Here is a 115,343-nt window from a genome sequence, read left to right on the forward strand (position 1 = left end):
AAAATAGAGGAAAATAATGCCACTACAGGATCAATGATAGACCAGTATAAAACTAGAATATTAGATGCAAAAACAAATGTGGCTAATTTAGAAAAAGATATCAATGCAATAGATTCCTTTATAAACCCAGAGACAGTATTTGAAAAAAATGGCGTAATCGTCAAGAGGGAGAGAGATCAGCTTACTCTTATTATGCCTACAGATGTAGTCTTTGATTTCAACAAGTCCGAGATCAAAGAAGATTTTAAACCTCTTCTTGATTCTCTTTATGAGGCTTTGACTATTTATAAAGGGTTGTCTGTAAAAATCGACGGTCATACTGACAATATAGGTTCATATGACTACAACCTCAAACTTTCACAAAAGAGAGCTGAGAGTGCAAAGGAGTATCTTGTATCTAAAGGCCTTAATGCAGGAAGAATCATAACTGAAGGGCACAGTTTCTCTACACCTGCTGCAAGTAATGCAACACAGGCAGGAAGGGATAAAAACAGAAGAATAGAGGTAGTTATAAAAAAATAATTATTTCATTCAGAGGTTTCTATAGCAAAACTATAGAAACCTTTTTTACTTATATTTTTTCAATACAAAAATACCATTACTAGTATAGATTATAGGGAGGAAAATTGTGCTTTTAGAGTTTGAAGGTATATTACCAAAGTTAAATGAAAAAACATTTGTGGCAGAAGGAGCAAAAGTAATAGGAGATGTAGAAATGGATGAGTTTTCAAGCATCTGGTTCAACTGCGTAGCAAGAGGAGACGTGTCTAATATATATGTGGGAAAATATTCTAATGTACAGGACAACTCAGTCTTACACGTGGCAGACAACAAACCTTGTATTATAGGGGATTATGTAACAGTAGGTCACAATGTCGTTCTTCACGGGTGTGAAATAGAGGATCATTGCCTTATAGGAATGGGATCCACTGTACTCACAGGGGCAAAAATAGGTCGTGGGAGTATAGTCGCAGCTGGGGCACTTGTAAAAGAAAATCAAATTGTTCCACCAAACTCCCTTGTGGCAGGAGTGCCAGGTAAGATAATCAAAACTGTAGAAAACCAGTGGGACAGTATACATTCCCAGGCTGTAAAATATAAAACCCTCTGGACAAAAAGATATGGTATTATGCCCGACGCCGATGGCGAAGTCTACGGCGGTGAAAAAATAGTCTGATCTTTTGATAAGTAATTTTACCGTTTTTCGTAACAAGGGTACTTTTTAACCATATTTAATTTTTTTAATTTTTATCAAACAACACTCCTCCAGCCTTTGTTAAAAGTCTGTAAATAGTACAAGTTGTAAAGAGTGTGTTGTATACTGATCATTTATCGACCTTTTAGAGAATAAAATAAGTTCGTTTTTTACTCATAATAATATAGACGAATTCTCTAAAAACAGTTATAATATATTTTGTAGAGTTAGGTCGATAGATATTTTTATAACTAAATATATTTACAATATAGGAGGTATTGCTTTGAAAAAAATAGCCATATTAACGAGTGGAGGAGACGCTCCTGGAATGAATGCTGCAGTAAGAGCCGCAGGTAAATTCGCCCTTAATACTGACCTGGAAGTATACGGAATAAAAAGAGGATACTTAGGTATGCTAAATGATGAAATATTTAAAATAAGCTCTCAAGACCTTGGAGGAATAATAGACAGAGGTGGTACTTCGCTTCTTACTGCAAGATGTCCAGAGTTTAAGGACCCGAAAATAAGGGCAATTGCTGCTGAGAATCTAAAAAAGAGAGGTATTGACGGACTAATAGTTATAGGAGGAGACGGATCTTTCCACGGTGCTGATCTTCTTTCAAAGGAACACGGTATAAAAGTAATCGGTATTCCTGGAACTATCGATAACGATATCGCTGGTACCGACTATACAATAGGTTTTGACACATGTCTAAATACTATTCTAGATGCTATACAAAAGGTAAGGGACACTGCTACTTCTCATGAGAGAACTATCCTTATAGAGGTAATGGGAAGAAATGCCGGAGACCTTGCTCTTTACGCTTCTATGGCTGGTGGGGGAGATGGAATATTGATCCCTGAGCAGGACAATCCTATCGAAGTGTTGGCTTATCAGATACAACAGAGAAGAAGAAGAGGTAAACTTCATGATATTATCCTAGTTGCTGAAGGAGTAGGATCAGCTCATACTGTTGCAGAAGAATTAAAGAAAAAAGTACATACTGACGTAAGAATCGTAGTGCTTGGTCATGTACAAAGAGGAGGTACTCCATCAGGGTTTGACAGAGTACTTGGTACAAAAATGGGCGCTAAGGCTGTACAACTTCTTTTAGAAGAAAAAGGATGTCTAATGATCGGTATAGAGGGTAACCAGATAGTTACTCACCCTATTGAATATGCTTGGGAAGGTCAGAGAAGAAACCATATGGAAGACTATGAATTAACTCAAGTCTTATCAAAATAAAACTAATATAATTTTTAAACAGAGATTCCAAAGGAGTCTCTGTTTTTTTATTGCGATATTTTTTTTATTTATCGCTTGAATAAAAAACAGCAAGAGAAAAACATATATAAGTGTACACTTTTGAATTGATTGGTTATTCTGACCTAGATGTACATCAGTCTAAAAGTATTAAAAACTGCTTAAAAAGAACTTGAATTTTGCATATCTGCATAGTATACTCTATTCGAAGACAGACGATGAAAACAATGCTGTACACACTGATCTAGTGTACACTTAAAGAGGTGTTGAAATTTGGATTATACAGAAAGACAAAGGAAAATAATAGATATTGTTAAAAAAAGAGGTCCTATTACAGGTGATGAAATCGGAAAAATATTAGAACTCACCAGAGGTGCCCTAAGAACTGACTTTTCTATATTAACTAAAAATAAAATTCTTAATTCCAAGCCTAGAAAAGGATATACATACCTAGGTGAGGGAAATACAAGTGGCAATAAACTAGGAGATAAACAGGTCAAAACTTATATGGGTGTCCCTAGTGTCCTTACTGAAGAATCTACTGTTTATGAGGCTATCGTATCACTTTTTTTAAAGGATACAGGAAGTTTACTCATAGTAAAAGACGGATACCTATCAGGTATAGTATCTAGAAAAGATCTTTTGAAACACGTAATGGGCGGAAAAGAAAATCATAAATCTCCAATTGGTATGATAATGACCAGAATGCCGAATATTATAGTGTGCTTACCCACCGACAGCATACACTCAGCTGCAGAAAAAATGGTCGAACACGAGATAGATTCCATTCCAGTAGTGGAGGAAGACATCCAGGATAAAAAAACAAGATACAAGGTTCTCGGAAAAATTTCCAAAACAACTATAACAAGAATATTTGTAGACGAATTCAAAAAAAAATAGAGGTGGTTAAACTTTGGAGAAATTTACTATACACGTTTTTTCAGACTCTTTCGGAGAATCAGGAGAACAAGTTTCAAAATGTGCTCTCTCTCAATTTGGGTTTGGAGAATATGACATTATAAGGCATTCTCATATAAACAGCCTTGAGAAACTGAACCAAGAATTAAAAATAATAGATGGCGCCGAAAACATCCTGATAGTGCATACTATGATCAATTTAGACCATGTAGAAGTACTCAGCAGCTTTTGCAAAGAGAGAAATTTTAGAAATATAGATCTGCTGAATCCACTGGTAAGTGCAATAGAATCATTCACCAAAAGGTCTCCAAGAAGAGAATCAGGAATATATAAAAAACTTGATGAAAAATACTTCCGTAGAATAGAGGCCATTGAATTTGCGGTAAAATATGATGATGGTAAAGATGCCAGAGGAATATATGAAGCCGACCTCATACTTCTAGGTATATCCAGAACATCTAAGACACCACTTAGCATATACCTTGGAAATAAAAAACATATTAAAGTAATAAACATTCCACTGGTTCCAGAGATGGAAATTCCAAAGGATATATTTAAGGTTCCTAAGAAAAAAATCATAGGTCTTACTAATTCAATCGAAGTTTTAAATAAAATTCGTGAAGAAAGGCTCAAAACTATTGGATTTAAAGAGGGATCAGCTTATTCTTCAATGGGAAGAATCATAGAAGAGATGGATTATGCAGAAAATATAATGAAGAGAATAGGATGTCCTGTTGTGGATGTATCACAAAAAGCAATAGAAGAGACTTCTGAAATCATAATAAATATAATGAAAGAAAACGGATTTAAAATAATTTATTAAAAATATATTAGGAGGGATTATTATGTCACAAAAAAAAATTGTAATCAAATACAAGGAAACTGCTCTTAAAAGAAGAAGAAAAATAATAAAAAACAGTAAGTAATAAATATTTTTACTGAATTTTTTGTTACTATCTTTTATCCAAGGGGGAGTTTGGTATTATGTCAAAATTTGTATACGCATTTGAAGAAGGCAGCAAAGAACTTAAAAACTTACTTGGAGGGAAAGGAGCAAACCTCTCAGAAATGACAAAGATCGGTTTGCCAGTTCCTCCTGGATTTACATTATCTACCGAGGCATGCAACGAATACTATAATAAAGGGAAAATACTCTGGGATGATTTAAAACGTGAAATAGAAGATAATATGAAAAAATTAGAATCAAAAGCAGGTAAAAAATTTGGTTCTGAAAAAAATCCACTTTTAGTTTCAGTAAGGTCTGGTGCAGCAATATCAATGCCTGGAATGATGGATACAGTTCTTAATCTAGGATTAAATGATACAACTGCTGAAGCCATAGCTAAAGAGACTGGGAATGAAAGATTTACGTGGGATTCATACAGAAGATTTATACAGATGTTTTCAGATGTAGTTATGGAAATCCCTAAATACAAATTTGAAATAGCCATCGATGAATTAAAAGAAAGTAAAGGTTATAATCTTGATGTAGATATGACTGCGCAAGACCTAAAAGACCTTGTAAGTCGTTTTAAAAGTATATACATAAAAGAGATAGGAAAAGATTTCCCTGAAGATCCATTTGAGCAGCTTCTTCAGACTATCCTGGCTGTTTTTGATTCTTGGAACAATCCGAGAGCTATAGTATACAGGGAGTTAAATGATATTCCTGGGGATATAGGTACGGGAGTTAATGTGCAGAGTATGGTCTTTGGAAACATGGGTGAAAATTCAGGAACTGGAGTGGCTTTTACAAGAGATCCGGCAACAGGTGAAAACAGTGTCTATGGTGAATATCTTATGAATGCCCAGGGAGAGGATGTAGTCGCTGGTATAAGAACTCCTCACAAAATAGAGAGGCTAAAAGATGACCTACCTGAAGTTTATGAAGAATTTTTAAGGATATGTTCACTTCTAGAAGATCATTATAAAAATATGCAGGATATAGAATTTACAATTGAAAAAGGTAAACTCTATATCCTACAGACTAGAAATGGAAAAAGAACTTCCAGTGCTGCTGTACAGATTGCTGTGGACATGGTGGATGAAGGATTATTAACCAAAGAAGAGGCTGTACTTAGAGTTGATCCTCAGAGTATTAGCCAGATGCTTCACAAGGCTTTTTGTGAAGAAAGTCTCGCTAATGCAAAACCTATCGCAGAGGGACTTCCTGCTTCTCCAGGAGCTGCTAGCGGGAAAGTTTTCTTTAATTCTGAATCAATAAAACTAAACAAAGGCGGTATCCTAGTAAGGCTTGAAACATCTCCTGAGGATATAGAGGGTATGCACGGTTCTGAAGGAATACTAACTGTACGTGGAGGTATGACCTCTCATGCTGCAGTGGTAGCCAGAGGTATGGGTAAATGCTGTGTAAGCGGATGCAGCAATATAAAAATAAATGAAGAGAAAAAAGAGATGATCGTCGGAGACGTAGTCATAAAAGAGGGAGAGTACATCTCCCTAGATGGAACTACCGGAAAAGTTTATCTTGGAAGCATAGAAAAGGAAGAAGCAAGCTTAGGTGGAAGCTTTAAGAAATTTATGGAATGGGCCGATGACATCAGAGTTATGGGAGTCAGAGCAAATGCTGACACTCCTGAAGATTCAGAAGTTGCTGTAAAATTTGGAGCTGAAGGAATAGGTCTTTGCAGAACAGAACACATGTTCTTTGAAGAAAAGAAAATATGGCCTATGAGAGAGATGATTGTGGCAAAAACAACTTATGAAAGAGAGAGAGCCCTTGATAAGCTTTTGCCTCTTCAAAAAGAAGATTTTGTCGGAATCTTTAGAGTCATGGGAAGTAAACCTGTAACTGTAAGACTATTGGACCCACCTCTACATGAATTCCTTCCTAGTAAAGCCGAGGAAATCAAGAGACTTGCCGATGATATGAATTTGGATTTTGATGAATTGAAACAAAGAGTTTCTTCTCTACATGAATTTAACCCTATGCTAGGTCACAGAGGATGCAGACTTGCAGTAACTTATCCTGAAATATATGAGATGCAGGCAAAAGCAATTATCGGAGCAGCTATAAAAGTGAGAGATGAAGGGATAAAAGTAGATCCTGAAATCATGATTCCTCTTGTAGGAGAAGTAAATGAGCTTAAATATGTAAAAAGTAAAGTAGTAGCAGCCATTGAAAAACTTTTTGAAGAGCTCGGTGAAACTATAGAATATAAACTAGGAACAATGATTGAGGTCCCTAGGGCATGTCTGACTTCTGATGAAATCGCAGGAGAAGCTGACTTCTTTAGTTTTGGTACAAATGACCTTACTCAGATAACTTTTGGATTTTCAAGAGATGACTCTCCTAAATTCCTAGGAGAATATAAGTCAAAAGAGATCCTTCCAAGAGATCCATTTGAAAGTGTGGATACAAAGGGAGTAGGGAAACTTATAAAGATGAGTATCGAACTTGGACAAAGTGTCAAAAAAGATATTAAACTCGGAGTTTGCGGTGAACATGGAGGAGACCCTAAGAGTATTGAATTTTTCCACTCTGTGGGTTTAAACTATGTTTCATGCTCTCCTTACAGAGTTCCTGTGGCAAGATTAGCAGCAGCTCAAGCAGAATTAAAAAGCAGAAAAAAATAACTTTTTAAAATAGCCGTTTAACGGCTATTTTTTTATATTAATTTTATATTGTATAAAAGAAGCTTGTAAAAAAAAGAGTATAAATATATTGAGTGTAAAAAAGATATAGAAAAGGAGGAATTATCTTGAAAGAAATAAGGCTAGGAATCCTTGGTTTCGGATCTATAGGTAAATCACTGGTAAATATAATACAGGAAAATCATACACGAATAATGAAAGAATATGGTATCGATCTTATAATAAAGAGAATTTACAGTGAAGAAAAAGAGACGATAAAAGAATATAAATCAAAAGGTTTATTTATAACTGATAATATGGAAGAGGTTATTTTCGGAGAACGAATCGACATTGTCTGTGAGGCTCTAGAAGAAAAAGAAGCTGAATTTGTCAATAAACATATAATAAGAACTTTCAAGGGGAAGAGACCTATGATTATCTCTAGCAGTAAGGCTCTGGCATCAGATATAAAAGAGGTCATAAAGGCCATGTCTGACAACAAGGTGGATATAAGGTACGATGCCTGTGTAGGCGGTGGAATTCCTGTGGCAAAAGTTTTGGAGACTGCTTTTACCGGAGATAAAATAATCGGTATAGGGGGAATTTTCAGTGATGTAAAAACAAGCTATTATTCCATCTCTGAAGATGAAAAAAATACATCTTTTAATTTTATAGATTACGAAACTATGAGCCAGCTTGTAATCCTTGCTCTTTACGGTATGAATACTGTCATAGATTTAAAAAATATGAAAATAGACCCTGTTTCTATTCCTGATGAAGCAGATATTAAAGGGTGCAAACAACTAGGGTATGCTGTAAAAGAAATGGGTATTTTACATAAAATCAATAATGACTTATTTTATTATATCGGAGCTGTGGCAGTTAATACTAAGGATATTTTGGCAAATATATCACAAAAAGATTGTCTGATTTTTTTAGAGGGTGAAAAATACGGAAAACTGGAATTTCTTAGTCAAAATATGGGTGAAATACAGACAGCTTTAGCTATGTTTGACGATCTGATAAATCTTCTAACTCTTAAAAGAAATAAAAACCCTGTAAAAATAGATATTAATGAGATGCCTCCTAAAAAGAAACTGGACGGCAAATATATATTCAGCATTCCATGGTATGACGGAATAAAAGAGTTTATAACAGCAATTTCTTTGGAAGATAATATTCCCATAGAAAATATGTTTAAATTGGAAAAAAGACTGTTTTTAGAAACTAAAAAAGTATCTTGGGATATTAAAGAAGAATTTACAAGACACCTCATGGAAGAAGGTGTCCAAATAAAAATTGCAATTCCTGTATTTTCTTAATGTTGAATTTTAACCTCCACTCCTGTATAATGTAAGAAATTATATTTTAGGAGGATCTTATGATAATAGCATTAGGAGCAGACCACGGAGGATTTGAGCTTAAGGAAAAGATTAAAGAACATCTGATTGAAAAAGGACACGAGATACTAGACCTAGGGGCTCACTCGAAAGAGTCAGTGGACTATCCAGAATTTGGAAGAGCAGTAGGAGAAGCAGTTCTTGATAAAAAAGCAGAGTGCGGAATCATAGTTTGTGGTACTGGTATAGGAATCTCAATAGCAGCCAACAGAATTAAGGGTGTTAGAGCGGCTCTATGTACAGATACCACAATGGCAAAACTTACAAGGCAACACAATGATGCCAATGTCCTAGCGCTAGGAGCGAGAATAATTGGAGATGTACTGGCACTGGATATACTAGATACTTTCCTTTCTACAGAATTTGAAGGTGGAAGACATGCAGTCAGAATAGGTAAATTAGAAGAGAAAAATTGTAAATGTGGATGTAATCATTAATAACAGGAGGAAGATCAATGGCTACAATTTTTACAAAAATAATCAATAGGGAGATACCTGCAGATATAGTTTATGAAGACGAAAATCTCATAGCCTTTAAAGACATTAATCCCCAGGCCCCTATACACATCCTTGTAGTGACAAAAAAAGAGATCCCCACTATAAACGATATAAGCCCTGAGGACCGTGTCCTAATAGGGGAGGCCTACCTTACCCTGGCCAAGATAGCAAAAGACCTCGGAGTAGCTGAAAATGGATATAGAGTGATCACAAACTGTAACAGCTATGGAGGACAAGAAGTTTTTCATCTGCATTTCCATCTTCTTGCGGGAAAACCTTTAGGACCAATGCTAAGCAAATAAAATAGTATCAATGAACAATTAAGAGAAAAGGTCAAAAATACAGTTATTGAAATAACTCTGAAAGAGGGCTTGATTTTCAAGCCCTCTTTTTATTATTATCGGGCATGTAACTTATAATTTAATTTTTCTTACATAAATTAAATTATATAGTTAACAAACCCGGCTTTATTGGAAAATTGTCAATAAATAAGATATGCCAAGTAGAGTATATAAATCATTATAAAAAAGATACCTTCCCATCTCTCTACCTTTCTTCCCTTTCCTGAAAATACGAATAAAAATAAAAGAAGATTCAAGGATATATTTAAAGCTATGTCTAAATTTACCCCATCTAAAAGTGGTATGGGATAGATAATTGAAGATATCCCCAAAACAAATAATATATTAAAAATATTTGACCCAACTACATTTCCGATAGCTATATCAACGTTATTTTTTAATGCAGCAGAGATGGAGGTCGCTAGTTCTGGTAGAGAAGTTCCCATAGAAACTATAGTTAGGCCTATTATCCTTTCTGATATATCCATGGATTTTGCAAGTTTAACTGCAAATATTACGATGACCTTCCCTCCTATTACCAGCATTGCAAAACCCAGTATAGTTAACATGGAAGATTTTAAGACAGTGTATTCTTTTATTTCTATCTTTTCCTCAGACTTGCCAGATTTTACAATAGAGAGTGTATAAGATAAAAATATTATAAAAAAAGATATTAGCACCATACCATCTATTCTTGAAAGTTCTGAAATTTTGTTTTTATCTATCGTAACATCGTTAATCATTATAACCACTAAAACAACAGCCATTAAAGCCATAGGTATCTCTTTCCAGGTGGTACTCGTCTTTACATTAAGATTTTTTAAAACAGAGGTTACCCCGAGTATCACAGCAATATTAAATATGTTACTTCCTATGATGTTTCCCATGGTTATATCACTGGTCTTTTGCAAAGAGCTAAACACATTCACAATTAATTCTGGAGCTGAGGTACCAAATGCAACTACTGTAAGACCAATAACAATATTGGGTATGTTAAACTTTTTGGCTAGGGAAGAAGAACCGTCTACAAGGAAATTTGCACCGTAAATCAATGGAATAAAACCGATCAATAAAAATATTAAATTTTGCATTTCCTGACCCCCTATACAACTCTATGATTCTATTCTTATGTAGTTAAAATAGCATCTTTAAATTCCATTTGATTTTAATTTTCTTCCTCTCTAAAGCTTAAATAAGTAAACACACATTCAATCTCTATGCTTATATTCTATTTATTAAAATCTGAAAATTATTTTTTTAATATAATATTGAGCCATTTTTCATTTTCTCTTCCAAGTCTAACATCTCTAGTAATCCAAATCTTCTCTAAAATAAATTCTGAATTTTCAACAACTTTTTTTATACTAGCTTCATCATAATAATTGAAAAATCTCCCATTTCTAACTTCTTCAAAATCTCCATATTTAAAACTAGCATATAACACACCATTTTCCCTCAAGGCTTTGAAGCAATTGGACAAGACTTTAGAAACTTTATTTTTAGGAATGTGCAGTATAGAGGCACAGGCCCAGATTCCATCAAAGTCATTTTCAAATTTCATTTTAAGCATATCTAATTTTAAGACTTTTTGTTTTATAAATTTTGATGCTCTTTCAATTAACTCATCAGATAAATCAACAGAGGTAACATTATACCCTTTATCTAAAAAATATTTGCTGTCACGACCACTTCCGCAGCCTAAATCAAGAATAAAATCTCCATTATTAAAATAAGATAAAAATTGTTTATATGCTTCATTCATATCAGCTTCAACTGTATTATAAAAAAAATCTTCAGCATTATTGTTGTAATAATCAATAGTCATAAACTTCTCCTAAAACTCATATTTTCTTTTAAAATAGTCCTTTATCCGATAAGTAATCCTTAATTTAATTTCATTTATTAAATCAGAATTCTGATCTATATATTCAAAAAAATCATTTTTTATTTCAAAAGTCCCATTAGATTTGTCATAAAAAAATATTTTACTTGAACTTTTTATTAAAGCGTTAACTGGATTTCCTAAGATATGACTTCTCAATTTTTTGCTAGACCAATTGGTTAAATTTTTATTATTTTTATTATTCAGATCTTTTAAATGTATTCTATTATCATAAAAACTTTTAAAGTTTTTTTCTAAATCTTTAATGGAAACGCTTTTTACTATTTTATCATTAGAAATGAAACTAAGTAGAATTGGCATCTTATAAGACTTAGTCATTTTAGTCTTTTCTAACATCATTAAAAAATCATGTATATTGTTATCAAGCCAATTTTTCTCTTGGTCAGACAAGTCTCCGACATACTTCAAAAAATTAAGCCAACTTTTAAATTCTGTTAAATATATTTTAATCGGATAATTCCCATGAGTGTAGACATCTAAAATAGTTGGCTTCTTTTCAATTTCAGATTTTATCCTAAAATATTCATTTTTTAACTTTTCTTTCAGTGGCTCAGATTTTTCCTTAACACTATTAAAATAGTCAATATATTTCAAATCAAAATTCACGCTACATCCTGAAGGCAGATTCACGTCCAACGGAGATATAATTTTGGATTCTTTTTCTGAAGGTTTGTAATCTCCACTTAAAAATAAAGGTTTTAATATAGCACCTTTATAGTTACCTACAAAATCTAAAACTCTTAACTTTGTTTTACTTTCGGAAGTTCTTAACCCTCTTCCCAATTGCTGAATAAAAATTGTATATGATGTTGTAGGACGCAAAAACATCACAGTATCTATCGATGGTATATCTACACCTTCATTAAATACATCAACAACAAATAATAAATCTAACTTACCATTTTTAAATTTATCAAGTATCTCAGTCCTGGATTTACTTGAAATTTCACCTACAATAAAATCACAATTAATATTCTTATTTTTAAAAAAATTATTCATAAATTTACAATGGTTTACACTTGCACAAAAAGCTACAGTTCTTTTGTTTTTATAAAAAATATATTTTTCATAAATTTGTTCAGCTCTCTCTTTAACCATAAGTCTATTTTCTAGTATATTTAAATCATACTTCCCACTTCTCCAAGGAATCGTATCATATTTTATCTCGTCATAAATTCCAAAATATTCAAATGGTACAAGCCATCCATTATTAATACCTGTTTTCAAATTACATTCATATGCAATATTGTAGTCACATAACTCATAAATATCTCCATTATCAGCTCTATCTGGGGTAGCAGTCAATCCAAGTAAAAATTGAGGTTCAAAATACTCTATAATTTTTCTATATGTCGGGGAATCTGCATGGTGGAATTCATCTACAACAATATAGTCAAAATAATCCTTATCAAAATAATTTTCATTTAAATATCCATTTTTACCCAAGGTGCTTACACTTGCAAAAATAATATCTTTATCCTTATCTTTTGTATCACCCTTGAAAAAACCGTATGCTTTTTCTTTCGAATGTACGTTTTGAAATGATTCCATAGCTTGAATTAAAATTTCTTCTCTATGGGCTATAAATAAAATCTTTTTAAAATTAAGAGAATCAAAAGCCGATAAAAAAGTCTTACCTAATCCTGTGGCAACGATAACCATTGCTTTTTTGAAACCTTCTTCTCTAGTTGCTGAAAGTTCATAAAGTGCTGGTATCTGAAATTTAATTGGCTCTAGAACTTTTGAAGATGGTAAAATATCAAATGAAATATTAGGATTATTTACAAACTCCTTCTCATATTTTCTTAACCACTCAATAGTTAAATCAAAGCTATTTTTTTCATACAACTCCTTAAAATGTTCAACTATTTGTTCAAAAGAATTTTTATTTTCAGTTTTTTTCAGATTATAATTCCACTCTACACCATCAACCAAAGCAGAATAAGATACGTTAGAAGACCCAATAAATACATCACCTTCGGTATCTGAGTATTCAAAAATGTAAGCCTTTGGATGAAAAGAAGTGTTATTGTCATTTTTAAATAATTTAATTTTCTGAAGAGAACTCAGCCTATAAAGTGCATTTGGCTCGGTAATATTCATGTAATTGCTGGTCAGTATTTTTATTTCACAATTCCTTGATTTTGCATTTTCCAGTTCATTAATGAGCAGCTTTATCCCGCTATCTCTTATAAAAGAAACATTAATATATATTTTTTTTGCTTTTCCGATGCACTCAGAAAGAGTTTGATACATATTTTTGCTTTGATTCGTTATTAAATTCATATAATTCGCCTCGAAATATTCATTATCACTGATTTTGTATAGCATAAAATAACTATAATAAATATTACCATAACTAATATTTGATTAACAAGGGGGACTTTATTAAAGATTATCTTATTTTTAATGTTTTCTTTCTATAATATTTATAAAATACAAAAAAAGAGAGGTCGATGAAAAAATCTCTCTTTTTTACAAATTTAATTAATTTTTAAAATCACTGGCGCCCCCAAGGGAACTAGCCTATCCACAAAATCATATTTTATATTCCATTCTAATTGTATAGTGTAAATATAATTTTTTTCTAACTATTAAAAACTGTTAAATTTATTAGAAATTTGATAAAGATATTTATTTTCAAAATAATAACTTAGGTTATTTAATAAAATCATTATCTTTTCCCAGGTATATAATCTATCCCCGGACTATTATTGGGTATATAATCTATTCCAGAAGTATTACTAGGTATATAATCTATTCCAAAACTATTATTTGATATATATCCTAACCCTTTTCTATTTAAAAGTTCTTTAGAAACACTGCCTAAAACATGCTCAATATCAAAATAACTTTGAGCTACTGCACTTTCATATTTTTTTATACCTGCATCTGCAACTATGTACCCTCCAATTGATATCGCAGTAACTACAGCACCTCCAGGAACAATACCAAGAGCTACAGCACAAGTAGCAGCACCCCCAGTAATAGCCGCTCTAACACCTGCTCTAACTGTATCTTCAGTGAATTCATTTAAACTTATTTTTCCTTTTGACAAATAATATATTGTTCTTGTTTCGTCAAATATAAAGGTGGCTAATCCGTAGTTTAAAGACGTTCCGATTAATTTAGTTGAAATATTTACCCCATCTTTAGTTAATGCAGTTACAACATATTTTTCTCCTACTTTTTCTATAATTCCTTCCGAAACATAAACTGCTACATAGGTTGTACCTGTATCTTCTGCAACATTAATTATTGCTTCTTCAATCTCTCGTTCTTCATTGTATACTTTCCATCCATTTCCCACGGTTGATATGAATCCTGCTACAAATGCTGCATTTCTTGCTACTTCTTTTTTACTAAAACTTTTTTGTTGGGGTTCATTTTTTTTCACAAGTTCTTTCGTTGCTAACTTTATTTTATGATCTTGGAAATTCTTACTATAGATCTTCCCCATTTTTTCTCCTAGATTTTCTTTTTCTATAGTTTTTATTGTTGACTTAACAATATTTTCTTTTGTAACAAATTTCTTAGGGATTTTTCTTAATCCATTTTCGATATTTTTTGCTTGCACTGACTCTTTCCCAAAGATTGCACTAGTATTTTTTATTATGTCATCATGGATATATTTAATATCCTGTAGTGCAGAAGTTTTACTATCTAAATAATCCATTAAAATATGATCTGAATAAATTAATCCTGCAAATGCTTTTGCCTGCTTTCTAGGAAGGCCTGTATATTTTATTACTTCATCTGTCATCGCATCAACTTGATTTCTCCATGCTGATACTATTTCCTGTTTTGTGACTCCCTCCTTGATTAAGTTTTGTAAATATTCATTGTGCTCAAATGGAATGCTTCCCGAAAAACCCCAGTGCGCCCAATTTCGATGACCTTCCATACCAAATTTTTTACTTACATCTCCAAAGGGCATTTTATTGATATCATCAACTATGGAGCTTATACTTTTAGCAGCCAACCTTAATTCTTTATTATTCCCGCTACTAAAACCATAATGCTCAATAAAAATATTAGCGTGTTCTTGATTACTCGGAAGAGCTAACGAAAATCTTAAAATTATTAAATGAAAAATTATTAGCGTTACATTTCTTAAAGCCATAGCTCTCTCCTCATCTCATTAAAAAATTCAATTTAATTTATTTCTATTTTCGGCAAAACTTTTAACCACTGCATCTCTAATTTTGATTGGTCTGCAATTTCATTATACAAATTTTCTCCTAAGTAATTTTTAAATTTTTTTGAGTATTTATATAAAGTTGGTGCGTATTTGAGTGTACTGTATATCCAATAAGAGGACTTATCTTCGCAAAATTTAAAGCTGATCTTTTCATTAAATTTTGATTTTTTGAATTAACTTTTCCGAAGTCTCCGTACATAAGTGCTGTTGCGTAAATATTTTCATAGTTCATTGCATAATTTAACGGCAGATCAAAGATTTTTAATCTTGCTATAAAATCAACGTTTCTAAAGCATGACTCTAAATTTTCTTGATATTTATTCAATATTTTTATTTTTAAATAATTTTTATCATAATCTCTATAAAGTATGGACCTTAATTCTTCTAGTTTTGCCCGAGAGTAAAAGTAAAGATTTCTTTCAGTTCGATAATCTCTTATCATTCTATAATAATTTTCTGTGAAAATATCTCTACTATTTTCTTTATAGAATGCGTTATAAATTCTTACAGCGGCATCATTTTCTGTTCTTTTTTTATATTTTTTTTTCTTAGTGTCCCAATAACGATAAAAGCCATCCCAATTTAAATTAAAAAATAAATTATGAAAAGGTATTGCTTCTTTATAAAAATTTGTTACTACATCTCTCTTAGAATAATTCCATGTAATTTTTGAATTATCTTTTAATCCAGTTTTTATATCTACATAATTCCAATAGTAATCGTAATAGTAAGCTACATTCCATGTATTTACGAGATGTAAAAATTTAGCAAAATATAATTCATCTATCTCGTAACCCGGTTTTTTAAATTTTTCAAGAAGCTCTTCCAACTTATAAATTGTTAAATTACTATACTCAATTGCACTATCTGAGTCATATATTGAATTAAGGTAGCTATAAATAATTTCTCTTTGGCTATCATTTAAGTTTAAATTTTTTGTTATCTCATTATTTTTCATAAGATATAGATCATATTCATCCCAGTTATCAGCTAAACATAATATTTCTAAAATTATAATAAAAACTATAATACTTATTTTTCTCATATTCTTCTCCTAAATTTTATTGAATTTAATATCTAAATCTCCCTATAATTCATCTTACTTTTATTTATATTGGTACAATTGTGGTGAACTAGTTCATGAAGTTCGACACACTTATATATAATTTTTAGAATTTTCAAAATGCTAATATTTTAACTATAGTATATTGTCCAAAATTGTCTTGATCTTTCATTCATATTCTCCTCTAATAATTTTTTTTATAAAAGGTAGATCAGCTGCTAAAATATCATAGTTTTGATAATCTTCTGGATTAATCCAATGAATATCTTCATGTTCAATTAATAATACTTCTCCAATATAGTCTCTAATTAAAAATGAGTGTATCCTGACTTTAAAAGTATCATATTCGTGATCACTCGAAATATAGTATTCATGACCTCGTATAGAGATATTAAGTTCTTCCTTTAGTTCTCTTTTCATGCACTCCTCTATAGATTCTCCAACTTCTAATTTCCCTCCTGGGAGTTCCCATTTTCCACCAAATTTTTTATCATAAGGTCTTTTAGCAATCAAAATTTTGTCATTTTTAAAAATTATTCCAGCAGTTACTTCAATCATTGAAATCACCTTTTACTTTTTCATTAAGTTTACTTTTATCAATTTCTAAATCTAAAGCATGCATTTTCCTATGACAGTTAGGACAAAGAGCCGCCACATTTGTTATAGAATCTTCTCCACCATTTGACAACCATTGAATATGATGAACCTCTAAATAAGGTTGTTTATCCTTTGTTAAAAATGGGGCTTCCTCCTCACAAAGTTCACATTTACCCTTTGCTCTTCGTTTTGCATATTCTACAACATGTTGATTTCTTTCATAAGTTGTGGTTTCCACATTCCGTTTACTACTTACTTTTCTTGAATTGGCTATATTTTTTATGAGCTGTTCATCACTTAATTTCCTTATTTTATTTTCTCTTTTTTCTATTATATTTTTTAAATCTTTTAATCGAACTTCTTTTTCTACAGTTTTAAGTTTAAGTGGGAATATCCAAACTCTCCTTGAGTTTCCGTCTGCATCATTTTGTTCTTCTTGAAAAGGATTCTTTACTAGTTTTATTTCTCCCCTAAAAGTATATTCTCCAGCATTAAATACTTCAAACAAATAAACTGTAATTCCATTTTTTCCAGATTCATTTAAAGTTTTATTTTGCATAAATTCTAAAGATTGGTCTCCAGTCTGGCCCATACCAGTATAATACAAAACATCCTCTTCCCATCTATCATCATAAAGAGATTTTGTATGATCTGAAATTATTAATAGACTATTTGTAGTATTACTTTTTCTCATGCCTCCTGAATTCCCACATTTAAAAACATTGTATAAATCCGAATTATTTAATATACCTCCTTGTTTTAATCCAGATGGGGTTATCTTATGAATATTTCTAAAATAAGTATGTGTATCTACCTCTATCCCATCATTATACAAGTACCCATTTTCATAAAGTCCTAATTGCTTAGCTTTTTCTCTTAGAAAAATTCTAGACTGCCTAGGATACTCTACACCACTGCTATCTTCAACTATTGTTGATGTAGAGCCATTTTGATATGAATGAGTGATTATAAAATTTTTACCTTTATGTTTTAATTCTATTTTTTTTACTATTCTGTTCAAAGCCAAACCTCCTTAATTTTTATCTATAATTCACTATATAAAATACTCACTATGGAGTTTTCAAATAACCGATATATAATTCCATGTCTTGATAGTCTTGGAGTATGTATGGACCTACAATTTGATTTTCATCGAGATTTTGATAATCTTGGAGTATGCACAGACCGAGATTTTTCCCCTTATCCTTTAAAATTTTGATAAGTTTATTCATCTCTTTATGATTTGCAGCTATTTTATTTTTATCACTAAAATTTGTATTGAAAACTTGAATAATAAAATAAGCTTTTTTAATATTTCTATTTATGGATTCTTCCAATGTTCCTATCAACCCTGTAAGCAATTGGTATTTAACTCCAGATATATTTTTAGGAATTTCAGTTCCAAATAACTTTTTTAAAATTCCTTCTATTCTTAAGCATTTGTTAGAATCCTGTCCATTTAGCATATCAATTTTAGATTTTAAGTAATAATTAGATAAATCATAATTCCCAAATGACTCATTAACTTTTCCTTCAACAGATATTAAAATATCTTCTGAATCATGAGTAGCTAGTAACAATAAATCATGTACCCTTCCTTGACCGTATTCATCAATTTTTGTTTGATATTCAGGGTATGCAAACTCAATATTAAGATTGGATCCTCTTCCATTTAATAAAAAAAGTTGCTGAATAGAAAGAGATCTATTAATTACGTATTCAGATGCTAATTCATAGGCGCTATAACCTTTTTTCCATTGTTTCATAACGTTTTTAGGCGGGCATTCATTTTTCCAGTCAGTAACATTATTGATTATATTTCCTGTATTTTTATTTTTTATAATCATTTTATTTCTCCTTTAATTTCTATTTGTCCCAGATCATAAATCCCTGATTATATGCTATCTGATAAATAGGAATAATCGTATTTTTCAAGTTTTCTATAAAATACTCCTTAGGAATATTTTTATTTAAGTCCATATATTTACTTATGGTAAAATAATCTTCAATTTCTTTTTTTCCAAAGTTATAATTAAGAGCTGTTTTTAATCCAATGTACTGAATATCACAGTATCTGTCTAAAAATTTATCCAGAGAAGGTAATTTATCACTCTTACTACTATTTATTTCCTTTGTTGTTGGTATTAAATTCCACAATTCGTCATGAAGAACAAAACTCCATGGTACAAAGTGATCAATACTTATAGTATCTTCTGATCCTAAAATTTTATCTGTATAAATGTTGTTTATTTTATTAATTTCAATTACATTTTTCCAGTATTTCTTGGCCCCGGTTAGATTTCTTTTTAGTGGAGCGCAGATTTTAAATGGTATTGCAGGAACATTTGGATTTCTGGTTTGAAGAAAAAAAATGAGTTTATTTAAAATCCATCCCTCCATTATTGCTTGATTTTCAAATATATAGTTGAACCACTTTTCATTAATTTCAATACTTTTTTCTTGCTTATTTATTTTATAAATTCCCATATCCCCTTTATTTGACAATTCCAAAATAATATTGTTTTTATATTGATCCTTTATTCCTGTCAACTCAGGATAGAAAGGGGATAATAGTCTGTACGGAACAAATTTAGAAAACTCTTTTATAAAATAATTTAAGTTTTCATCCTTAATTTCATTTAATTTCCCAATCAACTCTTCTTCCAATATATCTTTTTCAAATCCATAATTGTTGTATAAATAAATTACTACTCTATTTAACTGGTCTATCCCCCCAAAATGTAATTTATATTCAATTAAAGAGTACCAGGATTTTGCAATCATTCTTAAAATTAATTCTTTAAATAAAATTTTTTCTTTCCCATTTTTTATTTCTTCAAAAACCGCATAGAACCAATACAATTTATAACTATTTTGAATATATTTTAAATCCAACATATTAGAAAAAGCTTGGATATTTAATCTTTGACTTATCGGCAATTTAATATATTCCATCTAAACCCTCCAGAATCTTTTCATTGAAACCAATATCCCTTTCAGTAAATAGTATATCCCATTAAACTCCTATAGTCTACGTATATAAGTCATATAAAAAAGTCGGAATAATCCGACTTTCACTTAAACTCTATATTTAAATTCACCCTCTATACTCAGTTTCTGATCTCCATTAAAATCATTTCTATACCTAAACTCTGACGTACTACTTACACTCACCGCTTAAGCTTAATATTATATCAATTAGTTGTTTTTTAATATATAATGAAATTTTCTTCCAACTTTTTTCTTGGAAAAAATCTCCATTTCTACCAGATCACTTAAATCCTTTCTAGCGGTTTCTTGAGAAACCTTATTTAATTTAATATAAAAAGCAATATCAATAAAGCTTTTATCAAATTTAATAACTTTATCTATTAATTTTTCCTGACGATCATTTATTGATAAACCTCTATGCTCAATCTCACTGTAGATAACTTTTTTCAAATATTGTTTTTTAAAATCACCAGTAACTTTTTTTATGCTATCCAAAATCATTTTCGTATAAAAAAGAGCAAAATAGGTGACATCACTTTCATAATCTTCAGAATTTTTTATGGCTTTATAATAGCTGCCTCTTGCTTCGGAAATTATATTAGATATTGAGAAATATTTAAAAAAATCATATCCATTTTGTAAAAGATACATATAAGTTAAAGCACGTGCAGTTCGGCCATTCCCATCATAAAAAGGGTGGACATATACAAAATAATAGTGAAAAATAACAGCTTTTAAAATAGGATGAATTCTCTCATCATCATCCTTACTCATAAATTCAAACAAAGAATCCATCATTTCTTGAACTTTTTCAGCTTCTGGAGGCACATATATCACTGCCTCTAAATTTCTTACTTCATTTTGATCCAGTCGATATTTAGCAACAATTTCATCTTTATCTAAAGTTTCATTTGTTACTATATTATATATTTTTAAAAGAACTTCTTCTGAAATGGCTTCTCCAATATTTCCCAGAATATAAAATAATGCCTGATAATTGTTAAATACCATTTTTTCATCTTTATTTTTAGGTTTCACCTCATTTTCAATCATTTGTTTTGTACGCTTTTTAGTAGTATGGGCGCCTTCTATTACACTTGAATAAAAGGCTTCATCGGTTTGAGCGTCAATAACTACATTTCTTTTAACTTCTTCATCTAATTCTTCAAAAATATTTTTTTTAGCTAAATCATCAATTAAAGCTATTCTTTCTTTCAGTTCTTTTGACAAAACTACAAAAATATTTTTACCCTTTTGATCAATTAAAGGTAATTCAACCGCCTCTTGTTTTCGATATTCCAATAATTCATTCCATTTTACTTCTAGTTCTTCCCCTGGTTTCAAGCGATATAATAGGTCTGTTTTATTCATATAATTTGGTGAATTGTATTTTTCCATAACTATCGCCCCCTCAATTAAATTTAACTCTAAATATTATACTTATTTACTACTAGTTTCCTACTAATTTAATTCTAATTATAAACTTATTTAATAAGTATTCTATCTATATACAATAGAAAAGTCAATCAAAAGCTAAAGATATAAATTAGATGTTTTTCATTTTTAAATTTAAAAAACCAGAGTTTAAAACCCTGATTTTCTAATATTTAAATATATATTTCAAAATTACATAACAATTAATTTGATTTATTAAAACCGATATTCAAATCCACCCTCTATACTAAGTTCCTGATCTCCATTAAAATCATTTCTATATTTAAAGCCTGGCATACACCTTGCCATCACCATTTAGTATTCCCACTTTTAAATCATCCGCTATATTTTCAATTTGAGAGTTACTCACTAAAGTTTTATCTCCAAAAAATTCAACGTTCAGAGCTTTATTTTTAAATTTATCTATAACCTCTATTTTTGATTCTGTATTTTCTATATAGTGATTTCGAAAATATATATTGATTTGAGATACCAGTTTTTCTATATAATTTATAATTTTTTTCTTGGAAAATAAAATCTTTAAAATAAACTTAGGAATAGATGGCAAAGAATTTATAGACTTATCATACAGGTCCAATACCCTGAACAATTTTTCCTCTCCTTTCCCATTCCCTAGCTCAATTTCAGCCTGAACCATCAATTGATAAATGGCATTAAATATATACTGCTTTCCCCCAAATTTTACCACCGCAAAAATTGATCCTACAAACATTATCAAAAATATAAAGTTTCCTATTGTCATAAACTCTTTCATCTTATCCTCTCCTTCAAAAGTTCTATTGCTGTTTTTAAATGTTCCAGAATGCCTTTGTGCACCTCATTATGTGTGCCGCTATACAACTCAAAGTCCTCTTTATCCAATTTTTTCTTATCTAGATATATTTCCACCTTTTTAAGCTCTCCCTGCAATCTCCCGATTTCTCTCCAAAGATATGATGAAATAAAAAACAGTACTGCTATTAGCCCCAATCTTACATCTTTTAATAACAGACCTATTAATGTCATCATTTTATATCCGCCTATCTACAATTTCTCTTATTCCCTGCTTGAGGGCCGTTACTGTTTCAGTGAGCTTTAGTTCTTCTTTATATTTCAGAGAATCTATAAAGCATGATTCTACTATTACACAGGGAGCTTTTGTCTTCCACAGGATATTAGCTCCTCTTTCTTCACTGCCTATTGCTTTAATTCCTCTATCAGGATACTTAAGGTGCTTTACAAGCTTACTCTGTATAATCCCAGCCATCTCCTTTCCAGTCTTGGAGGATTCGCAGTAAAGAACCTCAGTGCCCTGGGCCTTTCCATCTGCAGCATTCAAATGCAACTCAATTACATAATCCGCATTCAACGAGTTAATTTCTTCAGGAAGAGTTCCATACGTGTTTCTTCCTTTCAAAACAATATCTATATCTTTCCAGTCATCGCCTTTAAAAAGCTCTAAGGTCATTTCTAATACGCAGTCATATTCTTTTAGATTCAATCTTCCATTTACTGCTCCAGGATCAACAAACGAATGTCCAGGAACCAATACAACTCTTTTCATATTCCCCCCTATACAAAATACTTTATAGCTTCAGGCATATCTGGATACAAAGTTTCAATTTCTATAGAAATATCGTTGTACTTTCCTGGAAGATCCAACCAAACATTCCTAAATGAATCTCTCACAGCTTTCATTTCCAAAGTTTCTTCAATATCCCCTCTAAGTACTGCCTTATCATAGAGGTCCAATGCGTCAAAATCCTTTTTCCTCTGCAGTCTTGCTTTTGTTTTTTCAGAATCAATTGTTACAGATTTTTCTGTAATATAGTCACCCCTAGTTTTCTCCATTATTGTTCCATCTATAATTTTTTGAGTTTCTGGGTTGTATAAAGTGATTCTCCCATCGAGTAATATTTCATTGGAATTAAGCTGCCTCTGCCCTCTTTCTAATTTCTCTTCTTCAGAGGCTTCTCTTATAGAGTCGCTCTCTTGAAGGTATGTTATGAAATGTGGGAGATCGTCCCCATAAAATTCAATGGCTTTTCCTTCATAATAACTTTTATAATCTTCTCTTGGAGACTCTCTAACTTCATATACTAACGACATCCCTGTCTTTGCTTTATTCCTATCCAGATAGATATATCTCATTACGCTGTCCTCCTCCAAATGTTAACTGCTCTATAACTATTTAAGACACTAAAAGCAGCTCCACTTCCTTGATAGTCTGTATAAGGTGAAGCTATTCCAGTACTTTCCCCTCCACTTGATGAGGTGTGAGGAAATCTTGCTGATACTGAGTTTTCCTGATAGAATCTAGAACCTGCTCCGCTCGCCGAAGTATATCCATAGTCCTCGACATAGGATGAACTTCTCTCTCCCGATAATTTACCTGTTTGATGATAATGAAGTGGCTGAGTGTGGTTATGAGAGTTAACCTGATGCCTATGTGAAGGTATATTTGTAACTGAAAGTGTTAACTGAGAAACGCCATCTTCCTGTCCCACTCTATAAACTGATCCATCAGCACCAAACAACATCCTTCCCTCAAGCTTTTCCCAAGTAGTTTCTATCCATTTTACAGCTGGATTTTCTGAGCTTTCTGTTATCCAGTAATCACCTATACCGTAATAACAATCGGAAGTTTTAAAAGTTGTGGCAAGACCGTCCTTTAATGCCTTTGAAGTTGCTATGACATTACTATCATCTAATGAATAACTATCAGATTTATTTTTATTAAACCCACTATTTTTATTGAATTCATCCTCTTTAGTTGCCAGCCCATCAGCAAGATCTTTTATAGTTACATAGACATTACTCTGATCTATGATTGCATTTATAGTAGTTGCATTAGAAATATAAGTAACCAAGTCCTCTACCCGCTCAATCACACCACTTCCTTCTCCTGGGATTAGATCTGGATCATCAGTATTGCAATATGAATAGAGCACTTCTATACCATCTTCTCCACGAGCAAAGACACCTATCTCTTTCAGATAAGTATCAGAAACTATCCCTGCATTATCAAATGCAACTCTCACCCTAAATTTCCCGGCCTCTAACACTGTAGTACTTGTTATATTCAGGACCTTAAATGAAACTTTAAGCCCTGTCAGTTCTTCAGGCAGCTCTTCTGGAAAAATATCTCCACTCCCTATTTCAACCTTGGTAAAAGTTATGAGTTCCTGTGCTATGATAGCTCTGGCAAGCAGCTCTTTTCCTTTATTGGTTAATATCATTCCTGTATACTTAGCCATTTAGTCCTCCTAAATATTGATCAAAGTCCGACACCACCTGTTCACCTAAGGGAATTTTTTCAAATATCGAAGAATGTAAAGTCATTCCATAGTAGCTATTTTCTTCCCACTGGTTGCTGACTAGTATCCCCTCAAGGTAGCTTCTTTCATTTTTTGTCATATTGATTGCTTTATATATCTCTTCCAATTTCTCGCCAGTTGGAGAAATTGTTCCAACTAATTTAAAATGATAAGGAGACCCGTTATATTCCTGCCATTCCATTAGCTGAAAATCTCCATGAATATCTTTTATGGTCTTCTCTACTGCATATCTGGTTCCCTTGGTTTTTCTGACTATATATGATGTTTCAACCAACTTTGATTTTATGTCCTTGGAAAAAGTCTGCTCATAACCCTCTGTCTTCCATTGATAAGCCAATTCATCTAATACTGCTTCATTTAAATTTTTAAAGTCTCCATAAAGGAATAAATTTTCCTCTCTTTGATTAATAAGATCAATCTCCTCCTGGATAACTTGGGCTATTATCTGGACCTCTTTTTCTTCTTGTAAAAAATGAGGAAGGAGTCTCAAGAAAGCAATATCACCTATCTTAATCATCCTCTGTACCCCCGTAATTTATATTTACAGTGACTTCCTTAGCCACTTCAAAAGAATCCACAACAGTAAAGCTAGGACTGATTATTTCCACTCTCTTTGCTCCGGCACTCCTCACCAGATAATTGAGTTCCGTAGGATTTATGTCCCTTTTTAAAGCTGCCTTTTGCCAGGAGATATATTCATCAACTGCATCATTGACTTTATTCTGTATCTCATTTACCAGCCCGATATTCTTACTTGAAATATAATAAGTAAAATCTATATCGTAATTTACTTGAGCAGGCTTACTAACGACTAAATTATCTGTTAAAGGCCTTCTCTTATCTGCATTGCAAATAGTCATCACTTCATCCAGGACACTGTCAGTAGGCAGCTCTCCTCCTGTCATGAGAGGAGTTATCCTTACCGTTCCCGGAGTTGTCATTTCTACATTTACATCTATAATTTCCTGATTCGCTGTCATTGCCCAGTACACATAACCATCTCCAGGACCAGCTGTTGAAAACTTACTTGGTGCCTCTCTTATTCTTTCCTTTAGGCTGTCGTCAGATTCCAGTTCAGCTCCTCCCTGGGAACTTTCTAAATTTACTACTGATTTAAAAAATGGAAATGGATCTACTATCTTGCTGATTTGTCCAGGAAGATATCCGTTACCTATTTCTCCAGCCACAGTGCAATAAGCTTTTATATCTTTGATGGTTTCTCCAGGTTTAAATTCAAAGTATGAAGTCAGAAAGTATATATCATTTCCAGGAGTTACTCTCACTGGATTGACTGCAATAAGAGAGTCTTTAGCTTCTTCTATTTCAAATCTGAGAAGCACACTTGCCGGCTTTGGATCAAGTATTTCTGTGTCAGTAAAAGCTCCTATTTCTCTAGCATAGTCTCCTTTAGTGTATCTCAGGAGATTCATTTTAAGGCCCTCATTAGTTGCTTCATTTCTTATTAACAGTGCATAGGCTACAGCCTGAAAAATCCACCTTCTCTCATCTGAAAGAGTTAAAGTATCACCACTTAATTCTTGGTATCTATTAACCATTCGAGAGAGTATCTCTTCTTCAGTTTCATTGTGTATATTCAAATCACTCAACGATACTCACCTCCACACAAGGTTTTAAAATTCCCCTTTGATGATCTGCCTCATATGTCACCTTGTGAACTTTAAGTCTCGGCTCATACTTCTCAAACTGCTTCTTGATATTTATTATCTCACTTGCTTTCGTAATTGGAGAATCCACTACATCTCCATTTATTCCTATTGCTCTTCCTAGAACGACTTCACCGTTTATTACTGAAAGTATATTGGCTCCATTTTGCAAAATTCTCTCTGTTCCCTTAGCCTTGAGATTGACTCTATTATCTGCTTCCAATGTATATGTCATCTCTACCGCCCCTCTACTGCTCCTTGATTAAAATCTTTTTTGACAGTTGTCTGCTCTACCTGATTTTTAGATTTAATGATTACACCAATATCTTGTGTGATCTCTTCCAAATATTCTTCCAGACTGAGTGACATATCTATTTTTCTTACTTTCCCATTATTAGATATATACTCATATCCAGCATCGTATGAGATTATTACATATTCCCCGCTGCCAATAAGATCTCCACCCAAAATAAAATCAAGTACTTCACCGTCATTCATATAATTATCTATTTTTTTTAAAAGTTCTCTGGGTTCAATTCCAAAGTCACTTCTTAAAGTAATATTCAAATTTATTTTATTGTTTTCCAGATCTAAAAGTTCTAAAGATGGTTTATTTCTTCTTCTGCTATGCTTTTCATAATTGGCTGCTCCCCCTTGTTTGAGGTTTAAAAAATTTAAAATTTCTGTTGTGTTCCCATCAAAGGAAACATTAAAGGGAATATCTCCAAGTATTCCAATCATTATTACACCTCTTTTTATTACAATTTAATTTGTTTTAAAAAAAATGATTTAATATTAAATAATTATAGGACTTTAATTTTTAGTCAATGAATAACCATTTGTTGACCAAATAATATTAGCCTAAAGGTGGTGTAGTATTCTTATTCAAGCTGTCTTTATGTAGATGGTCATCTATATCTCCCTTATCTGTTTTAATCACTGGAGAATAAATATCTACTCCTGTCACCTTTTGCTTAAAAGTCGTTTCAGCATCTACTTCCAAACTCACTGCTTTTATTTTTATTCCCTTAGCTGCGGTTATATTTACATCACCTATACAGCTGACCTCCAGAATCTTACTTTCTAAGTCATATTTGACCTTTGTTCCATCAGGGAAGATAATATATTTAATCTTGCCTGTTTCTCCTGGGAGGTTTATTCCTGAATAATAACTTCCAACTATAAATCCAACACTTGGAGCATGAGGCAGAAATATACATACGACGTCTTCCCCTATGCTGGGTATGGAATAATCCTTTTCTTTGTTACTATGCTCTAGGAGAACTTTAAGCTCTTTAGATATAATTCCAGGGGCATCATCAAATTCAACTCTTGCACTGCACTCTTTATAATTTATAGATGATATCTTTCCGGTCCTTATAAATCTAAACTCCATTAAAAATCCAGCCTCCTTCTTGCTGCTATGCTGCACTTATATCCACTGTCTAAACTGTGAGTTACCGAAGTAATTAAGTATATCCCGTCATACCTTCCAAACCCTGTGGCCTTGGCAGTTATCCCAGCAAGATATCCGGGATCTCCCATTTGATCAATTCTTATCTGGGTTTCATTTTTATTTTTATTTCTCAATAATTTCTTGGCTCTTTCCCTTAAATACTTCTCTTTCTCCTCTTTTGATACTCCTGTTACTCCGGTGTCTACATTTTTATAATAGACTTTTCCGGTTCTCACTTTATAAAAAGAACTTGCAGGCGCCTCATACCTTCCTTTGATCTGCACTCCCAGTATGGGGTCATAAAATGTAATCTCACATGCATCATATACATCCAAGTCATCACACTGAATTTCATAACTTCTAAGGTCCTCTTTTGAGAAAGTAGCAACTGTCTCTCTGTCCTCATATTTTTTATCATCAAAAATTATTAATTGTTCCGCTGTAATTTTGATTGTAAACCCATGTTCTTTTACAATCCTTGATAGAAGTTGGGCATCGCTCTCTTTCACCTGATCAATCTTTTCATAAATAAACTCTTCGTCACAGTCATAAAACAGATTCATGGAGTATCTCTCAGATATTTCCTGAGCTATCTCTTTTAAAGAAATATTTTCCCAGGTATTGTCCCTGTACACTCCCTTTAAATCTTTGGTTATATCTATTGAGTTTCCAGAAACAGTAATCATATCGGGAGCTCCACTGAAAGAGATATCATCCACGATAAAGGTTCCACATTTTAATACTCTGCTGTCCCCTTGATGCTTCCAGTTAAGAACGCCTATATCGATTTGAAACCTGTCTCCCTTTAATATGGCCCATTCCTTAATCCATTTGTCACCCAAGAGAGTAAACGAGGCAGTATCAGCCTTATCCAAGTTATCTGTATAAGACAATCCTTTAAAATACGGGGTCAGGTCTCCTGTAATATCCTTCCCCTCATAAATAATTTTCACATAGCTTCTTCTGGCCTTCATTTTACCTCCAAGGTGGAAGGGTTGCAGTTTCTTCTTCAGATATGTCCGGACAAATAAGTAATGTCCCACCACTGAAAAATACAACATTCAGATATTTTGGATTGGCCCTCATAAGGTCTTTGGAATATTTATCTTTTCCATAGACCTTATAGCTGATATGGTCCCATGTATCTCCTTGAATAGTTGTATAAATATCCACCTGTTTATCCAAAACTTACCCTCCTCTCTTTCTTTTGGTTTTTGATTATTGCCTTTTCTACAGCTCCCTCTATAAGTTCCGCCAGAGCCGGCATCTCTTCCCTGAGCCTTTCTACTATACCCTTGGAGGACTCTCCCCTGATAACCGGATTAAAATCTATATTTACCTCTATCTTATTTCTGATATCCATTCTTTCTGCTCTCTCTTTGACTTTAGAGAACAATTTAGGGACCCCTTCACCTGCAAACATTCCAAGCTTCTCTCCTGCATTAAACCAAAGGTCCTTAGACTGCTGAGTTCCATCATGTGGAATTATCGATTCAGGAGTCCTTCCATCACCTACCAATGCAAGATGAGGTCTTCCTACAACTCCTCCCTTGGCATAAGCAGGTATCCCTTTTTCTTTGTATCCCTTGTATTTTTTCTGTACCCAGCTAAACATTTTTCCTGGAACAGTAAATTTTTTCCATAACTCCCATAATTTTGAAAGTTTTCCACTTATATATTCGTAACTGTTTTTAAAGCCTTCTTTGATTAGATCCCAGTTTTTATATATTAAATATCCTCCGGCAACAACAGCCCCTATACCCAGGACCCAAGGATTAAACAGCATTGCTTTTCCTGCTGCTCCGAGGGCTGTCACTCCCGTTTTTACTCCTGACAATACCGGCCCCCATTGTTTCCAGCCTTTGATTAATAGGGCTGCCTCCTTTAAAAAAACAAGGTCTTTTTTAGTATTTGCCAGCATTTTTATTCCCAGTACCGCTCCGCTAGTTCCTAGTTTTAACCCCACGAATCCAGCTGCTCCAAAGGCCATTGCCTTAGCCAATTTAGGATAATCTTCTGTAAATTTTGTGATCCCTTCACTGAAATTAACCATACCTTTTGTGGCACCTCTTATAGGAGGGAGAAAGAATCTTGTTGTTGCAGCTGCCATGTCTGTAGTCGCTTTTAATGCTAGTTTTATATCAGAAGCTGTAGTATTCAATTTATTGTTATACTCGTTGTTTACACTCCCAGCATATTTAGTGGCATCTCCTACAAGCTTTAAATTTTCTTTTAAAAATTTTGTATTGTTAATAAGCATTCCCATGGAGCTCATGGCTTCCTCACCAAATAACTGTTTTGTTACAGAAAGTTTTTCAGAATCATTCAAGTCATTCAGTCCCTGGAATACTTTCATCAATGCCCCTTGAGAATCTTTTTGCAAATCCTCAGCCAACTGTCCAGGATCAATCCCTATCTTTTGAAATGCTGCGGACATTGTACTGCTTGCAGAGTCACCTGAAGCCATAGTGGTATAAAGCTTTCTAATTGCAGTAGAAGCTGTCCCGGCATCTTTGACCCCAAGAGCTATCAATGTTCCTCCAAGAGCCGATGTTTGAGCCTCTGTAAAGTTGGCCATTCTGCCTAAGCCCCCTACCTGAGTGGCTATTTCCGCCACCTGAGCAGGAGCCACTTTTATACTGTCACCCAGTAGGTTCATCTGGTCAGCCAGCTTTATTACTTCACTCTGGCTCATCTTAAACGCTTCTCTCCATGTGGCCAGAGTTTCACCAGCTTTACCTGCCTCCATATCAAATGCTACAGAAACTTTGGCAGTGTCTGATGTGAATTGTGGGATCTCTTGCAGATTTATCCCAGCCTGTCCTGCTGCTGCAGCTATCTCATAAATCTCTGAATTAAATTTAGGAATATCTTTTGTAGCCTTTTTCAATTCCCTTTGAAATTTTTTAGCTTCTTCTCCTGCCAATCCTGTTGTTTTTCTTACGTCTGCAAAGGCTTCTTCATCATCTATGGCAAATTTCACAGCCACTCCTAGAGCCACTGCCTGACCAGCTGATCTGGCAAAAGTTCCCCCGGCATTATTTGAAACAGACTTTTTAAGATTTTCATATTCTTTAAGTTTCTTATGCCTCTCTTCTACTTTTTTCATAGATTTGGCCAATTCTTCTTGGCTTTGAGAATATCTTTTAGTCTCATTTTTAGCCGCTTTCATCTGCCTCATCATATCTGTAAGAGCTTTCTTTTGATTTTCTGTGGTTTCTTTTAAGTGATTCTCTGCTTTCTGAGCTTTTTTAAACTCATTTATCATGCTTTTAGAAGGCTTCTTGGTTTTTTCAATAGCCCTTCTTAGATCATTAACTTTTTTACTAGTTCCAAAGAGCTCCCTTTGCTGCCTCTTATATTCTTCACGTCCACTTGCAAACTGTTTTTCAAGCTTTTCTTCACTAGCTTTTAGCTTTGAAATATGCCTGTTGGTGCTTTTTAGTTTTAGCATCTCATCGCTTAGTTTTTTCATTTCTTTAGAAGAGGTCTGAAAGCTTTTTGAAAGGGAGGGATCTACTGTCCCTCCTATTTTTAACATAAAATTTCTACCGCTCACTTGGTATCGCCTCCAACCAGCTGACCAATTCTCTAAGTTTCATTTTATAAAAAAAATCAGCCCCGCTATTGCTTACCTTTCCTGCTAGGAGGATAGCCTCCCTCAAGTCTTGCAATTTCTTTTTAGAATTGAGGTCTATCCCAGTAAGAAACCCTTTGTTGCACCGGTTACTGCTGAAAAATCTCTATGATTTAGTTCAAGTATAAGTTCATATGGCAGTTTTGAAGCTTTGGCAGCTACCGCCGCTTGGTAAGCAAATGAATAATTTGCATCTGGAACCGGCACATAAAATCTATCCCTGAAATTACTCTCTGCCTCACAAATATCAACTCCTGTTAAAGAACCGAAATCTAAATTGATTTCCCTGATTTCCACATCATTAAATTTTATTTTTTTAGAGAGTTTTATTTTCATAATACTTCCTACTATTGCTACTTTTTCTTCAGTTTCCTCAACCGATTTATTCTCTTCCATCTATATCCCCTTTCTATACGATTTATTATGCAGCTATCTGAAACATTTCTAGCAGGAACTTTCTGCCTTCTCCAGTCCATTTTCTGTCATAGACTATCTTCCCTGTATCCAAAACATTTTGCTTTATAGATACATAACCAAGATCTGAGTATTTAGAATAGAGCACCCAGGTTCCATTTGCCTTAAACTGTATCTTTCTTTCACCAAGTTCTATATTTAAAGCTATGGCACTTTTAAAACCCATTTCCTTTGCTATTTCAGTAGTTGTATACAGCTTGTTTTCATGTACCAGCATATCAATAGTCTTTTGCTTCTCAATTGCCAATAACTTCTGTTTTTCTTTCTCCTCCACTGCATCTGCATAGGCTCTTAGAGCTTCAGGAAGTGACTTAGGAACATATAATTCTTTTAGCTGCTTTTCCATTTCATTAAATTTATTTATATAAGCCAGCTTAAAATCATTGTGTCCCTGGATATTAAACATATAGAGTATGAAGCCATCTTTTGTGAGAAAATACTCCTTTCTCATCTGACCATTTCCACCCTTGTATTCACTATGAATAATTAACCCCCTCAAATCTGAGGTGGTTAAAATTCCTTCTAAATCTCTCATCACGTTATCGTGTCTCTTTCCCAATTGCTCAGCCACCACTCTGCTGGAAACCACTAAGCCATAGTCCTTATTATTTTCTATTTTAATTAAATCAGTCATTCTTCTCCCTTCTTATAAGAAATTATCGTCATCAAGATAATTAACTCCATCCACGACAAATTTATTATTAAATTTATCAATATGTAAATTTGGAACTTCATCTACAAATACTATGATACTGGCTACTTCAAACTCAGCTTCTGTATCCATGGACTTGGCAACCTCTGCCTTTCCTATATTCATACTTTTAGGAGTGACATTGGCCACCACTCTGATCTTTCTATTTTTAGATTTTTTTACAGGATGCTCTGGGTCCGCCATGTTCATGTTTCCCCTGAAAGTTAAAAGATGATTTCTTGGTGCAAGCAGTGTGGTAAATTGTTGATTTACAGCTCTTTTTTTTATCTTCAGCGTCATTGACTGAGTAAGCCCAGGTACTGGGACTTCTATTTCTCCTGCTATTCCAGAACCTGAAAGAGTATCTGTCATAAACTGGATATTAGGCAGCTCAAGATCGACTGTTCCCACTTCCTTTAATGCATCTATATACAAACTAAAGCCCTGTAGAGACGTAGGTATTCCTCCTAGCATTAGTTACCACCTCCAAACAAGTTCTGTAAGTATTCAACATCGTATTCCAGGTCAGACTCTATACACTCAGCTACTCCCACAGGAGTCATGTATCTTTTGAAGTAATACTTTCCGTCAATCAGACTGGTTGTCGGATTATCTCCACTATTAAATTCAATTCTTCCTCCAAGGATTACACTTTTAGTCACAAGTCCGTTATAGTAATCGTTATAGCTATCCACTATCTTATCCATCAACTTATTGTCTGCCGGCTTATCTACATCCAGCCAGAAAGTAAGTGTAAAATTATTGTTGTCCCAGATAAACATCCTTTTGCAGGAGATCGTATTATCTTTGACATCTGTATTTGATGGATAGCAGCCTGTCCTATTTCCCCATAACCTCCATCCATTATTGAAGTTTATAGAAGTTGCTACGCCATTATCATTAAGATAATTTGCCTGCCCAAGAATAAGATCTACCTCTGTCCCGTCTTCAAGACAAATCCCTGTGGTATTAAGTGCTTTATTTGAGGGAGATTCATATGGAATATCATTATTATCTTGATCCACTTTATACATGGAAGCAGCAACTAAGGTAGATATATGGTAAATCTTGGTCCCAATACAGGCCCTTGGCCAAAAGTTATACTGGGTCTCGTGAATATAGCTGTTGTCATTCTTCCACTCAGCAACTTTGGTGTAATTATCCACAGTATCGGCATCAATATCTGTTAGAGCAATTCCGTTGAAAACCTCATTGATATTTCTCATAGAAGACACCAGTGACTGTGCCACTGCAGGTTTATGAGTCCATCCTGGAGCCAGTCCAATATTGGGAACTCTGTTAAATTTAGTAAATACCTGTGGAATAGTTGCAAATCCTTCATTTTTAAAGGTTATCGCATCCACTCCCCCTATAATATCGTCCTCATCCACTAGACTAGGTTTCAATTTATCAAAACTCACTTTATAGGCTCCGTCTGTAATAGTGAGTGCCACCAGTGTTACGGTCCCATCCTCTTTAAAAGCAGCTGTGTAGTCTGTCCCTAGAGTCTTTTGGGTACTGTCTGCCACATAAGTCAGATCCATAGTATTTAGAAGAACCCCTATATCATCCACGACAGCCACGCCATCTGTAAAAGTAATTGCTTTATCCACTATCCCTTCTTTGTGTATTTCAGGGTCCAGCACATTTACCAGCACAACAGGCCCTACTTTAAACAGCCTAAAAAATACACTTATTGCCTCGCATAGAGAGTAGTCTTTCCAGTTATCATGATAACCAAAGGCAGCTATAGCTTCCTTCTCTGTGTAACAGAGAACCGGAACATTTACCTTTGGATCAGATGCCATATTGACTGGTGCTGTCCCTACAATTATGGCAGTATTACCACTCTGAATAATACTGGCTATGGAAGTTGGTGTCTCTCCTGTATTAACTCCATGATTTACCATCTATCTACCTCCCCTCTATATCTTTCTTGGCATTTTCGTAGAGAATATTAAATTTTGTCCCTTGAATTCTCACTTTATTGACCGCCTCTATATATTTATCCTTAGGAATAAAAAGTGGCTGAATACCCGGATACTTCTCCTTGAGTTTCTCCACCTCTTTGGGCAATCCACCTCTAAACACACTTCCATTATCCAATAGTCCTCTTTTGACAGTAGGTCCTATGTAATAAATTGACTCTCTCTTTTTTTTAGGATATTCTTTTTTAGTTGCTTCAGATTTTTTTTCTTCAGTTTTCTTAATTGCCATCTTTCCTCCTTACAAATAATCATCTTGAGGCTCAGTTGTTGGGATTGTAAATTTACATCTTGTCTCTCCTAGAAAATATGGAAAATTTACTTCTCCAAAGATTTCGTGTTTCATAGCTCTCTCCAAGATCCCAAAATCAAAATTTACATTTTTTAAAAAATCTACTCTAATTTTATCTATAATTGAGATCACATCCCAATGCCCGGTTGCATGGGTATATCTGACCTTTTCCTTATTTCTGGAATCCTCCAATCCTAGTCCGACAGTTCCATAAAGAATAGCTACATCTGCACTGCTTATATGATCACTGTCTTCAATATTGGTTGTCTGGATTAGCACATAAGGAGTTCCTTTGACCACCTCTTTGGGAAGGGCTCCCGTCTCTACCAAAGGCTCGACAAACTCTCCCTCTGTGTTTGTCAGTTGGGTTCCTCTCAGTGCTTCCTTTACACGTCTTTTTATCTCTTGTTCCAGGTTCCTGATTGACATTATTCCCCCTTCTTATTAAAGAATTTAGATACTTCTTTATCTATTTGGCCATATATCTTCTCTTGGGCCACCTCTTCTACATAGTCTGAGATATTTTCAGCATTAAGCATTCCCCCGGTAGAATATCCTCTCTGCACTTCTATAGGATATCTTTTTTTACCTTCTCTTCTAAAAACATGGATGTTCCCAGGTTGACTTTTGGGAGCCATCAAGAATCCTCTTTTCAACTCTTTCAGCCCTCCACTCCTGCTCTGAGCTACCTTTATGGGTCCGTTAAGCGGGACCTCCACCTTAAATCTTTTAAGGGTAAAAGTGTCTTTTTTTCTATTGTTACTTATCTCTGCTACTGGATTTTCTACTGTCGGATTTTTGATATTAATACTGTCACTCACAGGTTTTTTATCTATGAAGAACTCTTCAGCTACACGATTTACTGCAGCTTTTTTAGCTTCTCGTGCTGCTGTTTTGACAGCACGAGCTACTACAATTTCAAGACCATTGTTTATTCCTTCAAGTTCCTTACGAGCTTTTTCCAGTTCTTTTATATCCACTGTAATCATTTAAACACCCTGACCTTTACGTCTACTATTCCGTCACAAGAATCTGTGTCTAGTATTTCAAAGGATTCTCCGTTTAAAATTAATCTTTCCCCCTGAGAAGGCCTGCCTATGAGTTCATAATCTGAATATTTGAGTATTATCAGCTTCTCTGCCTCTATATGATTGGTATAACCATACTCATACTCCCCTTTAGGTTTCTTTTCCTTGATATTATCCAAGACAACCGTCATCTCTAGATCATTAATAACTACTTTTTCTGCAAACTCTCTCTCATTGAAAAAAGCTGAATTGAAATCATTAGTCAGATGCTCCTTAAATGTTTTCATCTTCTTCCACTTTAGATCCCTGACTTAAGAAGTCCCAGATACCCAGTGTCCTCTCAGCTATAGTCCCTTTGGTTTCAATTTCCAGAGACTCGTCCAATTCATCCAGTTCCTTATGTGAAAGTTCCAAAAGCTCCATATATGAGATAGGCACTTTTTTTATTATCTCTTTGCCCTTCTCCTGTTGGGCATCTTCAATTAAACTGGAGGCCTTATCTCCTTTTAAAATTCTTTCTAGATCCTTTTCAGCAGGTTCAAATATATCCCCTTTTAAATATGTCACTCCGTTATATCTGATTGTTTTATTAGCTCTAACTCTCATAATTCATTACACCCCTGATACTACTTTAGAAAATACGATAGCATCTGCATCATCCAAAACAGGAAGTGGAGCCGCTGCAAGTCTTATCTTTTCAAGATCTGCATCTTCATCCACCCAATGTTTAGGAATTCTTTTTCCTATGTATATCTGTCTTGCCTTAGACTCTCCGGCTATTTGACTTATCGCACCATAATGCAATGTCACACTCTTAGCCTTACAAGCTAGTACTCCACCGTCTTCAAGGATACTTACCTCTTCCCCGGCATCATTTGTGTACCAGTCCACATAAGAATAAATATCCAAATTCAATTCAGGGATAGTCCCAAGATACGAGGCACCGTCTCCTAGTCTTCTAGGCTGCACTCTGAGGACATTGCTTTCTGTATATTTAAGTTTTTCTTTGACTTTTTCATGATCCATAAAGTATTTTTTAGCTTTTGGTGTCAGAATAATGGAGTCTATGAGAAGCCCCGTCTTCTTAAGAACAAGCATCTGCCATCTTTCCATATCAGCCAGAGGATCACTTCCAGCATCGTTCCATGCATCAGTTCCTAGAAGTTCTTCAAAGTTTTCTGGGTCCGTACCGTAAGATATAGCCTCTCTTGATACTCCTTTTCCTTGAATGGCCATCTTACCAGTAGAAAGGAGCTCTCCAAGCATAAGGATTTCTTTTCTAGTTATAACATCATCAAGATCTGCAAGCTCAGATGCTATAGTATCCAAAGCCAGATCTTGAGAGGTTACAGTATCACCATATATTGTCTGTCCAAATTTCTGTTTGAAAAGTTCATTTGCATGAGCCACTCTAAAAGGCTTTACCATAGGCGGCTGATACTCATTTATTGAAAATTCTTCTTTCCCTAAAAATACCCCAGGGAGATTAGGTCCTACAAAAGGAGTAATTTTTCTTTTGGATTTTCTTACATGCACTTCAAACTTTGTATTGCTGTGTTCTTTTGTCCCTTTAACTAAAAGATTCCATAAAAACGGATTTACCTTTTTAGATTGGCTCAATGCTGCTATTAAAACTTTTAAATCGTACATAATACCCCCTCTATCCTATAAATATTTGTAATTTTCTAGCATGATCTACTACGTCAGATATTTCGATACTTGGATCGACTATCAGTTTTTCAGAATTAAATTCTCCACTGAAATATGCCACTGCTTTTCCAGCCTCTGCCAAAGTAATTTCATCTGCCAATATACAATCCACACTTGATGCAGGATAATCAGTAGCTCCCAATAAATTATATGCCCCATTTACTTTCCCAAGGAGCGTCCCTCTCTTCCATTCACCTGCAGGAAGCTCTATCTCTCCTGCTACGACAACTCCTTGCAGTCCGTTAAACAATTCATCTGGTTTTATTACTTCTCCCATTCTACTGCCCCCTCATTTTATTGATTTTTTCTACTATGGAATTGACCATTTTCTCATCCTTCTCATTTTTGTTATTTTGAGGAGGAAGAGGTTTTATCTCTCCACTTCTGCTAATTTTCTGCTCGTTTTCCAATTCAATAATTTCTCTATGAGCTTTAAAAGAGTCAGAGGTAACGATGTTATACGCTACTTTTTCAGCGGATTGTGGTTCTTCATACTTGGCTTTGTTTATCATGTCGATAGCTTCCTGATTATGAGCCGGCACTGCATCTAGAGCCTTCATTCTGTTTCTTTCTTCCAATACTGCCTCTTCTCTGATCTTCTGATACAAATCTGGGTGGTCATTTCTGATAGTGTTTATATCCACGATATCCTCTCCTTTTGGTTTTTGATTTATTACAGGCTTTGCTTGTTTCTTAACGTTTCTTAGTTGACTTATTCTTGGTGGTAAAGCTTTTATACTGTTTGTAATCTCTCTTGTAAAAAGATTGTCTATATCATCATCACTTATAGTTTCATAAGTCTCTATCTTGTCTATAAAGCCGTATTCCAATGCCTCTTCCGGAGTCATCCAGGTCTCTTCGTTCATAAGATTGCTTATCACCTCTCTGGAAAGGTTGGATTGAGTCACATAGATATCTATAATATTCTCCTTGAGCTTATCCATGAGGTCCGCTGTCTTTCTCAGGTCCTTACTCTCGCCCCATGCACCGCCATTCACATTATGGATCATAAGAGAAGCTCCAAGGCCCATACAGATCTCGTCTCCTGCCATGGCAATATAGCTGGCTGCACTGGCTGCAACCCCATCTATATAAGTTGTTATCTTCACATTATTTGCCTTGGCATACCTTTTCAGCATGTTATATATGGCATGAGCTTCTGTGACGCTTCCTCCAGGAGAATTTATACATAGATTTATAGATTCTGTATCCTTCAGTTCCTCCAGTTCTCTTGCAAAATCCGAAGCAGTTACTACAGTTTCATCCCACCATGAAAATTTTGTTATTTCTCCATAGATTCGAAGCTCTGTCCCCCTATTCTCTTTATTTCTAAACTCCCAATACTTCTTATTCTTCTTCACCAGTACCTCCTTCCGGGGTGTTCTCCCTGATATATTTGTCCTCTCTTAGCTTTTGAGTTATCACTTCATCAAAATCATATCCTTTCTCCTGAGAAATAATTTCCCTGTTGGTTATATTTAAATCAAGAGCTATTTCACTTGCCCTCATCTCTTTAAATGGATCAATACTGATCTTATTAGGCCCTACCCAAGTTGCTCTGGAATACTCTTTTCTCATGATTTCATCATCGAAATATCCTGGAAGTTTTAGTTTCCCTTTGGCCACTTGCCCCAGGATAAACTCTTCATATATTGGCTGACAAAAATAATTAACCAGTATCTCCCTTACACTTAGAAATCTCCTCCAGGCTTCTTCCAAAGATGCCCTAGCTGCGGTGTAGCTGCTTGTAAAATGGTTTAGCATCACTTCTTTTGGCATCTCTATACCTGAACCTATCTCTTCATAGATTGAGTCCACAAAAAGTTTATAATTGGCATTAGGTCTTCCTGGATTTGCTGAGTTTACTTTTTCTCCAGGTTTTAATATGTTGATAGCTCCGTTTCCAAGTTCAATCTTCTCGCTTTCTTCTCGAAATGCACGTTCCTCTTCGTCCATTCCATACTGCCCGGGATCTATTTCTTCATCTTCTACCCCCTGTTCTATAAATACGGTAAACATCCCGCTGACCACAGCGGCCATCAGTTCTGCCTCACTATATCTTCCAATTTGTTTCAGACTCTCTATTACCGGTGCAAGTAGTGGAACCCCTCTCCTCTGATCCGGTCTTTCCGGTTCAAATATATGAAGTATGTTCCTCCTTCCAAATTTGTTATATGCCTCCACCCTTACTGTTTCTGTTACCGTTGCATCTCCAGGATGCTTATTTGCTATGTGATAGGCAGCTATTTCTCCATCTTCATCTATTTCCACCCCTTCTTTTATAGCCTCATCAAGACTGCCTAAAGGGTTTTTGATTCTATCTGCCTCTATAACCTGGACACATAATTTATTTTTAACTCCTTTTCTTGCTTTGAGCTTAGGTATGACAAATACATCTCCGTTCATAACCCAGCTCAGCATCACCAGTCCCTGAAGGACATAAAAGTTATGCATCCTCATTGCATCTGCATTCTGAGACTTGGCCCAGGCGTTAAACTCTCTTTTTAATTGTTTCTCTATCTTTCTTGCCTCTTCCTCACTTATTCCTAAGTTTTCAGAATTTAGATTTGGTTTAGGAACAAGGCCTTGACCCACCACACTGGTCCTATATTTTTTCAAGATTCCTGCAGCTATAGGTACGCCCATGTACAGTGATCTTGATCTCTGCCTTAGAAGTTCCAGGTTTTCAACTATGTCTTTATCAGGCCCTCCCTTTTTAGTGAAGAATGCTTTCAAGGCATTTTTTACCCTACTGGCTCCTGATCTTCCATATCCTTGATCATTATTATTAAAATTTCTATCCAACATAGATATCTGGGCTCTTGCCTTAGTCCGCTTCAATGCCTTTTCAGGATTGAAATAAGATATTCCCTTGTCCATTAAGTTCATATGGCCCCCTATACATCTCTAGGTATTGCCCGAAAGCTCCGCCTTGTTTTTCCTTCAAGTATAGCCACTTGTCTTTTCCAGTAGTCTATTCTCTTCCCCACCTCTCTTATGTCAGCCCTTGTCAGCCTACGTCCGTTGTTTATCTCATATTCCTGACCGGCTACCGCTATGGCCTCCTCTGCATCCAGCCACATTCGAAGTTTTTCTTTTGCTTCCGCTAACGTATACATCTACTTGACCCCCTTGCTTATCGATCTTTTAGGCCTGGCCTTGACTGTTTTATAGCTTCCTACCTCTTGACCTTTATTCAGCTCTCTTTCCTCAGCCAGTCTCTCCAGGTTTATCCTGAGAAGTGCAAAGGCTGCCGTTGCATAGTTACGAAGGTCTAAAGGTTCATTTCTCTCTCGAATCTTTTTCCATATTATTTTCCCGTCTTTTATATCTTTTGCTTCTGCTGTCAGCCCCATAAAATACTTAATGTCATAGTTCCTATTCAGATTAGATGGAAAATAACAGGCCCCAGGACCACTTTCTATCTTAAGTCTTGAGTAAACAAGATCTTTCAGTGCATTTACACCAAGAGGTATCAGGTCTATCATATTCTTCTTGTCTTTTCTGACCTTATTTATAATAGGGATCCCATCTCCACCACGCCCCTTTATTCCGTAGACTCTCAAAGAGTTCTGTCTGGGAGCTATAAAGTCATAGGTCCTCTTAGTATGATGTCCTCCTGTATCAATACAGGTGTTTATTATCTTTATTTTTTCTCCGTCTATATATTTGAAATCCCGTTTTAGATACTCTTCCAGTTCATCCCACACTTTGTCTTTGGCGGGATTACCTATAAACTTTTCATAAGCTATTCCGTAAGATTTTTCTCCAAGCCCCCATCCCACTACTTCTATTTCAAGTCTGTCATCCTGGACATCTACTCCGGCTGTAAGAATTAGTACATCATCTGGAACCTCTGCTGCATAAGGTATTCTTTTATCAAATAAGCTTTGATAATCAATAACATCTCCAGTCTCTTCTTCCCAGGTCTGCCCCATAGATGTATTAGTCCATGCCTTGAGTTTTTCAGTATCATTCTTGGACTCATAAAAATCTTTCTTTATTTGCTCCCAAGTCTTAAAAGGTGAAGCCAGCTCATTAATATGAAATCCTTTGTGCCTGTTATCCGGCTCCTTCGCTATCCATTTACCATTAAGCTGCTTCTTACTTTTCCACTCTCTTTCTCCATGGAGAGCTCCACAGTATTCACACTGCATTACTATCCCGTCTATTCCTTCACCCCATTTGACTCTATCCCACTCAAGAGGCTGATATTCTCCACAGCTTGGACATGGGAGGCACCATTTTTCTTGAGAAGATTTCAGATAAAGTTTTTCTATCTTAGAAATATTCTTGATAGTAGGAGTAGAAACCCTTATATGCTTTCTGTTCCAAAAAGTAGTTGTCCTTTTCTCTGCAAGTGTCAGTGGATCCCCTTCATCACCTGCTGACTTTGGGAATCTATCAACCTCATCAGCAAGAATTATTCTTATTGGCCTTGAAGCCAGGGCACTTGGAGAATTTGCTCCGACAAAAGTTATATGTCCTCCTGGAAACATTTTCTGCATAACCGTGTTTCCAGAATCCCTACTCCTTGAATCCTTAACCAGTTTCTTTAACGAGGGAGTATCTCTTACCATAGGCGCCACCCTGTCTTTACTAAAAGTCTTGGCCATTTCCACTGTTGGCTGGACTACCATCATCGGGCACGGATCTAGGTGCATATATCTCCCTATTGCATTTAGAAGTATCTCCGTTTTACCTACTTGACTTGAGGTCATTACAGTTATCTCAAATACCAGGGGGTCTGTTATACATTCCATCATCTTTCTTTGATATGGTGCTCTGTCTGTATTCCATTTCCCCATTTCAGCAGATGATTCACTGGATAGATATCTATAGCTGTCAGACCATTGGCTTATACTAAGAGAGAGTGGCGGTGCAAGTCCTTTTAATGAATTCCTAAATAGTTTCTTGGTCTTCTCCTGCATCTACTTCCTCCAATATCTCAAAGTTTTCATAGTCACTGAGGTCTCTCAAAATATCGTCTGTAAAATCTTTTAGTACAGCCTCCACCTTTGTAATTTCTGTTTCTCCAGTTACTAGCCTGGCTCCCTTATTTGGAATAGAAAGAACCTTTGATTTTATCCGGGAGGTCAGCTCACCAAGGAAGAGTTCGATATCCTCAGTTCGATGATAATCTTTTTTCAAGATCTCCAATTTAAATTGGGCTATCTCTGCCCTCACTTCAGTTAACTTATCTCTTTTGGCATTAAACTCCTCTACCTGTTTATCTCTGTATATCACATATAGATCAATGCACTTTAAGAAGTCGTACACACCATTTTTCATTCTGGCTTCCAAAAATATATCCCTGGCATACCTCTCTGAAACATTAAATTTTTTACTAAGAAATTTTATATCTGACTGTATCTCCTGCATCTTATCCTCCCAATATTTATTGGAATTTCTAATCGGAACTGCCCTGAAAAAATTCTGCCACAAGGAAAAGCCCGCGCCTCGCCACCGCACAAGAAGCTGAAACTCCACAGAAGGACCCAAAACTAATCGTCCTCTGCATCACTTAAAAACATTACTCCTACACCGTCTTTTATAGCTCTCTTCCCTACTTCGTACTTGATCTGCCTGAGTTCATAGTCCACCTTCTCCATGGGAGTCTGGATGCTAAAGAGTTCCTTTGCCAGTTTATACAGCTCTGATGTTGCCAGGATTCTATTCTTGAGTGCTTCTTCATGAGCTTTGACCCTAGGCCTCTCTCCTGTCCTTTCCAGTTCCATCAAATATGATAGGTTGGATTGATGCAGGTTTTGATAGTGGCCTATTACCTGATCTCTCAGTTCTACTCTCTTGCTAATATCATCTTCGATGATTGCCTGCTGCAGTATTGATTTGCTTTTTCCTTTTTGCCATTGTTCCTTACTTGATATATTCCTTAGGGTTCCGTAGTTGACCATGTATTTGAGAGATAGATCTATGAGATCTACTCCTGCTTCATAAGCCTTTTTTATATCTCTTTTTACTTCTGCAGATACCCTGTTGTATTTAGCCATAACTTACCTCCTTTTATGTCACAAATATGTAACATAAGGGGTTAAACTTTCCACCTTGTTATTAAGGACTTTTAGATTTAATTTATTCATGCCATTCCCCCATTCAGACTTTTATATTTAAGGGTTTTAGAGAGATTCAATCACTTTTTATTTGCACCACTATTTGGGATTAGTGGTGCAAAATTATATCCATCAAATAACTAAGTTTATCTTTGTTATTTAGATGGATATATCTCTTCCTTATTCTCTCTATTTCTCTTCCTCGGTGTCTCTTATCGTGCTTACTTACCAGATCTATTAAGTACGAATAATCAAATATCCAGTAGCTTTCATCTAAATGCTTAAATACATTTCTCTCTATTGGCCTTCCCTTTTTTACCGCCAGTTTATTCCTCTCTCTAAAGGCTATATAACCTCTCTCTAGATTTGGAACCAGCTCTTCTTCCAAGTATTTACATCCATCTTTAAACAGTTTTTTCAAGCAGAGCTCTTTGAATATCTTATCCAATATCTCACTGTCTTCCATTAAGAGTTCCAGTGTGTTATCCCTGCCAAACTTGCTGGCATAATACTTATATGATGAACTGGAAAGCCACCACTCTATCCGAAGCAGATCAAAGCCCAAGAGCCACTCTCTGTTGATCTCTTTCCTTTTGTCGTAGGCTATCACCTTATGATTCTCCCATCCTCCATAGAGAGTCGAATCTACGAATAGTTTTTGATATGATTCATTTAAGTTGAAATTCCCTATCTTTCTTAAATTAGGAATCCTAGTAAATAAAAGAGTTAATACTTCTTTGTATTCTTTAAAGGCTTTTTCAATGTTTATATTTATCTCTATTTCACTGACCCTGGCATTTGCAAGTTCTATAGTTATCCCACGGGAATTTAGTTCCTCCACTAATTTCTTGACCGCTTCTCTAAGCTCTGGCGCTCTGGCATTTGATATATTGTGGCCAAAGATAATCTTATTTGGGTTAAATCTCAAGTATGAACCTTCTACCACTACTCCGGTTTCATATAGTTTGATTGATTTAACTATGCTGAACAGTTCTTCCCTCAGCTCAAACTTTTCTTCAATCCATCCCTGGCCTTCTGTAATAGTTGATTTTTTATTGGTTTCTACCTTGATTCCTGAAAGGACAAGTTTGTCTATTCCTATCCTTGAGACTCGGCTCATATCCAGCTGCATTTATATGTCCTCCCTCAGAAGGTCATCTCTTATCTCATCCAAAGAATAGGTCTTTCCATCCCTCATCAAGGTTATATCTTCCCTTCCACTGGCAAGGTATCTTTTAACTATTGCATCCACATACCTTGGGTCTATCTCCATGGTCCTACACTTTCTTTCTAGTTCCTGACATGCCATAAGAGTAGACCCACTTCCACCAAAGAGATCTATGACTATATCCCCGGGCTTGGAGCTATTTTCAATTGGATAGGCTATTAAGTTGAGGGGTTTCATAGTAGGATGAATATCGTTTCTTGATGGCCTGTCAAACTTCCAAACTGTAGTCTGTTTTCTATCTGAATACCAATTATGTGCTTTCCCTGGCTTCCATCCCACCAATATAGGTTCATGCTGCCAATGATAATCTTGTCTTCCCATGACTAAGCTGTTCTTCACCCAGACACAGCATTGAGCAAAATAGAATCCTGCATCCACCATGGCCTTCCTGAAGTTTATTCCTTCAGTGTCAGCATGAAATACATAGATTCCTCCTCCATCTTCCAGGCTTTCATATACCCTGGAATAAGACCCAAGTAAGAAATAATAGAATTCGTTCCCTGATAAATTGTCGTTTGCTATTTTAAGTTTCTCTTTTGTGCTTCCCTCATAATTGACATTGTATGGAGGATCAGTTACTACAAGCTGACCTTTCTCTTCTCCCATAAGTAGTTGAACTTGGTCTTTATTTGTAGCATCACCACAAAGAAGTTTATGATCTCCCAATTTCCAGAAGTCACCCAATCTTGAAAAGGGCTCTCTTTCCAGGTCTATCTCTGGAACTTCGTCCTCTTCTATTTCTCCTACACGAGCACGATCAACCAAATTGAGATTGATATCATCTATTTCATCCAGGTTAAATCCTGTAAGGGTAAGATCTCCTTCAGATACCTTTATTGCTTCAAGTTCTAGCTCTAGTTTTTCAAGATTAAATCCTGTTTCCATCGTTAGCTTATTATGAGCCAGGATATACTGCTTTTTCTCTACTTCACTCAGATGATCAAGCCTTATTACTTCTACCTCTTGGAATCCCAATTGTTCAAGAGCAATAAGTCTTCCATGACCCTCTATAATCACATTGTTTTCATCTATGGCAATGGGGTCATTAAACCCAAAGGCCTGGATACTCGCCTTTATCTTGTTTATCTGTTCCTGGGGATGCTCCTTGGCATTGTTGACATAAGGAACTATCTCTGTAATCTTCAACTTTTTGATTTCCATAAATCACCTCCTGACTCTACTTTTTTTAAAATCTCATATAAGATGATAAAGACTGATAAAAGGCCAACACACATAGATGGTTATTTCATTCCTTATGCTGCTTTATCACCTGGTATAAAAATTCAAAATAAAAAAGCCCAACCATATCAAAGATGACTTTTAATCATCTAAGATAGGTCGGGCTCTGCTCACGTACCTAAAGATATTTTTTATTTTCTGTAAAACCAGCTTTTTCTACGGCTCCTCCTTTAAAGGAAATTATTACTTCACCGTACCAGCCTTTATCTCTTTTATCTTCAAGATCCTTTATAAGTTCCCGCATGACTTCTTCTCTCTTTTGGTTTTTAATTCCTGTCATATCTTAGTTTCCCCCTGAGATTATTTTCTTCTCATTCTGATTATAATTAATTTGTATTTAAAAATCTAGGGGGTAAAATAAAAAGTTTACTGATATCAGTAAACTTTTTTACAAAAAATTTTCTATTTTATTTATAATTCTTTCCCAAAAAGAAAAGAGAAGAATAAATCCAACTAAAAAAGATATTACTATAGAAAAAATAATTGGATGTTTTTCGAATAAATTTTTATTTTCTACTTTTTTATTATCATAAATTCCAAAATTTGAGTTATTTATTTTATTATTATTTCCAACATTTATTTTAATTTTCTTCATTTTTAGTTACTCCAAAATTTGAGCCCGTTATCCTATTGTTATTTCCCATCGTTATATTAATAATGGTTTTACCTATTTCTGTTTTTTCTGTATCACTTATGTCTAAAAAAATATCATAATCATTTAGTGCTCCATATTTTTTTTCAAGCTCCAAAATTATACTTAAAAGTCTATTTTTTACACAACTTTTAATTTTTGAGCATGTTCCTAAAGGCATTGCCCCATATGCTTGAGTAACCAGTAATTTACGACTATACCCTTCTCCTAAACGATGTGTTAAAAAACTATTATAGGATATACATGTATCTTTTTCATCATAAGATAAACTATTTATACTATCTGTTATGTTATGATATAACACAGCATTCAGTTCTTTTTTATCTAAATGCCCTATAGAAGCTATAGCTTTATTAAGACTCCAAACTCCATCAGTAGCACTTATATGGGGAGTTAACATTACTTTTCTATATTCTGGAACCCCATCACCTTCTTTGTATCCTTCTATTTCTGAATCTATCCATTTTATAATTTCATCATTTTCCAATGAAAAAAGAATCGTTTTTAACCTAAATAAAATATTCTCTAGTTCACATTCATTTTCTAATAAATCTAAAAGCAGTTTACTTTTCATTATTCTATTCTCCTATACCCTCAAAAGAAACCCTAATAACCTCCTTGGCCAGCTCCATATCCTCTCTACCATTAATTGAAAACTCAAAGTTCCCCGTCCCAAAGTGGCCGATATTTGTCACATCTCTTCCAACATCCTTATACTTATCTATATCTTCTGATGTAAACTTCAGATACAGCAGCATTCTCTTTTTAAAAGTTTCTATACACATAAAATTCTTTGCCACCTTATAAGCTATATAAAGCTTCTTTGGTGCCTCTTCCACTGACTCGTCAAGTCCAAAAGTGTACTCTCTTAGCTCTTCCAAAAGTTCTTTTAAAATCGGTGTTCCCAATTTATTAAAATGCCTTTCATAAGTCCAAACAGGGGAATTATCATCTTTAGTTATTGACCCAGGAGTAGGAGTTACAATCTTGCTAGATATCTCTTCCAGGCTAAACATCCCGTTTTCATAGTTCTTATACTTCCATAGCTCTATCGGTGCATTCATCATCTCTGCTGCATGGAGGTCATACTTCTTGTAGTCTGGAGCAATACAGATAACACGTATTGCACTCCAGTCTACCTTAGTTTCTCCAAGACTTTTATTTACAGCTATTTGAAAATCTCCATGATGATCCTTAAGCCACGAAAGATAGTAAAGAGACTGAGTGAGTAAGCTTGAAGATTCCATCTTCTTATACTCTATAATTACAGGGTTATTGTCCTCGGAAATAGCTATTGTATCAATACGTCCGTTATGGACACTCCCTGTGGAAAATTCACTGGCCACAAACTTACAGCTGAATATCTCTTCCAGGTTATTCTCAATTAAATTTTGAAGTTCTTTTTCAAGGTTAAAATTCCTCTGTTTTACAAGGTCTAATACCTCTCCATTTCTATTAAATAAAGGCATAATTTTTCTCCTTAAAATTTATATTATTTCCTTAATAGATGAATTTTTTATATCCCATAAAATGTCAAATACAAATTCTAAATATCTATTTTTGAAATCGGGGTCACTTACAAACTTTTTATAAATCCCTGTATTAGTACTCATTAAATCAAACATTAAATCCTGTACTTTTTCATCAGATGTAATTTTTGCATTATCTTTATCAGAATTTATAATCGATTTCAAAATTTTAATATTAGCTTTCATTTTATCAGGAATTTTTTCAATAAGGATCTTTTCCGCTTCTTCCTTATCTACATCATCTCCCCAATTAATATCGCCAAACCTTCGATTAAATTCAGATATTATATGTGATAAGGTATCATAATGTTTTTCAGCTATACCGCTACTAGTACTTACTGGGATAGGTTCAATTATTCCCTCTTCTTCTTCTAAAGATATTTTAGTTGTTCCGATTCTATTTATTCTATAACTATCCATATCGACTTCATTTAATATATTTTCATTTATCTCTTCATCTTGAATTTTTATTTTTGTAATTAAATGTTTTAAAAATAGCCATAATTTTTCCCAATAGGGTACGTCATATTCTATAATTTTTGATAAATAGCTGTATGTTCTCACAAATGATTTTGCATTTGATTTAAACTTTATCTGTTCTTCTTTTTCTAAATGTGTATCAAAAATTTCTTTACAGTTATTTATTATCGGTTCTAAAATATTTCTTTCAGCATTTGTGTAATAAAGTTTAAAAAATTCTTCAACTTCTTCTTCACTATAAACTTGCATGTTGTCTAATGAGTCTTGCAAATCATTTAATTTATTAACATCTGTCTCTTCCGACAAAATAGTTGTTGTGTAGTATGGCTCAAAAGCTTTTTTTACTGATTCTATGTCATTATAAAAGTCGAGGACCATGGTATCTGTTTTATGAGGTTTGAATGCCCTATTTAGCCTTGATAAAGTTTGTACAGCTTGAACGCCAGATAATTCTTTATCAACATACATAGTATGTAATAATGGCTGATCAAAACCTGTTTGAAATTTATCAGCAACAATTAAAAATTTATACTCATTTTTTCTAAATTGTTTTACGATATCATTATCACCATCAGAAAAATTATTCATATCAGATTCTGTCATTTCTAAGCCTGTTTTATAATGTGCTTTTTTTCCTGAAAATGCAACGATTGCTTTATATGGTAGGCCTGTCTCTTTCAGATATTTATCAAATGCATCTTTATACTTCATTGCACTCTCTATAGATTTTGTAACTACCATTGACTTTGCTTGATAATTTATTAAATGCTTTACGTTTTTATTAAAATGATCTACCATAATTTTTGCTTTTTCTGCTATTGCGAGCTCATTGCCTTCAACAAAATTCTTTATTTTTTTGTTTGCCTGTTTTATTTCATATTCTTTTTCCTCAGGTACATTATTATCTGCTTTTATCTTATAATATGATTTATAAGTTGTATAGTTCTGTAAAACATCTAAAATGTATTCCTCTTCTATAGCTTGTTTCATTGAGTAATTATGAAATGGCTTAAAGGTTCCATCTTCTTGTTTCGTTCCAAAAGTTTCAAGAGTTTTATTTTTGGGTGTTGCTGTAAACGCAAAATAACTTGCGTTATCTAACATTTTTTTTGTTTTAATTAAATAATTTACTAAATCTTCTGTATCTATATTTCCTTCTTCATCCATTTTAAGTTTAGTAAAATCAGTATTTGAAAAAATTGCATTCATACTAGCAGAAGATATTCCATTTTGACCACTATGTGCTTCATCAATGATAAATGCTATATTTTTTGTTTCCATTTCTTGTACTGTTTTCAATACATAAGGGAAAGTTTGAACAGTACAAATAATAATTTTTTTATTATTTTCAAGAGCCAATCTCATATGAGATGTTTTACTCATTGATGTCTCTGTTGGGTCTAGTTTCTTTATGTCAGTTGAATTTCCTGTTATGGCTTCGACTATATTTTTTACTTGTGCAAAGTTTTTAATGTTTTCCCTTATTTGTTTATCAAGTATAGTTTTATCAGTTACTACAACTACGCTATCAAAAATTGGGCTTATATTATTTTTATCATACAATCCTATCAATTGATGAGCAAGCCAAGTTATAGAGTTCGATTTTCCTGATCCGGCAGAATGTTGCACTAGATATTTTATCCCAATCCCTTTTTCTTTAGAGTCTTCTAATAATTTCCTTACAACTTTTAGTTGATGATATCTTGGGAAAATTAACTTAGATTTATCTGATTTTACCTTTGGTTTTTCTAAATGTACAAATTTTTCAATTATATTTGAAAGACTACTCCTTGTTAAAATATCTCTCCAAATATAAGATGTCTTTAAACCTAAAGGGTTTATAGGGTTCCCTGCTCCATATGGAGGAAATGGCTCACCATTATTAAGACCTTTATTAAATGGCATAAAAAATGTTTTAGATTTATCTAACTTTGTTGTCATATATGCAAGATCTGTATCTATCGCAAAATGAACTAGGCAACGAGCAAAATTAAAAATTTTATCATTAGGGTCCCTATCTTTTTTATATTGTTTTATTGCATTTTTTACTGCTTGATGCGTGAAAGCATTTTTAAGTTCCATTGTAATAATTGGAAACCCGTTTATAAAGATAACTAAATCAATTCTATTTTTATTATTACCTGTATAAACCAATTCTTGTGTGACAGAAAAAATGTTTGTCTCATACCTTAAGTGATCTTTTTTATTATGATTAGAATTTGGTTGTGGATAAAAGAGATATATTGTCTTGTCGAAATGTTTTACTCCCTTTCTAAGAACTTCGATAATTCCTTCTTTTTTTATTTTTAAGTCTAATCTATTTAAAAAAGCGTCTTCACCTTTCTTTATAATAAAATCATAAGAATCAGGTTGACTAATTTCTATAAATTCAAAAAGATCTTTTTTATTTAGACAGAAATCTCTATCAAAATCATTTGAATGTGTTTCGATATACCCCTCTTTTCCAACAAGCTCTTTTACTATGAGTTTTTGAAATCCTTTTTCTGAGGTATCAGTAAATTCAAGCATTTTTCTCCCTCCTTTAAAATGCTTTTTATTCAACGCATATTTGACCTGTAACTACATTATAAATCAAGCTTTCCATATAGTCTTTTGCAAGTTCTATTTCTTTTTCTGTTTTCAATATTGTTGTATCAATTTTTGTATTTTGTTTTTCAATATAATTTACAATTTGTTTTTGTTCTTTAAGGTCTGGATAGGGTAAATACATTTGCCTTAACCATTCTCTTTGTAATTCTGTCTGATTAGTTGAACCTTGACCAAAATATCCATCTATTAAATTATAATTAACATAATAAAAATAATATAAGTATTCAGGAATAAATCTTTTTTTACTATCTCTTATAATTGTAACGTGACTATCAGCTAAATAAACCCCTTCTTTTTCAGTAAATATGGCCACTTTACCAAGAACTCCACCACCTGTAGAGGCTAATAAAATATCTTTATATTTTAATTTTCCTTTTTCTTTTTCAATTTTATAAGTTTTATGAAATCTAATACTCGACTCGTCAAAATATCCTTTACTAAATGTTGCTTGATTAACAACTTTATAGTCACTTTTTTCAGTATAATTAGGAGTTGTTCCTCTATTTACAAAATCAGACATTTCTTTTAATTTTTTTATTTCCCAATGTTTAGGTACTTTTCCGAGCCACTCAACACCACTATCTTGCATCTTAACAAGGGTGTTTAAACCTTTTGTCACAACTTCATTTATAATCGTTTTTTTCTGCTCTTTCAAAAGTTCTATCATTTTTTGCTGTTTTTCAATAAATTTATTTGACTGTTTTTCTTTTGTTTCTAAATATTCTACAATTTTATCTTGTATTTCAATATGTGGAACAATTGAGTACATTCTTTTAAAATCTACATATCTCAAATTTAGTTGGTCATCACAAAGACCGTATGAGTATCTTCTTGCATAATTACTATAGTACTCTGTCCTATAAAGATAGTGAAAGTATTTTGAATTTATTTTCAACTTTGATTTTAAGACAATATATGCCGGACTTACAATTCCCCTATATTGACTATAGCCAACTGAGCCTTGCCACATTCTCATCTTGTTATAAGCGATATCACCAATTTTAACTAGCTTATAATTTGATTTATCTTCATTCGAAATATCTTTTTTATTTTCAATATCGCTTTGTTTTATAATCCCTTTGCTTATTGTTACCGATAAAAGTTCCTCATTATTATTTTTCTTTTTTATTCTTTCATCAAACAATGCGATATTCGGTAAAATATTCCAATCTTGAGGGATCTCTTTTACATATTCATACCAAGGTATATTTTTATAATTAAGATAACTTTTTTTCTCTTTAATCATTTAAAAATTCCTCCATAATTCCTTCGGTTTCTTCTTGAAGTTTTTCTATTTCACTCGCAATCGCCTCAAGACTTCTAGGAGGAGTAAAATTATAAAAATATCTTGTGAATGAAATGCTGTATCCTTTTTGTGTTTTACTTTCATCTATCCAAGCATCGGGAATATAATTTAAAACTTCTCTTTCAAAATATTCATGGATATCTTCATTTAATGGAACACTTTCACTGTCTCTTAGATCGCTGTCAGCTTCGTAAATAATAGTCCCATCTTTCTCTACTTTTTTTATGACAGGCTCTCCCTCTTCATCTTTCCAGGTTATCGCATTAAAAATTAAATCGAGGTCTTTTTTACCAATTTTTATATCCAATTTGTTTAATGTATCACCAATCAAATCTTTAAAAGTATTAAAATTATCAAACTCTATTTCACCAATTTCTTCTAAAAGTTGCTCTGTTATTTTCATAAGCTCCTCTTGAGATTTCCAAACATTTACATCAAAAATTTTCTTTTTGTTTGCAGGGGATATTTTTATTTCATTTTTTTCAATCCAATTTTCTATATCTTTTTTAACATCTTTTAAACCATCATAGACTTTATCACCATATTTTCTATAAATCCATTTTGCTTCATCAATGATTGTTTTTTCATATCGAAGACTTTCTATCGCTTCATTGGTTATTTTGGCTTTTAATCTCAAAGGTCTTTCAACAATTATTTTATTGTATCCAAAGTCTTCATTGTCAAATATTTTTGAAGTCTCTGTTTTTTTAAAATCCAGATATATTTTAGTAATACTATCTATCTGAGTTTTAGTAAGTTCACAATTTTTTTGACCAAGATTTTTTCTCAATGGTGTGTAAATATCAATTGCATTTATAAGCTGAACCTTTCCCTTTCTTCTCTCCTCTTTTCTGTTAGAAAGTATCCAAATATATGTTGGAATACCCGTGTTATAGAATATATTTGTAGACAGTGCTATTATGCATTCAAGCAGGTCATTTTCTAATATCATTTTCCTTATTTCACTTTCACCTTGACCGGCATCTCCTGTAAATAAAGAAGAACCATTATGAACAGAAGCTATCCTACTTCCAAGCTCTGTATCATTTTTCATTTTCGAAATCATATTTACTAAAAATAATAATTGACCATCAGATATAGTTGGAAGACCAACTTTAAAACGTGGATCTTTAATAATTTCTTTTCCTTTTTTTCCTCTATTCTCAACAATAGCATCTACATCATTTTTCCAACTTTTACCGTATGGTGGGTTAGATAGAATAAAGTCAAATTTATGCCCTTTAAACTCATCATTTGATAAGGTTGAGCCATAACCTATATTTGATGCTTTTTCTCCTTTTATTAGCATATCTCCTGTACATATTGCCCAGGTCTCTGGATTAACTTCTTGTCCAAATAGTGAAAAAATACATTTATTATCTGTAATTTTTAATGCAAAATCTTCTGCTTCCGTGAGCATACCACCACTACCACATGCAGGATCATATATTGAAAATCTTGCTCCTTCACGCTCTTTTAATATGTCTTTGATTGGTTCAAAAATTATGTGTGTCATTAATTTTATTATTTCTCTAGGGGTAAAATGCTCTCCAGCTTCTTCATTATTCTCTTCATTAAATTTTCTGATTAATTCTTCAAATACATACCCCATTCCTAAGTTAGTAAGTGCAGGTAAAATTTCACCTTTAGAATTTTTTACTTCATAAGGACTTAAATTTATACTTCCTGAAGTAAGTTTATCAATTAAACCAAAAGTAATCCCAGCATCTTGCATTGTTTCGAGCTGATTACGAACTTTAAACTTACTTATAATTTCTTGGATATTAGGACTAAATCCATCCAAGTATTCTTCTAGATTACTGTCTATTTTGTCTGGATCAGATAGTAAAGAAACAAAAGGATATTCTGAATCCTTTAAACTATTTTTACCCATTGTAAATGGCGAAGTATTATAAAAAGGGTATCCTGTAATTTTTTCGAGTCCTGATTTATCATTTATATTATTTTCTTCAAAAAATTTATTCATTTCCAATACTTTTTCTTTTGATTCTTCTAATAATATATCTATTCTTCTTAAAACAGTGAATGGCAAAATAACATCTCTATATTTACCTCTTACAAAAATATCTCTTAAAACATCATCTGCTATTGACCAAATATAACTTACTATTTTATTATGAACTTTATGATCCATTCTTATTATCTCCTTATTGTTTATCTTTGGTTCACTTTTTAAACTTACTTGAGACAAAGATAACTGTTTATTTTTATTTTCTTTTTCAAAGTTTTTGCTGAAATTATCTCTATTTAATTCATAAAAAGGCGCTACACTTTTTTTATATTCATTAATACTCTTCATAGCATTATCTATAATGTTTAATTTTTTTAAAAGAACGAATAATGCTGCCGCTCTAGCTTGACAATTTATTGACTTTTCAGGATTAAATTCGATATCTGTAAATGAATCATATTTTATAATTTCTTGAGCTAATTCTTTATTTCTATATAGTGAATTTATATAAAGCCAGTCATAAAAAAAAGTTTTAGGTTCTAAACTCCATTCATTTTTATTGTATTCAAATTTAACAAGTGGGCCACTATTCTTTATCCTAGGATCTTTTTTAGCTTCTCTAGAAGTTTTATGAAATAAATCAATGTATGGTCCACCTTTTTTAAAAACTTTGCTTCCTTGGAATGCACATTCTACAGAAAATGCTTTACCTTTTTTTGTTTGAATCATTAAATTAAAAGCACTTAATTTAATCCCTAAGTTCTCTAATGATTTTGAAGAGATTTCTAAAATGTTAGCGTTAGGAAATTCTAATAAAAAATTTTCATGTAAACTAATAATACTTTTTTGTTTTTGCCCTATGCTATATCCAGGATACCATTTGAATTCAACCATTTTTTCCTTTATCCGATTATTTACAAAATCTATATAGTAAGCTGGTCTTTTAGCCATATTTTCACTCCTTAACCAAATCTATTTATAATACTCTTAATATTATCTTCTTTTATTTCCACTCCATACCCATTTAAATCTTTTAAATCACTACCTGTCTCCACAAATATACAGACAAAGTAGTCCTTTTCAACTATATCTTGAACCATTACTTCACTTTGCCTAGCATCTTTATATTCTTGAGATTGTGTGTCGTAATTTCTTTCAGAAAAAACCTTTTCCCAATTAATATGATCTCCTATTTCATTTTGTTTATAGTAGATTGCATCATTTGCAACAGCATTCTTTGTAGTAAATAATATATCTCTTTTTTTGTTCAACAATTCACAGTTTACTATAATTACTGCTGGATTTTTTAAATTATTATAAAAAACAGCAGTTGGTATCATATCATACCAAGTAGTATATGCAAGTCTGACATAAGCATCTAAACCTTTACAACGATCCAAACTCCTTGAAGCTTCACTTGTCATAAATTTAGGACATACATTTTCTACTTCTAACTTCCTTAAAGATATAAGTCCCCCAGTCTCCAAAATAGATTTTATATTATCAAATTCTGTGATATGTAATAAATTAAAATTATTTTCTCTTAAAAAATTATACACTCTATTCATCTCTCTCCTCACTTTCTAAAATCTCTTTTCAGAAATAACCTTGAGTACTCGCCCCTCTATTTTCAGACCCTCTATTTGCTCATCCATGATATATTTATCAGGATATTTAGCATTATAACTTTTAAGTACCACTATGTTTTCTGCTGGACATTCTATTTTTTTTATTAAAGTTTCATCTCCATAGGTTACTACATATACTTTCCCGGAAATATAGTCATTTTCCATTGGATCTACAAGTGCAAAATCCCCTTCATTAATTTCCGGTGTCATAGAATCCCCTGCTACTTCTACTAAAAAAGAGTTTTTGCTAAATCCGTTTGCGATGACCCTTTTGGTATAAATGATGTTGTCTAAATTTATATACCCGTCACCAGCAGCAGCTTTACCATATACAGGTAATTCACAGATTGATAAATCTACGATTCTTCCATTGCTCTTTATTTCCCCTTCTTTTTCCAAATACCCTACTATTCTATATAACTCCTTATAATCTTTACCTAGAGCCTTTGCCAGCTGTTTTAGAAAAAATGGGTTTATCTTTAAAATTTTTCCACTTTCCAGTCTGGAAAGAATTGTCTTTTGTAATCCGGCTTTTAAGGCCAATTGATTTAAACCTATTCCTCTAGCTTCTCTATTTTGTTTTATGTATAATGCCAGTTTATTTCTATTTTCTTCTTCTACAATAAATTCAGACATAAACACTCTCCCTTCATATGAAATTTTACTAGATAAAGTCACATATGTGAACGCCACAAAATAAAAACTGTTGACATTTGTGACTACAAAAGGTAAAATTCTAGTGTTAACAAATGTAAACAAAACTTGGAGGTGAAGAATTTGTTAAATGAAATTAAAATTAAAACTATAAAAAACGGAATAACTATGGCAGAATTGTCTAAAAAACTTGGTATTTCCAGAGAGTATATGTACCGTAAAATCAAATCAGGGGACACTAAAATTTTAGAAGACATTAAAAAAATTTTGGGCTGACTAGGCACAAATGTGTACAAAATTAATTATATCTTTAATTTAAAGAAAACATTTAATTTAAGAGGGGAGGCTTAAAATGGCAAGATTAGAATCGGCCAGCTCATTGGAACTGGAAAGGAGTATGAATATGCAGTCTCGAATCATGACCCTGAGAGAGCATCTTAGACATGAAAGGGTAATCGATTCCTTAGATGATGAGAGAAGAGAAAGGAGGTTCAATCTCGATAAATGGAACGAAGATATGCAAAAAAACTTTTCTAGAATTAGAAAACATATCTTGGAAAATGTCCCTCTAGAAGATCTGAGATCTGAGCTCGAAAAACTGGATAAAAAAGAAGATGAGTTTAATTCCATTTATCAAAAGGATGTCAAAGAAGTCAAGGAGCAAGAGCTCCACTATGAGGAACTCAATGACAAACTGATACTTTGGATTTTAAACCTGATTGACCAATACGAAATTAACCTCAGAGATGAAAACTCCAATACAGAAAGAAAGTCAATCGAAGAGAACCGTTTGAGAAAAAAGGAGGTATCTGAATGTCAAAACAAAAATACACCATAGCAGACGTCCAGCAGGAAAAACTAATTGAATATGACCTGGATATCAAAGATGCTTTCATACTTACTTATCTCAAAGAAATTTCCCAAGTAAAGAAAATCATAGAAAAAGTAATAGAAGGCCAAAGATACATCTGGGTAGATTATCAGAAACTTATCTCATACCTGCCAGTATTAAAGATATCCAGTGAAGAAGTTATAGGTAGAAGAATGTCCAAATATGAAAAACTTGGCCTTATAAAGCGGCATCTTCATAGAAGCCTTTCTTATGGGACCTACACCTTTTTCTCCTTAGACGACAAGTTCAATTCTCTATTTGAAATAGAAAAAACAGAGTATGAAGATATTGATTTAGAAAAAATAAAAAAACAAATGGGTCTTATTTCTCCGCAGTCGACTTTTCAGTCGGGTGGTTTTGACTCAAAAGTCGAGTCTCAATCGACTCAAAAGTCGGCACATAATACTCCTACTAATAATACTCCCATAAAAGATAAAAGCAGTAGCATGCCTGCCGCTCTTTCTGATGAATTTGAAAAAGAACTAAAGAATCTCCTTCCAAACTTTAGTATTCAGCACCTAAATAAGAATTCTATAAAAAACATAAAAAAATATTCCAAAGGAGATATAAGCCAAGTTGAAAAAGTCCTGAAATTCATGCACCTAAAAAACAAAAGTATGACCCCTGATATCCTGGTGGCCATCCTGAGAGACGGAGACCATACTAAGCCCGAAAGCATTAAACCAAAGGAAATCAAGAGGAACGATAAAATCAAATTCATGTCCGAAAAACTCGGAGAAAAAGAAATAAAGAGGCTTAGAAGCCTTGTGATTAACGACATCGGTTTTGAAGGCGAATACGTAGAAAGAGAGCTTGGAAATGTCCTCTGTAAAAAATATAACGAGCTTATGAAGGAGGGAAATCTCAATGTTTCATAGAGAACTGTCTAGAGCTCTAAAAAATATTCATGTATCCAGGGCCATAAGCAGCCTGCCATATAAATCATCCGAGTATATTGAGTTTCTTGAGATTTTTACACACAAATATGGGATAGATACAGTAAAGGCAGCACTCAACGAGCTCTATTACTACAAATACAATATTGCAGATATAAAGCGGTTAACTGCTGCCAAAATCATAAAGAATTACAGTATCTAGCTACCGTCCAAAGCATGTTAGATAGTAATTCAACTAAGAGTATATCATGCAATTCAGGTTTGTATTTAAAAAATGGGGAGTTCCAAAAATATTATCAAAAGCGAGTTGTTGCTTTATGAAAAAATGCCCTCAGTGCTCTCACAAGAATGGACACTACTCTTCGAAACCGACCTATGATGGCAAGTTTAAGAGGTATTACAAATGTCCAAGGTGTGGAGCCAGATATATCACTCATTATGAAGTCAAAGAAATCATTCTAAAAATAGATGGGAAAGAGGTCTTATGAAAATATTCATAGTCTTAGAAAAAGATATTAGAATCTACGAAGATAAAATTTTAAAAATCAGCAGAGAAAATCAAGTTATCAACACTGAATTTTGGAAAATAGACGACGCATATTTCATGAGAATGGAATGCCATTAATTGGCCAAGGAGGTTATTATGAAAAAATATTATCTGCCAAATGGAAAAATACAGGTAACTTTAAATATTTTTAATAAGATTCATACTTTTGAAGCATTCAATGAGCAAGAGATTACTACCAAACTTATAGCTATAGAAAATGGGAGAGCTTCTTAATGAAAAATTTAGCGGCATGGTTAAAAAGACTTTTAAAAATAAAATTCAAGATAAAGCAGCTATAAAACAGGAGGTAGCTATGGAAGCAAGATTAAAAAGATATTTAACCATTACGGTTTTCACGACCAAAAAGAAAAGTTCAAAGAAGAGGTTTTAGAATTTGGAGCTGCTTCCCAGGCATACATAAATAACCCTTCAGAAGAACATCTAAAGGAACTCAAAGAAGAGATCTGTGATCTCATGATCATGGACAAGCAATTCTTACTGACAGGCAATCAAATAAAATTATTTGATAAAGTAGAGGGATTCTATCTGACTACGGTTACACATTACGAAGATGTTTTAAAAAATATCTTCCGGAAGAATAGAAAAGAAATAGAGTCAATGATGGACAGAAAAATAGACAGGACACTCCTTAGAATAGCATCTGAATCTCAATAATTAATCAGCTAAAATATGTTATTGATTCATAAAAGTGGAGGTGAATAAAATGAAATCAGAATTAAATAAAAAGGACAGTGTGAAACTGGCAATTTTGAAAATAAAAGAGCTAAGAAAAAAATTAGAAATAAAAGGAATTATGTATGAATAAAATTGCTGTAAAATATACAAGGGTTTCTACCAATCAACAAGATGCTAGAGGTTCAAAAGTTGAACAAGACAAACATATAGAAAAATTTGCAGAAAAGGAAAACTATCTGGTCATAGAAACTTTTACAGATACAGATCATGGAGATAAAGATAACAGAATCGGTCTTGAAGATCTTAAAAGTTATCTTAGACTCAATCAATCCATAAAATATGTTCTTGTTTATCATTCCGATAGATTTACAAGAGAATTCAGGAACGGTATGAGAGATCTATTTTATCTGGAGGAGCTGGGTGTGACTCTTATCTCAGCCTTAGAAGGTGTGGTAAAGGTAGACGGTACTTATGACAGTCTGCCTTCCCTGGTAAGACTCATTGGGGCTCAGGAGGACAAAGCAAAAATAGTAAAAAAGGTCACTGACAATATGTACAATTATGCTAAAACCAACAGGTACTTAGGTGGCAGTGTCCTTCCCTGGCTAAAAGTCATTAAGGGAGATATTAGCGGAGTTCGATGCAAGATTATGGTGAAGAATGAAGATACATGGAGATTCTACAGAAAAGTATTATTAGATGTTATAAGATACAGAAATATTGCCAAAAGTGCCAGTGTAAATAATATAAATGCAGTCACTCTGGCAAGTTGGCTTAGTATGCCGGAATTAATAGGACTTAGGACTTTTGGTAAAAAAGGAAAGCTTAATAAAAACCACAACAAAGGAAGAAGAAAAGAATATTTTACCACTGACTCACCAGTTCTCCCGGCACTCCTAAGCAAAGAAGAATACTCTAAAATACAAGAAATCAGAAGAACAAATAGAGTTAAATCCAGAGAAGATACAGAACAATATATTTTTACAAATATGACTTTTTGCGGTTGCGGAGGAAAATTAGCTGGAAATGCATTTAGAAAAGGAAAAAGACTTCATAAATATTATAGATGTGAAAAATGTAAGATTCGTTATAATGCTAAAGTTCTAGAGAATATACTTTCTGAAGAAATATTAAATCACCCTCATCTCCATATGATAAACGACTATGAATTCAGATTAGCTGATATTATAGATGAAATAACAGAATACAAAATAACTTTAAAGAAAAAACAAAATATCGAAATGGATATTCTATCTTTAATAATAGAAGGATTGGCTTCAAAAGACACGGCTTCAAAAAAATTAAAAGAATTAAAAAAAGAAATAACAGACTTAGAATTAATTATCAGTAAGAAAGAAGAATTATTAACGGAAGAGCAGCAAAAAGAAATAACGGAAGATCATATTGAAATGCTAAGATTTTTTCTTACAAATATCACTGAAGATCTCATTCAGGATTTAAAAGAGATATTGAACCTTCTTATCAGAAAAATTGTAATAGAGGACCTCGAAAATATAACAATTAAATTTTAAAAAGACTCAAGATTTAAAATCTTGAGTCTTTTATTAAATAATCCTTAGTATGTTTCAAAAGTACATGTTGAGTTTCACCTAAAGTATACTTGTTTTAATTCTTTGATAACTTCCATTTCCTTGTCATTCATTTCCTTTAATTTTTCAACTGTTTCATTAAAATAGACATCCGCATACTCTTCACTTAGAACTTCCCCAATTGTAAAAACATCACAATCTTTTTTTTCATAAAACAAATCATATTCCATACTATCCCTCCCCAAATCCATCCAAATTACTGATATACATTTTATAGATATTAAAATTTTTTATTGGTTTTCCTTTAAAAGTACCGTCAACTATATCAAAATATATAACTTTTTCACTGTCATGAAGTAAAATCCAAGGTTCAAAATCATATTGTCCCGCAGTTGAGTCTATTATTAAACTCGCTGAAACTTTTCCAAGAGCGTAATTTTCAGGAATGAATAACTCGGTGACCCAAATAAATTTAGGCATCTCAACTTTTAAGATTTGGTCTTTTAAATCACTAGTTATTTCTGAATTACTTCTTATAAACTTTTTGTAAGATGAGCTAGATGTTAAAAATATTCTTACTACCACTTTTTCAGGTAAGTTTAAAACTTTTTGCTCAAGCTTTAAAAAAGTTTTAACTTTTTCTCTAACAATTTTAGACGTTAAGAACATCTTTTCCGATAATGGAACAATAAAAGAGTCTATATTATCAAAATTATGATATTTCGTTGACCCATCCAATGTTCTAGTGATTTGCTTGTAAGGCAAATAATTATCATCTATTGCAATAAAACTATTTATGAAATCTGAAATAAAAATTATATCTTCAGAACTTTGACGGAGTAAAGTTAAATCAACTTCTCCATGACCTATTAAGGTTAAGGCATGATTTTGATTAACTGATGCAATAACAGGCAAACCAGATTCCATATAAGAATAAAGTTCATTAATAAATAAGTTCTGTTGATCTTTTATTTTAGCCACCAATATTGGAGTAAATTCATTTTTTTCTAAAACTCTTGCTATATCATAAATAGTTAGACCGCTAAAAGGAGTTCTACGTATGCCAATTTCTTCTACCTGAGAAGCTATGTCTGCAATCAGTCTTTCTCTATATTTATATTTACTAGAAAAGTATCTTAATACTGTCCACAAGGCTGCATGGGCACAGACAGAAATTTCAGTATCCTGACCAATAGCAGGAAAAGCATTTACAGATAACTCTTCACCTAAAATGTTTACTTTGAAGTTATTAGACATAATAAAAATATTTTTAGTGTCATTAAATAAACGCGGATCCAACTTTGTACGGGTTTTAGAATGAAATCCTAAAGGTCTTAATACTATAAAACCTGCATATTCCTCATTATGTAAAAAAAAATGAAGTTTTATACAATTTTTTTTAATTTCTCTATGCTTTAATGAATAATAATTACTATAAGTGCTTATGAAGTCTTCATCAAAAAATGGAAATTCAATTTTTATATTTTTACAATTTAATCCGATTCTATTAATAATTTCGTGATACAATGAATCATTTTTAAAATAAGGTGGTATTTTTTTAAAAAAATTGTCATAGTCTTCTATTTTTTCTATATTTATTGTAGCAACATTTAACATTTAAATCCTCTTTTCTGCATGTATAGTCAATTAATTTTACTATACTTAAAACGTAAAATCAACAGTTTATTATTAATAAGATACTTTATATATCAAAACTTTCCTTTTAATTTTAAGTTTTTAACGGATAATGAGCAACACTTTTAATTAAAAAATTATATATCAAAGATTTTTTAATGTAGTTATTAAAAAAGAGTCAAAATTTTAAAATCTTGACTCTTTACTCTTTATTATTTGAACATATTTTAAAAAAAAGTTGAGGTTTACACATGGCGCCCCCAGCAGGAATCGAACCCACAACCCTCTGATCCGAAGTCAGATGCTCTATCCAATTGAGCTATAGAGGCACGTCATTATATTATCATATTTACATAACTATTTCAACTGTAATTCTCCTCTATACCCCATTCTTTTTTACTTCCTGACCTTCTAGAGTCCTGATTTCTTCAAAAACTCCTCCATAGTATAGAGTCCTCCGTCATATTCCACTATCGGAGCCATCATGATCTTGGCTTTTATAGCCACCCTTCTTAGTTCATTCGTATCCTCTATATACTGAAATTCAGTTTTCTTTCCCTCTAGAAGTCCTTTTAGTTCTTCACATCTAGAGCATCCAGCTTTTCCATATACCTTTATCATAGTTGCCTCCTTTTTTTCACTGTTATTCATTTATTATTAGATATAATTTTCTTTATCCTTCTGAATTTCCAAAAATATCTTTCATATAATTCTTGAAACCCTCTGAGTCAAATCCCACTGCTACCTTTATTTTCTGTCCTTTTTCATGGACTCTTGTCTCTCCCCTTGTTTTACTGTCAGTCGAGATCATTATAGGATGATTTTCAAATGTAAAAAGTTCATTCTTCAAGGAAGCTATAAGTGCTATGGAATCGTGAAAAACCACAAAATCCTTTCCCTGAGAGTCTCTTATCCTAAACATAGAATCAAATATTTTTACAGTCATAGAAGACCGGCTGTTTTTTTCCTCTCTGAGAAAATCCAAATCTTTTTTTTGAAACTTGGCCTTCATTGTAGCATCTAGTCCCACCATAGTAAGGGGTACTTCCGAAGAGAATACTATCTCTGCTGCCTCAGGGTCTGCATAGATATTAAATTCTGCAAACTGAGTGGCGTTTCCACCACAGAGGGATCCTCCCATTACATTTATTTCCTTTATATCTTTTTTTATCTCTGGATATTTAGTAAGAAGAAGAGCCACATTTGTAAGAGGTCCTACTGCAGCTATTATTATATCTCCTGGATTATCTGATATAGTTTTTGCCATATACTCTGCTGCATGGATACTTTTAATGTCAGCAGGTGATCTTTTTAAAACCAGATCCCCTATACCACTTTTTCCGTGAAAATCTTCAGCAGTATGCAGCTCTCTTGCAAGAGGTTTTTTTTCACCTTTATAGACCCCTATACCTTCCTCACCTATGCTGTATAATATATCTAGAGTATTTCTCGTTGTATATTCAAGATTCACATTCCCAGCCACAGTAGTTATTCCCATAAGTTTTATTTCCTTATCTGCCACTGCATTTATTATTGCCACTGCATCATCTAGACCTGTATCACAGTCTAGTATTATTTTTTTCATTCCATCCTCCCAAATATCATTTTCATAAAATTTAAAATATGAAAAAACCGGATCTGATCCGGTTTAATCAAGGTGTGACGTATCTGAAAATTTTTCTATATTAAACTCATTATTTTTGTAACTCACTGTAGTTACACTGGTATTTTCAGGTACAGGATCATTCCAGAATTTATCTAGATCATGTTTCCATATATGGCTGAATATCATTTTCAGAGTCATTCCGTGGCTTACCACGAGAAATTTACCGCCTTCAGGATGATTAACCACCAGTTTTTTCATAAAATCCATTATTCTTTTATCCACATCCTGAAATCTCTCTCCTTTGAAAGCTTCCGGGTTATAACTCAATGGATCATTCCAAAGATTATTATAGGCTTCTGGTTGCAGTGACCTAAACTCAGTCTTTGGTATTCCTTCCATTTCTCCAAAAGACATCTCCCTAAGGTCATCAACTACATAAAAAGCCTCATCTTTGTGACCTCTCAGTATCTCTGCCGTTTCATATGCTCTCTGTAAGGGACTTGTATATATTCCTTCAAAGTGAATTCCCTCAAGTTTATCTCTTAGTTTATAGGCCTGTGCTTTCCCTTTTTCAGTAAGATGTGAGTTTTTGCTTCCCTGTAGGATTCCCTTTATGTTCCATTCAGTCTCCCCGTGCCTCACAAAATATATTTCAAACATTTGTTATTACCTTCCTATCTTATGTATTTTGAAAATTCCGGACTAACTATATATTCTTTAATCAGCTGTATCCTTGTTGCGCTGTTTGGGTGAGTGCTGAAAAATTCAAGGGGCTCTGTCTCTTTGTCTGCAGCCATTTTCTCCCAAAAATCCACAGCGGTATTTGGATTATACCCTGCCATAGCCATAAATATTACACCTAATTTATCTGCTTCTTTTTCATGATCTCTGCTGTATTTCAGAGTTACGAGTTCACTGCTGATACCATAGGCCTGAGAAAACAAATTTGTAGCTGCAGTTGGATTCTGACTAAACACTGATGATAGAGTGACTGCACCATAATTTTTTATGAGCTCCTGACTCATTCTTTCACGCCCGTGTTCTGCCACAGCATGAGCTATCTCATGTCCCATTATTACAGCAAGACTGTCTTCATCCTTGGCGTATTTCAGTATCCCAGTATACACTGCTACTTTCCCACCTGGCATACACCATGCATTTACATCTTCAGATTCTATGAGATTGAATTCCCAGCTATAATCATCTGCCATTCCTGCATATGCAGGGTCACTATTCAAAAATGACTCCACCGCTGCTGCTATCTTATTCCCAACTTTTTTTACCCTTATAGAATCTTGGTTATTCAAAATCTTACTTTCTTTTTTTACCTCTTCATACTGCAGACTACTTTGCTCTAACACCTCATATTTAGGAACAATTAAAATCTGAGTTCGACCTGTTATAGGTGCACTGCTGCATGCTAGCATAGAGAAGAGTACTAATAGCAAAGCTAATTTTTTCATAAAATCATCTCCTTGATTTGGTATAATTGCTATTCCCCTATACCTTTTAGTATTCCTAGCTTAAAATCCTTTATATTCTTTTTTACCCCCTCTAGAAGCCTGGTCCTACTTTCTATAGTTGACCATGCTATATGCGGAGTTATCAAGACGTTATCCAAAGAAAATAACGGACTTCCTTCTTTTGGAGGCTCTGTTTCTAGTACGTCTAGTGCAGCTCCTGCTATTTTTTCATTTTCCAGGGCATGAGCTAGGGCTTTTTCATCTATTATGCCCCCTCTGGCAGGATTTATTATAAAGGATTTCCTTTTCATCATATCAAGTTCTTTATGAGAAATCAAGTTTCTGGTTTCTTCTGAAAGTGGGCAGTGTAAGCATAAAACATCGGCAGTTTTTAGCACCTCATGAAAATCTAATCTGTCTGAGTCTTTATATACTGCTCCAGGTCTCTTTGCAACGACGACTTTCATCCCTAAAGCCGTTGCCATCTCACCTACACGTCTTCCTATAGCACCATAACCTACTATTCCTAGGGTTTTCCCATTCATCTCCATCACAGGGTATTTTAGCAAGGTGAAAATATCAGAAGTCCCCCACTCCCCGGCTTTTACAGACTTATCATATCTGTTTAGATTCATCATAAGGCTCATCATGCAGGATATTGTATACTGGGCCACTGACTCTGTGGAATAATCCTTTACATTGGCTACTTTTATTCCTCTTTTATTTGCCTCTTCTATATCTACATTATTGTAACCTGTTGCAGTTACTGCTATTAACTTTAGCTTGTCTGCTGAGTCCATCTCTTCTTTTCCAAAATATACCTTGTTTGCTATTACTACTTCTGCGTCTTTTATTCTATCTGCCACCTGATGAGGATCAGTAATTTCATATGTGACGAATTCACCTTCATTACCGATTATAGAAAGATCAGCATCTCCCAATGTTATTGAATCCAAAAGAACTATTTTCATTTTCATACCTCCGTATAAATTTAATATAAAAAAGAGGGGTATCTCCCCTCTTAACTTCTTTTCAAAAATTCTATCTCAAAACACAGTTTTGTCAGGAATAAAGTTATGTAAAATGGATTTTCCACAACAGGTAGGTTGAGGGAGCAGTAAATTATACTTTCTAGAATATTTAGGTCTTTTTCCTCTGCATTCTCACATATTGCAAAAAGAATTTCATTTATCCTTACCATGACCTCTTCCTTGTTAAACACATCATTGACGCCTTTTTCAATTATGTCGGTCATGTCAAAGTTTTCCCCGTATTTTTCCATACCCTTTAGTGCTTCTTCAGCATATTTTTTTGTGTATTCTTCAGAAGTTGTAAAATTGAAAAATTTCAGATTTCTTCCTATAAACTCTTTTATATCTATGATAGTGGATTCTACTTCATCTAAAGATATGAATTCCAAAAGTTTTTCATGGGTCCTTTCAAAGTGCACATTTATCCTTGTATCAGTTTGTTCTAATATATCCACAAGACCATCTTCTTGAAGCTTTTTTATAAATGATGATATAATCTGACGATCCATATGCATCTTCTGCTGAAGATCATCTATAGATACAACGTAGTCTATTGACTCATTTTTTATATTTGGAGAAATCAGGCTTTTCAGTAAATTGAAAAACGCCAGTTCCCTAGATTTTACTCTGTCCATGCCATCCCCCACTTCCAATAATTAATTTTTCTTAATAAAACACTTCTGTAACTTAATAATAATAACATTCTAGCAAAATAATTGCAATGTTTTTAACCTGAAAAATAAAGTTTTAATAAAAAAACGACTGTTTTTGTTGGGCTTTAAATGTATGATCTTATCAAGGTATGACTTTTTAAAAAAATAAACAGTTTTTAAAATTAAAAAAATTAATTTTATTGACTTACCTCTGAAAATTTTATCACTCATTCATGAAAAAAATCATTAAATGAATTCATAAAGCCCTTATACAAATTGGAGTTTTATATCCTTTATTTTCATTAAAATTTTTTAAAAAAATAACACAAATATAAATTTTTGACTCATAAAATTACACTTTGGTCTAAAGATTATATATTTTTTAAAAAAAATTGCTTATATTTATTTATTCATTTATAATTAATTGATCAAAATAAAAGGGAGGTTAAATATGAAATTTTTGGGAGTTATCCCTGCGAGATATGCGTCTACTAGGCTAGAAGGAAAACCTCTTATAAGTATAGAGGGTCAACCAATGATAGAATGGGTATATAAGAGGACATTAGCATCCTCTTTAGATAAAGTCGTAGTGGCCACAGACGACAAAAGGATTTTTGATGCAGTTATATCTTTTGGAGGAGAAGCTGTGATGACTAGTCCAGATCATACAAACGGTACTAGCAGAATAGCCGAGGTGGCTGCAGAATATGAGGACTACGATGTCATTATCAATGTGCAGGGTGATGAGCCTCTTATAGAGGGTGCTATGATAGATGCACTTATAGAACCATTCAGAGAAAATCATGATCTTGTTATGGCTACTTTAAAGCATAAGATTGATAATTATGAAGAGGTTGAAAATCCAAATAACGTCAAAGTTATAACTGACAACAAGGACTTTGCCATCTATTTCTCTAGGAGTCCTATTCCTTACCCTAGAACTTTGGATATGAAAAACTACTATAAGCACGTTGGAATATACGGGTATAAAAGAGACTTTGTTATTGAATACTCCAAAATGATCCCTACAGATCTTGAAATATCAGAGTCTTTAGAACAATTACGGGTTATAGAAAATGGCTATAAAATAAAAGTGTTAGATACTCCCTATAAAGTAATCGGAGTGGATACCTCAGAAGACCTTGCAAAAGTTGAAAAAATAATAAGAGACAACAATATAAAGATATAAAGATATAAAGATATAAAGAATCCGACTTTTAGTCGGATTCTTTATATCAGCTTCTAGAAGGTTTTGGAAACTTCAGCCTAAACACCCCTGTATTCTCAAATATTTCCTCTATATGATACCAGTCCACGCCCTTCTCCATGCAATGTACATCCATATCATCTATATAAACATCTGCACAGACCTTATTAGATGTAGTCATTCCGATACCATCAATATTTTCATTAATTTTATGATAGGGAATGTCATTTTCCTTGAGCCATTTTTTCATCTCATCCAGTCCTTTGTTATTTATAGGCCGACATGTCCATATTATTATTTTGTGTCCTTCGCCAAAAAGTCTTTTTATTACCCTCTCAGCATTTGCCTTGATCTTACCTATTTTCGGGAAGGCACTCTCTACTATCGTTCCGTCGAAATCTATCGCTATAATCATACAAATCAACCCTTTCTTCTTAGTCTATATTTTTTGACTATAAATATTCTTAAATTATTGAATTTATAAGAATTCTCTAAAAATATCAATTTTACTTAATTTACCTCTAATATTAAATTATACATTATAAACTTTTTAAAATAAACATCACATCAAAATTAGTATCTAGCAGAACAATTATTTGATAATTTAATCACTTCACTTACAGTTTTTCAATAAGTACAAATATAGAATAAACTGACTCTTTTGTGACACTCTTATATGTTATAAGTTATTTGGAGAAAATTATAAGTTTTAATGTAAAATTTAAGTGTTTATATCAAAAAAAATGTTAAAAAAATCACTAGGAGGTAAGAAATGGAAAATATTATTTTGTCCCCAGGTAAGTATATTCAAGGAAGTATGGCTATCGAAAATATAGCTTCCCATGCAGGAAAAAAAGCACTTGTTATTGCTGATGATTTTGTAATGAACCTAACAAAAGAAAAGATCAGTAAGAGTTTTTCAGATAAGGAAATAGACGTTGACTTTGAACTTTTTAACGGAGAATGCTCAAAAAAAGAAGTGTCTAGAATAAAAGAAAAAATTGAAACCTTTAACAGTAAGATTATAATAGGTGTCGGAGGAGGTAAGACACTAGATACAGCAAAAGCTGTGGCTTATTATACTGAGCTTCCTGTTATTATAGCACCTACAATAGCATCTACAGATGCTCCCTGCAGTGCCCTTTCTGTGCTTTATACAGAGGATGGAGTTTTTGATGAATATCTACTTCTACCAAATAATCCAAACATAGTTCTCATGGACACAGATATTATTTCAAAGGCCCCTGCAAGATTGATTGTTTCAGGTATGGGTGATGCTTTAGCAACTTATTTTGAAGCTAGATCCTGTGCACAATCCAATGCAAAAAACATGGGGGGAGGTCTTCCGACTGGTGCAGCACTTACCCTTGCTAGACTATGTTATGATACAATTCTCTCTGAGGGATATATGGCATATAATTCTGCCAAGTCCAAAGTTTCAACTAAATCCTTAGAAAATGTTGTTGAAGCAAATACCTACCTAAGTGGTGTGGGATTTGAAAGCGGAGGTTTAGCAGCTGCTCACGCAATTCACAACGGACTAACATTGTTAGAAGACTGTCATCATCTTTATCACGGTGAAAAAGTTGCCTTTGGTACCTTGGTACAGCTTATTCTTGAAAACGCTCCCCAAGAAGAATTCTTTGACGTTTTAAACTTCTGTATAAGTGTCGGACTTCCTACAAATCTTGAAGATATGGGTGTCAAAGAGATAGATGAAAAACTTATTATGGAAGTAGCAAAAGCTTCTTGTGCTCCTGGTGAAACAATACATAATATGCCTTTTCTTGTAACTCCTGAAAAAGTTTTTGCAGCTATTTTAACTGCCGACAGAATTGGAAAAGAAAACAGATAAAAAAAACAGCCGGCTAAAAGCCGGCTGTTTTTTTTATTGCTCTATTCCAAATATTTTCATATCCTCTCCTACTGATGATATCCCCGCAATACCAAATTTCTCAACCAATACATTGGTCACATTTGGAGACAGGAATGCCGGAAGAGTTGGTCCAAGATGGATATTTTTAACGCCTAAGTGAAGTAGAGCAAGCAACACTATAACTGCTTTTTGCTCATACCACGCTATGTTATATACTATAGGAAGATCATTTATATCATCTAGACCAAAAGCCTTCTGAAGTTCCATTGCAATAACAGCAAGAGAGTACGAATCGTTACACTGTCCTGCATCTAACACTCTAGGAATTCCACCAATATCTCCTAAAGGCAGCTTATTATATCTGTATTTAGCACATCCGGCAGTTAATATAACTGTATCTTTGGGAAGTTTTTCTGCAAATTCAGTATAGTACTTTCTGTCCTGCATTCTAGCATCGCAGCCTGCCATAACAACAAATTTCTTTATAGCTCCTGATTTTACAGCATCAATTACTTTATCAGCTAGAGCAAGTACTTGGTTGTGTGCAAATCCACCTATAACCTCACCAGTTTCTATCTCTACAGGAGGCTGACATTTCTTGGCTAATTCAATTATTGGAGTAAAGTCTTTCTTGCCGTCAGCTCCTTTTTCAATATGAGTACATCCACCCATTCCACATGCATTAGTAGTAAAAACTTTGTCCTTATATTTAAGAGACCCGCTTCTTGGTGGTACTATGCAGTTACTTGTAAATATTATTGGACCATTAAAAGTCTCAAACTCTTTTGTCTGATGCCACCATGAACCACCATAGTTACCTACAAAGTGATCATATTTTTTAAATGCAGGATATGAGTTAGCAGGAAGCATCTCAGAGTGAGTATAAACATCTACTCCAGTGCCCTTTGTCTGCTCTAGAAGCTGTTCCATATCTTTAAGATCATGACCTGAAATTAATATCCCAGGGTTTTTACCAACCCCTATATTTACCTTTGTGATTTCAGGATTTCCATAAGTTTCTGTGTTTGCTTTGTCAAGAAGTGCCATGGCCTCAACACCATATTTTCCAGTTTCAAGAGTCATAGCTATCAACTCATCCACTGTTATCTCTGGATCATCTGCTGCAAGAAGAGCTTTTTCCATAAACTTAACTATCTCTCTGTTTTTATACCCTAAGTGAAACGCATGCTCAGTATATGCTGCCATTCCCTTCAGTCCGTACGTTATCATCTCTTTTAACGATCTTTCATCTTCATTTTCTGTTCTCATTACACCAGATTTGTCAGCAATTTCTCCAAAAAGTTTTTTATCATCTGCATAATCAGAAGCAGAATCTAAAAGTCTACTGAACTTGTCATCTTCGCATGAACACTCTCTTTTTCTTTTAAAAATTTTCATAAGTCCTTTAGGATTCTTATCTTCACAGATTTCTTTTAATTTATCTCTTAGTTTTACACCTTCCATAATTTGTTTGTGTAAAATATCATCATCGAAATTGGAGTTGGTTATCATCATAAAGAGTGAATTGAGAATGAAATAATCTACATCTTCCCCTATGTCATCACTTTCCCTTAAGACAGAGCTATAAAGTGCTACACCTTTCACTGCATGAAGCAGAACATCCTGTAACTTTGCTTCTTCTGGAGTCTTACCACATACCCCCTTTATAGTACATCCTTTATTCATAGCTGTTTCCTGACACTGATAACAGAACATCGACATATCTTATCCTCCTTCTATTTTTATTAAAACACGTCAATATTTTTCAACGGAATACTGACTTTTCCTTTAAATTTTAATTGAAATTTTATTTCAATATTAATTTTTTATCTTTAATTCTCTGAAAAAAAATAACTTTATATTTGAATCTAATCTTTGCATTTGATTCTTCAACCACTTTGAGTTAGAATTATATATCACTAATTTGGAGGTGTTGAAATGCATTACTTAATTTCTGGATGTGACGAAAAAGGTGTAGAAAAAATCAAAAAATTAGAACAGGAAAACGGTCTTCTTCTTTTAGCTTATAAGGAATCACAATATGAGTATGACAATCTTTCTGAGGATGACTTATCAAAAATTAATCAACTGGAAAAAGAACTTGGCATAAAAATTATCGCTTTAAAGAAAAAATAATAGAAAAAAAGCTAAAAGGCACTCTGATGAGTACCTTTTAGCTTTTTAAATACCTTTTTATATATAAAAATACTTTTTCTTTTTCCTCATATATGAGGTTATGACCTCCATTTACATGGTAGACAACAGCATTTGGAAAATATTCTGTAACATCTTTGGAATTTTCCTCCGGTATAACTTTATCTTTTGATCCCAATATAATAATGGGATTCAGATAACTATTCTCTCTGGGGATCTTGTCCTCTATAAGTTTATTGAGACCCTTTATCAGATCTTCGTCAGATATCTTTAGAATATCCTCAAAATATTCTTCTAGGTAAGCCTCAAATTTTGAACTGCTGCTGAAATTAAGCTCGATAAAATCTCTCAGACAACCAGCTTTTTCCACTTTTAACCTTTTTATCATTTTTTTGATTATAAGTGCTCTTGTGGTTTTAGTAAAATCTAAAGTAGGAGCGATAAGTATAGACTTTTCTATTTTATTATCTCTAATAAACCTTATACAATCTAAGGTTCCCATAGACCAACCAAAAGCTATTATTTCTTGAAAATTATCAAGATCTCTCTTATAAAGATCTTCTGAAAAAATTATCTCAGCATCTAATTTGTCTAGAAAATCCCTGTAAAAACTATCTGTACTACCCCAGCCTTTGAATACAACAATTGCTTTTTTCATAGCTTCACCCTTATCTGTATAATTTTTCTTTGATTATTATCTCGTGCACTTTTCTAGGGACCATACCCGTTATATCCAAACCTTTTTTTAACCGTTCTCTTATCTCAGTAGAACTATATCTGTATAGGGGGCTTTCCAAAACTATTATATTCTCATGCTCTGCTCTATAAGCATACCCATTTCTTTTGAGTACCACAAACTTGCATTCCTTAACCATTTTTTCATAGTCTTTCCACTCATGAAGATAGTCTGCAGAATCTTCTCCTATAATTTCATAAAAAATAGCGTCTTTGTATTTCTTTTTTAAGTTCAAAAGGGTATCGTAAGTGTGAGATACACCCTTATTTTTTATCTCTATATCTGATATTGTGACCTTATCTATATCTTTGCAGGCAACCTCTAATAGTTTTATTCTTTTATTTCCATTTAGAAGTAGATTATCTTTGTGAGATGGACAACCTACAGGAATGACAATTAATCTATCAAGCTTCATATTTTCCAGGACATATTTTATTATATTTACATGTCCTGTATGAACAGGGTTGAAGCTACCTCCGTAAACACCTATTCTTTCCATCAGATTCCCGACAATGCCTCTATAAGTTCTTCTTTATTAGACGCCTCTAAGATATTTTCTCTATATTCCTTATATCTAAACTTTCTTGCTATTTTAGCCAAAAGATCAAGGTATTCTTTATTGTTGTTTTTAGGCGCTCCCACAAGAATTACAAGCTTAGCGTCGACTCCGTCTGGAGTATTAAACTCAATAGGATTTTTAAGAAGTGCTACGGCTATTACTATTTTGTTAAGAGATTCACATCTTGCGTGAGGAACCACTATTCCCATACCTATCCCCGTTGTCCCAACCTCTTCTCTCTGAAAAAGTCTTTCTAAAAAAAGTTCTTTATTTTCAACAGCATCACTGTTTTCAGATGCCATATCTGCCAGAAGACCTATTACCTCTTCTTTGTTTTTTTCCCCGTCTACCACTGTCAGCAGTTTACTGGTGAGATAATTAATCATTGTATACCCTCCTAATTTTTACAATCCATTGTGTATAATATTTTCTGCACAGGTCAGATTTTTTTGAGTATTTTTAATTTCTTCTAGTCTTTTCATTGCTATATTTATAAAAATTTCTTCATTTTCATACTCATATTCCTTGAGAACATTTATATAAGCCAAAAGGTTAATTCCTTTTTTAGACTTCAACATATCCTTTGACTCTTTAGATTTTCTTATTAATTCTGATTTTGATACCTCAGTTGCCACAGTATTTTCATACTCATTAAAATTCCCCTTTACCTTGCTTATATAAGACATAGCAAGATAGATCAAGTTATCATCAACTTGGGTATTCATTAATTTTTTAAGAGACAAAGCCATCAGGCTTTTTTGACTATCTATCTCTTCTAAAAGTGTATAGTGAAAAAGTGTCTTATAAAAAAGCTCTCTATCCCTCAAAAATATCTCTTTTGCATATCTTACAGCAAAATTAACATTGTTATTTACAATTATTTTCATAAAATTTTTCATCAAGCTATCAATGGTTTCCTTAGAAAGTCTTTCTATTTTTTTTGATTTAACCCTTTCTGGAGCCCTTGCAGAAACATAGATTTCCTGAGCTACTTCTGTATCATCATTTGAAAAGGCTGCAACTGGCAGAGCATAATTCATATTTTTTCTCTGAATTTTACCATTTCTGTCTATAGTGAAGTAAGATCTTCTGTCAAGAAATTCTCCAAAATAATTCAGGGCTTTTTTCCTGCCTTTTTCATTTATAATATTTTCTATAACATGAATTTTTTTTTCGTTCAGTATTTCCAAAACATTTATTGTATCCATTAAAATCCTCCAGACTATTTAAGTATATTATCTTCTATCATTGTAAACTCTATTTTTAAAACATATGTGTCACTCAGATTAAAATCCCGTGGGAGTTTTACCAGGTCTTTCTCTGTGGTTATTATATAGTCTGCGTTCATTATTTCAGCTCTTTTTTCTATATTCTGAAAATCCTTTTTTTTAAAATGATGGTGATCCATAAAATCCACACGTTCGATATATTCAGGTTCCAGGGAGATTACAGTTTTTTCAAAATTAAGTGGGTTAGCAAGACCGGAAAAAAGCAATACTCTTTTACCTTTTATCCAAAAGAGCGGCTTCATATTCCCTTTTAAATCACATAGTGCAGATACTCCGTGTTTTGCCACCGATATATTTTTCTGATATCTTCTCAGATATTTCTTTATAGTTTCTACCTCTTTTTCACTTGCCAAATCAGATTTAGTTATAATAAATTCACTGGCTCTTTTTAGGCCCCGTTTCAAATCTTCCCTGAGAGTTCCTTTTGGAAGCAATGCCTTTCCTCCAAAAGGATTAGTGGCATCTATCAAAACCACATCTCTGTTTCTCTTTAGTTTTCTGTGCTGAAAACCGTCATCGAGAATTATTGTGTCTATATCAAAATGTTTTTTTGCATAAAAACATGCCTTATATCTATTTTTTCCTACTATAACAGGAACCCTAGCATTTATTGCATGTAGATAAGGTTCGTCTCCACTCTCTTCAGGAGAAGCAAATATCTCTCGGCCGTCACTGACAAGAAGAGGGTCTCTTTTTCTCTTTCCTCTATACCCCCTTGAGACTATAGCAACCTTTTTTCCCTTTTCCTTGAGTTTTTTCGTAAAGTGCTGTACTGCAGGGGTCTTTCCTGTTCCACCTACGGTTATATTTCCTACACATATAACCTCTACATCATCTACTTTTTTGATTTTGAAAATTCCCTTATCATACAGAGAGTTTCTAACTGTTGTAACAATATAGTATATGTATGCTAAAATTTCCATTATTACCTCTCATTCTGCTATAAAAATATCTCTTTTCTCAACCTGTTAATGGCAGCTCCAACCTCGTATTTTCTTGAAAATACCAGATTGCCTTTGTCACATCTTAGATATTCGCAGATATTGTCTTTTTTCAGATGAATTTCCATCTCATCTAAGGTTTCTTTTAGACTAGTTCTCTTACAATTGGTAAAAATCTTCTTCATCACTTCTCCTATGAAAAGGACCTGACCATTTTCTACCAGTTGTTCAAGAGATCTTATATCTACAGATTCCCTGTTGATTGACAGCTCATCCAATTCCCTTCCCCTTATTTTACATTTTTTATCCCTGAAAAGTAAAGGAGTTTTTTTAGAATCAAGAACTCTTTGATTTAGTTTAAATTCGTCACTACTCACCAAAATCTTGCTATCACTATATCTCATATCTATCTCTTTGGCTTTTTCAGTTACATCTACTACTTTATATTCGTCAAGCATAAGAACTTTGTCAGATACGGAGAAGTAATCCCCAAGCCCACCTACAACGATTATTGTAGATATATCCTTTTGTTTTTTTATAGACACCACTTTTTCTATAAATGGAGTTATAGGCTCCTTGTCGTGGGATATCAATTCTTGGATTTTTCTGTCTCTAACCATAAAATTTGTGGCCGAAGTATCTTCATCTATGAGAAGGGTATCTGCACCGAGCTCAAGTGCCTCTATAATGTTACATGCCTGAGATGTGGACCCACTGGCATTTTCCGTAGAGAATTTTTTTGTATCTTTTTTGTGGGGAAGATTGTCTATAAAATTGCTGATATTTACTTTCTCTATTGTTCTCCCGTCTTCTGCCCTTATTTTTACAGCATCATAACTTGTTATAACATACTCTCTGCCGTCTCCAGGTATGTGATTATACACACCTTTTTCTATTGCATTTAACAAGGTTGTTTTTCCGTGGAACCCCCCACCTGTAATGGTTGTTATCCCTTTTTTTATACCCATCCCAGTTACCTGCTCTTTATTTTCCAGTGTCAGAGTAATTTTCATGGTTTCAGGTGCACTAAATTTTACTGCATTATTCATGGGTCTGTCATCTACAGAACTCTTTCTGGCCAAAATAGATCCTTCGGCTATAAAGGCAATTATATCTCTTTTTTTTATCTCATCTCTTATCATAGAAGCTTTTTCATTTACCTCTATATGCTTTTTCAAAGATTCAGTGTTTATATTCTCTTTTTTAAGTGTCCTTGGCATTTTTATAACTTCGTTAAAGATAAGATTTTGCGCTTCTTTACTTAGTATTGTTCTTCCCCTTGCAGGAAGGTTCACATAAAATCTAAAAGTTAAAATATCATCTTTTATATCCACGGAACTTCTTTTTATTATCTCCTGTCCTGGTGAAAGTATAGAAATATCGGCTCCTTTTATGCTTCTAGAGCTCTTTATTTTCCTTTTTCTGAGAGTATCTCCTATTTTCCTCAAAACATAGTCTTCAAAGGCAGTTTTTCTGGATTCTCTGTCATATAATTCTTTTTCATATCGATATTTTTTCAAATCTATTTCTATTGAAAAAAGAGAGGGAGATGCATATGGATCTCCCTGAACTCTTAAAATATTTAAAGTATAATCCGAAAATTTATAATTACCCTTTATATCGTTATAAGTCTTATAACTTTTCCCGTCTATTCTTTTTAATATAGTTTCTAAGTTTTTCAAAACAATCACCTACATTGTTACTGATATTATTCTAGACTCACCTATCTCCTTGTTCATAGTAACACCATAAAGAGTGTCAGATTCCTTCATAGTTTCTTTATTATGAGTGATCAGGATAAATTGTGATTTATCAGTAAACTCCTTTAATTTTCTTATTAATTTTTTTGTATTGGTTTCATCTAAGGCAGCCTCGATCTCATCGAAAAAAGTAAAAGGACTTGGTTTATACATAAATATAGCCATTATAAAGGCCACTGCCACCATTGATTTTTCCCCACCAGACAAAAGTGTTATTGACTGACGTTTCTTATTTCTGTATTTTACCAGAAGCTCTACTCCTGTTTCCTTGATGTTTTCGACATTTGTTAGCTCTAATTTCCCTTCTGAGTTGCTTAGTATCTCCCTGCACATATATCCGAAATTTTCATTTATAGATTTATAAGCTTCAAAGAATCTCATCTCTATAATATCCTCGATTTCTTTTATTAGTTCCCTTAAGGATTTTTCACTGCTTAGAAGGTCATTTCTCTGTCCCAAAACAAACTCATACTTGTTTTTTATCTCCTGAAATTCCTCTATAGCAAGAAGATTAACAGTCCCTAGGGATTTTATCCTAACTTCGAGCTTCAAAAGTTTTTCGGTTGCCTCTTTCAAATCTCCATCTACTACTTTACTTTCAGCTTCTACAAGTTCATTAAGTTTAACTTTTAGATTTTCTATTCCTATCTCTAGGTTCTCTCTCTTAGCAAATTCCTGTGACAATTTATTATTTTCTATTACTATTTTATTCTCGATATTTTTTACCTGTTTTATAAGCTCCCTTTCTTCTTTTTCTAGCTCACTATACCGGTTCTTCTTGCTTTTTATATCTAAAAACTCTTTTTCGTACCTCAGATTTTCATTTTCAAAGGATTTTTCCAGATAGTCGAGTTTTTCTGACAGTTCCTCTTTCCCCTTATAAAGTTTTTCAACTCTTTCAGAAAGACTGTTTCTCTGAATCTCCATCTCCTTATAAAGGTCCTTCTCTTTATAGAGCTCTCTTTGAATCTGTTTCAATTTTTCCTTGTTGTTCATATAGTTTATTTTTTTGTCTGAAAAATCATTTTTTATACTTTCTATCTCATCTTTCAGCTTTATAACTTTTTTATTGTCTTCTTCTATAGTAGTTCTAAGGTTGTTCATAACCTCTTCTACTTCAAGTTTTTTTCCGTGGGCATTTTTTTCCTGTTTCTTATATTCTGATATATAGAGCTCTTCTTCTTTGATCTCCATATCAACTATTTTCATACCCTTTACAAGTTTTTCATCTTTTGATTTCAAATCTTCCAAAAGTTCGGCCAGCTTTTTTACATCTATACGGAGTTTCTCTTTTAAGTCGTCCATTGTCATGAGTTCTTCTTCTGTTTTCTCCATGAGAGATGTAAGCTTGTTATATTCTTTTTCCTGTTTTTTATATTCTAAATTTAGCTTTTTCACAACCTCTGCCAGTTTTTTTATCTCTTTTTTTCTTTCAAAAATCTGAGAACTTGCAGACCTGAGATTTTCTCCACCGGTTATTCTTCCTCGTCCAGACAAAAGTTCACCGGAAATAGTTACAATATTTCCCCTGTGGACATTTGATTTTGAAATCCTAAGGGCTGTATCCATATCTTCAACAACCAAAAGATTTCCCAAAAGAAACTTCACAACTGATGCATATTTTTCAGGAAATTCCAAAAGGTCTGCAGCTATTCCTATGATGCCTTTTTCGTTAGGAGACTTTACCTCTCTCCCTGTTTTTATTGTATCAAATGCAAGGAAAGAGGCCCTTCCGGCTCTTTTTTCTTTTAAAAAATTTATACATTTCTTGGCTGTTTTGCTGTCCTTGACTATTATATCCTGCAGATTCCCAGGTATAGCAGCCTCTATCGCTCTTTCATACCTTTCAGGTATATTCACGAGAGAGATAAAGGCCCCTTCCACTCCCTCTATACCTGCATTTAGTATCTCCTTTACTCCCTTATAAAATCCCTCATTGTTTTCATCGAGTTTTACAAGGTTATCAAGTTTTGTTTTATTCATCTTGAGGTTATAATCTGTCTCCCTCATTTGGCTATGCACCTTATTCATATCCAGACTAACCTGAGTTATTTTTTCCTCCATAGCCTGGGTCTTGCCATCTATTCCTTTATATTCTTTTTCTTTTTCGCCGTGCTCTTTTCCTGATTTCTCAATTTCCAGATTATTTTTAGAGATCTTAGTCTTGTACTCTTCTATCTCTTCTTTCAGGGTTTCTATCTTTGAAAAACTGCTTTTCATTCTTCTAGAAGTATTTTCCGTCTCATTTATGAATTTTAACCTGTCTACCTCTAAAGTCATGAGTTTATCTTTTTTCATATTCAGTGAAAGTTCATTTTCTCTTTTTATCTCCTCTTTTTCAGAAATGAAAAGTTCAAATTTACTGTTTTCAGACTCCTGAGAAGTAAGTTCTTCTGATGTCACACTTTCTTTTATCTCTAGAGAACCTATTTCCCTTTCCTTTTCCAAAAATTTTTCTTCTAATTTTGATAGGGAATCTTTCTTTTCAACAAGCTCCCTTTCATAGGATTTTATTCTCTCAGTAAATATGGTTTTGTCGTTTATTATCTTATCTATATCTTTTTTAAGGTCGATATTCTTTTGAGTCATCGCCTCTATATCTTCGTTTAGATTTTCTCTTTCTCTGTTTGCCTTTTCCAGTTTTTCTTCTGAATATTCAAAGTTCTTTTGTTGCTCTTCTATTCCAGACTGGAGATTTTCAACAGTCTCGTTGATTCTGTCCAATCTCAGACTTTTTATCTCCAATTCTCTTTCGTATATGCCTTTTGCCAGCGAGTCTCTTTCACTTTGAAGTTCTCTGTATTTCAAAGCCTTTTCTGCCTGTTTTTCCACCCTGTTCTTATTTTCTTCCATCTCCCCTATAATAAGGTCGATTTTTTCTATCTCTCCTTGGACTTTTTCAAGTTTTTTTTCTGATTCTGTTTTTCTTATTTTTACTTTTTTAATACCTGCTGCTTCCTCTATAATCTCCTTTATCTCTTTGCTAGAAGACGAGATTATTCTTTCGACCTTACCCTGTCCTATGACAGAATAGGCACTCTTACCTACCCCGGTATCTAGGAAGAGTTCACTTATATCTTTAAGTCTAGCCTTAGTATCATTTATGAGGTACTGATTTTCTCCTGTTTTGTGAAGCCTTCGTGTAACCTTTATATCGTCTATCTCTAAGGGCAGTACCCTGTCAGAGTTGTCTATATACAGTGACACTTCAGCCAAACTTTTAGGTTTTTTATTTTTCCCTCCTGAGAAGATAACGTCCCTACTCTCTTTAGCCCTTATATTTTTATAGGACTGTTCTCCCAAAACCCAGAGGATGGCATCTAGTATATTGGACTTCCCACTGCCGTTAGGTCCTACTATAGAGGTTATCCCTGTGTTAAAGTCAAGGTTTATCTTCTCTGCAAATGACTTAAATCCATTTATTTCAACTGCTTTTAAGTGCATTTCCCACTCCCAATATTAAAGTATGTAATTGTCTAAATTTTCCTCTTCTGCATCACTTTTAAAAATCTTATCTATGTCTCGTTTACCTATTTTTATCTTCTTTTTATCTTCATAGGGAGCCTCAAACATGATATCTTTAAGTACTGTTTCAACTACAGCAGCAAGTCTTCTAGCCCCTATATTTTCCACACTTTCATTTAGTTCTATTGCTACCTCTGAGATTCTATCTATTGCCCCTGGTGTAAAATCAATCTCTACATCATCACTTCCCAATAGAAGTTTGTACTGTTGAATCAGATTGTACTCCACTGCTGTAAGTATTTTTATAAAGTCCTCTTTCTCTAGACTCTTAAGCTTTACCTTTACAGGAAATCTACCCTGAAGCTCAGGCATAAGATCAGACGGACTTGAAAGGGTAAACGCTCCTGCAGCTACGAATAAAATATGGTCTGTTTTTACAGCTCCGTATTTTGTCATCACAGTAGTACCTTCTACAATCGGAAGTATGTCTCTCTGAACTCCCTGCCTTGAGACCTCTCCTCTAGATGCTCCCTCTCTTTCTGCTATTTTGTCTATCTCATCTATAAATATTATCCCGTCCTCTTCTGTCATTTTTACAGCTTCAGGAATAAGACTTTCCATATCTATGCTCTTTTCTATTTCATCCTTCAGTATGTATTCCAATGCATCTTTTACTTTCAACTTTATTTTTTTAGCTTTTCCACCTGATGGAAAGCTTGACATAATATTTTCTATTATTCCCTGCATACCTTCATCTTGTGAATTACCAGCTGAAAAAACTTCAACAACAGGTGAGTCTGATTTTTTGGATTTTTCAAGCTCTACTTCTACTTCGGCATGCTTTCCATCTTTTATCTCTTGAATTATTTTTCCTTTTTCATCTGGATTAAGAGTGTCGTATGGTTTTATTAATTTTGCCACTTTTTCTAAAACCTGGGACATAAATTTTTCTCTCAAGTTTTCAATTTTTTCAGTTTTTATTTTCCTTATTGTTATCCCCACTAGGTCTTTTATCATACTCTCGACGTCTTTACCTACATATCCCACCTCTGTATACTTGGTGGCCTCTACTTTTAGAAATGGCGAGTCTGCTATTTTTGCAAGCCTTCTGGCAATCTCAGTTTTACCGACTCCTGTAGGTCCCATGAGAATGATATTTTTCGGAGTTATCTCCTTTCTCATTTCACTATCCTCTATAGCCTTCCTTCTGTATCTGTTTCTCAGGGATATTGCCACATTTTTCTTGGCTTCGTCCTGAGACACTATATATTTATCTAGTTGTTCTACTATCTCTCTAGGGGTTAATTTCTTCTCCATTATTTCCTCTCCTATTTTCCCAATTTATCTCATCAATTATATAATATTTAATTCTTTATTACAAGGATGATAGAGTATACAAAGCTTATTTTTTGTCAAAAAAGACAGGACCCTTCAGTCCTGCCTAGATTCTTTTATTCCAATATCTACTTTTTCCCCTAAAAACTTTGGTTGTGTATTTAAAATGTTCACATCTAAAAAAGCTTTTGCTTTTGCAAAAAACTCTCTCAGATAAACAGATTTCTTTTTAGGATCTTTTGCATTCAGAGCTATTACGTCTACTCCACGTTTTCTGCCGATATAGACGGCCCTTTCATTTTGAAATTTTTGAGATATTACAAGGTAACTCTTTTGTCCAAATACCTTGTGAGCTCTTATAACAGAGTCTAAAGTACGAAAACCAGCATAATCCAAAATCAATTTTTCTGATGGTATTCCCATTTTTAATAGGGTTTTTCTCATTCTCACAGGTTCATTATATTCCTTTTGGCTATTGTCTCCACTCAGTATGAGATATTCTACCTTTCCTTTCATAAGTGCATTATAAGCAGCTTCCATTCTGTACTTATAGAAATGATTTATCCCGCCGCCTATGATGTATTTACTGGTTCCTAAGACAAGTCCAACTTTTCTCTTGGGAATTTCTTCCACGTTTTCATAGACATAATTCTTTGAAAAAAACTTTATCGAGAGATTGCTTATACAAAGAAACATAACCGGTATTAAAAATATATAAAATATCCCTTTTAAAAGTTTTTTCATACTTATCCCCTGTGTTTTTTTATTATTCTTTGCCTGATAATTAGCTACAAATTTACCTGCCTGCGACTTATAAATTTATTAGAAATTATTCTTTATAAAATATCCACATCTATATTTTAACCTTTATCTTAAATTTAGACAATTTATTTTAACTATTTTTCCAAACAGAAAACTCGGCCATTATAGCTTCAACAACTGCCCCACCTATACACCTGGCCTTGTCCGATATAGTATAGCAGTTTTTCACTTGATTATTTCTTGGGTCCACATCAGCCATTTTAAGTCCTTTTTTTATAATTATCCCCTCAGGAAGTATCCCTCTCAGCACTCCTGATATCTGGCTCTTTACATTGGTTTCTCCAACTATAGCGATAGTTTCCCCTTTTGAAACTATATCACCGATATTTTTTAGTGTCTTTAACAATCCATCTGCCGGAGAATGGATAACCCTCTCAACAGAATAACCACCTATACTCCCTGGATTTCCAGTATTTGCAAGGGCTTCTCCGCCATATATAAGTCTTCCAAGATCATGTCCTCTCATGGTTTCAACCACTACATGACAGTCTTTTCCCGCAGTGAATCCTGGTCCTAGAGCTATCACCAGAGGAGCCATATTTATATTTGTACCTAGATTTTTTTTGGCAATTATTGCATCTACAACTACGTGAGGCTTCAGCTCTTTTATCGATCTTCCATCAGGATCTATCAGTACAGGTATCTTATTGTCTTTTGATTCTTCTATGGCCTCCTTAGAGGATGACACGAGAACTCCTTTTATTCCTTCTACAAGGGATTCTTTCTTATAGACAGCCTCTGAAAACGACACTTTTCTTCTTATGGATGTGGGTTTTTCACTCTCTAAAACCACAACTTCCATCCCACATCTCTTTAATTTGTGGGCCACCCCTGTTGCTATATCTCCGCCACCTCTAACTATCACCCTGCATCTTTTCATATATCTCCTCCAAGTCCTCAAAACTGTCTATATCCTTAAATAAAAGGCTGTCATCAAAGTAAACCTTATTTATTTGTGATGATCTTTTTATTATTTCTCTTCCGCCTGTATCTCCTTCTATTTTCAGGAGTTCTGTTTTTTTCTCCTGAGGAAAAAATACAGGGGTACTTTTTTGCCCGTCAGTTACAGGTAAGGTTATTATGTTTTTTTTATAAAACTCCCACATAAGTCCTAAAACTACCTCTTTAGAAAGCAGAGGCTGGTCAACAGTAAAGAAAACAATGCTTTCTCCTGTACTATGAGATACTCCGAGTTTTACACTTTCACTCTGACCTAAATTAGAATTATCATTTTGTATATATTTTACCTTGTATTTTTCAGCTGATTTTTCAGTTGCTTTATCTTTTCCTACCAATATAATTTCGTGGAATTCAATGCCTGAAATAATTTTCAAAATTCTTTCTAGCATTGTTTCTCCCTGAAACTTTATAAAAAGTTTATTTTCACCCATACGTTTGGAAAAACCAGAGGCCATAATAACAGCACTGACCTTATTATATCGATAAATTTCCCCATATTGCAAGTTTCCCATATAGATTTTTTCATCATATCTAGTTTTACAATGCTTTAGCGCCGTTTCAAAGGAATCCAGTTCTTTTATCTTGTCTAGAAAAATAATTTTTTCATATATCGGACCCTTTTTTTCGATTATATAACTGTTATTTTCATCTCCGACTTTTCCAAAAGCCATTAAAAGAATTTCCCTTATGCTTATTCTTTCACCTGTAGATTCTTTATTAATTTCAAAAACAAGGCCGGTTTTATCACCAGTGACAGTGATTATATCTTCTTTTTTCATTTCAAAAAATTCCACTGCCATCCCCTCCCTGTCAAATTATTTATATGAATCAAATTACTACTGAATATCTGAAAGAATTTTTCCTAAATTACTGACTTTATTTAAAGTTCCGTTACTTTTCCTTGATGAAAAGTAACCAAAAATCAAGGCCTGTGAAAAATCAGCTAAATAACCTTGAAAATCCAAGAAAAACTCGAAACTCGCTACGCTCAGACAGTCGATTTTTTCTAGAGATTTCTTTCACTCATTCTTAACGCTGATTTTGTCAATGGCCGAAGAGTTTAAAAAATTTAGAATATTGGAAATCTAAATGTGCTAATGCGCATTCTTTTAATTTGGGCTGATATTATTTTTTATGTCTTTTGAATTTTCAAGTCGCAGGGCTTATACAGGAAAGAACCTGCACTCAGCCGTCCTACAGAATAAGTTCCGCAGGGAACCGAGGACTGTAGCTTACAAAGGCGATAAAAGAAATATCTACTTCTTAGACATTTGAAAATTCTTGAACTTTTGGTTATGCCCTGACCGAAGGGAGGAAATGCCCTTGGGGTGCTTTTCTTTCAAGAGAAAAGTAACGAATCCCGATAAATTCAATAATTTAATACAAAATAAAAATAGTAGCCTAAACTGTTTAATAACGTTTTTTAACTTTTTATTAAAAAGAAAATAAACTCTTATTTTTTTAATACAAGACCCCTATAAATTATAGGGGTCAATTTTTTACATATTTTCCATCATACCCAAAAGAACTTTTTCAGCTGTTATGGGAAGTTTTCTTATTCTTACTCCTGTGGCATTATATACTGCATCTGCTATGGCAGGAGCAGGTGTATTTACCACTACTTCTCCTATGGATTTAGCTCCAAATGGACCTGTAGGCTCGTGGGAATAGACAAATTCCACTGCCATATTTTTTATATCCCTTCTGCAAGGTATCTTGTACTGCATAAGGGTGTCATTTTTTACCCTTCCCTTGCTGTCGTACTGTATGTCTTCATAAAGAGCAAGGCCTATTCCCTGGGCTGTTCCACCCTCTACCTGTACTCTTGCCAGATTTGGATTTATAGGCAACCCACAGTCAACCACAGATAAAAAGTCTAGTACTTCTACCTCTCCAGTCTCTGGGTCTACCTCTACCTCTGTAAATCCTGCTATGAATGGTGGCGGAGAACTTTCTCCCCCCCATGTTCCTGTCACAGTTATCTGATTTTTCCCTTCAAAGGAAATAAGCCTGTTTGCCAAATCCTCTAAGGAAATTTTCTCACCATTTTCAGTTTCCACATTCTCTCCGTCAAAGATGATCTGGTCATCTGAGACTTTTAGTATTTCTGAAGCTCCATTTATTATCTCTGTCCTCATTTTATTGGCAGCTATTATAACTGCATTTCCTGTTACATAGGTACCGCTAGATGCATATGCACCAGGATCATATGGAGAGACATCAGTATCGGCTGAGTTTAATATTATCTTGTCTATTCCGCATTCTAAAACCTCTGCTGCCATCTGAGTCAGAACTGTATCACTACCCTGACCCATATCTGTGACTCCTAGAAACAAAGTATAAGTTCCGTCGTCTCCAAGTTTTATTGTTGCTGAAGCAGTATCTATTCCAGCTATACCAGAACCCTGCATGGTTACAGCCATTCCAGCAGATCTAATCTTACCGTTTTCAGTGACTCTAGAAGGATATCTTTCATCCCACCCAAAGATTTCCTTTCCCTTTTCGACACATTTTTTTATGTCACCGCTGACTATATATTTTTCAGGTGCAGGTTCCACCAGGTTTTTTTCTCTTATTACAGTAGGGTCTATACCCAGTTTTTTAGCAAGTTCATTTATGGCAGATTCCACTGCAAATGTTCCCTGAGTGGCACCGTATCCTCTAAAGGCTCCTCCAGGCATGGTATTGGTATATACGATTTTGGCATCATATTTCACAGCTGCCTTGTCGTATAGAGGTGAGGTTTTAAATGCCACCAGTTTAGTCACTGTAGGGGCATGTTCTCCATAGGCTCCTGTATTAGAAAGTATATCTATACTAAACCCCTTTATATTACCCTCTAAATCTGATCCCATCTTTACCTTTAATCTCATTCCATGTCTAGAGGTTGTGCATGTATGAGTCTCACTTCTGTTATATATCAGTTTAGCAGGTTTACCGGTTTTAAGAGTTACAATAGCTGGAAAAATTTCAGTGGCAGCTGTCTGCTTTCCTCCGAATCCTCCACCTATTCTTGGCTTTATTACTCTTATTTTGCTTCTCGGGATCTCTAGTGCCCTTGCCAGATGCCTTCTTACGTGGAAGGGTATTTGCGTAGAACTTATTACACAGAGTCTCCCGTTGGCATCTAAATAAGTTGAGCTTCTATATGTCTCCATCATTGCATGGATTTGGGGCTGAGTATAATATGTTTCCTCTATTATTACATCACTCTCTGTAAAGGCTTTTTCTAAATCTCCATTTTCTATAACATAACTAGATGCAATGTTTCTCTCTCTCTCCATCCCTATGTCAAAATTCTGATGAACATCCTCTTTGTGAACCAAGACAGGATTATCCACAGCTTTTTCATAATCAAGCACTGCGTCTAAAACATCATACTGAACTTTTATGAGGTTCATAGCCTTAACAGCTGTCTTTTCATCTACAGCTGCTATTATGGCAACCTCATCTCCTACATATCTCACATATTCATCTAATATTCTTCTGTCATATGGAGACGGCTCAGGATAAGACTGCCCTGCCAGAGTAAATTTTGTCATAGGCACATCTTCATGTGTTAAGATACATTCTACACCTGGTACTTTTTCAGCTATACTTTTATCTATATTTATTATTTTAGCCGAAGCATGAGGACTTCTCAGAATTTTTATTATAAGTGGGTTATTATTGATACTTAGATCATCTGTGTAGACAGGTCTTCCTGTTATGACCCCTATACCGTCTACTTTTTTGATCCCCTGACTTACTATTTTCATCTAGCTCTCTACCCCCATATATTTTTTTATCGCCCTCAACTGAGAGACATACCCTGTGCATCTGCATAGGTTACCATTGAGATAATGGACTATATCCTCTTCAGTTGGATTTTCTAGTTCTTTTTTCATTGCAAGCACAGTCATTGTAAATCCCGGAGCACAAAATCCGCACTGCTCTGCTCCTTCTCCTGCCATAAATTCTGCAAATTCCAAAGCGTCTTTTTGAAGTGCCTCTATAGTTGTTATATTTTTCCCGGATACTCTCACACTTAGTGTAGAGCAGGAAAGTACCGGCTTTTCCTCTACCCATACTGTGCATAGTCCGCAAGACCCAGTATCGCAGCCTTTTTTCACACTTAAAAAACCGTATCTTCTCAGGGTATCCACCAGATATTCATCACACTCTATATTAAAATTCATCTTTCTTCCGTTTACTGTTACATCTATATTCATTACATTACCTCCATTAGAGCTCTTTTCAGCATAACTTTGCAAACAGCCTTTCTGTACTTCCCAGAGGCTCTCATATTGTCTCCAAAGGTAAGCTCCTCTGAGGCTACCTGACATATATCTTCAATATTGTCTTCTGTTAATCCATCTGTATTTATTTTCTCCATTGCTTTAGCAGCCAAAACAGCTTTTCCAGGTCTTGCTCCAACTGCAATTCTTATTCCATCAACTAAGTTAGCTGCTACTACATTTAATACTGCATAGTCACTGTTACTCTTTCTTATAGTCTGAAAACTACCCTTGGCAGGCTTGTTTTTAATCAAAATCTTAACCAAAATATCCTGTTTTATATCTGATTCTAAAAATTTATCAAGTGGCATCTCTCCTGCATTAAAAAGAACTACAGAAGTGTCTAAAGCCAATAATGCAGGGATAAAATCAGAAAACCCGTATTTAGAGAAAACTGTAGCACCAGCAGTTACTACATTCCGAAGCTGTACTCCTACTATATCCTCTACAGAACAAGCTACTATCCCACTGAATTTTTTTTTCAAAATATCACTGGTTTCGATATCTCTGAATGTTGTCATTGCACCGATTTCAATATTTTCCCCCTCCTCTTTTATAAAGGAAAGATCTAACGCTGACAGATCTATAGCCGTAGACAGACGTCTGTTCCCCATCTTAATGTAAGCGGTACCTCCCAAAATTGCATTGTTCTTGTTTTTTACTAGCATATCATAAGCCTCTTCTAGAGATGAAGCTAAAAGATATTTTGAAAAAGTAAACAATTTAAAACCTCCTACCTAAAACCTTATAATAAAAAACACCTATCTCTTCATTTTTAAGTGAAGAAAATAGGTGCTTATTCCACTATTTTTCTCTTCACTCATAGTTAAGTCATTTACGGCAACTTTGTAGAGACGCCTATCCATATTATAGGCATATATGAGTGTAACAATACAAAACATTATAACACGAAGAAAGCTTTTTAACAACTTCATAGACCCATCTCATACGAAATTTTATTAAAAATTTATTTTCCAAAAGAGCAGTTGGGATATCTGCATTCATCACAATTCTGACAGAGACCCCCGCTGCCGTATCTCATTATGTCCTCTTTTTTAATTTTTTCTCCTGCGAGAACTCTAGGAAGTATCAAATCAAATACAGTTCTTTTGCTATACATTACGCATCCGGGAAGTCCCATTATTACAGTATTTTCCAGATAAGACAAAAGAAACATCGATCCCGGAAGCACAGGAGAACCATAGCTTACAAGCTCTCCTCCCATCTCTATAATTGAACCAGGTGTGAGATCGTCAGGATCTACAGACATTCCACCTGTGCATATTATCATATCTACTGAATCTTCTAAGTGGGTTTTTATAGCATTTTTTATCTTTTCCCTTTCGTCAGGTACGATTATCTGAGACGTTACTTCACAATCATATTCCTTTAGCTTTTCCCTAACTACCGGTCCAAATTTATCAGATATCCTGTTGTTGTATACTTCACTTCCTGTTGTGACTATCCCAACCCTCATCTTTTGAAACTCTTCTACATTTATTATTTTATCAGTTGCTAGCTTTTTAGCTGCTTCCATCTTTTTTTTATCTATTACTAGGGGTATGACCCTCGCCCCGCCAATTATATCTCCTTTTTTAACTGGGATATTCTCAGGTAAGGTGGCAAAGGATATCTCTCCTAGCATATTTATTTCAAATAGTTTCTCCTTATCCACTTTGAGAAGGCCATCTTTTGATGCATAAAAATTTATTTTCCCCTCTTTTATCTCATCACTTAAATAAACGTTTTTTCCGCAGCCTATTTCACCTAAAATTACTGCAGCATCATTTTCATGAAGTTCGTCTTTTCCAAGTTCAAATATATATATGTGGTCTTTCCCAAGACTTCTGAGTTTTTCTACATCTTCTTCTCTTATTATATGTCCTTTTTTAAATGCCCTGCCCTTAAACTTGCCTGGAACGATCTCTGTTATATCGTGGGAAATAATATGCCCTACGGCATCAGTTGTTTTTATCTTTTTCACAAATTTTCTCCTTGTATTTTTACTTTTTTCACTTCAAACATATGTTTGCCGCTCTTTTGATTTTTGATTTTCAAAATTTCAGCCATTATTCCCAAGGCTATTTCATTGGGCTCTCCACTTGATATGTCAAGACCTATAGGAGAATAAACTTTTTCAAGTTTTTTTATGCTTATTCCTTCATTTATAAGTTCTTTGTATGTATCAGTTATTTTTTTACGACTTCCTATCATACCGATATATGCCAATTTTTTTTCTAGGACTGCCTTGAGGGCCACCTTGTCACAGGCGTGTCCCCTGGTAACAATGACAACATAAGATCCGTCATCTAAGGAATATTTTTCCAATATTTTTCCTATATCCCCCCATAATAGTTCGTCTGCATGGGGAAACCTTTTTCTATCGACATATTCTTCTCTATCATCTATTATGACTGTATACATATTTAAAAATTTACCCAGCTTATAAAGCTCATTCCCTAAGTGGCCTCCGCCTACTATTATAAGTTTTTTTCTTTTTTCAAAAACTTTTACATATCCTTTTACTCTTCCTCCACATTTCATATGAAGTTCCCCATCTTCTATTAGTTCAAAATCAAATTTTCTGTTTTTACCTTCCTCTATAGCCTCTAGTGCAGAATTTATAACCTGATACTCCAAATTTCCACCGCCGATTGTTCCCTCTATACTGCCGTCCTCAAATACTCCCATTATAGAACCTGACTTCCCTGGACTAGATCCCTCTACTTCTATCAAGGTCACAAGAGCAGCTTTTTCACCTTTTTCTATTCTTTTAGCAATTTCCATCATTAATCTGCCTTCCATATCTATCTCTCCCTATTTAAAGATCTTTTTATTATACTTTTACTTTTTTAACATAAACAATTATATCCTAAATCTCCAAAATGGACAAATCTATACTGACTTATATCTCTAAGATTTAAATCAGATAAACTTCAAATAACAAATCATTCAAAAAAATTACGAACATATGCACTACTATATATTAATTTTTAGGTCATAATATACACCATATATACATCGGTGCTTTACTCATATATTATTTGAAAATGGATAACACTAGCATAATTTAGATTTATTGTATATTATGTATATAGTGAATATAAAGTTTAATTGCCTATTATATCTACTATTTTTATAAAACAAAAATTAATTTTTAATAGAACAAATAAGATTTTGGAGGGGCATTTATGGAAGAAAAAGTACTTGTTGTAAAAAAAGGGTTGTGTAAGGGCTGTGAAATCTGTGTTGAATTCTGTCCAAAGGATGTTTTGGACATGAAAGATGGAAAAGTCAATGTTAAAAATATCAGTGCATGCATACAGTGTAATATGTGTGGTAAACTATGTCCTGATTATGCTATCGGTATTAGGAGGAATGGATAATGAGCAAAATTAAGTTTATGCAAGGAAACGAAGCGTGTGTTGAAGGTGCAATCGCTGCTGGAATGAAATTTTTTGCAGGATATCCTATCACACCGTCAACTGAAGTTATGGAAAAATCTGCTGAAATGCTTCCTAAAGTTGAAGGAAAATTTATTCAGATGGAAGATGAGATTGCCGGTATAGCTGCTGCAATCGGTGGATCAATTGCAGGATCAAAGTCTATGACTGCAACAAGCGGACCTGGATTCTCACTTAAAATGGAAAACCTAGGATATGCAGTAATCGCCGAGATTCCTTTAGTTGTAGTAAACGTTCAGAGAAACGGGCCAAGTACAGGTCTTCCTACATCACCATCTCAAGGAGATATGATGCAGGCTAAATGGGGAACTCACGGTGACCATCCTGTAATTGCTCTTTCACCATCTACAGTGCAAGAGTGCTATTCTCTTACAGCTAGAGCCTTCAACCTTGCTGAAAAATATAGAATGCCTGTTCTTTTCATGCTAGATGAGGTTGTTGGACATATGAGAGAAAAAGTGGTTTTAGACACGACTCTTATTGAGGAAATAGTAGACAGAGCGAAGCCTGCAAAAGACGATGCTTCTTATCTTCCTTACGGAGTTTCAGGAGACGAACTTGTTCCTAAAATGTCTTCATTTGGGGAGGGACACAGATACCATATCACAGGTCTTGTGCATGACGAGACAGGTTTCCCTACAAACAGTACAAAAGTAGCAGATAAGTTAATGACAAGATTAATGGATAAAGTTGAAAAAAATAAAGATGACATTATTCAGTATGAAGAGTACATGATGGAAGATGCTGAATATGTTATATTCTCTTATGGAAGTACAGCCAGATCTTCAAAGCAGGCGGTTATGGACCTTAGAGAAAAAGGTATAAAAGTAGGACTATTCAGAGCCATTACAATCTGGCCTTTCCCTGAGGATAGAATCAGAGAATTAGCTCAAAAATCAAAAGGAATTCTTGTGGCTGAGATGAACCTTGGACAGATGGTACTTGAGGTTGAGCGTATTGCCAACGGAAGCTGTCCTGTAAAATTAATGGGTAAAGGTAACGGAGAGTTCATAAGCCCTGCTGAAATAGTTGAAAAATTTGGGGAGGTAATGTAATAATGGATACTTGCAAAAATAAAAGCTATTATAGAGAAGATAAATTACCTCACATCTGGTGTCCTGGATGTGCTCACGGTATAGTAATGCACGCACTGGTTAACGCCATAGAAAATATAGGTCTAAATAAAGACGACGTATGTGTAGTATCTGGGATAGGATGTTCATCTAGAGCTCCTGGATATTTAGACTTCAACACTTTACATACTACTCACGGAAGATCTCTTGCATTTGCTACAGGGATAAAGATGGCAAAACCTGGTATGAAAGTAATCGCACTAGGAGGAGACGGTGACTTCACTGCAATCGGAGGTAACCACTTAATCCATGCTGCAAGAAGAAACATCGACATCGCAGCAATTATTTTTAACAACAACATCTACGGAATGACAGGAGGTCAATTCTCTCCTACTACTCCTGTTGGTGATTATGCTACTACGACTCCTACTGGAAATATCGATCCGAACTTTGATATAGTAAAGCTTGTAGACGGTGCCGGAGCTAGTTATGTTGCAAGAGGTACTGCATATCACTTTGATGCTCTTGTAAAATTATTTGAAAATGCCATCAACCACAAAGGATTCTCTCTTGTAGAGGCAGTAAGTACTTGTCCTACAAGTTACGGAAGAAAAAACAAAGGATTCAAGGGAAATCCTGCAGCTATGCTTAAGTATATGAGAGACAACACTGTCCCTGTGGCTGCTGTTGCAAAACTTCCAAAGGAAAAAGTAGAAGGAAAGCTTGTTATCGGAGAATTCAAAAATGAGCAGAGACCTGAGTACACAGAAGAATATCAAAAAATCATAGATAAAGTAAGAGGGGTGTAAGAAATGGCAAAGGAAATCAGATTAAGCGGTTCAGGTGGACAGGGTCTTATTTTGGCAGGTATCATCCTTGCAGAAGCTGCCTTACATCAGGGTAAAGTAGCTGTTCAGTCACAATCTTACGGTCCTGAGGCAAGAGGAGGAGCCAGTAAGTCAGAGGTAATCATAAGCGATACTGAGATTCTTTACCCGAAGGTAAATCATGCTGATATATTTCTTTCACTGACTCAGAAATCTTTTGACACATACGGAAGTGGAAACAAAGAAAATTGTATCATAGTAATCGATTCAAGTGTTAAGACTCCAGAAGGTTTAAATGTAATCAAACTTCCTATTCTTGAAACCGCTAAGGAAAAAGTAGGAAACTCAATAGTTGCAAATATTGTATCTCTAGGTGCCATACAGGCAGCTACAAATATTGTAGACAGAGATGTTCTAGAAGAGACTATCCTTGGAAGAGTTCCTGCCCATGTAAAAGAATTAAATAAAAAGGCATTCCAGGCTGGTATTGATTTAGTTAAAAACGCAAAATAATATTTATAAAGTATAGGGGCTCTCACAGAGGGCCCCTTTTTGATACTATTTTTTCATCTCAATATCCAAAATTTAAAAATAATATAACCAGCTTAGGTGTTTACTTTTATTGCAAAATAAAGTATTGAATTTATCGGGATTCGTTACTTTTCTCTTGAAAGAAAAGTACCCCAAGAGTGTTTCCTCCCTTCGGTCAGGGCATAACCAAAAATCAAGGCCTGTGAAAAATCAGCTAAATAACCTTGAAAATCCAAGAAAAGTAATGAGACTCAGAAAACAAGTTTCTGAGAACCAGAAAATATACTCGTATAACTCGTTATTTTATGGTCACTCGCTTCGCTCAGACAGTTGATTTTTTCTAGAGACTTCTCTCAGTCATTCTTAACGCTTATTTTATCAATGATCAAAAACTTAAAAAAAACTTTTGTGTGAATAAACCTTGGTAAACCTTTGCGCTTACTTCTCAAGTGATAACATATGGTTTTAAATTTTTTTGAATTTCAAGTCGCAGGGCTTATACAGGAAAGAGCCCGCACTCAGCCGTCCTACAGAATAAGTTCCGCAGGGAACTGAGGACTGTAGCTTACAAAGGCGATAAAAGAAATATATACTTCCTAGACATTTGAAAATTCTTGATTTTCTTTGGTTACTTTCTTTTATCAAGAAAAGAAAGTAACACAGGTTTTCAGATAAATTAAGTAATTTATAAGAATTGTTCTTGGGTAGTAATTTGAGCTAACTGATATTTATGACTGAGTCCAGTAATATAAAAAACGCGCAACAATGCGCGTTTTTTATATTAAAATTATTATGCATTTTTCAATTTTGCTTCAGTTTCCTTTTCCTCAACTTCATCTTGAGGTAAAACAATATTTAGTATCAAAGCAATGGCTCCAGATACCACTATTCCTGATCCACCAAAAATAAGCTGAATCGTCTTAGGAAAGTGAGCAAGTGCTTCTGGTACACTTCCAAGTCCGAATCCAAGTCCTAATGAAACGGCGATTATAACACTATTTCTACCTTCAAGTTTATCCTTTGTTATAAGATTGATTCCGCTTATTGATATCATTGCAAATATCATAACCAGACTTCCGCCTATAACACTTGGGGGGATAATTGTGAACAGTGCACCAATTTTTGGAATAAAAGCTCCCATAACTAGTAATGACGCTCCCACTGCTACTACGTGTCTGCTCATTATTCCAGTCATAGCAACAAGACCTGTATTTTGGCTAAAGGATGTTGTAGGAAGAATACTAAATGCAGAAGCTAAAGCACTACCAAAACCGTCTGCCATAATTCCTCCAGAAAGCTCTCTATCTGTTGTTTCTCTTCCTGCTCCACCCATAGTTACACCTGACATATCTCCTACAGTCTCAACTGCAGAAACTACAAACATGAGAACCATAGCTAGTATTGCATCAATATGAAAAGCAAATCCGTAAGTAAAAGGCTTTGGAACTATGAAAAAGTTTGCCTGAGATACAGCCCCTAAGTCAACCTTTCCAAAAAGAGCTGCAACAAAAAATCCTACAATAGTTCCTATAACAACTGATGCCGTGCTTGTTATTCCCTTAGTAAACTGCTTAAAGAAAATTACAGTAAGGAGAACTATCATTCCTATTGTCATGTTAACAGGAGAGCCAAAGTCTGCTGCTCCTACTCCACCTGCAAAATACTTTATTCCTACTGGAAGAAGTGATAAACCTATTGAAAGAACAACCACACCTGTAACGATAGGCGGGAAAAATTTTCTTATTTTACCAATAACCGATCCCAGAAGAGCTTCAAATATACCACCTACAAGGGCAGCTCCTAAAACCGCTTCAAATCCGTATTTAGTCCCGATAGATATGGCCACTGGTACAAAGGCAAAACTGGTACCAACTACAACTGGAAGTTTAGCCCCTATAGGACCTAAACTGTAAGCCTGAATCATAGTGTTTAATCCCGCTACTAGCATTGTACACTGAATAAGGAATGTCTTTTGTTCCTGAGGAAGACCTAAAACCCCAGATACAATAATAATCGGTGTAAGATTACTGACGAACATAGCTAAAATATGCTGAAGTCCCAAAGGAAATGCTACTTTTAACGGTGGTACTCCGTCCAAGTGATAAGGTGACGTGTTTTTCATTGATTAACTCCTCCTAAAACCTTAATTTTACTCATATAACGTCACAGAAGAAAATAAAAAAAGTTATTTTCCTCCTATAAGTGAAAGAAAATAACCCAGTGCACCCTAAACTATGCCTGTTTTATCTTTTCACTCATAGTAGCTAATTTACGGTTAGCTGTAGAGACTCCCGACCATATTTCGGAATTATACGAGTGTTATTTTTTTTTGATTTTACCTAAAACAATATACCACATTAAAGAAAAAAAATCAAATAAAGTGAAAATTATAATTTGACCTTATAACACTCCTCAAGGAGTCCCTCTAAAAGTTTAACTGATCTCTCTACCGTCACCCCTTCTATCAATCCGTCACTTTTATCAATTATTTCATCCTCAGAAAATGCTTCATCATTTTCATCTTTTATTCCAACATTTGTAAAACGAAGATCTGGATCAATAAGAGTAAAAATTAAAAACTCTTCTCCAACTTTATAGATACATCTATTTCTAGATAATATTATTCTGGCCCCTTTTTGAAGAACTCCATTTAGTCGTTCCATTATCTCTTTTCTTTCCATATCGTAAAAATACTCTTTTTTAGGAAGAAAGTATATCTCGTTTTCCATCTCCATGGCTTCTAATATTTTATCAAACATCCTGACCACCTCTATATACATTTTACCTTTTACACGAATTTGTTCCTTCAAAAAATTAAAAACTTAAAGATAAATCTCCAAATTTTAATTTATATTTATTACACCAGAGGCAGTCTGGCTTTTCTTTTCCCTAGATACTCTTCAAAGGCTTCCCTGAAATATCTCATACCAATCTTTATCTCATTCTCATCTACTCCTGCGAAACTAATTCTAAGATAGGGACTCAGATCATTCTTCTGATAAAATACCCTTCCTGGTAAAAAAGACACACCTTTTTTAAGGGCGAGATTATAGAATTTTTCACTATCCATCCACTCTGGTATTTTTAGCCAGAAGAAAAGTCCGCCTTCAGCCTCATAAACAATTTTAAGCTGAGGTATCTTTTGAATTTCTTCTTTCATATAAATATATCTTTGGGCAAAAATTTTTCTGATTGAATCAAGATGACTATAAATACATCCTTCTTTCATATAGTGATGAAAAGCCCTCTGATTCAGACCTGAGCTGGATATATCCGCCATATATTTAACAGAAACTGCTGTTTCTATGAGTTCTTTTGGAAGTGCCATAAATGCAAGTCTTAGACCTGGCATGAAAATTTTTGAAAAACTCTTTATGTAAATCACTTTTTCTTTTTCATCTATACTTTTTAGACTCAAAGGATTATTTTCTCCGTAATATATTTCAGACATACAGTCATCTTCTACAATAAAAATATTATCTTTTGACGCTATTTTCAAAAGTTTTTCTTTTTTTATTTGACTCCAGCATATACCTGTGGGATTGTGATAATTCATCATAGTATAGATAAATTTTACATCCCTTTCTTTTTCAAGAGTGGATTTTAACTTCTTCATATCCATACCATCTTTTTCTAATGGTATTGTTATTATATGTGCTCCTGCCTTTTTAAAAGAAGAAACCGCACCTGCATAAGTTGGTCCTTCAACTATAATCTTGTCTCCAGGTTTCAAGAGCATTTTACCAATTATATCTATGGCCTGCTGAGAACCAGATACTATCTGTATATTATCGGTCTTTATTTCTTTTTTATTTAAGTATCTTGATATCTCTTCCCGAAGAGGTCCGTAACCCTTTGGATCCTGATATGAAAACACCTCTCCCCCGTCTCTTTCTAAGACAAAATTTATGGCGTCTTTAAAATCCTTCAAAGGAAAAAGTTCCGAGGACGGAGTCGCACTCGCAAAATTTATAACTTTCCCTAAATCTAGCTGACTGTAATTTATCCCTTGGTCTCCCTCTTCCTCAAAATGAAATTTTTCAGGAAGTTTTTCTGATGTTACATAGCATCCACTCCCTACTATTTTATACAGATACCCCTCTTTTTCTAACATATCGTAGGCCTTTACAATTGTAGAGGAATTGACTGAAAGAGCTAAAGATGCCGCCCTTATGGTTAGAAGCTTATGATCTCTTTCAAATTTACCCTCTTGAATCATCTTTTTTATTCCATCAAAAACCTGTATATATAGTTTATCTCCTGTTTTTTTTTCAACTTTAAAATCAAACAATAGTCTTCTCCCTTGTACATTGTATCGTTACAATTCATTTTTTATTACGTTGACAGTGCCTTTATAATATTAGATAATCAACCTGTATCAAGCAAAAATATATTTGCTACGATACAATTATAACATTTTGTATCGTTTTATAAAAGGGGGAAGTCATGGAAAACAATAGGTATGAATTAAACAAAAATCTTGCTCAGATGTTAAAGGGTGGAGTAATTATGGATGTCATAAATGCTGAGCAGGCTAAAATTGCAGAAGACGCAGGAGCATGTGCAGTTATGGCTCTTGAAAGAGTGCCGGCAGATATAAGGGCGGCTGGGGGAGTGTCACGAATGTCAGATCCTAAAATGGTAAAAGAGATACAGGCTGCAGTTTCTATCCCTGTCATGGCAAAGGTTAGGATAGGACACTTTGTAGAAGCACAAATTTTAGAGGCTATAGAGGTTGATTATATAGATGAGAGTGAGGTATTGACTCCTGCAGATGATAGGCTGCACATAGACAAGTCAAAATTTAAGGTTCCCTTTGTCTGCGGAGCAAAAAATCTAGGAGAAGCTCTCAGAAGAATTGCAGAAGGAGCATCAATGATAAGAACAAAAGGTGAACCAGGTACAGGAGATGTAGTAGAGGCAGTGAAACATATGAGGTCAATGAACTCTGAAATAGCAAGAATAAGCTCTATGACCAGCGATGAGATATATAATGTCGCCAAAGAACTAGGAGCTCCTTTAGACATTGTTAGAAATGTTCATGAAACTGGAAAGCTTCCTGTGGTGAATTTTGCCGCTGGAGGAGTAGCAACTCCTGCAGATGCCGCACTTATGATGCAGCTTGGTTGTGACGGAGTTTTTGTGGGATCAGGGATATTTAAATCTGGAGATCCTAAAAAAAGAGCTGCTGCAATTGTAAAAGCTGTGACAAATTACAATGATCCGAAAATACTGGCAGAAATCTCTGAAGATATTGGGGAAGCCATGGTTGGTATAGGTATACATTCTTTGGGAGAAGAGGAAAAAATGTCAGAAAGAGGGTGGTAGTATGAAGATCGGAGTTCTAGCATTACAGGGAGCTTTTAAAGAGCATATAGAAATATTAAATAAACTTGGTGTAAAAGGAGTAGAAGTCCGAAAAAAAGAGGACCTTAAAAGTATACAAGGTATCATTCTTCCAGGTGGAGAAAGCACTGCAATGGGAAAACTTCTAGTTGACCTGGATATTATGAGCACCTTAAAAGATATGATAAAAAATGGCTTTCCTGTCTATGGTACCTGTGCAGGTATGATTCTTCTTGCAAAATCTCTGTCTAATGATAAGAAGGTTCACTTGGGGGTTATGGATATTGTTGTAAAAAGAAATGCCTATGGAAGACAGTTGGGAAGCTTCGCATGTAAGGCACCGGTGGTAGGTGTCGGAAAGGACGTTGAGATGGTCTTTATACGTGCCCCGTATATAAAGACTTGCGGTGAGGGTATAGAGGTTTTGGCAGAGATAGATAAAAATATAGTCGCTGCAAGACAAGAAAATATCCTAGTAAGTTCATTCCATCCCGAGCTTACTTCTGATTATAGAATGCATCAGTTTTTTATCGATCATCTAGTAAAAAAATATAGCTAGCCTAAAGGCTAGCTTTTTGATTTATTTTTAGAGACCTAAAAAATCAGACGGATTTAGAGGCTGTTCCTCATATCTTACCTCATAATGGAGATGCGGCCCAGTACTTCTCCCTGTATTTCCTGTTTTTGCTATGATACTTCCTTTGTCTACAAAATCATTTTCTTTTACATTATAACTGCTAAGATGCCCAAATCTTGTGGAATAACCATCTCCGTGATCTATTATAACTGTTTTTCCATATCCCCTGATCCATCTAGCAGTCCTAACTATACCACTAGCTGGTGCATAAACTCTTGTTCCTATAGAGGCCGCAAGATCTATTCCGTTATGTTTAGAGGTTTTAGTTCCTATAATTGGGTCTACTCTACCACCCCAGTTACTGGTCACTGCGATTTTTCTCAAAGGCCACATAAAATTAATATCCTGAGGCTTCCTATAGTAAGAATTGAAAATCTCTCTCTTTTCTAAGATTACCTCTCGTACTTTATGGTTTGTGTCCCTTACTTCCATAGAAAAGTCTCGTACCCCTGCAGAATTGATTCTGACAGACTTATTATCCTTTTGATCGATTACATTAATCTCTCCTTTGGTGTTTTCCTCTAAAGAAAGCGGATCTATTTCTCCATAACCTTTTATGGTCATAAAAAATATCACCCCTAAAATTATGATCATTCTCAATCAATACCACCTCTAATCCAAAATTTATCTGCTGTCAATAAAAGAAATACCATATTTTCTAAATATTCCTTCTATAATTTTTATTTGCTCTACCGCCTTTCTAGTATGAAAAAACACCCTGAATAATCAGGGCATATTTTATCCTAGAGCTACATCAAGACTCATCATCACAGCAAAACCTAACATGGCTCCTGCTGTGGAAAGGTCTGTTTTCTTATCTATCTGAGATTCAGGTATAAGCTCCTCTACCACAACAAATATCATGGCTCCTGCCGCAAAAGAAAGTGCATAGGGTAGAAGACTCCTCATAGTAAGTACAGCGTATGCACCTATAACCCCAGCTATTGGCTCTACTACACCTGACAACTGGCCATACCAGAAACTTTTAAGTCGTGATACTCCTTCCCGTCTAAGTGGCACAGAAACTGCCGCCCCTTCAGGAAAATTCTGAATTCCTATACCTATTGCAAGAGCCACTGCCCCAGCGATATTTGCAGAAGGAATACCACTTGCCACTGCCCCAAAGGCAACTCCCACTGCGAGCCCCTCTGGAATGTTATGAAGAGTTACTGCTAAAACCAGTAGTACACTCCTTTGCCAGTGTGTTTTTATCCCTTCTGCCTCTGAAGTCTTAAGGCCCTGATGAAGGTGTGGTAATATTTTATCTATAATCCATAAGAATAAACCTCCAGAAAGGAAGCCTATTACCGCAGGTACCCATCCTCTGTTTCCCATCTCCTCCGCCATCTCTATAGCAGGAGCAAGAAGAGACCAGAAACTGGCTGCAATCATTACTCCAGCTGCAAATCCCAACATTCCATCTAACATTTCTCTTTTTATCTCTTTGAAGAAAAATACCATGGCTGCTCCTAATGCAGTAACAAACCAGGTAAATCCAGTGGCTATTAGTGCCTGCTGAACAGGTGTATAATTTCCTATCCATTCTATCATATAAATTCCTCCTAAATTTTATTTCATCTAAAAGAGATTCTCCATTTTTAAAATTTTCCTGTTTTCACCCTAATTTTTTTATAAGGATTTAAAAAAAATATTAAAAAAAGTGGTAGAAAAACTACCACTTTTACATTATTTTTTTAAAATTTTCTTTGAATTTTTCCAAAGCCTTAGCCCTGTGACTTATTTTATTTTTTATCTCTGGAATCTCAGCTAAAGTGCTCTCATATTCCTTTACATAGAAATAAGGGTCATATCCGAATCCGTCTTTTCCTCTAGGCTCATCTATAATCTCTCCTTCTATTTCACCACGAAAGGAATAAGTTTCCCCTGTGGGTTTAGCAAAGGTAATAACAGAAACAAACTTTGCCTTTCTATTTTCTATTCCATAAAGTTCTCTGACAAGCTTCTTGTTGTTTGTCTCATCAGTTGCATTTTCCCCTGAGTATCTAGCAGAGTATACTCCAGGGGCTCCCTTAAGGGCATCTACGCAAAGACCTGAATCATCAGCAATAGAAGGCATATTTAAATATTCTGCTATTTCTAGAGCTTTCTTAACAGAATTTACTTCAAAAGTGTCCCCATCCTCTATAACCTCAGGAATTTCAATCCCGTCCCTTATAGACAGTATCTCAACGTCAAAATCTTCAAGTATTTTTTCAATCTCTTTTATTTTTTTCTCATTGCCTGTAGCCAAGAAAATCTTCATTATACCTCAGTCTCTTCCACTATTTTATTCTGAAGTTCCACTAGTTCCATTATACCCTTTTCAGCAAGGTCTAACATCTCATTAAGCTCTCTTCTAGTATAGGTAGCTTCTTCACCTGTTCCCTGCACCTCTACAAATTCACCTTTAGAATTCATTATCACATTCATATCCACTTCTGCAGTTGAATCTTCAGTATATTTAAGGTCAAGCATAGGCTGCCCACCGACAATCCCTGCACTTATTGCGGCAACATTTGCAATAAGTGGATTTTCTTTTAATTTATCTTTTTTAAGGAGTTTCTTCACAGCTAATGCAAGTGCCATGTAGCCACCTGTTATAGAAGCTGTTCTTGTACCACCGTCTGCCTGGATGACATCACAGTCTACAGTTATAGTTTTTTCCCCTATTTTTTCAAGGTCTATACAGGCTCTTAATGATCTTCCTATAAGTCTTTGTATCTCCATAGTTCTTCCTGAAAGCTTTCCCTTTACAGCTTCTCTCATATTTCTGTCTTCAGTGGCTCTAGGGAGCATAGAGTATTCTGCTGTAAGCCACCCTCTACCTTGATTTCTAAGGAAGGGAGGTACCCTGTCACTTATTGACGCAGTACATATTACCTTTGTATTTCCCATCTCTATAAGAACCGAACCTTCAGCATAAATCGTAAAATTAGGTTTAATTTTTATATCTCTGATTTGATCTAGTTTTCTGTTGTCATCTCTCAATTGTTCACTCATTATATCCTCCTAAGCTGTTTCTCCAAATTGTGTTTCGTAAAGTTTTTTGTATATTCCGCCCTGCTCTAATAGTTCATTGTGACATCCTATTTCTTTTATTTCTCCTTTTTCCATTACAACTATTTTATCTGCATTTATAATGGTAGAAAGTCTATGGGCAATTACAAAGGTGGTTCTTCCCTCCATCAGTTTATCGAGAGCATCCTGTACCAATCTTTCTGACTCTGTATCAAGGGCAGATGTCGCCTCATCTAATATCATTATCTCAGGATCCTGTATAAGAGCTCTAGCTATTGCTATTCTCTGCTTCTGTCCTCCAGATATCATAGCTCCTCTTTCTCCTACCTCAGTATCAAAGCCTTTTTCAAACTCCATTATAAAATCATAGGCATTGGCCATTTTTGCAGCTTCTACTATCTCCTCCATGGTTGATTTTTCTCTACCATAGGCTATATTTGATGCAATAGTCCCGCTAAAAAGAAAAGTTTCTTGGGGAACTATTCCTATATTTTTCCTGTATTCTTTCAGAGAATAATTTTTTATGTCAATCCCATTTACTTTTATCGTTCCTTCTGAAGTCTCATAAAATCTAGGAATCAAATTTACAAGAGTAGTCTTTCCACTTCCACTTTTCCCGACCAAGGCTACAACCTCTCCTGGTTTTACAAATAGATTAAAGTCTTTAACTGCAGCTTCACTTTTATCATCATAATAAAATTTTACATGTTCAAATTTTACTTCTGATATGTTTCCACTCATCTCTTCTTTTATCCCGTGATGATCTATTTCTGTATCTGCATCTAGTATCTCGAGAACCCTATCTGCAGAAGGAAGCATTTCCTGAAGCTCATTATTTCTTTTAATCATATTTTTGATAGGACTCTGCAAGAGTCCCAAAGCTGTTACAAATGAGATCAGATCCCCGGGACTCATGGTGTTTTTTACAACTACAAGATAGCATCCGTAACCTGCGACAAGTGATACCATTAGAGTTGTTATAACCTCATTTATAGGAGAGACTTTAGCTCTTATTTTTTTAGATCTCATAGAGGCATCAAACTCTTTCATATTAAGGGTGTTATAATTTTTTATTGCCTTTTCCTCTGCGCTAAAAGCTTTTACTATATTTATTCCAGAAAGACCTTCCTGAGTATATGCAATAAGTTCCCCTGCTATATCCTGTCTTTTTCTACCGGCTTTCCTGATTTTTTTAGTATATTTTTTAATGAGATTCATTACTGCCGGAAGAGCAGTAAGAGATATTATACTCAACAACCAATTAACTTGAAATAATCTAACTAAAAGTACTATTGCAGTTGTTACCTCTTTTAGAACATCAAAAATAAGAAATCCTATCTTTCCCAAACTAGAGGCATCTCCAGAAAGTCTGGCCATTATATCTCCTAATTTATTCTTTTTATAGTAGGAAATTGGGAGGTTTTGAAGGTGTTTAAACACATCTATTTTTATTTCTCGCTTTATTGTCTCAGTTACAAAGGCTGACTTCACATCTGTAAAATAAGAAGCAACACCCTTTAAAATTGTTGATACTATGAGTCCAGATATTACTATCACAAGCATTTTTACATTTTTACTGATAAGCACATCATCTACCAGGTACTTTATTAACCATGCCGGCAATGCACTTAGTCCAGAAGCCAGAAAAGACAAAAGAACAGTTGTAATAAGAAGTGTTTTATGTCTTATACTGTACTTCAAGAAAGTATTTAATGATCTATTTTTTAACAGCCTACCTTTAATCATCTCTTGCACTACTCCCTTTTAAAACGTATTGAGCATAACTCTTGATAATCTCATCACCAGAGAGTTTTTTTCTTATTTTTTTTATCTTGGTATCCATTTTATCTATATTTTTTAGTATTTCATCTATTTCACTGGAAATTTTCACTGAATTACACTCTCTTTGAAGGAGCTCAGGATACACTTCCTCATTTAAAGTTAGATTTGGAAGAGACACAAAGCCTAATTTCAGTATATGTCTTGCAATAAACTCATTTATTATATTGGTTTTATAAAGAACTATTCCCGGAATTCCCATGAGGGCAAGTTCTAGTATCACCGTTCCCGAAGCTGCTAAGGCAATCTTACTTCTTTTGATGGCATCTACCAACGTTATTTCACTTTGTACTTTTAGGTTATCATATTTTTTCAGATCGGATTCTATCCATCCCAAGTGATCTTCAGAAGCAAGTTTCAGAAGAAATTTTTCATCTTTTCTTTTTTTTACAACTTCTAGCATAACCGGAACTAATTTTTTTACTTCCTGCTTTCTGCTTCCTGGAAGAAGAAGTATTTCATTTCCCCTGTTTTTTACCACTTGATATTTTTCAATAAATGGATTTCCAAAATAAACTGCTTTTACTCCGTGTTTTTTGTAAAATTCAACTTCCCATGGGAAAATTACCATTATATGGTCTGCAAGTTTTAATGATTTGATTCTTTTTTCTCCCCAAACCCATAATTTAGGCGGAATATAATAATAAATCTCTATATTAGTTCTTCTTTCCTTTAGAAGTTCTAAAAACTTAAGATTGAAGCCTCCATAGTCTACAAGAATTACTTTATCTATATTGTTAGCCTCGATAAAATCTAAATACTCATAAGCTTTTTTCTTTAAAAATCTATACTTCATGACTGCCTGAGTAAATCCCATTACTGCCAGCTCTTTTATATCCTGAATTATATTCACTCCAGCACTTTCAGAGTGTTCTCCGGCAACACCATAAAAAACCGATTGATTATTTTCTTTGAGAATCTCTTTTACAAGATAGGATAGGTGAAGATCTCCTGACATTTCCCCTGTTGAAACAAAAAATTTCATCTTTACCCTCCTTCTCTAAAGCTTTATGCCCATTATAAAAAGTTTATTTTCATCGGCAAGTTTTATAGCTTCTTCTTGATCTAAAAAGAGCATCTTTCCAGCTTCTCCAACTATACCTTTCGCTTTTATCTCTATGGCTCTTTTTATTGTGTCTAATCCCACTGCTGGGATATCCACTCTCATGTCTTGCTGAGGTCTTGCCATTTTTATTATTATACAGTTATCTCCGGCGTAGTTTCCTGCCCTCAAAATGGTTTGATCTGTACCCTCTATTCCCTCTAAAGCTACAACTGAAGAGTCCTTACATACAACTGTCTGACCTGCGTCAAGCTCACTTAGAGCCTTGGCGGCCTCTGTACCCATTTTTATAGTTAGACTGTCATTTTTTTCAGGACTTGAGTTTGTATAGACTTTATTTTCAAACATGAAATTTCCAAGTAGATGATTTTGTGGTAAAACTTTTATCCCACAGAGTTTTAACAGGGATATAATACCAAAAAGAAGAGTTTCATCTTTGTTGTCAGGAAGTTTTTTCAAAAGCTTTTTACCATGGTCGTCAAACTCTATTTCATTGAAAAGAATACTTTTTTCAACTTTCCCAAGCATCACAAGCTTTACTATATTATTGCCAAGTAAATGTTTTATAATCTCCCCTATACGCCCTACATTCATCATTCTGAAATTTTCATGTTGTTTTATTTCCTCTTCAATTGTATCAAAGAGGCCGATGGGAAACACCTCGTATCCCTTTGCTCCGGCCTCTTTTAAGAAATAAAGGGGCAATTTTCCATTGCCCACTATTATCCCGATTTTTTCCATTATCTGGCGATCCCCCTGTCACTTTTTTCAATAAAATCTACAAGGTACATTACATTTTTATCCTCACCATAAGTTGCCTTTAACTCTTCTACTGCTTCTTTTAAAGGCATACCAGATCTAAATATCAATTTATAAGCTTTTTTTAGATTACTTATTTCTTCATTGCTAAAACCTCTTCTTCTCAGACCAACTGAATTTAGGCCTCTTACTTTGGCCTTGTTTCCTTCGGCAAGAACAAAAGGACATATATCCTGATTTATTGCACTGGCTCCGCCTGTCATAGAGTACGATCCTATACGACAGAACTGGTGTACAGGTGTCAGCCCTCCAACAAGAGCATTGCTGTCTACTGTCACATGTCCAGCAAGAGTTGCATTATTTGAGAAAATACAGTTGTCTCCTACAATAACATCATGAGCTATATGAACATAGGCCATGATAAGGTTGTTGTCTCCTACCCTAGTTTCCCATCTGTCAGTGGTCCCTCTGTGGATAGTTACAAATTCTCTTATTTTATTGTTATTTCCTATGATGGTTTTTGTAGGTTCACCTTTATATTTGAGGTCTTGAGAATCCTTTCCTATTGAGGCAAAGGAGTGTATCTTATTTCCCTCTCCTATTTCCGTAATACCTTCTATCACCACATGAGATTCGAGGAGAGTATTTTTCCCTATTTTAACATCTTTCCCTATTACACAATAAGGTCCGATTTTTACTCCGTCCTCAAGTACAGCCCCTTCTGCTATAATTGCTGTCTCGTGTATCTCAACCAATTTATTTCCTCCTATTTGTCCATGATAGTGAAGGTAAATGATGCCTCTGTGACAACTTTTCCATCAACCTTTGCCACTGCATGTGCTTTTACTATGTTTCTTCTCAGTTTATTTACGTTACACTCATACACGATCTGGTCTCCAGGTCTTACAGGAGCTTTAAATTTTACATTTTCAATAGCTGCGAAATAAGGCACCTGGCTTCCATTTGGCTCCATTACAAGTACACCTAGACACTGTGCCATTCCTTCTACAATAAGTACTCCCGGCATAATAGGATGCCCAGGAAAATGTCCGTTAAAAAAATCTTCATTTATAGTTACATTTTTAATTCCTACTATTTTAAGTTCCTCTTTATCTAGCTCTACTATTTTGTCCACAAGAAGAAAGGGATATCTATGTGGTATTCTCTCCATAATTTCCATAACATTTAACATTCTTTTCACTCCTTTTTTATCTTATATATATTTTTATAGGTTATTCGACAACATTTTTTTTGCAAATTCTATATCAAGGGCATGTCCAGCTTTTACAGCTATTATGTGGCCTTTTATAGGTCTGTTTAAGACTTTTAGGTCCCCTATAATATCTAGCATCTTATGTCTTACAAATTCATCCTCAAATCTAAGTCCCCCAGGATTTAGCACACCGTCTTTTTTGACAACAATGGCATTTTCCAAGGTCCCTCCAAGGGCAAGATTGTTTTTCTTTAAATATTCGATCTCATAATCAAAACCAAATGTTCTAGCTGGAGCTACCTCTGTTTTATAAGTCTCTATATCTATCTCTTTTTCCAAAAGCTGGGATTTCAAGAAAGTATGTTCAAACTTTATAGAGTAAGTTATCTTGTATCCCTCATAGGGAAGGGCAATTATATGCTTGTCTCCCTGGCTTATGTATAGGGGTTCTTTTATGACTATTTCCTCTATATCAGACTCTAGCTCTTTTATTCCGTTTTTTTCCAATAATTCCACAAAGGGCTTTGCACTACCGTCTCCTATAGGAAGTTCATTTCCATCTAGCTCTACAAATAAATCTGTTATGCCATATACATAGAGAGCCGATAAAAAATGCTCTATGGTGTGTACACTTGCACCAAATTCATTTTTGAGATTAGTTCCCCTTGTGAGGTCAAAAGTATTATTTATATCCAATGTTATCTCGTTTTCTCCATCTTTTAGATCCACTCTCTTAAAAATTATCCCTGTATTTTCTACAGCCGGGATAAGCTTGAGTTTTATATTTTCACCTTTATGAAGTCCTATACCATTATAAACTATCTCATTTTGGATTGTTTTTCTCTTCAAGTCAATCTCCTCTCATTGTAGCAGTCTCTTAAACTTTCTTAATTAGAATTAAATTATAAATTTAAAAATATTTTTAAAAGCAGTTATACTTTATTTATGAATTTATCTGCAGCCATAGTCAGGAATTTCTTTTTCCCTATACTAAATTCTACCTCTATTGTTTTGTCATTTATACTTCTCACGATTCCCAAACCAAATTTTTTATGAGTAACCTTTTCACCTATAGAATAAGGCAGGTTACTGCTGGATGCTTTTGATTTCCCGTCTCTAATAGGATTAAAATTCTCAATAGAAGATTTTACAGAAGATTTCTTTTCTGGAGTTTTTTCTATTTTCTTAACGTTCATTAGCTCTACAAGGTGTCCAGGTATCTCATCCAAAAATCTAGACTGTGTCCTAAACTGCATCTGTCCATATACAAATCTTTGCTTTGCATAATACATATAAAGTTTTTCTTCGGCTCTTGTTATCGCCACATAGCAGAGTCTTCTCTCTTCTTCTAGCTGTGTCGGATCATATTCAACCTTTGATCCTGGGAAAACTTCATCTTCAACTCCCACAACAAAAACCACAGGGAATTCAAGACCTTTAGAGTTATGTATCGTCATAAGTTTGACATAATCCTGTTCCTCTTCTAGTTTATCTGTAGCACTTATAAGGGCGGTGCTTTCAAGGTATTCACCCAAAGTCAAGTTTTCCTGATTTTTTTCCATCTCACTTATAGAGTTTCTTAATTCCTCTATATTTTCTATTCGAGACTCTGCTTCCTCACCCAAACTTTCCAAATATGAGAAATACCCTATTGAATTTACAACTCCGTCAAAAATCTCAGAAACCGGCATATACTGGCTTTCTTCTATGAAATTTAAGAGCATCGAATGAAATTCGGACAAGACTATCTTTAGATTTTTACTCAGGCCTTCTATCTCTTCTGATCTTCCTAGTGCCTCAAAAATACTTACACCCTTATTTTCAGCAAATTCAGCTATCTTTTCTACACTTTTTACACCTATTTTTCTTTTGGGAACATTTAATATTCTCAGTAAGTTTAGAGAATCAAGAGAATTATTTATGACATTCAAGTAAGCCATTATATCCTTTATCTCCATCCTCTGATAAAACTGCATACCTCCGAAAACTTTGTATGGAATATTAAATTTTATGAAAAGTTCTTCAAATGCTCTAGACTGGGCATTTGTTCGGTAAAGTATAGTAAAATCTTTATAATTTCTGTTACTGTTTTTTAGTCTGTTTATCTCCTGAAGAACCAGATAAGCCTCGTGTCGGGCATCATCTGATTCAAATATTCTTATCAATTCACCTTTATTTTTTTCAGTCCAAAGATTTTTTCCTTTGGAACTCTCGTTGTTTTTTATTATAGAGTTGGCAGCTTCTAGTATATGGGCAGTGGATCTGTAATTTTGTTCAAGTTTTATTACAAAAGCTTCAGGATAATCCTTTTCAAAATCCAGGATATTCTGTATATTCGCCCCTCTAAACCCGTAAATACTCTGATCCTCATCTCCTACAACACATATATTTTTATATTTTTCAGCAATTTTATTTATAATCTGATACTGAATATTATTTGTGTCTTGATATTCATCTACCATTACATACTGATATCTATCCTGAACTTTCTCTCTTATTTTCTGAATGTCCATAAGCCTGTTGGTATTTACTATTATATCAGCAAAATCCATGGCATTGTTATTCTTAAGTCCAGAATTATATTTCTTGTATACAGAAGAGACCGTCTTATAGCTCTCTAAAAAACCTCTGGAATCTTTTTCATACTCTTCAGGAGTAATACCGTCTTCTTTTAGTCTTGATATTATAGAGGCTATCCTTGCAGGAGTTATGCTCTTGTCTGTTATAACCAGTTCCTTCATTATATTCTTTATGAGTCTTTTCTGATCGTCTCCGTCATAAATATTAAAGTTTGAATTATAGCCTAGTTCAACTCCATACATTCTGAGAAGTCTTACTCCAAAGGCGTGAAATGTAGAAACCATAACCCTTTTAGAATCTTCCCCTATAAGAGTTTCAACCCTTTCCCTCATCTCTCTCGCAGCCTTGTTTGTAAAGGTCACAGCAAGAATTTTATAAGGTGAGATCTCTTTTTCTTTTACCATGTGGGCTATTCTATAGGTGACTGTCCTTGTTTTTCCGCTCCCTGCTCCAGCAAGTATAAGTACAGGCCCCTCTACCTTTGAGGCAGCTTTTTTCTGTTCGCTATTCAAATTATCTAATATACTCATTTCTTAATTTCTCCTTAGGCATTATATCATAATAAATAGTACTAATCAATTATATAGTCTATGTGAATAATCACGTCTCGAAGCTCATCAAAATCTGAAAGAAGTGAGTATTTCAGGTCATCTGCCAGGGTATGAGCCTCATAAACTGTCATATCTTTAGGAACTCTTATATGAAAAGAGAGAAATATCTTATGCCCTGATACCCTCATCAATATATCGTGGATATTTTTGATTTCGGTGTTGTTGTAGACATATTCCTCTATTTTATCAAGAAACTCCTTGTCCTGTTTGTCCAGGATATTGTTAGAAGTTTCCATAATAATGTGAATCCCTTCTTTACCTATAAATAAGGATACCAAAATACTCATAAGAGTGTCAAATACGGGATTGACATATATTGACAGCATAAGACCAATGACTACACCCATAGATGATACTGCATCACTTCTATGCTCCCTAGCGTCTGCAAGTACAGCATCACTTTTGGTTCGTAGACCTATTCGTTTTTTATATAGATACATATAATATTTTACAACAACTGAGAAAAGGGCAACATAAATTGTTATTTTGAGAGGTTTAACAAAATCTACCCCTTTTATCAGTGACAATACACTATCTCTTACCAGCTCAAAGGCAGTAATAACAAGTAAAACCCCAACAATATTTCCCGCTATACTCTCTATTTTTTCATGTCCGTATGGATGGTCTTCATCTTCTGGTATATTTCCAAAGTATACACTAAGAAGTATAACTATAGATCCTACTACATCTGAAATTGAATGAAAACCGTCAGCAACAAGGGCCCTACTTTTTCCAAATATACCTACTATGATTTTAAAAACCGATAAAAGTACATTTACAAATATCGATATCCAAGTCCCTTTTACACTATCTTTCAGTCTTTCATTTTTTTTCTGTATTCCGTGATATATCATCTTATTTTTTACTATAGAAAATCCCTTTTTTTCAAAATAGCTTTCTTCGATGATATCCTCGATTATCAGAGAATCTACGCCATGTTTCAGAGCATAGTTAATTACATGATCAAGAAGTTTTGTTCCCAGAGACTGATATCTTTTTTCTTTTTTTACAAGTATTCTTTTTAGGATATAACCCTCTGAAGTTTCAAGTATAAAAGCATAGGCAGATATATCTTTTTTATCTGTCAAAAGAAAATATTTTCCTTTTTCTTCATAAATAAACTCAGTATCCATCTCCCTCAATGTCGACAGATTGTCTGCTAGTTCTCGTCCGCTCAAAACTCTATACACAGTCTACCTCCCTTTATTTATAAAAATAGAGAAGAATATTTATTATTCTTCTCCCTCCAAAATTATTTATATACAAAAAATAAAAAAAAAGTGTCGTGAAACGACCTTCGAAAAGAGCCGATCCGCAACACCCGAAGTAACAGGCTTAGTGCTGCTTCCTTCCAGATCTGACACGGTTCACCGGCACTTCGCCGTGCGGGACTCTTTTCTCCAATCGGGTTCACCTCTACAAAGCTGTAGATTATGAGGTAACGCTTATCTACCTCGGCTATCACGACAGGTATAAATATATCATAATTTTAAAGATGAGTCAATAACTTTTTATTCCTATACCCTCTAATAAATGAATATTTTAGCCATCCCCAGAAAAATGAAAAATCCTAAAGCATCTGTTATCATTGTCAAAAGTATAGAACTTCCAACAGCAGGGTCTGTGTTCATTTTTTTCAGAAAAAGAGGAATCATTGTTCCGCAAAGTCCGGCTATAGCAAAGTTAACAAGAATGGCTATTCCCATTATTATTGAAATTTTGAAATTTTTAAACCACATATAAGATCCACTAGCAACCAGAACTGCAAAGATAAATCCATTCATAACTGCAACAAGTATTTCCTTTACAAGACTCTGTAACCAGTTACTGTTGTCAACATCTCCAACTGCAAGCTGTCTGACCATTACGGTAAGGGCCTGATTTCCAGTATTTCCTCCCATAGAAGCCACGATAGGCATGAGAACGGCCAGAGCAGGCAGACCCTCTATAGTCCCCTGAAATCTCCCGATTACCGAAGCTGCAAAAAATGCAGTACACATATTTAGAAACTGCCACTTTCCTCTGTTTCTAGATACGTTCAAGACTATCTTTCCAGTTTCTACATCTTCGTCTACACCGGCAAAGTTATATATCTGTTCTGTAGCAATTTCCTGTACTATATCATATATATCATCCATAGTAATTCTACCTAATAGATATCCATGGTCATCTACTACTGGAATTGCTGAGAGGTCATATTCTCTAAATAATTTTGCCACATCTTCTATATCATCTACATCTCGTACATATCTCGGTTTATATTTTTCAGGAGATTTTATTATGAGTTCCTTGAAACTATTATTTAGATCAAAAAGTATAATATCTTCCAATGATATGGTGGCCACAAGATTCTTATAATCTCCAGTTATGAAAACACTAGAAACATTTTCTAGTTCTCCGTTTACTTTTAAAATTCTAAATCTTTCTATTGTCTCCTTAACTGTTTCAGAGTCACTTGCTACAAATACCTCAGTCTGCATGTATGCCCCGGCCTGGTCTTCTTCATAACTTTTTAGAAGTTGTATCTCTTCTTGCTCCTTGTAATCTAGACCTTCTAGTATCTCTGCAGCCAGTTCTTCATCGATATCTTCTATATCTTGGAGGAGGTCTGTAGCATCATCTGACTCTAGTCTTTTGATTGTACTTACAAGTTTTTTTACTGACAGAGCTTCTAAAGCTTCTTCTAAAACATTTTCACTGAGACTAAGCAGTATGTCTCCTAGATCCTTACTCGGCATTCTTTTTATATATTCTAAAAATTTTTCCTTATCTAATTTTCTAAGCCTGATAAATATTTTTGAAAGTTCAGAATAGTGAAGTCGTTTCTCTCTCTGATTTCTTAAAAAAGCTTCAAGCATATCTACTAACTGGTTTAAATCTCTTCCTATACGCATACTTCCACCTGCCTTCCTGTGAGATAATTATGACTAGTTTTTTATGTTAGAATTAAAACGGGCGCATTAAATTATAAACTCAAATCCTTATTTTAA

121 protein-coding genes, 1 tRNA gene, 1 other RNA gene and 2 riboswitches (1 of these 125 running past the window's edge) are annotated in these 115,343 nt (G+C 34.1%); of the genes, 28 read left to right on the forward strand and 95 right to left on the reverse strand.

Translation table 11 applies throughout. The features are described 5' to 3' along the window. The 9 genes from ILYOP_RS15125 to ILYOP_RS05090 form a co-directional block, all read left to right on the forward strand. Nucleotides 1–522 carry the 3' portion of an OmpA family protein gene (locus tag ILYOP_RS15125; RefSeq protein WP_013387447.1) on the forward strand. Its footprint begins 105 nt before the window's first position, so the window shows 522 of its 627 coding nt (coding positions 106–627); its start codon lies beyond the left edge, outside the window; the stop codon is at nt 520–522. Between the two features lie 106 nt (nt 523–628). Next, nucleotides 629–1,177, forward strand: coding sequence for a gamma carbonic anhydrase family protein (locus ILYOP_RS05055; protein WP_013387448.1), 549 nt, complete (start codon nt 629–631; stop codon nt 1,175–1,177). A 301-nt stretch (nt 1,178–1,478) separates the two neighbouring features. Then, on the forward strand, nt 1,479–2,441 hold the full coding sequence (gene pfkA / locus ILYOP_RS05060; RefSeq protein WP_013387449.1) for a 6-phosphofructokinase: 963 nt from the start codon (nt 1,479–1,481) through the stop codon (nt 2,439–2,441). Nucleotides 2,442–2,732: 291 nt separating this feature from the next. Further along, nucleotides 2,733–3,359 (forward strand): CBS domain-containing protein, encoded by a 627-nt coding sequence (locus ILYOP_RS05065; RefSeq protein WP_013387450.1) that lies wholly within the window; start codon nt 2,733–2,735, stop codon nt 3,357–3,359. Nucleotides 3,360–3,372: 13 nt separating this feature from the next. After that, nucleotides 3,373–4,200, forward strand: a complete 828-nt coding sequence (locus tag ILYOP_RS05070; protein ID WP_013387451.1) for a pyruvate, water dikinase regulatory protein — start codon at nt 3,373–3,375, stop codon at nt 4,198–4,200. A 161-nt stretch (nt 4,201–4,361) separates the two neighbouring features. Continuing rightward, entirely contained in the window at nt 4,362–6,974 is a 2,613-nt protein-coding gene (gene ppdK, locus ILYOP_RS05075; protein WP_013387452.1) for a pyruvate, phosphate dikinase, read from the forward strand. 125 nt (nt 6,975–7,099) lie between these two features. Beyond that, a complete protein-coding gene (locus ILYOP_RS05080; protein ID WP_013387453.1) occupies nt 7,100–8,293 on the forward strand; it encodes a homoserine dehydrogenase NAD-binding protein in 1,194 nt (397 codons plus the stop codon). 59 nt (nt 8,294–8,352) lie between these two features. After that, a complete protein-coding gene (gene rpiB, locus ILYOP_RS05085) occupies nt 8,353–8,808 on the forward strand; it encodes a ribose 5-phosphate isomerase B (RefSeq protein WP_013387454.1) in 456 nt (151 codons plus the stop codon). A 17-nt stretch (nt 8,809–8,825) separates the two neighbouring features. Then, entirely contained in the window at nt 8,826–9,170 is a 345-nt protein-coding gene (locus tag ILYOP_RS05090) for a histidine triad nucleotide-binding protein (RefSeq protein WP_013387455.1), read from the forward strand. Between the two features lie 179 nt (nt 9,171–9,349). Here the strand turns inward: ILYOP_RS05090 and ILYOP_RS05095 are convergent, their stop codons facing one another. The 51 genes from ILYOP_RS05095 to ILYOP_RS05340 all read right to left on the reverse strand — a co-directional run bounded on the left by ILYOP_RS05095 (nt 9,350) and on the right by ILYOP_RS05340 (nt 57,024). Further along, the gene (locus ILYOP_RS05095) at nt 9,350–10,300 is read right to left on the reverse strand and encodes a calcium/sodium antiporter (RefSeq protein ID WP_013387456.1); all 951 of its coding nucleotides are present in this window, start codon (nt 10,298–10,300) and stop codon (nt 9,350–9,352) included. A gap of 158 nt (nt 10,301–10,458) precedes the next feature. Continuing rightward, nucleotides 10,459–11,034, reverse strand: a complete 576-nt coding sequence (locus tag ILYOP_RS05100; protein WP_013387457.1) for a class I SAM-dependent methyltransferase — start codon at nt 11,032–11,034, stop codon at nt 10,459–10,461. Between the two features lie 9 nt (nt 11,035–11,043). Continuing rightward, nucleotides 11,044–13,398, reverse strand: coding sequence for a DEAD/DEAH box helicase family protein (locus ILYOP_RS05105; RefSeq protein WP_187288101.1), 2,355 nt, complete (start codon nt 13,396–13,398; stop codon nt 11,044–11,046). A 388-nt stretch (nt 13,399–13,786) separates the two neighbouring features. Continuing rightward, a complete protein-coding gene (locus tag ILYOP_RS05110; protein ID WP_013387459.1) occupies nt 13,787–15,235 on the reverse strand; it encodes a hypothetical protein in 1,449 nt (482 codons plus the stop codon). A gap of 118 nt (nt 15,236–15,353) precedes the next feature. Beyond that, the gene (locus ILYOP_RS05115) at nt 15,354–16,358 is read right to left on the reverse strand and encodes a hypothetical protein (RefSeq protein WP_013387460.1); all 1,005 of its coding nucleotides are present in this window, start codon (nt 16,356–16,358) and stop codon (nt 15,354–15,356) included. Between the two features lie 186 nt (nt 16,359–16,544). Further along, nucleotides 16,545–16,934, reverse strand: coding sequence for a (deoxy)nucleoside triphosphate pyrophosphohydrolase (locus tag ILYOP_RS05120; protein WP_013387461.1), 390 nt, complete (start codon nt 16,932–16,934; stop codon nt 16,545–16,547). Further along, the gene (locus tag ILYOP_RS05125; protein ID WP_013387462.1) at nt 16,927–17,994 is read right to left on the reverse strand and encodes an HNH endonuclease; all 1,068 of its coding nucleotides are present in this window, start codon (nt 17,992–17,994) and stop codon (nt 16,927–16,929) included. Before ILYOP_RS05125 ends, ILYOP_RS05120 begins: the two co-directional genes overlap by 8 nt. 49 nt (nt 17,995–18,043) lie before the next feature. Then, on the reverse strand, nt 18,044–18,820 hold the full coding sequence (locus ILYOP_RS05130) for a DUF6946 family protein (RefSeq protein ID WP_013387463.1): 777 nt from the start codon (nt 18,818–18,820) through the stop codon (nt 18,044–18,046). Nucleotides 18,821–18,839: 19 nt separating this feature from the next. Then, the gene (locus ILYOP_RS05135; protein ID WP_013387464.1) at nt 18,840–19,928 is read right to left on the reverse strand and encodes an HNH endonuclease domain-containing protein; all 1,089 of its coding nucleotides are present in this window, start codon (nt 19,926–19,928) and stop codon (nt 18,840–18,842) included. A 243-nt stretch (nt 19,929–20,171) separates the two neighbouring features. Continuing rightward, entirely contained in the window at nt 20,172–21,362 is a 1,191-nt protein-coding gene (locus ILYOP_RS05140) for a Fic family protein (protein ID WP_013387465.1), read from the reverse strand. A 319-nt stretch (nt 21,363–21,681) separates the two neighbouring features. Beyond that, on the reverse strand, nt 21,682–22,173 hold the full coding sequence (locus ILYOP_RS05145) for a hypothetical protein (protein WP_013387466.1): 492 nt from the start codon (nt 22,171–22,173) through the stop codon (nt 21,682–21,684). Then, nucleotides 22,170–22,427: a hypothetical protein gene (locus tag ILYOP_RS05150; protein WP_013387467.1), complete on the reverse strand. Its 258-nt coding sequence runs from the start codon at nt 22,425–22,427 to the stop codon at nt 22,170–22,172. Before ILYOP_RS05150 ends, ILYOP_RS05145 begins: the two co-directional genes overlap by 4 nt. Nucleotide 22,428: 1 nt before the next feature. After that, the gene (locus tag ILYOP_RS15130; protein ID WP_013387468.1) at nt 22,429–22,962 is read right to left on the reverse strand and encodes an N-acetylmuramoyl-L-alanine amidase; all 534 of its coding nucleotides are present in this window, start codon (nt 22,960–22,962) and stop codon (nt 22,429–22,431) included. 8 nt (nt 22,963–22,970) lie between these two features. Further along, entirely contained in the window at nt 22,971–23,549 is a 579-nt protein-coding gene (locus tag ILYOP_RS05160) for a hypothetical protein (protein ID WP_013387469.1), read from the reverse strand. Then, on the reverse strand, nt 23,549–24,655 hold the full coding sequence (locus tag ILYOP_RS05165) for a phage baseplate protein (protein ID WP_013387470.1): 1,107 nt from the start codon (nt 24,653–24,655) through the stop codon (nt 23,549–23,551). The genes ILYOP_RS05160 and ILYOP_RS05165 overlap by 1 nt, the downstream gene beginning before the upstream one ends. Then, nucleotides 24,648–25,253: a phage tail protein I gene (locus ILYOP_RS05170; RefSeq protein ID WP_013387471.1), complete on the reverse strand. Its 606-nt coding sequence runs from the start codon at nt 25,251–25,253 to the stop codon at nt 24,648–24,650. Before ILYOP_RS05170 ends, ILYOP_RS05165 begins: the two co-directional genes overlap by 8 nt. Further along, nucleotides 25,246–26,343 carry a baseplate assembly protein gene (locus tag ILYOP_RS05175; RefSeq protein WP_013387472.1) on the reverse strand — a complete coding sequence of 366 codons (1,098 nt, stop codon included), beginning with the start codon at nt 26,341–26,343 and terminating at the stop codon, nt 25,246–25,248. Before ILYOP_RS05175 ends, ILYOP_RS05170 begins: the two co-directional genes overlap by 8 nt. Next, complete coding sequence (locus ILYOP_RS05180) at nt 26,336–26,635, reverse strand: hypothetical protein (RefSeq protein WP_013387473.1); 300 nt, start codon at nt 26,633–26,635, stop codon at nt 26,336–26,338. Before ILYOP_RS05180 ends, ILYOP_RS05175 begins: the two co-directional genes overlap by 8 nt. A 2-nt stretch (nt 26,636–26,637) precedes the next feature. Next, nucleotides 26,638–27,141, reverse strand: a complete 504-nt coding sequence (locus tag ILYOP_RS15135) for a phage tail protein (RefSeq protein ID WP_013387474.1) — start codon at nt 27,139–27,141, stop codon at nt 26,638–26,640. A gap of 115 nt (nt 27,142–27,256) precedes the next feature. Continuing rightward, complete coding sequence (locus tag ILYOP_RS05190) at nt 27,257–27,796, reverse strand: phage baseplate assembly protein V (protein WP_013387475.1); 540 nt, start codon at nt 27,794–27,796, stop codon at nt 27,257–27,259. Next, nucleotides 27,796–28,830 (reverse strand): phage late control D family protein, encoded by a 1,035-nt coding sequence (locus ILYOP_RS05195; RefSeq protein ID WP_013387476.1) that lies wholly within the window; start codon nt 28,828–28,830, stop codon nt 27,796–27,798. Before ILYOP_RS05195 ends, ILYOP_RS05190 begins: the two co-directional genes overlap by 1 nt. 1 nt (nt 28,831) lies before the next feature. Continuing rightward, nucleotides 28,832–29,041: a tail protein X gene (locus ILYOP_RS05200; RefSeq protein ID WP_013387477.1), complete on the reverse strand. Its 210-nt coding sequence runs from the start codon at nt 29,039–29,041 to the stop codon at nt 28,832–28,834. Beyond that, nucleotides 29,034–31,397 carry a phage tail tape measure protein gene (locus ILYOP_RS05205; protein ID WP_222838840.1) on the reverse strand — a complete coding sequence of 788 codons (2,364 nt, stop codon included), beginning with the start codon at nt 31,395–31,397 and terminating at the stop codon, nt 29,034–29,036. The genes ILYOP_RS05200 and ILYOP_RS05205 overlap by 8 nt, the downstream gene beginning before the upstream one ends. A gap of 153 nt (nt 31,398–31,550) precedes the next feature. Continuing rightward, nucleotides 31,551–31,889, reverse strand: coding sequence for a hypothetical protein (locus ILYOP_RS05210; RefSeq protein ID WP_013387479.1), 339 nt, complete (start codon nt 31,887–31,889; stop codon nt 31,551–31,553). 25 nt (nt 31,890–31,914) lie between these two features. Next, nucleotides 31,915–32,601, reverse strand: coding sequence for a Rha family transcriptional regulator (locus tag ILYOP_RS05215; protein WP_013387480.1), 687 nt, complete (start codon nt 32,599–32,601; stop codon nt 31,915–31,917). 12 nt (nt 32,602–32,613) lie between these two features. Beyond that, entirely contained in the window at nt 32,614–33,132 is a 519-nt protein-coding gene (locus ILYOP_RS05220) for a phage major tail tube protein (RefSeq protein ID WP_013387481.1), read from the reverse strand. Then, a complete protein-coding gene (locus tag ILYOP_RS05225) occupies nt 33,132–34,568 on the reverse strand; it encodes a phage tail sheath family protein (RefSeq protein ID WP_013387482.1) in 1,437 nt (478 codons plus the stop codon). The genes ILYOP_RS05220 and ILYOP_RS05225 overlap by 1 nt, the downstream gene beginning before the upstream one ends. 4 nt (nt 34,569–34,572) lie before the next feature. After that, complete coding sequence (locus ILYOP_RS05230; RefSeq protein ID WP_013387483.1) at nt 34,573–34,875, reverse strand: hypothetical protein; 303 nt, start codon at nt 34,873–34,875, stop codon at nt 34,573–34,575. A gap of 9 nt (nt 34,876–34,884) precedes the next feature. Next, nucleotides 34,885–35,364 carry a hypothetical protein gene (locus ILYOP_RS05235; protein ID WP_013387484.1) on the reverse strand — a complete coding sequence of 160 codons (480 nt, stop codon included), beginning with the start codon at nt 35,362–35,364 and terminating at the stop codon, nt 34,885–34,887. After that, on the reverse strand, nt 35,364–35,924 hold the full coding sequence (locus ILYOP_RS05240) for a phage tail protein (protein WP_013387485.1): 561 nt from the start codon (nt 35,922–35,924) through the stop codon (nt 35,364–35,366). The genes ILYOP_RS05235 and ILYOP_RS05240 overlap by 1 nt, the downstream gene beginning before the upstream one ends. Continuing rightward, nucleotides 35,921–36,250 (reverse strand): hypothetical protein, encoded by a 330-nt coding sequence (locus tag ILYOP_RS05245; protein WP_013387486.1) that lies wholly within the window; start codon nt 36,248–36,250, stop codon nt 35,921–35,923. The genes ILYOP_RS05240 and ILYOP_RS05245 overlap by 4 nt, the downstream gene beginning before the upstream one ends. Then, nucleotides 36,237–36,569, reverse strand: coding sequence for a hypothetical protein (locus ILYOP_RS05250; protein ID WP_013387487.1), 333 nt, complete (start codon nt 36,567–36,569; stop codon nt 36,237–36,239). The genes ILYOP_RS05245 and ILYOP_RS05250 overlap by 14 nt, the downstream gene beginning before the upstream one ends. A gap of 6 nt (nt 36,570–36,575) precedes the next feature. Next, nucleotides 36,576–37,613, reverse strand: coding sequence for a major capsid protein (locus tag ILYOP_RS05255; RefSeq protein WP_013387488.1), 1,038 nt, complete (start codon nt 37,611–37,613; stop codon nt 36,576–36,578). Nucleotides 37,614–37,623: 10 nt separating this feature from the next. Continuing rightward, nucleotides 37,624–37,950 carry a hypothetical protein gene (locus tag ILYOP_RS05260; RefSeq protein ID WP_013387489.1) on the reverse strand — a complete coding sequence of 109 codons (327 nt, stop codon included), beginning with the start codon at nt 37,948–37,950 and terminating at the stop codon, nt 37,624–37,626. A 1-nt stretch (nt 37,951) separates the two neighbouring features. Further along, complete coding sequence (locus ILYOP_RS15140; protein WP_013387490.1) at nt 37,952–39,034, reverse strand: head maturation protease, ClpP-related; 1,083 nt, start codon at nt 39,032–39,034, stop codon at nt 37,952–37,954. Beyond that, nucleotides 39,021–40,562, reverse strand: coding sequence for a phage portal protein (locus ILYOP_RS05270; protein WP_013387491.1), 1,542 nt, complete (start codon nt 40,560–40,562; stop codon nt 39,021–39,023). The genes ILYOP_RS15140 and ILYOP_RS05270 overlap by 14 nt, the downstream gene beginning before the upstream one ends. Before the next feature lie 8 nt (nt 40,563–40,570). Further along, nucleotides 40,571–40,792 carry a DUF6148 family protein gene (locus tag ILYOP_RS05275; RefSeq protein ID WP_013387492.1) on the reverse strand — a complete coding sequence of 74 codons (222 nt, stop codon included), beginning with the start codon at nt 40,790–40,792 and terminating at the stop codon, nt 40,571–40,573. Beyond that, nucleotides 40,793–42,604 (reverse strand): phage terminase large subunit family protein, encoded by a 1,812-nt coding sequence (locus ILYOP_RS05280; protein ID WP_013387493.1) that lies wholly within the window; start codon nt 42,602–42,604, stop codon nt 40,793–40,795. After that, nucleotides 42,576–43,055, reverse strand: coding sequence for a hypothetical protein (locus ILYOP_RS05285; RefSeq protein ID WP_013387494.1), 480 nt, complete (start codon nt 43,053–43,055; stop codon nt 42,576–42,578). Before ILYOP_RS05285 ends, ILYOP_RS05280 begins: the two co-directional genes overlap by 29 nt. Nucleotides 43,056–43,177: 122 nt before the next feature. After that, entirely contained in the window at nt 43,178–43,684 is a 507-nt protein-coding gene (locus ILYOP_RS05290) for a hypothetical protein (protein ID WP_013387495.1), read from the reverse strand. 169 nt (nt 43,685–43,853) lie between these two features. Continuing rightward, the gene (locus tag ILYOP_RS05295; RefSeq protein WP_013387496.1) at nt 43,854–44,876 is read right to left on the reverse strand and encodes a hypothetical protein; all 1,023 of its coding nucleotides are present in this window, start codon (nt 44,874–44,876) and stop codon (nt 43,854–43,856) included. Continuing rightward, the gene (locus ILYOP_RS05300; protein ID WP_013387497.1) at nt 44,877–46,133 is read right to left on the reverse strand and encodes a site-specific DNA-methyltransferase; all 1,257 of its coding nucleotides are present in this window, start codon (nt 46,131–46,133) and stop codon (nt 44,877–44,879) included. Nucleotides 46,134–46,329: 196 nt separating this feature from the next. Next, on the reverse strand, nt 46,330–46,491 hold the full coding sequence (locus ILYOP_RS15755; protein ID WP_013387498.1) for a hypothetical protein: 162 nt from the start codon (nt 46,489–46,491) through the stop codon (nt 46,330–46,332). A 108-nt stretch (nt 46,492–46,599) separates the two neighbouring features. Beyond that, the gene (locus ILYOP_RS05305) at nt 46,600–46,806 is read right to left on the reverse strand and encodes a hypothetical protein (RefSeq protein WP_013387499.1); all 207 of its coding nucleotides are present in this window, start codon (nt 46,804–46,806) and stop codon (nt 46,600–46,602) included. Continuing rightward, complete coding sequence (locus tag ILYOP_RS05310) at nt 46,793–47,437, reverse strand: AbiTii domain-containing protein (RefSeq protein ID WP_013387500.1); 645 nt, start codon at nt 47,435–47,437, stop codon at nt 46,793–46,795. The genes ILYOP_RS05305 and ILYOP_RS05310 overlap by 14 nt, the downstream gene beginning before the upstream one ends. 4 nt (nt 47,438–47,441) lie before the next feature. Then, complete coding sequence (locus ILYOP_RS05315; protein ID WP_013387501.1) at nt 47,442–48,332, reverse strand: DUF5655 domain-containing protein; 891 nt, start codon at nt 48,330–48,332, stop codon at nt 47,442–47,444. Between the two features lie 18 nt (nt 48,333–48,350). Continuing rightward, a complete protein-coding gene (locus ILYOP_RS05320; RefSeq protein ID WP_013387502.1) occupies nt 48,351–51,401 on the reverse strand; it encodes a type I restriction endonuclease subunit R in 3,051 nt (1,016 codons plus the stop codon). Between the two features lie 25 nt (nt 51,402–51,426). After that, entirely contained in the window at nt 51,427–52,728 is a 1,302-nt protein-coding gene (locus tag ILYOP_RS05325) for a restriction endonuclease subunit S (RefSeq protein ID WP_013387503.1), read from the reverse strand. Next, nucleotides 52,721–55,711, reverse strand: coding sequence for a type I restriction-modification system subunit M (locus ILYOP_RS05330; protein ID WP_013387504.1), 2,991 nt, complete (start codon nt 55,709–55,711; stop codon nt 52,721–52,723). The genes ILYOP_RS05325 and ILYOP_RS05330 overlap by 8 nt, the downstream gene beginning before the upstream one ends. Before the next feature lie 11 nt (nt 55,712–55,722). After that, nucleotides 55,723–56,328 (reverse strand): DUF4433 domain-containing protein, encoded by a 606-nt coding sequence (locus tag ILYOP_RS05335; RefSeq protein ID WP_013387505.1) that lies wholly within the window; start codon nt 56,326–56,328, stop codon nt 55,723–55,725. Between the two features lie 15 nt (nt 56,329–56,343). Beyond that, complete coding sequence (locus ILYOP_RS05340) at nt 56,344–57,024, reverse strand: XRE family transcriptional regulator (RefSeq protein ID WP_013387506.1); 681 nt, start codon at nt 57,022–57,024, stop codon at nt 56,344–56,346. 141 nt (nt 57,025–57,165) lie between these two features. Between ILYOP_RS05340 and ILYOP_RS15760 the strand changes: the two genes are divergently transcribed. The 10 genes from ILYOP_RS15760 (at nt 57,166) to ILYOP_RS05370 (ending at nt 61,605) form a co-directional block, all read left to right on the forward strand. Then, nucleotides 57,166–57,318, forward strand: a complete 153-nt coding sequence (locus tag ILYOP_RS15760) for a helix-turn-helix domain-containing protein (protein WP_013387507.1) — start codon at nt 57,166–57,168, stop codon at nt 57,316–57,318. 76 nt (nt 57,319–57,394) lie between these two features. Then, nucleotides 57,395–57,880, forward strand: a complete 486-nt coding sequence (locus ILYOP_RS05345) for a serine--tRNA ligase (protein ID WP_013387508.1) — start codon at nt 57,395–57,397, stop codon at nt 57,878–57,880. Further along, nucleotides 57,856–58,812 carry a hypothetical protein gene (locus ILYOP_RS15145; protein ID WP_013387509.1) on the forward strand — a complete coding sequence of 319 codons (957 nt, stop codon included), beginning with the start codon at nt 57,856–57,858 and terminating at the stop codon, nt 58,810–58,812. Before ILYOP_RS05345 ends, ILYOP_RS15145 begins: the two co-directional genes overlap by 25 nt. After that, on the forward strand, nt 58,802–59,032 hold the full coding sequence (locus tag ILYOP_RS05355; protein ID WP_013387510.1) for a hypothetical protein: 231 nt from the start codon (nt 58,802–58,804) through the stop codon (nt 59,030–59,032). Before ILYOP_RS15145 ends, ILYOP_RS05355 begins: the two co-directional genes overlap by 11 nt. A 115-nt stretch (nt 59,033–59,147) precedes the next feature. Next, complete coding sequence (locus tag ILYOP_RS15970; protein ID WP_222838841.1) at nt 59,148–59,318, forward strand: Ogr/Delta-like zinc finger protein; 171 nt, start codon at nt 59,148–59,150, stop codon at nt 59,316–59,318. After that, nucleotides 59,315–59,455: a hypothetical protein gene (locus ILYOP_RS15765; protein WP_013387511.1), complete on the forward strand. Its 141-nt coding sequence runs from the start codon at nt 59,315–59,317 to the stop codon at nt 59,453–59,455. The genes ILYOP_RS15970 and ILYOP_RS15765 overlap by 4 nt, the downstream gene beginning before the upstream one ends. A gap of 18 nt (nt 59,456–59,473) precedes the next feature. Beyond that, the gene (locus ILYOP_RS15770; RefSeq protein ID WP_013387512.1) at nt 59,474–59,611 is read left to right on the forward strand and encodes a hypothetical protein; all 138 of its coding nucleotides are present in this window, start codon (nt 59,474–59,476) and stop codon (nt 59,609–59,611) included. Continuing rightward, entirely contained in the window at nt 59,595–59,768 is a 174-nt protein-coding gene (locus ILYOP_RS15975; RefSeq protein ID WP_222838842.1) for a hypothetical protein, read from the forward strand. The genes ILYOP_RS15770 and ILYOP_RS15975 overlap by 17 nt, the downstream gene beginning before the upstream one ends. An 83-nt stretch (nt 59,769–59,851) precedes the next feature. Beyond that, on the forward strand, nt 59,852–60,052 hold the full coding sequence (locus ILYOP_RS05365; protein ID WP_013387513.1) for a hypothetical protein: 201 nt from the start codon (nt 59,852–59,854) through the stop codon (nt 60,050–60,052). A gap of 143 nt (nt 60,053–60,195) precedes the next feature. Further along, nucleotides 60,196–61,605 (forward strand): recombinase family protein, encoded by a 1,410-nt coding sequence (locus tag ILYOP_RS05370; RefSeq protein ID WP_013387515.1) that lies wholly within the window; start codon nt 60,196–60,198, stop codon nt 61,603–61,605. 74 nt (nt 61,606–61,679) lie between these two features. Here the strand turns inward: ILYOP_RS05370 and ILYOP_RS15775 are convergent, their stop codons facing one another. The 9 genes from ILYOP_RS15775 to ILYOP_RS05410 all read right to left on the reverse strand — a co-directional run bounded on the left by ILYOP_RS15775 (nt 61,680) and on the right by ILYOP_RS05410 (nt 67,993). After that, entirely contained in the window at nt 61,680–61,853 is a 174-nt protein-coding gene (locus tag ILYOP_RS15775) for a hypothetical protein (protein WP_013387516.1), read from the reverse strand. Nucleotide 61,854: 1 nt separating this feature from the next. Then, a complete protein-coding gene (locus ILYOP_RS05375; RefSeq protein ID WP_013387517.1) occupies nt 61,855–63,240 on the reverse strand; it encodes a hypothetical protein in 1,386 nt (461 codons plus the stop codon). 270 nt (nt 63,241–63,510) lie between these two features. Beyond that, a tRNA-Arg gene (locus ILYOP_RS05380) sits at nt 63,511–63,587 on the reverse strand. An 82-nt stretch (nt 63,588–63,669) separates the two neighbouring features. Next, nucleotides 63,670–63,879: a glutaredoxin family protein gene (locus ILYOP_RS05385; RefSeq protein ID WP_013387518.1), complete on the reverse strand. Its 210-nt coding sequence runs from the start codon at nt 63,877–63,879 to the stop codon at nt 63,670–63,672. 52 nt (nt 63,880–63,931) lie between these two features. Then, on the reverse strand, nt 63,932–64,843 hold the full coding sequence (locus ILYOP_RS05390; protein ID WP_013387519.1) for a nucleoside hydrolase: 912 nt from the start codon (nt 64,841–64,843) through the stop codon (nt 63,932–63,934). Between the two features lie 63 nt (nt 64,844–64,906). After that, nucleotides 64,907–65,524: a histidine phosphatase family protein gene (locus tag ILYOP_RS05395; protein WP_013387520.1), complete on the reverse strand. Its 618-nt coding sequence runs from the start codon at nt 65,522–65,524 to the stop codon at nt 64,907–64,909. A gap of 14 nt (nt 65,525–65,538) precedes the next feature. Beyond that, nucleotides 65,539–66,327 carry a M48 family metallopeptidase gene (locus ILYOP_RS05400; RefSeq protein ID WP_013387521.1) on the reverse strand — a complete coding sequence of 263 codons (789 nt, stop codon included), beginning with the start codon at nt 66,325–66,327 and terminating at the stop codon, nt 65,539–65,541. Between the two features lie 29 nt (nt 66,328–66,356). After that, nucleotides 66,357–67,298, reverse strand: a complete 942-nt coding sequence (locus tag ILYOP_RS05405) for a D-2-hydroxyacid dehydrogenase (RefSeq protein WP_013387522.1) — start codon at nt 67,296–67,298, stop codon at nt 66,357–66,359. Between the two features lie 50 nt (nt 67,299–67,348). Next, entirely contained in the window at nt 67,349–67,993 is a 645-nt protein-coding gene (locus ILYOP_RS05410) for a hypothetical protein (protein ID WP_013387523.1), read from the reverse strand. Between the two features lie 469 nt (nt 67,994–68,462). On the opposite strand from ILYOP_RS05410, the gene kdsB reads away from it, so the two are divergent. Next, the gene (gene kdsB, locus ILYOP_RS05415) at nt 68,463–69,200 is read left to right on the forward strand and encodes a 3-deoxy-manno-octulosonate cytidylyltransferase (RefSeq protein WP_013387524.1); all 738 of its coding nucleotides are present in this window, start codon (nt 68,463–68,465) and stop codon (nt 69,198–69,200) included. Nucleotides 69,201–69,246: 46 nt separating this feature from the next. On the opposite strand, the gene ILYOP_RS05420 is transcribed toward kdsB, so the two are convergent. Next, a complete protein-coding gene (locus tag ILYOP_RS05420) occupies nt 69,247–69,633 on the reverse strand; it encodes an HAD hydrolase family protein (protein ID WP_013387525.1) in 387 nt (128 codons plus the stop codon). 357 nt (nt 69,634–69,990) lie between these two features. On the opposite strand from ILYOP_RS05420, the gene ILYOP_RS05425 reads away from it, so the two are divergent. Further along, entirely contained in the window at nt 69,991–71,073 is a 1,083-nt protein-coding gene (locus tag ILYOP_RS05425; RefSeq protein ID WP_013387526.1) for a glycerol dehydrogenase, read from the forward strand. 33 nt (nt 71,074–71,106) lie between these two features. On the opposite strand, the gene hcp is transcribed toward ILYOP_RS05425, so the two are convergent. After that, nucleotides 71,107–72,816 carry a hydroxylamine reductase gene (gene hcp / locus ILYOP_RS05430; protein ID WP_013387527.1) on the reverse strand — a complete coding sequence of 570 codons (1,710 nt, stop codon included), beginning with the start codon at nt 72,814–72,816 and terminating at the stop codon, nt 71,107–71,109. Nucleotides 72,817–73,032: 216 nt separating this feature from the next. On the opposite strand from hcp, the gene ILYOP_RS05435 reads away from it, so the two are divergent. Beyond that, entirely contained in the window at nt 73,033–73,230 is a 198-nt protein-coding gene (locus ILYOP_RS05435; protein ID WP_013387528.1) for a hypothetical protein, read from the forward strand. Nucleotides 73,231–73,267: 37 nt separating this feature from the next. On the opposite strand, the gene ILYOP_RS05440 is transcribed toward ILYOP_RS05435, so the two are convergent. The 16 genes from ILYOP_RS05440 to ILYOP_RS05515 form a co-directional block, all read right to left on the reverse strand. Continuing rightward, nucleotides 73,268–73,906 carry an alpha/beta hydrolase fold protein gene (locus tag ILYOP_RS05440; RefSeq protein ID WP_013387529.1) on the reverse strand — a complete coding sequence of 213 codons (639 nt, stop codon included), beginning with the start codon at nt 73,904–73,906 and terminating at the stop codon, nt 73,268–73,270. A gap of 10 nt (nt 73,907–73,916) precedes the next feature. Further along, nucleotides 73,917–74,483: a nicotinate-nucleotide adenylyltransferase gene (nadD, locus tag ILYOP_RS05445; protein ID WP_013387530.1), complete on the reverse strand. Its 567-nt coding sequence runs from the start codon at nt 74,481–74,483 to the stop codon at nt 73,917–73,919. Next, nucleotides 74,483–74,929: a PTS sugar transporter subunit IIA gene (locus ILYOP_RS05450; RefSeq protein WP_013387531.1), complete on the reverse strand. Its 447-nt coding sequence runs from the start codon at nt 74,927–74,929 to the stop codon at nt 74,483–74,485. The genes nadD and ILYOP_RS05450 overlap by 1 nt, the downstream gene beginning before the upstream one ends. An 18-nt stretch (nt 74,930–74,947) precedes the next feature. Beyond that, the gene (locus ILYOP_RS05455) at nt 74,948–75,751 is read right to left on the reverse strand and encodes a hypothetical protein (RefSeq protein ID WP_013387532.1); all 804 of its coding nucleotides are present in this window, start codon (nt 75,749–75,751) and stop codon (nt 74,948–74,950) included. Nucleotides 75,752–75,765: 14 nt separating this feature from the next. Then, nucleotides 75,766–76,755, reverse strand: coding sequence for a tetraacyldisaccharide 4'-kinase (gene lpxK, locus ILYOP_RS05460; RefSeq protein WP_013387533.1), 990 nt, complete (start codon nt 76,753–76,755; stop codon nt 75,766–75,768). 17 nt (nt 76,756–76,772) lie between these two features. Beyond that, nucleotides 76,773–78,455: an ABC-ATPase domain-containing protein gene (locus ILYOP_RS05465; protein ID WP_013387534.1), complete on the reverse strand. Its 1,683-nt coding sequence runs from the start codon at nt 78,453–78,455 to the stop codon at nt 76,773–76,775. A gap of 9 nt (nt 78,456–78,464) precedes the next feature. Next, on the reverse strand, nt 78,465–81,977 hold the full coding sequence (smc, locus tag ILYOP_RS05470; protein WP_013387535.1) for a chromosome segregation protein SMC: 3,513 nt from the start codon (nt 81,975–81,977) through the stop codon (nt 78,465–78,467). A 15-nt stretch (nt 81,978–81,992) separates the two neighbouring features. Then, on the reverse strand, nt 81,993–83,315 hold the full coding sequence (gene hslU / locus ILYOP_RS05475) for an ATP-dependent protease ATPase subunit HslU (protein WP_013387536.1): 1,323 nt from the start codon (nt 83,313–83,315) through the stop codon (nt 81,993–81,995). A gap of 114 nt (nt 83,316–83,429) precedes the next feature. Then, complete coding sequence (locus ILYOP_RS05480) at nt 83,430–84,077, reverse strand: SanA/YdcF family protein (RefSeq protein ID WP_013387537.1); 648 nt, start codon at nt 84,075–84,077, stop codon at nt 83,430–83,432. 148 nt (nt 84,078–84,225) lie between these two features. Further along, nucleotides 84,226–85,035, reverse strand: coding sequence for a selenium-dependent molybdenum cofactor biosynthesis protein YqeB (yqeB, locus tag ILYOP_RS05485; RefSeq protein WP_013387538.1), 810 nt, complete (start codon nt 85,033–85,035; stop codon nt 84,226–84,228). Further along, nucleotides 85,010–85,894, reverse strand: a complete 885-nt coding sequence (locus tag ILYOP_RS15150; RefSeq protein ID WP_222838843.1) for a nucleotidyltransferase family protein — start codon at nt 85,892–85,894, stop codon at nt 85,010–85,012. The genes yqeB and ILYOP_RS15150 overlap by 26 nt, the downstream gene beginning before the upstream one ends. 720 nt (nt 85,895–86,614) lie before the next feature. After that, complete coding sequence (locus ILYOP_RS05495; RefSeq protein ID WP_013387540.1) at nt 86,615–88,873, reverse strand: xanthine dehydrogenase family protein molybdopterin-binding subunit; 2,259 nt, start codon at nt 88,871–88,873, stop codon at nt 86,615–86,617. Next, entirely contained in the window at nt 88,874–89,326 is a 453-nt protein-coding gene (locus ILYOP_RS05500; protein WP_013387541.1) for a (2Fe-2S)-binding protein, read from the reverse strand. Beyond that, nucleotides 89,326–90,114, reverse strand: a complete 789-nt coding sequence (locus ILYOP_RS05505; protein ID WP_013387542.1) for an FAD binding domain-containing protein — start codon at nt 90,112–90,114, stop codon at nt 89,326–89,328. Before ILYOP_RS05505 ends, ILYOP_RS05500 begins: the two co-directional genes overlap by 1 nt. 81 nt (nt 90,115–90,195) lie before the next feature. Next, nucleotides 90,196–90,295, reverse strand: a riboswitch (purine riboswitch). A 64-nt stretch (nt 90,296–90,359) separates the two neighbouring features. Continuing rightward, entirely contained in the window at nt 90,360–91,376 is a 1,017-nt protein-coding gene (locus ILYOP_RS05510) for a molybdopterin-binding protein (protein WP_013387544.1), read from the reverse strand. After that, nucleotides 91,373–92,197, reverse strand: coding sequence for an XdhC family protein (locus ILYOP_RS05515; RefSeq protein WP_013387545.1), 825 nt, complete (start codon nt 92,195–92,197; stop codon nt 91,373–91,375). The genes ILYOP_RS05510 and ILYOP_RS05515 overlap by 4 nt, the downstream gene beginning before the upstream one ends. Nucleotides 92,198–92,583: 386 nt before the next feature. Here ILYOP_RS05515 and ILYOP_RS05520 point away from each other — a divergent pair, with 386 nt between their 5' ends. Genes ILYOP_RS05520 through ILYOP_RS05535 form a run of 4 tightly spaced genes read left to right on the forward strand, consistent with a single transcriptional unit; the run spans nt 92,584 to nt 95,269 of the window. Next, entirely contained in the window at nt 92,584–92,778 is a 195-nt protein-coding gene (locus ILYOP_RS05520) for a 4Fe-4S dicluster domain-containing protein (protein WP_013387546.1), read from the forward strand. Next, nucleotides 92,778–93,911: a 2-oxoacid:acceptor oxidoreductase subunit alpha gene (locus tag ILYOP_RS05525; protein ID WP_013387547.1), complete on the forward strand. Its 1,134-nt coding sequence runs from the start codon at nt 92,778–92,780 to the stop codon at nt 93,909–93,911. Before ILYOP_RS05520 ends, ILYOP_RS05525 begins: the two co-directional genes overlap by 1 nt. 2 nt (nt 93,912–93,913) lie before the next feature. Then, on the forward strand, nt 93,914–94,738 hold the full coding sequence (locus ILYOP_RS05530) for a 2-oxoacid:ferredoxin oxidoreductase subunit beta (protein ID WP_013386547.1): 825 nt from the start codon (nt 93,914–93,916) through the stop codon (nt 94,736–94,738). Between the two features lie 3 nt (nt 94,739–94,741). Next, nucleotides 94,742–95,269, forward strand: coding sequence for a 2-oxoacid:acceptor oxidoreductase family protein (locus ILYOP_RS05535; protein WP_013387548.1), 528 nt, complete (start codon nt 94,742–94,744; stop codon nt 95,267–95,269). An 808-nt stretch (nt 95,270–96,077) separates the two neighbouring features. On the opposite strand, the gene ILYOP_RS05540 is transcribed toward ILYOP_RS05535, so the two are convergent. The 3 genes from ILYOP_RS05540 to pdxR form a co-directional block, all read right to left on the reverse strand. After that, a complete protein-coding gene (locus ILYOP_RS05540) occupies nt 96,078–97,409 on the reverse strand; it encodes a uracil-xanthine permease family protein (protein ID WP_013387549.1) in 1,332 nt (443 codons plus the stop codon). A gap of 116 nt (nt 97,410–97,525) precedes the next feature. Then, nucleotides 97,526–97,623: riboswitch (purine riboswitch) on the reverse strand. A 51-nt stretch (nt 97,624–97,674) separates the two neighbouring features. Next, nucleotides 97,675–98,046 (reverse strand): hypothetical protein, encoded by a 372-nt coding sequence (locus ILYOP_RS05545; RefSeq protein ID WP_013387550.1) that lies wholly within the window; start codon nt 98,044–98,046, stop codon nt 97,675–97,677. Nucleotides 98,047–98,144: 98 nt separating this feature from the next. Beyond that, nucleotides 98,145–99,578 (reverse strand): MocR-like pyridoxine biosynthesis transcription factor PdxR, encoded by a 1,434-nt coding sequence (gene pdxR, locus ILYOP_RS05550; RefSeq protein WP_013387551.1) that lies wholly within the window; start codon nt 99,576–99,578, stop codon nt 98,145–98,147. A gap of 155 nt (nt 99,579–99,733) precedes the next feature. On the opposite strand from pdxR, the gene pdxS reads away from it, so the two are divergent. Together pdxS and pdxT are read left to right on the forward strand one after the other, a co-directional pair. Next, nucleotides 99,734–100,615: a pyridoxal 5'-phosphate synthase lyase subunit PdxS gene (pdxS, locus tag ILYOP_RS05555; RefSeq protein ID WP_013387552.1), complete on the forward strand. Its 882-nt coding sequence runs from the start codon at nt 99,734–99,736 to the stop codon at nt 100,613–100,615. Between the two features lies 1 nt (nt 100,616). Next, a complete protein-coding gene (gene pdxT, locus ILYOP_RS05560; protein ID WP_013387553.1) occupies nt 100,617–101,192 on the forward strand; it encodes a pyridoxal 5'-phosphate synthase glutaminase subunit PdxT in 576 nt (191 codons plus the stop codon). A gap of 27 nt (nt 101,193–101,219) precedes the next feature. Here the strand turns inward: pdxT and ILYOP_RS15155 are convergent, their stop codons facing one another. The 14 genes from ILYOP_RS15155 to mgtE all read right to left on the reverse strand — a co-directional run bounded on the left by ILYOP_RS15155 (nt 101,220) and on the right by mgtE (nt 115,247). Further along, nucleotides 101,220–101,864, reverse strand: coding sequence for a M23 family metallopeptidase (locus ILYOP_RS15155; protein WP_013387554.1), 645 nt, complete (start codon nt 101,862–101,864; stop codon nt 101,220–101,222). A gap of 144 nt (nt 101,865–102,008) precedes the next feature. Further along, nucleotides 102,009–102,821 (reverse strand): ZIP family metal transporter, encoded by an 813-nt coding sequence (locus ILYOP_RS05570; protein WP_013387555.1) that lies wholly within the window; start codon nt 102,819–102,821, stop codon nt 102,009–102,011. Between the two features lie 130 nt (nt 102,822–102,951). Beyond that, nucleotides 102,952–103,533, reverse strand: coding sequence for an XTP/dITP diphosphatase (locus tag ILYOP_RS16245; RefSeq protein WP_013387556.1), 582 nt, complete (start codon nt 103,531–103,533; stop codon nt 102,952–102,954). Continuing rightward, entirely contained in the window at nt 103,533–104,270 is a 738-nt protein-coding gene (gene rph / locus ILYOP_RS16250; RefSeq protein ID WP_013387557.1) for a ribonuclease PH, read from the reverse strand. Before rph ends, ILYOP_RS16245 begins: the two co-directional genes overlap by 1 nt. 9 nt (nt 104,271–104,279) lie before the next feature. Then, nucleotides 104,280–106,034 (reverse strand): ABC transporter ATP-binding protein, encoded by a 1,755-nt coding sequence (locus tag ILYOP_RS05585; RefSeq protein WP_013387558.1) that lies wholly within the window; start codon nt 106,032–106,034, stop codon nt 104,280–104,282. Beyond that, nucleotides 106,027–107,112, reverse strand: a complete 1,086-nt coding sequence (gene lpxB / locus ILYOP_RS05590; protein ID WP_013387559.1) for a lipid-A-disaccharide synthase — start codon at nt 107,110–107,112, stop codon at nt 106,027–106,029. The genes ILYOP_RS05585 and lpxB overlap by 8 nt, the downstream gene beginning before the upstream one ends. A gap of 15 nt (nt 107,113–107,127) precedes the next feature. Further along, nucleotides 107,128–107,931 (reverse strand): LpxI family protein, encoded by an 804-nt coding sequence (locus tag ILYOP_RS05595; RefSeq protein WP_013387560.1) that lies wholly within the window; start codon nt 107,929–107,931, stop codon nt 107,128–107,130. After that, nucleotides 107,931–108,704, reverse strand: a complete 774-nt coding sequence (gene lpxA / locus ILYOP_RS05600; RefSeq protein WP_013387561.1) for an acyl-ACP--UDP-N-acetylglucosamine O-acyltransferase — start codon at nt 108,702–108,704, stop codon at nt 107,931–107,933. The genes ILYOP_RS05595 and lpxA overlap by 1 nt, the downstream gene beginning before the upstream one ends. 11 nt (nt 108,705–108,715) lie before the next feature. Next, complete coding sequence (gene fabZ, locus ILYOP_RS05605) at nt 108,716–109,141, reverse strand: 3-hydroxyacyl-ACP dehydratase FabZ (protein WP_013387562.1); 426 nt, start codon at nt 109,139–109,141, stop codon at nt 108,716–108,718. Nucleotides 109,142–109,174: 33 nt separating this feature from the next. Further along, nucleotides 109,175–110,011 carry a UDP-3-O-acyl-N-acetylglucosamine deacetylase gene (gene lpxC / locus ILYOP_RS05610; RefSeq protein WP_013387563.1) on the reverse strand — a complete coding sequence of 279 codons (837 nt, stop codon included), beginning with the start codon at nt 110,009–110,011 and terminating at the stop codon, nt 109,175–109,177. 83 nt (nt 110,012–110,094) lie between these two features. Beyond that, complete coding sequence (locus tag ILYOP_RS05615; RefSeq protein ID WP_013387564.1) at nt 110,095–112,272, reverse strand: ATP-dependent helicase; 2,178 nt, start codon at nt 112,270–112,272, stop codon at nt 110,095–110,097. Nucleotides 112,273–112,313: 41 nt separating this feature from the next. Then, nucleotides 112,314–113,543: a cation diffusion facilitator family transporter gene (locus ILYOP_RS05620; RefSeq protein ID WP_013387565.1), complete on the reverse strand. Its 1,230-nt coding sequence runs from the start codon at nt 113,541–113,543 to the stop codon at nt 112,314–112,316. A 108-nt stretch (nt 113,544–113,651) separates the two neighbouring features. Then, nucleotides 113,652–113,750: signal recognition particle sRNA small type (gene ffs, locus ILYOP_RS16255), an RNA gene on the reverse strand. 129 nt (nt 113,751–113,879) lie between these two features. After that, entirely contained in the window at nt 113,880–115,247 is a 1,368-nt protein-coding gene (gene mgtE / locus ILYOP_RS05625) for a magnesium transporter (RefSeq protein WP_013387566.1), read from the reverse strand. Between the last annotated feature and the right edge of the window lie 96 nt (nt 115,248–115,343).

The sequence above is a fragment of the Ilyobacter polytropus DSM 2926 genome (genome assembly GCF_000165505.1).
GTDB classification, from domain to species: Bacteria; Fusobacteriota; Fusobacteriia; order Fusobacteriales; family Fusobacteriaceae; genus Ilyobacter; species Ilyobacter polytropus.

Bases quoted from the DNA above. Each gene is read 5' to 3' on its own strand.
- ppdK (WP_013387452.1), top strand. From the start codon at position 4,362: ATGTCAAAATTTGTATACGCATTTGAAGAAGGCAGCAAAGAACTTAAA.
- rpiB (WP_013387454.1), top strand. From the start codon at position 8,353: ATGATAATAGCATTAGGAGCAGACCACGGAGGATTTGAGCTTAAGGAA.
- ILYOP_RS05090 (WP_013387455.1), top strand. From the start codon at position 8,826: ATGGCTACAATTTTTACAAAAATAATCAATAGGGAGATACCTGCAGAT.
- ILYOP_RS05095 (WP_013387456.1), bottom strand. From the start codon at position 10,300: ATGCAAAATTTAATATTTTTATTGATCGGTTTTATTCCATTGATTTAC.
- ILYOP_RS05100 (WP_013387457.1), bottom strand. From the start codon at position 11,034: ATGACTATTGATTATTACAACAATAATGCTGAAGATTTTTTTTATAAT.
- ILYOP_RS05105 (WP_187288101.1), bottom strand. From the start codon at position 13,398: ATGAATTTAATAACGAATCAAAGCAAAAATATGTATCAAACTCTTTCT.
- ILYOP_RS05110 (WP_013387459.1), bottom strand. From the start codon at position 15,235: ATGGCTTTAAGAAATGTAACGCTAATAATTTTTCATTTAATAATTTTA.
- ILYOP_RS05115 (WP_013387460.1), bottom strand. From the start codon at position 16,358: ATGAGAAAAATAAGTATTATAGTTTTTATTATAATTTTAGAAATATTA.
- ILYOP_RS05120 (WP_013387461.1), bottom strand. From the start codon at position 16,934: ATGATTGAAGTAACTGCTGGAATAATTTTTAAAAATGACAAAATTTTG.
- ILYOP_RS05130 (WP_013387463.1), bottom strand. From the start codon at position 18,820: ATGATTATAAAAAATAAAAATACAGGAAATATAATCAATAATGTTACT.
- ILYOP_RS05135 (WP_013387464.1), bottom strand. From the start codon at position 19,928: ATGGAATATATTAAATTGCCGATAAGTCAAAGATTAAATATCCAAGCT.
- ILYOP_RS05140 (WP_013387465.1), bottom strand. From the start codon at position 21,362: ATGGAAAAATACAATTCACCAAATTATATGAATAAAACAGACCTATTA.
- ILYOP_RS05145 (WP_013387466.1), bottom strand. From the start codon at position 22,173: ATGAAAGAGTTTATGACAATAGGAAACTTTATATTTTTGATAATGTTT.
- ILYOP_RS05150 (WP_013387467.1), bottom strand. From the start codon at position 22,427: ATGATGACATTAATAGGTCTGTTATTAAAAGATGTAAGATTGGGGCTA.
- ILYOP_RS15130 (WP_013387468.1), bottom strand. From the start codon at position 22,962: ATGAAAAGAGTTGTATTGGTTCCTGGACATTCGTTTGTTGATCCTGGA.
- ILYOP_RS05160 (WP_013387469.1), bottom strand. From the start codon at position 23,549: ATGAGATATATCTATCTGGATAGGAATAAAGCAAAGACAGGGATGTCG.
- ILYOP_RS05165 (WP_013387470.1), bottom strand. From the start codon at position 24,655: ATGGCTAAGTATACAGGAATGATATTAACCAATAAAGGAAAAGAGCTG.
- ILYOP_RS05170 (WP_013387471.1), bottom strand. From the start codon at position 25,253: ATGATTAAGATAGGTGATATTGCTTTCTTGAGACTCCTTCCTCATTTT.
- ILYOP_RS05180 (WP_013387473.1), bottom strand. From the start codon at position 26,635: ATGACATATACATTGGAAGCAGATAATAGAGTCAATCTCAAGGCTAAG.
- ILYOP_RS15135 (WP_013387474.1), bottom strand. From the start codon at position 27,141: ATGATTGGAATACTTGGAGATATTCCCTTTAATGTTTCCTTTGATGGG.
- ILYOP_RS05190 (WP_013387475.1), bottom strand. From the start codon at position 27,796: ATGGAGTTTAGATTTATAAGGACCGGAAAGATATCATCTATAAATTAT.
- ILYOP_RS05195 (WP_013387476.1), bottom strand. From the start codon at position 28,830: ATGAAGGCCAGAAGAAGCTATGTGAAAATTATTTATGAGGGGAAGGAT.
- ILYOP_RS05205 (WP_222838840.1), bottom strand. From the start codon at position 31,397: ATGTTAAAAATAGGAGGGACAGTAGATCCCTCCCTTTCAAAAAGCTTT.
- ILYOP_RS05210 (WP_013387479.1), bottom strand. From the start codon at position 31,889: ATGGAAGAGAATAAATCGGTTGAGGAAACTGAAGAAAAAGTAGCAATA.
- ILYOP_RS05215 (WP_013387480.1), bottom strand. From the start codon at position 32,601: ATGACTGATTTAATTAAAATAGAAAATAATAAGGACTATGGCTTAGTG.
- ILYOP_RS05220 (WP_013387481.1), bottom strand. From the start codon at position 33,132: ATGCTAGGAGGAATACCTACGTCTCTACAGGGCTTTAGTTTGTATATA.
- ILYOP_RS05225 (WP_013387482.1), bottom strand. From the start codon at position 34,568: ATGGTAAATCATGGAGTTAATACAGGAGAGACACCAACTTCCATAGCC.
- ILYOP_RS05230 (WP_013387483.1), bottom strand. From the start codon at position 34,875: ATGGCAATTAAGAAAACTGAAGAAAAAAAATCTGAAGCAACTAAAAAA.
- ILYOP_RS05235 (WP_013387484.1), bottom strand. From the start codon at position 35,364: ATGTCAATCAGGAACCTGGAACAAGAGATAAAAAGACGTGTAAAGGAA.
- ILYOP_RS05240 (WP_013387485.1), bottom strand. From the start codon at position 35,924: ATGATTACAGTGGATATAAAAGAACTGGAAAAAGCTCGTAAGGAACTT.
- ILYOP_RS05245 (WP_013387486.1), bottom strand. From the start codon at position 36,250: ATGAAAACATTTAAGGAGCATCTGACTAATGATTTCAATTCAGCTTTT.
- ILYOP_RS05250 (WP_013387487.1), bottom strand. From the start codon at position 36,569: ATGAGAGTTAGAGCTAATAAAACAATCAGATATAACGGAGTGACATAT.
- ILYOP_RS05255 (WP_013387488.1), bottom strand. From the start codon at position 37,613: ATGTACGATTTAAAAGTTTTAATAGCAGCATTGAGCCAATCTAAAAAG.
- ILYOP_RS05260 (WP_013387489.1), bottom strand. From the start codon at position 37,950: ATGGGAGAAGTAATAAAACCAGATGAATTGTTTAACGGACTGCAAGGA.
- ILYOP_RS05270 (WP_013387491.1), bottom strand. From the start codon at position 40,562: ATGAACTTAATGGACAAGGGAATATCTTATTTCAATCCTGAAAAGGCA.
- ILYOP_RS05275 (WP_013387492.1), bottom strand. From the start codon at position 40,792: ATGTATACGTTAGCGGAAGCAAAAGAAAAACTTCGAATGTGGCTGGAT.
- ILYOP_RS05280 (WP_013387493.1), bottom strand. From the start codon at position 42,604: ATGCAGGAGAAGACCAAGAAACTATTTAGGAATTCATTAAAAGGACTT.
- ILYOP_RS05285 (WP_013387494.1), bottom strand. From the start codon at position 43,055: ATGCAGGAGATACAGTCAGATATAAAATTTCTTAGTAAAAAATTTAAT.
- ILYOP_RS05290 (WP_013387495.1), bottom strand. From the start codon at position 43,684: ATGGCTAAATACAACAGGGTATCTGCAGAAGTAAAAAGAGATATAAAA.
- ILYOP_RS05295 (WP_013387496.1), bottom strand. From the start codon at position 44,876: ATGCAGCTGGATATGAGCCGAGTCTCAAGGATAGGAATAGACAAACTT.
- ILYOP_RS05300 (WP_013387497.1), bottom strand. From the start codon at position 46,133: ATGGAAATCAAAAAGTTGAAGATTACAGAGATAGTTCCTTATGTCAAC.
- ILYOP_RS15755 (WP_013387498.1), bottom strand. From the start codon at position 46,491: ATGACAGGAATTAAAAACCAAAAGAGAGAAGAAGTCATGCGGGAACTT.
- ILYOP_RS05305 (WP_013387499.1), bottom strand. From the start codon at position 46,806: ATGAAGAAAATTAAAATAAATGTTGGAAATAATAATAAAATAAATAAC.
- ILYOP_RS05310 (WP_013387500.1), bottom strand. From the start codon at position 47,437: ATGAAAAGTAAACTGCTTTTAGATTTATTAGAAAATGAATGTGAACTA.
- ILYOP_RS05315 (WP_013387501.1), bottom strand. From the start codon at position 48,332: ATGCCTTTATTTAATAGAAATGGAGAGGTATTAGACCTTGTAAAACAG.
- ILYOP_RS05320 (WP_013387502.1), bottom strand. From the start codon at position 51,401: ATGCTTGAATTTACTGATACCTCAGAAAAAGGATTTCAAAAACTCATA.
- ILYOP_RS05325 (WP_013387503.1), bottom strand. From the start codon at position 52,728: ATGATTAAAGAGAAAAAAAGTTATCTTAATTATAAAAATATACCTTGG.
- ILYOP_RS05330 (WP_013387504.1), bottom strand. From the start codon at position 55,711: ATGGCTAAAAGACCAGCTTACTATATAGATTTTGTAAATAATCGGATA.
- ILYOP_RS05335 (WP_013387505.1), bottom strand. From the start codon at position 56,328: ATGAATAGAGTGTATAATTTTTTAAGAGAAAATAATTTTAATTTATTA.
- ILYOP_RS05340 (WP_013387506.1), bottom strand. From the start codon at position 57,024: ATGTCTGAATTTATTGTAGAAGAAGAAAATAGAAATAAACTGGCATTA.
- ILYOP_RS05345 (WP_013387508.1), top strand. From the start codon at position 57,395: ATGGCAAGATTAGAATCGGCCAGCTCATTGGAACTGGAAAGGAGTATG.
- ILYOP_RS15145 (WP_013387509.1), top strand. From the start codon at position 57,856: ATGTCAAAACAAAAATACACCATAGCAGACGTCCAGCAGGAAAAACTA.
- ILYOP_RS05355 (WP_013387510.1), top strand. From the start codon at position 58,802: ATGTTTCATAGAGAACTGTCTAGAGCTCTAAAAAATATTCATGTATCC.
- ILYOP_RS15970 (WP_222838841.1), top strand. From the start codon at position 59,148: ATGAAAAAATGCCCTCAGTGCTCTCACAAGAATGGACACTACTCTTCG.
- ILYOP_RS15765 (WP_013387511.1), top strand. From the start codon at position 59,315: ATGAAAATATTCATAGTCTTAGAAAAAGATATTAGAATCTACGAAGAT.
- ILYOP_RS15770 (WP_013387512.1), top strand. From the start codon at position 59,474: ATGAAAAAATATTATCTGCCAAATGGAAAAATACAGGTAACTTTAAAT.
- ILYOP_RS15975 (WP_222838842.1), top strand. From the start codon at position 59,595: ATGGGAGAGCTTCTTAATGAAAAATTTAGCGGCATGGTTAAAAAGACT.
- ILYOP_RS05365 (WP_013387513.1), top strand. From the start codon at position 59,852: ATGATCATGGACAAGCAATTCTTACTGACAGGCAATCAAATAAAATTA.
- ILYOP_RS05370 (WP_013387515.1), top strand. From the start codon at position 60,196: ATGAATAAAATTGCTGTAAAATATACAAGGGTTTCTACCAATCAACAA.
- ILYOP_RS15775 (WP_013387516.1), bottom strand. From the start codon at position 61,853: ATGGAATATGATTTGTTTTATGAAAAAAAAGATTGTGATGTTTTTACA.
- ILYOP_RS05375 (WP_013387517.1), bottom strand. From the start codon at position 63,240: ATGTTAAATGTTGCTACAATAAATATAGAAAAAATAGAAGACTATGAC.
- ILYOP_RS05385 (WP_013387518.1), bottom strand. From the start codon at position 63,879: ATGATAAAGGTATATGGAAAAGCTGGATGCTCTAGATGTGAAGAACTA.
- ILYOP_RS05390 (WP_013387519.1), bottom strand. From the start codon at position 64,843: ATGAAAAAAATAATACTAGACTGTGATACAGGTCTAGATGATGCAGTG.
- ILYOP_RS05395 (WP_013387520.1), bottom strand. From the start codon at position 65,524: ATGTTTGAAATATATTTTGTGAGGCACGGGGAGACTGAATGGAACATA.
- ILYOP_RS05400 (WP_013387521.1), bottom strand. From the start codon at position 66,327: ATGAAAAAATTAGCTTTGCTATTAGTACTCTTCTCTATGCTAGCATGC.
- ILYOP_RS05405 (WP_013387522.1), bottom strand. From the start codon at position 67,298: ATGAAAATAGTTCTTTTGGATTCAATAACATTGGGAGATGCTGATCTT.
- ILYOP_RS05410 (WP_013387523.1), bottom strand. From the start codon at position 67,993: ATGGACAGAGTAAAATCTAGGGAACTGGCGTTTTTCAATTTACTGAAA.
- kdsB (WP_013387524.1), top strand. From the start codon at position 68,463: ATGAAATTTTTGGGAGTTATCCCTGCGAGATATGCGTCTACTAGGCTA.
- ILYOP_RS05420 (WP_013387525.1), bottom strand. From the start codon at position 69,633: ATGATTATAGCGATAGATTTCGACGGAACGATAGTAGAGAGTGCCTTC.
- ILYOP_RS05425 (WP_013387526.1), top strand. From the start codon at position 69,991: ATGGAAAATATTATTTTGTCCCCAGGTAAGTATATTCAAGGAAGTATG.
- hcp (WP_013387527.1), bottom strand. From the start codon at position 72,816: ATGTCGATGTTCTGTTATCAGTGTCAGGAAACAGCTATGAATAAAGGA.
- ILYOP_RS05435 (WP_013387528.1), top strand. From the start codon at position 73,033: ATGCATTACTTAATTTCTGGATGTGACGAAAAAGGTGTAGAAAAAATC.
- ILYOP_RS05440 (WP_013387529.1), bottom strand. From the start codon at position 73,906: ATGAAAAAAGCAATTGTTGTATTCAAAGGCTGGGGTAGTACAGATAGT.
- nadD (WP_013387530.1), bottom strand. From the start codon at position 74,483: ATGGAAAGAATAGGTGTTTACGGAGGTAGCTTCAACCCTGTTCATACA.
- ILYOP_RS05450 (WP_013387531.1), bottom strand. From the start codon at position 74,929: ATGATTAATTATCTCACCAGTAAACTGCTGACAGTGGTAGACGGGGAA.
- ILYOP_RS05455 (WP_013387532.1), bottom strand. From the start codon at position 75,751: ATGGATACAATAAATGTTTTGGAAATACTGAACGAAAAAAAAATTCAT.
- lpxK (WP_013387533.1), bottom strand. From the start codon at position 76,755: ATGGAAATTTTAGCATACATATACTATATTGTTACAACAGTTAGAAAC.
- smc (WP_013387535.1), bottom strand. From the start codon at position 81,977: ATGCACTTAAAAGCAGTTGAAATAAATGGATTTAAGTCATTTGCAGAG.
- hslU (WP_013387536.1), bottom strand. From the start codon at position 83,315: ATGGAGAAGAAATTAACCCCTAGAGAGATAGTAGAACAACTAGATAAA.
- ILYOP_RS05480 (WP_013387537.1), bottom strand. From the start codon at position 84,077: ATGAAAAAACTTTTAAAAGGGATATTTTATATATTTTTAATACCGGTT.
- yqeB (WP_013387538.1), bottom strand. From the start codon at position 85,035: ATGAAAAGATGCAGGGTGATAGTTAGAGGTGGCGGAGATATAGCAACA.
- ILYOP_RS15150 (WP_222838843.1), bottom strand. From the start codon at position 85,894: ATGAAAAAAGAAGATATAATCACTGTCACTGGTGATAAAACCGGCCTT.
- ILYOP_RS05495 (WP_013387540.1), bottom strand. From the start codon at position 88,873: ATGAAAATAGTAAGTCAGGGGATCAAAAAAGTAGACGGTATAGGGGTC.
- ILYOP_RS05500 (WP_013387541.1), bottom strand. From the start codon at position 89,326: ATGAATATAGATGTAACAGTAAACGGAAGAAAGATGAATTTTAATATA.
- ILYOP_RS05515 (WP_013387545.1), bottom strand. From the start codon at position 92,197: ATGGAAGGCAGATTAATGATGGAAATTGCTAAAAGAATAGAAAAAGGT.
- ILYOP_RS05520 (WP_013387546.1), top strand. From the start codon at position 92,584: ATGGAAGAAAAAGTACTTGTTGTAAAAAAAGGGTTGTGTAAGGGCTGT.
- ILYOP_RS05525 (WP_013387547.1), top strand. From the start codon at position 92,778: ATGAGCAAAATTAAGTTTATGCAAGGAAACGAAGCGTGTGTTGAAGGT.
- ILYOP_RS05530 (WP_013386547.1), top strand. From the start codon at position 93,914: ATGGATACTTGCAAAAATAAAAGCTATTATAGAGAAGATAAATTACCT.
- ILYOP_RS05535 (WP_013387548.1), top strand. From the start codon at position 94,742: ATGGCAAAGGAAATCAGATTAAGCGGTTCAGGTGGACAGGGTCTTATT.
- ILYOP_RS05540 (WP_013387549.1), bottom strand. From the start codon at position 97,409: ATGAAAAACACGTCACCTTATCACTTGGACGGAGTACCACCGTTAAAA.
- ILYOP_RS05545 (WP_013387550.1), bottom strand. From the start codon at position 98,046: ATGTTTGATAAAATATTAGAAGCCATGGAGATGGAAAACGAGATATAC.
- pdxS (WP_013387552.1), top strand. From the start codon at position 99,734: ATGGAAAACAATAGGTATGAATTAAACAAAAATCTTGCTCAGATGTTA.
- pdxT (WP_013387553.1), top strand. From the start codon at position 100,617: ATGAAGATCGGAGTTCTAGCATTACAGGGAGCTTTTAAAGAGCATATA.
- ILYOP_RS15155 (WP_013387554.1), bottom strand. From the start codon at position 101,864: ATGATCATAATTTTAGGGGTGATATTTTTTATGACCATAAAAGGTTAT.
- ILYOP_RS05570 (WP_013387555.1), bottom strand. From the start codon at position 102,821: ATGATAGAATGGATAGGAAATTATACACCTGTTCAGCAGGCACTAATA.
- ILYOP_RS16245 (WP_013387556.1), bottom strand. From the start codon at position 103,533: ATGAAGATTTTCTTGGCTACAGGCAATGAGAAAAAAATAAAAGAGATT.
- rph (WP_013387557.1), bottom strand. From the start codon at position 104,270: ATGAGTGAACAATTGAGAGATGACAACAGAAAACTAGATCAAATCAGA.
- ILYOP_RS05585 (WP_013387558.1), bottom strand. From the start codon at position 106,034: ATGATTAAAGGTAGGCTGTTAAAAAATAGATCATTAAATACTTTCTTG.
- lpxB (WP_013387559.1), bottom strand. From the start codon at position 107,112: ATGAAATTTTTTGTTTCAACAGGGGAAATGTCAGGAGATCTTCACCTA.
- ILYOP_RS05595 (WP_013387560.1), bottom strand. From the start codon at position 107,931: ATGGAAAAAATCGGGATAATAGTGGGCAATGGAAAATTGCCCCTTTAT.
- fabZ (WP_013387562.1), bottom strand. From the start codon at position 109,141: ATGTTAAATGTTATGGAAATTATGGAGAGAATACCACATAGATATCCC.
- ILYOP_RS05615 (WP_013387564.1), bottom strand. From the start codon at position 112,272: ATGAGTATATTAGATAATTTGAATAGCGAACAGAAAAAAGCTGCCTCA.
- mgtE (WP_013387566.1), bottom strand. From the start codon at position 115,247: ATGCGTATAGGAAGAGATTTAAACCAGTTAGTAGATATGCTTGAAGCT.